The 109,861-nt window shown below is 71.9% G+C and carries 112 protein-coding genes and 13 pseudogenes (2 of these 125 running past the window's edge); 63 read left to right on the top strand and 62 right to left on the bottom strand.

Going from position 1 to position 109,861, the window contains the following annotated elements; genetic code table 11:
• On the bottom strand, positions 1-333 hold the 5' end (the start) of the coding sequence (locus tag ACZ597_RS06935) for a helix-turn-helix domain-containing protein (RefSeq protein WP_471325943.1). It extends 447 nt beyond the left edge of the window; the window shows 333 of its 780 coding nt (coding positions 1-333); its start codon is at positions 331-333; its stop codon lies off the left edge, out of view.
• A gap of 337 nt (positions 334-670) precedes the next feature.
• Here ACZ597_RS06935 and ACZ597_RS06930 point away from each other — a divergent pair, with 337 nt between their 5' ends.
• The 3 genes from ACZ597_RS06930 (at position 671) to ACZ597_RS06920 (ending at position 3,834) form a co-directional block, all read left to right on the top strand.
• Complete coding sequence (locus ACZ597_RS06930; protein WP_471325940.1) at positions 671-1,129, top strand: glycine-rich domain-containing protein; 459 nt, start codon at positions 671-673, stop codon at positions 1,127-1,129.
• Between the two features lie 92 nt (positions 1,130-1,221).
• Positions 1,222-1,899, top strand: a complete 678-nt coding sequence (locus ACZ597_RS06925) for a class I SAM-dependent methyltransferase (RefSeq protein WP_471326789.1) — start codon at positions 1,222-1,224, stop codon at positions 1,897-1,899.
• Between the two features lie 90 nt (positions 1,900-1,989).
• A complete protein-coding gene (locus ACZ597_RS06920) occupies positions 1,990-3,834 on the top strand; it encodes an NHL domain-containing thioredoxin family protein (protein WP_471325937.1) in 1,845 nt (614 codons plus the stop codon).
• Between the two features lie 24 nt (positions 3,835-3,858).
• Here ACZ597_RS06920 and ACZ597_RS06915 read toward each other — a convergent pair whose 3' ends face one another.
• The 3 genes from ACZ597_RS06915 to ACZ597_RS06905 form a co-directional block, all read right to left on the bottom strand.
• Positions 3,859-5,151: a M18 family aminopeptidase gene (locus ACZ597_RS06915; protein WP_471325935.1), complete on the bottom strand. Its 1,293-nt coding sequence runs from the start codon at positions 5,149-5,151 to the stop codon at positions 3,859-3,861.
• A 101-nt stretch (positions 5,152-5,252) separates the two neighbouring features.
• Positions 5,253-5,987, bottom strand: a complete 735-nt coding sequence (locus tag ACZ597_RS06910) for a hypothetical protein (RefSeq protein ID WP_471325932.1) — start codon at positions 5,985-5,987, stop codon at positions 5,253-5,255.
• Between the two features lie 130 nt (positions 5,988-6,117).
• Entirely contained in the window at positions 6,118-7,944 is a 1,827-nt protein-coding gene (locus ACZ597_RS06905) for an acyl-CoA dehydrogenase (RefSeq protein ID WP_471326786.1), read from the bottom strand.
• Between the two features lie 176 nt (positions 7,945-8,120).
• Here ACZ597_RS06905 and ACZ597_RS06900 point away from each other — a divergent pair, with 176 nt between their 5' ends.
• Positions 8,121-8,582 carry an SseB family protein gene (locus ACZ597_RS06900; RefSeq protein ID WP_007265129.1) on the top strand — a complete coding sequence of 154 codons (462 nt, stop codon included), beginning with the start codon at positions 8,121-8,123 and terminating at the stop codon, positions 8,580-8,582.
• A gap of 65 nt (positions 8,583-8,647) precedes the next feature.
• Entirely contained in the window at positions 8,648-9,622 is a 975-nt protein-coding gene (locus ACZ597_RS06895) for an ArsR/SmtB family transcription factor (protein ID WP_471326784.1), read from the top strand.
• 126 nt (positions 9,623-9,748) lie between these two features.
• Here ACZ597_RS06895 and ACZ597_RS06890 read toward each other — a convergent pair whose 3' ends face one another.
• Positions 9,749-10,192, bottom strand: a complete 444-nt coding sequence (locus tag ACZ597_RS06890; protein ID WP_471325929.1) for a hypothetical protein — start codon at positions 10,190-10,192, stop codon at positions 9,749-9,751.
• A gap of 143 nt (positions 10,193-10,335) precedes the next feature.
• Between ACZ597_RS06890 and ACZ597_RS06885 the strand changes: the two genes are divergently transcribed.
• Entirely contained in the window at positions 10,336-11,322 is a 987-nt protein-coding gene (locus ACZ597_RS06885) for a pirin family protein (RefSeq protein ID WP_471325926.1), read from the top strand.
• Positions 11,323-11,421: 99 nt separating this feature from the next.
• Here ACZ597_RS06885 and ACZ597_RS06880 read toward each other — a convergent pair.
• A pseudogene (locus ACZ597_RS06880) lies at positions 11,422-11,790 on the bottom strand (AI-2E family transporter); the annotation flags it as partial.
• Positions 11,791-11,849: 59 nt separating this feature from the next.
• Positions 11,850-14,084, bottom strand: coding sequence for a SpoIIE family protein phosphatase (locus tag ACZ597_RS06875; protein WP_471326781.1), 2,235 nt, complete (start codon positions 14,082-14,084; stop codon positions 11,850-11,852).
• 136 nt (positions 14,085-14,220) lie between these two features.
• Between ACZ597_RS06875 and aspS the strand changes: the two genes are divergently transcribed.
• Entirely contained in the window at positions 14,221-16,038 is a 1,818-nt protein-coding gene (gene aspS / locus ACZ597_RS06870) for an aspartate--tRNA ligase (protein ID WP_471325923.1), read from the top strand.
• Between the two features lie 73 nt (positions 16,039-16,111).
• Here aspS and ACZ597_RS06865 read toward each other — a convergent pair whose 3' ends face one another.
• Complete coding sequence (locus ACZ597_RS06865) at positions 16,112-17,992, bottom strand: VWA domain-containing protein (protein WP_471325920.1); 1,881 nt, start codon at positions 17,990-17,992, stop codon at positions 16,112-16,114.
• 296 nt (positions 17,993-18,288) lie between these two features.
• Here ACZ597_RS06865 and ACZ597_RS06860 point away from each other — a divergent pair, with 296 nt between their 5' ends.
• On the top strand, positions 18,289-20,382 hold the full coding sequence (locus ACZ597_RS06860; protein ID WP_471325918.1) for a PhoX family protein: 2,094 nt from the start codon (positions 18,289-18,291) through the stop codon (positions 20,380-20,382).
• 22 nt (positions 20,383-20,404) lie between these two features.
• Here the strand turns inward: ACZ597_RS06860 and ACZ597_RS06855 are convergent, their stop codons facing one another.
• The 4 genes from ACZ597_RS06855 to ACZ597_RS06840 all read right to left on the bottom strand — a co-directional run bounded on the left by ACZ597_RS06855 (position 20,405) and on the right by ACZ597_RS06840 (position 25,336).
• On the bottom strand, positions 20,405-21,661 hold the full coding sequence (locus tag ACZ597_RS06855; protein ID WP_471325915.1) for an ATP-binding protein: 1,257 nt from the start codon (positions 21,659-21,661) through the stop codon (positions 20,405-20,407).
• The gene (locus ACZ597_RS06850) at positions 21,649-22,356 is read right to left on the bottom strand and encodes a hypothetical protein (protein WP_471325913.1); all 708 of its coding nucleotides are present in this window, start codon (positions 22,354-22,356) and stop codon (positions 21,649-21,651) included. The genes ACZ597_RS06855 and ACZ597_RS06850 overlap by 13 nt, the downstream gene beginning before the upstream one ends.
• Positions 22,357-22,439: 83 nt before the next feature.
• Positions 22,440-24,437 carry an FUSC family protein gene (locus ACZ597_RS06845; RefSeq protein ID WP_471325911.1) on the bottom strand — a complete coding sequence of 666 codons (1,998 nt, stop codon included), beginning with the start codon at positions 24,435-24,437 and terminating at the stop codon, positions 22,440-22,442.
• A 71-nt stretch (positions 24,438-24,508) separates the two neighbouring features.
• The gene (locus ACZ597_RS06840; RefSeq protein ID WP_471325909.1) at positions 24,509-25,336 is read right to left on the bottom strand and encodes a hypothetical protein; all 828 of its coding nucleotides are present in this window, start codon (positions 25,334-25,336) and stop codon (positions 24,509-24,511) included.
• A 163-nt stretch (positions 25,337-25,499) separates the two neighbouring features.
• On the opposite strand from ACZ597_RS06840, the gene ACZ597_RS06835 reads away from it, so the two are divergent.
• The gene (locus ACZ597_RS06835; protein ID WP_471325907.1) at positions 25,500-25,913 is read left to right on the top strand and encodes a hypothetical protein; all 414 of its coding nucleotides are present in this window, start codon (positions 25,500-25,502) and stop codon (positions 25,911-25,913) included.
• A 35-nt stretch (positions 25,914-25,948) separates the two neighbouring features.
• Here ACZ597_RS06835 and ACZ597_RS06830 read toward each other — a convergent pair whose 3' ends face one another.
• The 7 genes from ACZ597_RS06830 to ACZ597_RS06800 form a co-directional block, all read right to left on the bottom strand.
• Complete coding sequence (locus tag ACZ597_RS06830; protein ID WP_471325904.1) at positions 25,949-26,170, bottom strand: hypothetical protein; 222 nt, start codon at positions 26,168-26,170, stop codon at positions 25,949-25,951.
• Positions 26,171-26,228: 58 nt separating this feature from the next.
• Positions 26,229-26,585 (bottom strand): hypothetical protein, encoded by a 357-nt coding sequence (locus ACZ597_RS06825; protein WP_471325901.1) that lies wholly within the window; start codon positions 26,583-26,585, stop codon positions 26,229-26,231.
• Positions 26,586-26,675: 90 nt separating this feature from the next.
• Positions 26,676-27,260: a class F sortase gene (locus ACZ597_RS06820; protein ID WP_471325898.1), complete on the bottom strand. Its 585-nt coding sequence runs from the start codon at positions 27,258-27,260 to the stop codon at positions 26,676-26,678.
• Between the two features lie 179 nt (positions 27,261-27,439).
• Complete coding sequence (locus ACZ597_RS06815) at positions 27,440-28,480, bottom strand: PucR family transcriptional regulator (RefSeq protein WP_471326778.1); 1,041 nt, start codon at positions 28,478-28,480, stop codon at positions 27,440-27,442.
• A 148-nt stretch (positions 28,481-28,628) separates the two neighbouring features.
• Positions 28,629-28,874 (bottom strand): hypothetical protein, encoded by a 246-nt coding sequence (locus ACZ597_RS06810; protein WP_471325895.1) that lies wholly within the window; start codon positions 28,872-28,874, stop codon positions 28,629-28,631.
• A 48-nt stretch (positions 28,875-28,922) separates the two neighbouring features.
• Entirely contained in the window at positions 28,923-29,684 is a 762-nt protein-coding gene (locus tag ACZ597_RS06805; RefSeq protein WP_471325893.1) for a CbtA family protein, read from the bottom strand.
• Between the two features lie 42 nt (positions 29,685-29,726).
• On the bottom strand, positions 29,727-29,942 hold the full coding sequence (locus tag ACZ597_RS06800) for a CbtB domain-containing protein (RefSeq protein ID WP_125813272.1): 216 nt from the start codon (positions 29,940-29,942) through the stop codon (positions 29,727-29,729).
• 242 nt (positions 29,943-30,184) lie between these two features.
• Between ACZ597_RS06800 and ACZ597_RS06795 the strand changes: the two genes are divergently transcribed.
• On the top strand, positions 30,185-30,628 hold the full coding sequence (locus ACZ597_RS06795; RefSeq protein ID WP_471325890.1) for a histidine phosphatase family protein: 444 nt from the start codon (positions 30,185-30,187) through the stop codon (positions 30,626-30,628).
• 101 nt (positions 30,629-30,729) lie between these two features.
• Here the strand turns inward: ACZ597_RS06795 and pucL are convergent, their stop codons facing one another.
• Complete coding sequence (pucL, locus tag ACZ597_RS06790; RefSeq protein ID WP_007265109.1) at positions 30,730-31,647, bottom strand: factor-independent urate hydroxylase; 918 nt, start codon at positions 31,645-31,647, stop codon at positions 30,730-30,732.
• 270 nt (positions 31,648-31,917) lie between these two features.
• Positions 31,918-33,279 (bottom strand): aminotransferase class III-fold pyridoxal phosphate-dependent enzyme, encoded by a 1,362-nt coding sequence (locus tag ACZ597_RS06785; protein WP_471325887.1) that lies wholly within the window; start codon positions 33,277-33,279, stop codon positions 31,918-31,920.
• Positions 33,280-33,769: 490 nt separating this feature from the next.
• Between ACZ597_RS06785 and ACZ597_RS06780 the strand changes: the two genes are divergently transcribed.
• Positions 33,770-34,207, top strand: coding sequence for an ATP-binding protein (locus tag ACZ597_RS06780; RefSeq protein WP_471325885.1), 438 nt, complete (start codon positions 33,770-33,772; stop codon positions 34,205-34,207).
• A gap of 113 nt (positions 34,208-34,320) precedes the next feature.
• Here ACZ597_RS06780 and ACZ597_RS06775 read toward each other — a convergent pair whose 3' ends face one another.
• On the bottom strand, positions 34,321-35,190 hold the full coding sequence (locus tag ACZ597_RS06775) for a SigB/SigF/SigG family RNA polymerase sigma factor (RefSeq protein WP_471325882.1): 870 nt from the start codon (positions 35,188-35,190) through the stop codon (positions 34,321-34,323).
• A 183-nt stretch (positions 35,191-35,373) separates the two neighbouring features.
• Entirely contained in the window at positions 35,374-36,564 is a 1,191-nt protein-coding gene (locus ACZ597_RS06770; protein ID WP_471325880.1) for an MFS transporter, read from the bottom strand.
• 59 nt (positions 36,565-36,623) lie between these two features.
• Here ACZ597_RS06770 and ACZ597_RS06765 point away from each other — a divergent pair, with 59 nt between their 5' ends.
• Both ACZ597_RS06765 and ACZ597_RS06760 read left to right on the top strand, forming a co-directional pair.
• On the top strand, positions 36,624-37,625 hold the full coding sequence (locus tag ACZ597_RS06765; protein ID WP_471325877.1) for an ArsR/SmtB family transcription factor: 1,002 nt from the start codon (positions 36,624-36,626) through the stop codon (positions 37,623-37,625).
• 26 nt (positions 37,626-37,651) lie between these two features.
• Positions 37,652-38,044: a TOBE domain-containing protein gene (locus ACZ597_RS06760; protein WP_007265105.1), complete on the top strand. Its 393-nt coding sequence runs from the start codon at positions 37,652-37,654 to the stop codon at positions 38,042-38,044.
• A 111-nt stretch (positions 38,045-38,155) separates the two neighbouring features.
• Here the strand turns inward: ACZ597_RS06760 and ACZ597_RS06755 are convergent, their stop codons facing one another.
• A complete protein-coding gene (locus ACZ597_RS06755) occupies positions 38,156-38,788 on the bottom strand; it encodes a hypothetical protein (RefSeq protein WP_471325874.1) in 633 nt (210 codons plus the stop codon).
• Positions 38,789-38,814: 26 nt separating this feature from the next.
• On the bottom strand, positions 38,815-39,462 hold the full coding sequence (locus ACZ597_RS06750) for a TetR/AcrR family transcriptional regulator (protein ID WP_471325871.1): 648 nt from the start codon (positions 39,460-39,462) through the stop codon (positions 38,815-38,817).
• Between the two features lie 96 nt (positions 39,463-39,558).
• Here ACZ597_RS06750 and ACZ597_RS06745 point away from each other — a divergent pair, with 96 nt between their 5' ends.
• Positions 39,559-40,602, top strand: a complete 1,044-nt coding sequence (locus ACZ597_RS06745; RefSeq protein WP_471325869.1) for an aldo/keto reductase — start codon at positions 39,559-39,561, stop codon at positions 40,600-40,602.
• A gap of 296 nt (positions 40,603-40,898) precedes the next feature.
• On the opposite strand, the pseudogene ACZ597_RS06740 reads toward ACZ597_RS06745, so the two are convergent.
• The 4 genes and pseudogenes from ACZ597_RS06740 to ACZ597_RS06725 all read right to left on the bottom strand — a co-directional run.
• Positions 40,899-41,237, bottom strand: a pseudogene (locus ACZ597_RS06740) (TetR/AcrR family transcriptional regulator); the annotation flags it as partial.
• A gap of 50 nt (positions 41,238-41,287) precedes the next feature.
• Positions 41,288-41,710: an arsenate reductase ArsC gene (locus tag ACZ597_RS06735; RefSeq protein ID WP_471325866.1), complete on the bottom strand. Its 423-nt coding sequence runs from the start codon at positions 41,708-41,710 to the stop codon at positions 41,288-41,290.
• An 18-nt stretch (positions 41,711-41,728) separates the two neighbouring features.
• Positions 41,729-42,469 carry an aquaporin gene (locus ACZ597_RS06730; RefSeq protein ID WP_471325864.1) on the bottom strand — a complete coding sequence of 247 codons (741 nt, stop codon included), beginning with the start codon at positions 42,467-42,469 and terminating at the stop codon, positions 41,729-41,731.
• Positions 42,466-42,840 (bottom strand): ArsR/SmtB family transcription factor, encoded by a 375-nt coding sequence (locus ACZ597_RS06725; RefSeq protein ID WP_471325861.1) that lies wholly within the window; start codon positions 42,838-42,840, stop codon positions 42,466-42,468. The genes ACZ597_RS06730 and ACZ597_RS06725 overlap by 4 nt, the downstream gene beginning before the upstream one ends.
• A 111-nt stretch (positions 42,841-42,951) precedes the next feature.
• Here ACZ597_RS06725 and arsM point away from each other — a divergent pair, with 111 nt between their 5' ends.
• Entirely contained in the window at positions 42,952-43,734 is a 783-nt protein-coding gene (arsM, locus tag ACZ597_RS06720; RefSeq protein WP_471325859.1) for an arsenite methyltransferase, read from the top strand.
• Between the two features lie 150 nt (positions 43,735-43,884).
• A pseudogene (locus ACZ597_RS06715) lies at positions 43,885-44,064 on the top strand (pyridoxamine 5'-phosphate oxidase family protein); the annotation flags it as partial.
• A gap of 60 nt (positions 44,065-44,124) precedes the next feature.
• Here ACZ597_RS06715 and ACZ597_RS06710 read toward each other — a convergent pair.
• Entirely contained in the window at positions 44,125-44,319 is a 195-nt protein-coding gene (locus ACZ597_RS06710; RefSeq protein WP_471325857.1) for an antitoxin, read from the bottom strand.
• 101 nt (positions 44,320-44,420) lie between these two features.
• The gene (locus ACZ597_RS06705) at positions 44,421-45,320 is read right to left on the bottom strand and encodes a LysR family transcriptional regulator (protein ID WP_471325854.1); all 900 of its coding nucleotides are present in this window, start codon (positions 45,318-45,320) and stop codon (positions 44,421-44,423) included.
• A gap of 87 nt (positions 45,321-45,407) precedes the next feature.
• On the opposite strand from ACZ597_RS06705, the gene ACZ597_RS06700 reads away from it, so the two are divergent.
• A complete protein-coding gene (locus tag ACZ597_RS06700; RefSeq protein WP_471325850.1) occupies positions 45,408-46,493 on the top strand; it encodes an alkene reductase in 1,086 nt (361 codons plus the stop codon).
• Here ACZ597_RS06700 and ACZ597_RS06695 read toward each other — a convergent pair.
• Entirely contained in the window at positions 46,472-47,353 is an 882-nt protein-coding gene (locus tag ACZ597_RS06695; protein WP_471325847.1) for a hypothetical protein, read from the bottom strand. The genes ACZ597_RS06700 and ACZ597_RS06695 overlap by 22 nt on opposite strands.
• Positions 47,354-47,537: 184 nt before the next feature.
• Between ACZ597_RS06695 and ACZ597_RS06690 the strand changes: the two genes are divergently transcribed.
• From ACZ597_RS06690 to ACZ597_RS06670, 5 genes and pseudogenes are all read left to right on the top strand, one after another.
• Positions 47,538-48,089, top strand: coding sequence for an RNA polymerase sigma factor (locus ACZ597_RS06690; protein WP_471325845.1), 552 nt, complete (start codon positions 47,538-47,540; stop codon positions 48,087-48,089).
• The gene (locus ACZ597_RS06685) at positions 48,077-48,556 is read left to right on the top strand and encodes a hypothetical protein (RefSeq protein WP_471325842.1); all 480 of its coding nucleotides are present in this window, start codon (positions 48,077-48,079) and stop codon (positions 48,554-48,556) included. The genes ACZ597_RS06690 and ACZ597_RS06685 overlap by 13 nt, the downstream gene beginning before the upstream one ends.
• 87 nt (positions 48,557-48,643) lie before the next feature.
• Positions 48,644-48,991, top strand: coding sequence for a DUF3040 domain-containing protein (locus tag ACZ597_RS06680; RefSeq protein WP_471325839.1), 348 nt, complete (start codon positions 48,644-48,646; stop codon positions 48,989-48,991).
• Positions 48,992-49,044: 53 nt separating this feature from the next.
• Complete coding sequence (locus tag ACZ597_RS06675; protein ID WP_469113771.1) at positions 49,045-49,455, top strand: VOC family protein; 411 nt, start codon at positions 49,045-49,047, stop codon at positions 49,453-49,455.
• Positions 49,455-49,673: pseudogene (locus tag ACZ597_RS06670) on the top strand (helix-turn-helix transcriptional regulator); the annotation flags it as partial. The gene ACZ597_RS06675 and the pseudogene ACZ597_RS06670, both read left to right, overlap by 1 nt.
• Positions 49,674-49,719: 46 nt before the next feature.
• On the opposite strand, the gene ACZ597_RS06665 reads toward ACZ597_RS06670, so the two are convergent.
• The gene (locus tag ACZ597_RS06665; RefSeq protein ID WP_471325836.1) at positions 49,720-50,313 is read right to left on the bottom strand and encodes an MBL fold metallo-hydrolase; all 594 of its coding nucleotides are present in this window, start codon (positions 50,311-50,313) and stop codon (positions 49,720-49,722) included.
• A 105-nt stretch (positions 50,314-50,418) separates the two neighbouring features.
• Here ACZ597_RS06665 and ACZ597_RS06660 point away from each other — a divergent pair, with 105 nt between their 5' ends.
• On the top strand, positions 50,419-51,378 hold the full coding sequence (locus ACZ597_RS06660; protein WP_471325833.1) for a GlxA family transcriptional regulator: 960 nt from the start codon (positions 50,419-50,421) through the stop codon (positions 51,376-51,378).
• On the opposite strand, the gene ACZ597_RS06655 is transcribed toward ACZ597_RS06660, so the two are convergent.
• The gene (locus tag ACZ597_RS06655; protein WP_471325830.1) at positions 51,359-52,291 is read right to left on the bottom strand and encodes an alpha/beta fold hydrolase; all 933 of its coding nucleotides are present in this window, start codon (positions 52,289-52,291) and stop codon (positions 51,359-51,361) included. The two genes, ACZ597_RS06660 and ACZ597_RS06655, sit on opposite strands and share 20 nt — an antisense overlap.
• 126 nt (positions 52,292-52,417) lie before the next feature.
• Between ACZ597_RS06655 and ACZ597_RS06650 the strand changes: the two genes are divergently transcribed.
• Together ACZ597_RS06650 and ACZ597_RS06645 are read left to right on the top strand one after the other, a co-directional pair.
• A complete protein-coding gene (locus ACZ597_RS06650) occupies positions 52,418-53,068 on the top strand; it encodes a TetR/AcrR family transcriptional regulator (protein WP_471325827.1) in 651 nt (216 codons plus the stop codon).
• 91 nt (positions 53,069-53,159) lie between these two features.
• Positions 53,160-53,519 (top strand): annotated as a pseudogene (locus tag ACZ597_RS06645) (histidine kinase); the annotation flags it as partial.
• A gap of 144 nt (positions 53,520-53,663) precedes the next feature.
• On the opposite strand, the gene ACZ597_RS06640 reads toward ACZ597_RS06645, so the two are convergent.
• The 7 genes from ACZ597_RS06640 to ACZ597_RS06610 form a co-directional block, all read right to left on the bottom strand.
• Positions 53,664-55,397 carry a type IV secretory system conjugative DNA transfer family protein gene (locus ACZ597_RS06640; RefSeq protein ID WP_471325825.1) on the bottom strand — a complete coding sequence of 578 codons (1,734 nt, stop codon included), beginning with the start codon at positions 55,395-55,397 and terminating at the stop codon, positions 53,664-53,666.
• An 86-nt stretch (positions 55,398-55,483) separates the two neighbouring features.
• On the bottom strand, positions 55,484-57,523 hold the full coding sequence (locus tag ACZ597_RS06635; protein ID WP_471325822.1) for a peptidoglycan DD-metalloendopeptidase family protein: 2,040 nt from the start codon (positions 57,521-57,523) through the stop codon (positions 55,484-55,486).
• 7 nt (positions 57,524-57,530) lie between these two features.
• The gene (locus tag ACZ597_RS06630) at positions 57,531-58,220 is read right to left on the bottom strand and encodes a hypothetical protein (protein WP_471325819.1); all 690 of its coding nucleotides are present in this window, start codon (positions 58,218-58,220) and stop codon (positions 57,531-57,533) included.
• A 190-nt stretch (positions 58,221-58,410) separates the two neighbouring features.
• On the bottom strand, positions 58,411-58,800 hold the full coding sequence (locus tag ACZ597_RS06625) for a DUF4913 domain-containing protein (protein ID WP_471325817.1): 390 nt from the start codon (positions 58,798-58,800) through the stop codon (positions 58,411-58,413).
• Positions 58,797-59,936, bottom strand: a complete 1,140-nt coding sequence (locus ACZ597_RS06620) for a hypothetical protein (RefSeq protein WP_471325814.1) — start codon at positions 59,934-59,936, stop codon at positions 58,797-58,799. The genes ACZ597_RS06625 and ACZ597_RS06620 overlap by 4 nt, the downstream gene beginning before the upstream one ends.
• The gene (locus ACZ597_RS06615; RefSeq protein ID WP_471325811.1) at positions 59,933-60,568 is read right to left on the bottom strand and encodes a hypothetical protein; all 636 of its coding nucleotides are present in this window, start codon (positions 60,566-60,568) and stop codon (positions 59,933-59,935) included. The genes ACZ597_RS06620 and ACZ597_RS06615 overlap by 4 nt, the downstream gene beginning before the upstream one ends.
• 40 nt (positions 60,569-60,608) lie before the next feature.
• On the bottom strand, positions 60,609-61,067 hold the full coding sequence (locus tag ACZ597_RS06610; protein ID WP_471325809.1) for a hypothetical protein: 459 nt from the start codon (positions 61,065-61,067) through the stop codon (positions 60,609-60,611).
• A 272-nt stretch (positions 61,068-61,339) separates the two neighbouring features.
• Between ACZ597_RS06610 and ACZ597_RS06605 the strand changes: the two genes are divergently transcribed.
• From ACZ597_RS06605 to ACZ597_RS06550, 12 genes are all read left to right on the top strand, one after another.
• Entirely contained in the window at positions 61,340-63,013 is a 1,674-nt protein-coding gene (locus ACZ597_RS06605) for a conjugal transfer protein (protein WP_471325806.1), read from the top strand.
• 84 nt (positions 63,014-63,097) lie between these two features.
• Positions 63,098-63,355: a hypothetical protein gene (locus ACZ597_RS06600; protein ID WP_471325804.1), complete on the top strand. Its 258-nt coding sequence runs from the start codon at positions 63,098-63,100 to the stop codon at positions 63,353-63,355.
• A 106-nt stretch (positions 63,356-63,461) separates the two neighbouring features.
• Positions 63,462-64,016, top strand: a complete 555-nt coding sequence (locus tag ACZ597_RS06595) for a hypothetical protein (RefSeq protein ID WP_471325801.1) — start codon at positions 63,462-63,464, stop codon at positions 64,014-64,016.
• 7 nt (positions 64,017-64,023) lie between these two features.
• Positions 64,024-67,023: an ATP-binding protein gene (locus ACZ597_RS06590; RefSeq protein ID WP_471325799.1), complete on the top strand. Its 3,000-nt coding sequence runs from the start codon at positions 64,024-64,026 to the stop codon at positions 67,021-67,023.
• Between the two features lie 52 nt (positions 67,024-67,075).
• Positions 67,076-67,627, top strand: a complete 552-nt coding sequence (locus ACZ597_RS06585) for a hypothetical protein (RefSeq protein WP_471325796.1) — start codon at positions 67,076-67,078, stop codon at positions 67,625-67,627.
• A 58-nt stretch (positions 67,628-67,685) separates the two neighbouring features.
• The gene (locus tag ACZ597_RS06580) at positions 67,686-70,004 is read left to right on the top strand and encodes a hypothetical protein (RefSeq protein WP_471325794.1); all 2,319 of its coding nucleotides are present in this window, start codon (positions 67,686-67,688) and stop codon (positions 70,002-70,004) included.
• Between the two features lie 13 nt (positions 70,005-70,017).
• Positions 70,018-70,641: a hypothetical protein gene (locus ACZ597_RS06575; RefSeq protein ID WP_471325791.1), complete on the top strand. Its 624-nt coding sequence runs from the start codon at positions 70,018-70,020 to the stop codon at positions 70,639-70,641.
• A 31-nt stretch (positions 70,642-70,672) separates the two neighbouring features.
• Positions 70,673-71,290 (top strand): hypothetical protein, encoded by a 618-nt coding sequence (locus ACZ597_RS06570; RefSeq protein WP_471325788.1) that lies wholly within the window; start codon positions 70,673-70,675, stop codon positions 71,288-71,290.
• Positions 71,291-71,295: 5 nt separating this feature from the next.
• Positions 71,296-72,348, top strand: a complete 1,053-nt coding sequence (locus tag ACZ597_RS06565) for a hypothetical protein (protein ID WP_471325785.1) — start codon at positions 71,296-71,298, stop codon at positions 72,346-72,348.
• Positions 72,348-72,965: a hypothetical protein gene (locus ACZ597_RS06560; protein WP_471325782.1), complete on the top strand. Its 618-nt coding sequence runs from the start codon at positions 72,348-72,350 to the stop codon at positions 72,963-72,965. Before ACZ597_RS06565 ends, ACZ597_RS06560 begins: the two co-directional genes overlap by 1 nt.
• A complete protein-coding gene (locus ACZ597_RS06555) occupies positions 72,955-74,466 on the top strand; it encodes a WhiB family transcriptional regulator (protein ID WP_471326776.1) in 1,512 nt (503 codons plus the stop codon). Before ACZ597_RS06560 ends, ACZ597_RS06555 begins: the two co-directional genes overlap by 11 nt.
• Positions 74,467-74,478: 12 nt before the next feature.
• Positions 74,479-74,730, top strand: a complete 252-nt coding sequence (locus ACZ597_RS06550; protein WP_471325781.1) for a hypothetical protein — start codon at positions 74,479-74,481, stop codon at positions 74,728-74,730.
• Between the two features lie 91 nt (positions 74,731-74,821).
• On the opposite strand, the gene ACZ597_RS06545 is transcribed toward ACZ597_RS06550, so the two are convergent.
• Positions 74,822-75,421 (bottom strand): TetR/AcrR family transcriptional regulator, encoded by a 600-nt coding sequence (locus ACZ597_RS06545; RefSeq protein WP_471325778.1) that lies wholly within the window; start codon positions 75,419-75,421, stop codon positions 74,822-74,824.
• An 84-nt stretch (positions 75,422-75,505) separates the two neighbouring features.
• Here ACZ597_RS06545 and ACZ597_RS06540 point away from each other — a divergent pair, with 84 nt between their 5' ends.
• Entirely contained in the window at positions 75,506-76,351 is an 846-nt protein-coding gene (locus ACZ597_RS06540) for an SDR family oxidoreductase (protein WP_471325775.1), read from the top strand.
• A 141-nt stretch (positions 76,352-76,492) separates the two neighbouring features.
• Here the strand turns inward: ACZ597_RS06540 and ACZ597_RS06535 are convergent, their stop codons facing one another.
• The 6 genes from ACZ597_RS06535 to ACZ597_RS06510 all read right to left on the bottom strand — a co-directional run bounded on the left by ACZ597_RS06535 (position 76,493) and on the right by ACZ597_RS06510 (position 80,407).
• Positions 76,493-77,269 carry an alpha/beta fold hydrolase gene (locus ACZ597_RS06535; RefSeq protein ID WP_471325772.1) on the bottom strand — a complete coding sequence of 259 codons (777 nt, stop codon included), beginning with the start codon at positions 77,267-77,269 and terminating at the stop codon, positions 76,493-76,495.
• 177 nt (positions 77,270-77,446) lie between these two features.
• Complete coding sequence (locus ACZ597_RS06530; RefSeq protein WP_471325770.1) at positions 77,447-78,646, bottom strand: PP2C family protein-serine/threonine phosphatase; 1,200 nt, start codon at positions 78,644-78,646, stop codon at positions 77,447-77,449.
• A gap of 295 nt (positions 78,647-78,941) precedes the next feature.
• Entirely contained in the window at positions 78,942-79,226 is a 285-nt protein-coding gene (locus ACZ597_RS06525; protein WP_471325767.1) for a hypothetical protein, read from the bottom strand.
• Positions 79,227-79,276: 50 nt separating this feature from the next.
• Positions 79,277-79,543, bottom strand: coding sequence for a hypothetical protein (locus tag ACZ597_RS06520; RefSeq protein ID WP_471325764.1), 267 nt, complete (start codon positions 79,541-79,543; stop codon positions 79,277-79,279).
• A gap of 94 nt (positions 79,544-79,637) precedes the next feature.
• Positions 79,638-79,826 carry a hypothetical protein gene (locus ACZ597_RS06515; protein WP_471325761.1) on the bottom strand — a complete coding sequence of 63 codons (189 nt, stop codon included), beginning with the start codon at positions 79,824-79,826 and terminating at the stop codon, positions 79,638-79,640.
• A gap of 5 nt (positions 79,827-79,831) precedes the next feature.
• Positions 79,832-80,407 carry a DUF5994 family protein gene (locus ACZ597_RS06510; protein WP_471325759.1) on the bottom strand — a complete coding sequence of 192 codons (576 nt, stop codon included), beginning with the start codon at positions 80,405-80,407 and terminating at the stop codon, positions 79,832-79,834.
• Positions 80,408-80,686: 279 nt separating this feature from the next.
• Here ACZ597_RS06510 and ACZ597_RS06505 point away from each other — a divergent pair, with 279 nt between their 5' ends.
• A complete protein-coding gene (locus ACZ597_RS06505) occupies positions 80,687-81,184 on the top strand; it encodes a DUF5994 family protein (RefSeq protein WP_471325757.1) in 498 nt (165 codons plus the stop codon).
• Positions 81,185-81,342: 158 nt separating this feature from the next.
• Here the strand turns inward: ACZ597_RS06505 and ACZ597_RS06500 are convergent, their stop codons facing one another.
• The gene (locus ACZ597_RS06500) at positions 81,343-81,543 is read right to left on the bottom strand and encodes a hypothetical protein (RefSeq protein WP_471325754.1); all 201 of its coding nucleotides are present in this window, start codon (positions 81,541-81,543) and stop codon (positions 81,343-81,345) included.
• A gap of 295 nt (positions 81,544-81,838) precedes the next feature.
• A complete protein-coding gene (locus ACZ597_RS06495) occupies positions 81,839-82,180 on the bottom strand; it encodes a MerR family transcriptional regulator (RefSeq protein WP_471325752.1) in 342 nt (113 codons plus the stop codon).
• Positions 82,181-82,863: 683 nt separating this feature from the next.
• Here ACZ597_RS06495 and ACZ597_RS06490 point away from each other — a divergent pair.
• From ACZ597_RS06490 to ACZ597_RS06480, 3 genes are all read left to right on the top strand, one after another.
• Positions 82,864-83,220, top strand: coding sequence for a PRC-barrel domain-containing protein (locus ACZ597_RS06490; RefSeq protein ID WP_471325749.1), 357 nt, complete (start codon positions 82,864-82,866; stop codon positions 83,218-83,220).
• A 28-nt stretch (positions 83,221-83,248) separates the two neighbouring features.
• Positions 83,249-83,425, top strand: a complete 177-nt coding sequence (locus ACZ597_RS06485; RefSeq protein ID WP_471325747.1) for a hypothetical protein — start codon at positions 83,249-83,251, stop codon at positions 83,423-83,425.
• 145 nt (positions 83,426-83,570) lie between these two features.
• Complete coding sequence (locus ACZ597_RS06480; protein ID WP_471325744.1) at positions 83,571-83,930, top strand: hypothetical protein; 360 nt, start codon at positions 83,571-83,573, stop codon at positions 83,928-83,930.
• On the opposite strand, the gene ACZ597_RS06475 is transcribed toward ACZ597_RS06480, so the two are convergent.
• The 3 genes from ACZ597_RS06475 to ACZ597_RS06465 all read right to left on the bottom strand — a co-directional run bounded on the left by ACZ597_RS06475 (position 83,911) and on the right by ACZ597_RS06465 (position 87,634).
• Entirely contained in the window at positions 83,911-84,294 is a 384-nt protein-coding gene (locus ACZ597_RS06475) for a CBS domain-containing protein (RefSeq protein WP_471325741.1), read from the bottom strand. The two genes, ACZ597_RS06480 and ACZ597_RS06475, sit on opposite strands and share 20 nt — an antisense overlap.
• Positions 84,295-84,933: 639 nt before the next feature.
• The gene (locus ACZ597_RS06470; protein ID WP_471326773.1) at positions 84,934-86,202 is read right to left on the bottom strand and encodes an acyltransferase family protein; all 1,269 of its coding nucleotides are present in this window, start codon (positions 86,200-86,202) and stop codon (positions 84,934-84,936) included.
• A 556-nt stretch (positions 86,203-86,758) separates the two neighbouring features.
• Positions 86,759-87,634, bottom strand: coding sequence for an NAD(P)-dependent oxidoreductase (locus tag ACZ597_RS06465; protein WP_471325738.1), 876 nt, complete (start codon positions 87,632-87,634; stop codon positions 86,759-86,761).
• A 119-nt stretch (positions 87,635-87,753) separates the two neighbouring features.
• Here ACZ597_RS06465 and ACZ597_RS06460 point away from each other — a divergent pair, with 119 nt between their 5' ends.
• The 8 genes and pseudogenes from ACZ597_RS06460 (at position 87,754) to ACZ597_RS06425 (ending at position 94,796) form a co-directional block, all read left to right on the top strand.
• Positions 87,754-88,338: a TetR/AcrR family transcriptional regulator gene (locus ACZ597_RS06460; protein WP_471325735.1), complete on the top strand. Its 585-nt coding sequence runs from the start codon at positions 87,754-87,756 to the stop codon at positions 88,336-88,338.
• Positions 88,339-88,430: 92 nt separating this feature from the next.
• A complete protein-coding gene (locus tag ACZ597_RS06455) occupies positions 88,431-89,027 on the top strand; it encodes a hypothetical protein (RefSeq protein WP_471325732.1) in 597 nt (198 codons plus the stop codon).
• Between the two features lie 446 nt (positions 89,028-89,473).
• Positions 89,474-91,579, top strand: a complete 2,106-nt coding sequence (locus ACZ597_RS06450; protein ID WP_471325729.1) for a SpoIIE family protein phosphatase — start codon at positions 89,474-89,476, stop codon at positions 91,577-91,579.
• Between the two features lie 578 nt (positions 91,580-92,157).
• Positions 92,158-92,344 (top strand): annotated as a pseudogene (locus ACZ597_RS06445) (NUDIX hydrolase); the annotation flags it as partial.
• Positions 92,341-92,745 (top strand): annotated as a pseudogene (locus tag ACZ597_RS06440) (NUDIX hydrolase); the annotation flags it as partial. The pseudogenes ACZ597_RS06445 and ACZ597_RS06440, both read left to right, overlap by 4 nt.
• Positions 92,746-92,772: 27 nt before the next feature.
• Positions 92,773-93,207, top strand: a complete 435-nt coding sequence (locus tag ACZ597_RS06435; protein WP_471326772.1) for an NUDIX hydrolase — start codon at positions 92,773-92,775, stop codon at positions 93,205-93,207.
• A 669-nt stretch (positions 93,208-93,876) separates the two neighbouring features.
• Complete coding sequence (locus tag ACZ597_RS06430; RefSeq protein WP_471325726.1) at positions 93,877-94,545, top strand: DUF998 domain-containing protein; 669 nt, start codon at positions 93,877-93,879, stop codon at positions 94,543-94,545.
• Positions 94,546-94,613: 68 nt separating this feature from the next.
• Positions 94,614-94,796, top strand: coding sequence for a DUF4287 domain-containing protein (locus ACZ597_RS06425; RefSeq protein WP_471325724.1), 183 nt, complete (start codon positions 94,614-94,616; stop codon positions 94,794-94,796).
• Positions 94,797-94,832: 36 nt separating this feature from the next.
• On the opposite strand, the gene ACZ597_RS06420 is transcribed toward ACZ597_RS06425, so the two are convergent.
• Together ACZ597_RS06420 and ACZ597_RS06415 are read right to left on the bottom strand one after the other, a co-directional pair.
• Entirely contained in the window at positions 94,833-95,633 is an 801-nt protein-coding gene (locus tag ACZ597_RS06420) for an alpha/beta fold hydrolase (RefSeq protein WP_471325721.1), read from the bottom strand.
• Positions 95,630-96,205: pseudogene (locus tag ACZ597_RS06415) on the bottom strand (sigma factor-like helix-turn-helix DNA-binding protein); the annotation flags it as partial. The pseudogene ACZ597_RS06415 and the gene ACZ597_RS06420, both read right to left, overlap by 4 nt.
• 940 nt (positions 96,206-97,145) lie before the next feature.
• Between ACZ597_RS06415 and ACZ597_RS06410 the strand changes: the two are divergent.
• Positions 97,146-97,622: a cupin domain-containing protein gene (locus tag ACZ597_RS06410; RefSeq protein WP_471325718.1), complete on the top strand. Its 477-nt coding sequence runs from the start codon at positions 97,146-97,148 to the stop codon at positions 97,620-97,622.
• An 8-nt stretch (positions 97,623-97,630) separates the two neighbouring features.
• Positions 97,631-97,782: pseudogene (locus ACZ597_RS06405) on the top strand (amino acid permease); the annotation flags it as partial.
• Here the strand turns inward: ACZ597_RS06405 and ACZ597_RS06400 are convergent.
• The 4 genes and pseudogenes from ACZ597_RS06400 to ACZ597_RS06385 form a co-directional block, all read right to left on the bottom strand.
• Positions 97,707-97,904, bottom strand: coding sequence for a hypothetical protein (locus ACZ597_RS06400; protein WP_471326822.1), 198 nt, complete (start codon positions 97,902-97,904; stop codon positions 97,707-97,709). The pseudogene ACZ597_RS06405 and the gene ACZ597_RS06400 sit on opposite strands and share 76 nt — an antisense overlap.
• 5 nt (positions 97,905-97,909) lie before the next feature.
• A complete protein-coding gene (locus ACZ597_RS06395) occupies positions 97,910-98,329 on the bottom strand; it encodes an arsenate reductase ArsC (protein WP_471326769.1) in 420 nt (139 codons plus the stop codon).
• A gap of 165 nt (positions 98,330-98,494) precedes the next feature.
• Positions 98,495-98,617, bottom strand: a pseudogene (locus tag ACZ597_RS06390) (arsenate reductase ArsC); the annotation flags it as partial.
• 92 nt (positions 98,618-98,709) lie between these two features.
• Positions 98,710-98,862 (bottom strand): annotated as a pseudogene (locus tag ACZ597_RS06385) (arsenate reductase ArsC); the annotation flags it as partial.
• Between the two features lie 76 nt (positions 98,863-98,938).
• On the opposite strand from ACZ597_RS06385, the gene ACZ597_RS06380 reads away from it, so the two are divergent.
• The 3 genes from ACZ597_RS06380 to ACZ597_RS06370 are packed head-to-tail and all read left to right on the top strand — an operon-like array spanning position 98,939 to position 101,140.
• Positions 98,939-99,253: an ArsR/SmtB family transcription factor gene (locus ACZ597_RS06380; RefSeq protein ID WP_471325715.1), complete on the top strand. Its 315-nt coding sequence runs from the start codon at positions 98,939-98,941 to the stop codon at positions 99,251-99,253.
• Between the two features lie 40 nt (positions 99,254-99,293).
• Positions 99,294-100,088 (top strand): aquaporin, encoded by a 795-nt coding sequence (locus ACZ597_RS06375; RefSeq protein WP_471325712.1) that lies wholly within the window; start codon positions 99,294-99,296, stop codon positions 100,086-100,088.
• Positions 100,085-101,140 carry an ArsO family NAD(P)H-dependent flavin-containing monooxygenase gene (locus ACZ597_RS06370; protein ID WP_471325709.1) on the top strand — a complete coding sequence of 352 codons (1,056 nt, stop codon included), beginning with the start codon at positions 100,085-100,087 and terminating at the stop codon, positions 101,138-101,140. The genes ACZ597_RS06375 and ACZ597_RS06370 overlap by 4 nt, the downstream gene beginning before the upstream one ends.
• Here ACZ597_RS06370 and ACZ597_RS06365 read toward each other — a convergent pair.
• Both ACZ597_RS06365 and ACZ597_RS06360 read right to left on the bottom strand, forming a co-directional pair.
• Positions 101,140-101,358: pseudogene (locus ACZ597_RS06365) on the bottom strand (GNAT family N-acetyltransferase); the annotation flags it as partial. The gene ACZ597_RS06370 and the pseudogene ACZ597_RS06365 sit on opposite strands and share 1 nt — an antisense overlap.
• On the bottom strand, positions 101,355-101,717 hold the full coding sequence (locus ACZ597_RS06360) for an ArsR/SmtB family transcription factor (RefSeq protein WP_393784781.1): 363 nt from the start codon (positions 101,715-101,717) through the stop codon (positions 101,355-101,357). The gene ACZ597_RS06360 and the pseudogene ACZ597_RS06365, both read right to left, overlap by 4 nt.
• A gap of 113 nt (positions 101,718-101,830) precedes the next feature.
• Between ACZ597_RS06360 and ACZ597_RS06355 the strand changes: the two genes are divergently transcribed.
• Together ACZ597_RS06355 and ACZ597_RS06350 are read left to right on the top strand one after the other, a co-directional pair.
• Positions 101,831-103,192, top strand: a complete 1,362-nt coding sequence (locus tag ACZ597_RS06355) for an NAD(P)-binding domain-containing protein (RefSeq protein ID WP_471325706.1) — start codon at positions 101,831-101,833, stop codon at positions 103,190-103,192.
• Positions 103,193-103,197: 5 nt separating this feature from the next.
• Positions 103,198-103,343, top strand: a pseudogene (locus tag ACZ597_RS06350) (MFS transporter); the annotation flags it as partial.
• 211 nt (positions 103,344-103,554) lie between these two features.
• Here ACZ597_RS06350 and ACZ597_RS06345 read toward each other — a convergent pair.
• Positions 103,555-104,313, bottom strand: a complete 759-nt coding sequence (locus ACZ597_RS06345) for a winged helix-turn-helix transcriptional regulator (RefSeq protein ID WP_471325703.1) — start codon at positions 104,311-104,313, stop codon at positions 103,555-103,557.
• Positions 104,314-104,465: 152 nt separating this feature from the next.
• On the opposite strand from ACZ597_RS06345, the gene ACZ597_RS06340 reads away from it, so the two are divergent.
• The 6 genes from ACZ597_RS06340 to ACZ597_RS06315 form a co-directional block, all read left to right on the top strand.
• The gene (locus ACZ597_RS06340) at positions 104,466-105,836 is read left to right on the top strand and encodes an FAD-binding oxidoreductase (RefSeq protein WP_471325701.1); all 1,371 of its coding nucleotides are present in this window, start codon (positions 104,466-104,468) and stop codon (positions 105,834-105,836) included.
• A gap of 398 nt (positions 105,837-106,234) precedes the next feature.
• The gene (locus tag ACZ597_RS06335; protein WP_471325698.1) at positions 106,235-107,467 is read left to right on the top strand and encodes an NAD(P)/FAD-dependent oxidoreductase; all 1,233 of its coding nucleotides are present in this window, start codon (positions 106,235-106,237) and stop codon (positions 107,465-107,467) included.
• A 162-nt stretch (positions 107,468-107,629) separates the two neighbouring features.
• Positions 107,630-108,049 carry a hypothetical protein gene (locus tag ACZ597_RS06330; protein WP_471325696.1) on the top strand — a complete coding sequence of 140 codons (420 nt, stop codon included), beginning with the start codon at positions 107,630-107,632 and terminating at the stop codon, positions 108,047-108,049.
• 42 nt (positions 108,050-108,091) lie between these two features.
• Positions 108,092-108,265 (top strand): CsbD family protein, encoded by a 174-nt coding sequence (locus ACZ597_RS06325; RefSeq protein WP_471325694.1) that lies wholly within the window; start codon positions 108,092-108,094, stop codon positions 108,263-108,265.
• Between the two features lie 119 nt (positions 108,266-108,384).
• The gene (locus ACZ597_RS06320) at positions 108,385-109,230 is read left to right on the top strand and encodes a DUF1206 domain-containing protein (RefSeq protein WP_471325691.1); all 846 of its coding nucleotides are present in this window, start codon (positions 108,385-108,387) and stop codon (positions 109,228-109,230) included.
• 49 nt (positions 109,231-109,279) lie between these two features.
• Positions 109,280-109,861, top strand: the 5' portion of a protein-coding gene (locus ACZ597_RS06315; protein ID WP_471325688.1) for a ribonuclease BN. 201 nt of this gene lie beyond the right edge of the window; 582 of the gene's 783 nt are visible here — the first part of the coding sequence; it begins with the start codon at positions 109,280-109,282; its stop codon lies off the right edge, out of view.

The raw sequence follows: 109,861 nt of genomic DNA, 5'->3' as shown, positions 1-109,861 counted from the left end.
TACAGAGGCAGACGCGACACCGGTTGTGCCGGTCTCCATGTCATGCCCTCCCTTCCCGTCTGCGTGGACTCGTGCCGTCGGCACCGGCAGGGCGAACCCCAGTGCCTCGACCGGACGCCCAGTGACCCGTTCTAAGGCCCTGGCGTACACGCCCCGAGGCGTCTTGCTCGTGCCGGACTCCCAGCGCTGCACCAGCCGCTTGGATGCCTCGTTCGGCTCCCCCAGTTCCGCACCTGCCCGGCGGAGCGCCTTGGCGAAGTCGTCTTGGCTTAAGCGCAGGCCGATACGCACGGCCCGCAGCACATCATTCGGCACCACGGCGGTCGTCGTCATGACGTCAAAGCTAGACCGAACAGCCATGCAATGACACCGGTTTGACGCCCTGGAGGGCGTCATTGACACCCCACTGAGTGACGCCCAGGCGACGCCCGAAGCGTCGTCGTTCCGACCGACCGGCGGCGGCAACATCGCTTCACCAACCGGACCGGGCAAGCGGAAGGCCAACGATGACCACGACCGTGCGGGTGTCTCGCGACTCCGGCCAGACGTTCGGCTCTGAGGTGATCTACCCCAGCAGCAGCGCCGAGAAGCCGTTGACCCCCATGGCCTCCGCCGCCTGGCCTCCCTGCAAGTGCCCCCGATGTTCCTCACAGACCAGGAAGGCACAGACGTGACGATCACCGACACGACGGAGACCGTGTACGACCTCATAACCCCGGAGCTGAGGGCCGACCTCATCACCATGGTCCGCGAGGACTCCTGGCCGGAGATGACCGACGACCAGGGCCAGCGCGGCGTCAACCAGGTGGCGGCCTTCCTCGCTGTCGCCGCGAACACCACGGAGAGGGCTACGCCCAGCCTTCGCGTGGACCTCTTCTGGCACGCACTCGTGCTCCACACCAAGGACTACGCCAGGGTCTGCGACGCGCTCGGCGGCGGATTCATCCACCACGTCCCCGACCGCAACAACGGCCACGACCCCGCCGAGGGCCGGGCCGCGATGCGTCGGACGGCCGAGGTGATCCGATCGGCCGGCTTCGACGTGGACCCGGAGTTCTGGCCGATCAACGGCGCAGCCGACTGCACCCAGAGCTACGCGGGCTGCTCCGACAGCCCCGTTGCCAAGTAGCTCCGACTCAAGCGGAGCGACTGACCCACGAGAGCTTCAGCCGCCCGGTATCGTGCCGGGCGGCTGTCGCCGTGAACGAGAACGGACAGGTAGTGACTGACGCTCGCAGCACCGCATGGGACACCTACTCGCAGAGCAAGCCCCAGCGGCGGAAGACCAACGCCAAGGGCGAGACCACATGGTTCAACTGGACCCAGTACCCGGACCACGGCCCCAGGGCCGACGTGCTCAACGTCAACCCGGGAGACCGCGTGCTCGATCTCGGGTGCGGGTCTGGAGGGAACGCCGCTCATCTCGCAACGCTCGGCATGAAGTCCGTCGGGATCGACCTCTCCGCCAAGCAGCTCGACAAGGCACGCGAGCGGTGGCCGGGCGTGGACGGGATGGAACTCGACCAGGCCGACGCGCTCACCTATCTCGGAGACACGTTCACGATCTTCGATGCGGTCTACAGCGTGTTCGGCGCTGCCTGGTTCACCGACCCCGGTCTTCTGCTGCCGATGGTTCACGCGAACCTCAAGCCGGGTGGCGTCTTCGCCTTCTCCCAGCGTCCCCCGGTTGAAGGGTGCTACGGCTGCCAGGCGTCATACATCCCGCGCGGGCCCGAAGAAGACCCCGCTGTCGTCAAGCGGTGGGACTACGAACCCGATGTGTGGGCGCTGATTCTCAAGGAACACGGCTTCGTGGACGTGTCAGCGTCCGTGCTTGCCCCACCCGCCGGGAGCCGGCGCACAGGAACCCTGTTCGTCCGGGGCGTCCAAGGAGGCTAGCCCGTGGTGGAGCGGATCCCGTAGCTGCGCAGGACAACGGCGTCGTAAGGCCGTGATCCGGTGTTCACGGGCCAATGGCAAGCTTGAAACATGAACGATGCTGCCCCGGCGCCCACCCCCGCGCCCGCACCCCGCAAGCGTGCCCGTGTCCGTGCCCCCGAGCTGATCGGCAAGGGTGGATGGATCAACACCGGCGGGAAGGACCTGAAGCTCGCCGACTTCCGAGGTCGCACATTGATCATCGATTTTTGGACGTTCTGCTGCATCAACTGCCTCCACGTCCTCGACGAGCTGCGGGAGCTGGAGGAGAAGCACCGGGACACCGTGGTGATCATCGGTGTGCACTCGCCGAAGTTCGTCCACGAGGCCGAGCACGCCGCCGTCGTCGACGCCGTCGAGCGGTACGAGGTGCACCACCCCGTGCTCGACGACCCCGAGCTCGCGACGTGGAAGCAGTACGCCGTGCGGGCCTGGCCCACGCTCGTGGTGATCGACCCCGAGGGGTACGTCGTCGCGCAGCACGCCGGTGAGGGGCACGCGCACGCCATCGCGCGGCTCGTCGAGGAGCTGGAGGCCGAGCACGAGGCCAAGGGGACCCTGCGGCGCGGGGACGGGCCCTACGTGGCGCCCGAGCCCGTCGCCACCGACCTGCGCTTCCCCGGCAAGGCGCTGGTGCTGCCCTCCGGGAACCTGCTGGTGTCCGATTCGACGCGGCACCAGCTCGTGGAGCTGGCCGCCGACGGGGAGACCGTCGTACGCCGCATCGGCAGCGGCGAACGCGGCTTCGGGCCGGACGCCTTCAGCGAGCCGCAGGGGCTCGCGCTGCTGCCCGACGGGCGGGTCGTGGTCGCGGACACCGTCAACCACGCGCTCCGGGTGTTCGACCCGGAGACCGGCGCCGTGGAGACGGTCGCCGGGACCGGGCGGCAGTGGTGGCAGGGGTCCCCGACCTCCGGGCCGGCGCTGGAGGTGGACCTGTCCTCGCCGTGGGACGTCGCCTGGTGGCAGGACCGGGTGTGGATCGCCATGGCCGGCGTGCACCAGCTGTGGACGTGGGACCCGGAGGCGGGGACCGTCGGGGTCGCCGCCGGGACGACCAACGAGGGGCTCGTCGACGGGCCCGCCGCCGAGGCCTGGTTCGCGCAGCCGTCCGGGCTCGCGGCCGCCGGGGACCGGCTGTGGATCGCCGACTCCGAGACCAGCGCCCTGCGGTACGTGGAGCGTGAAGGGGAGGACGGGTACGCCGTGCGGTCCGCCGTCGGGACCGGGCTGTTCGACTTCGGCCACCGGGACGGCGACGCCGCTCAGGCGCTGCTCCAGCACCCGCTCGGGGTGACCGCGCTGCCGGACGGCTCGGTCGCGGTCAGCGACACGTACAACCACGCCCTGCGCCGCTACGACCCGGCCACCGGGCAGGTGTCCACCCTCGCCACCGACCTGCGCGAGCCCAGCGCCGCCGTGCTGGTCGGCGGGGACATCGTGGTGGTCGAGTCCGCCCGGCACCGGCTGACCCGGCTGCGGCTCCCGGAGGAGGCCGTCCGCGTGGACGCGGTCGCCCACCGCACCCAGCGGGCCGCCACCGAGGTGGCCCCCGGCACGCTCCGCCTGGACGTGGTCTTCCAGGCCCCGGCCGGCCAGAAGCTGGACACCCGCTACGGGCCGTCCACCCGGCTGCTGGTCTCCTCGACCCCGCCGGAGCTGCTGGCGGAGGGGGAGGGGGCCGGCACGGACCTGTTCCGCGACCTGCTGCTGAACCCCGCCGTCACCGAAGGGGTGCTGCACGTCTCGGCGATGGCCGCGTCCTGCGACGACGACCCGGCCAACGAGTACCCGGCCTGCCACGTCCACCAGCAGGACTGGGGCGTGCCGGTCGTCGTCACCGCCGGGGGCGCCGCCCGCCTGCCGCTGGTGCTGGCGGGCATGGACGACGCCTGACGGGACGGCCGACCTGGAGGGCCCTCAGCCCTCCAGGAAGGCCAGCAGGGCGTTCGCGAGGAGGAACGGGTCGTCGGAGCCGCAGAGTTCGCGGGCCGAGTGCATCGACAGGATCGCCACGCCGATGTCCACCGTCTGGATCCCGTGGCGGGCCGCGGTGATCGGGCCGATCGTGGTGCCGCACGGCATCGAGTTGTTGGAGACGAAGGTCTGCCACGGCACCCCGGCCCGCTCGCAGGCGGCGGCGAACACCGCGCGGCCGCTGCCGTCGGTGGCGTAGCGCTGGTTGACGTTGACCTTCAGGATGGGGCCGCCGTTGGCGCGCGGGTGGTGCGAAGGGTCGTGCCGCTCGGCGTAGTTGGGGTGGACCGCGTGCCCGGTGTCCGAGGAGAGGCAGACGGTGCCGGCGAAGGCGCGGGCCTTGTCCTCGTACGTGCCGCCGCGGGAGAAGACTGAACGTTCCAGCACGTTGCCCAGGAGGGGGCCGTCGGCGCCGGTGTCCGACTGGGAGCCGTTCTCCTCGTGGTCGAAGGCGGCCAGCACCGGGATGTGGTCCAGGCCCTCGGAGGCGGAGACCGCGGCGAGGGCCGCGACACCGGCGTGCACCGACAGCAGGTTGTCCATGCGCGGGCCGGCCAGCAGCTCGCGGTCGCGGCCCAGGTAGGCGGGCGGCTCGATCGAGTGGACCATCAGGTCCCAGCCGGCCACCGAGCCCTGCGGCAGGCCCTCTTCCTCCTCCAGGAAGGCGATCAGGTCGCCCTCGCGGGCCTCGCCCAGACCCCAGATCGGCTGCATGTGCCGCTGCTTGTCGAGCTTGAGGCCGTCCGAGTTGACCGACCGGTCGAGGTGCACGGCGAGTTGCGGGACGCGCAGCAGGGCGCGGTCCACGTTCACCAGGCGCTCGGTGCCGTCGCGGAGGGTCAGCCGCCCGGCGAGGCCGAGGTCGCGGTCCAGCCAGGTGTTGAGCAGGGTCCCGCCGTAGATCTCCACCGCGACCTGCCGCCAGCCCTGCGAGCCGGTGTCCGGTACGGGCTTGACCCGCAGGTTGGGGGAGTCGGTGTGTGCGCCGATGATCCGGAAGGGGGTGTGCGCGGCCGCGCCCTCGGGCACGTACCAGGCGATGAGCGCGCCGCCGCGCAGGACGAACCTGCCCCCCGTGCCCGAGTCCCAGGCGTCCGATTCCGACAACTGCCTGAAGCCCGCCTTCTCCAGCCGCTCCGCCGCGTTCGCCACTGCGTGGTACGGCGACGGACTGGCCGTCAGGTAGGTCATCAGATCGTCGGTGTGGCCGCGGTCGAAGCGGGCGGGAGAGCTCATGTGGTTCACCTTAACGACGGTCGTGTTCGCCTTGGCCGGACTGCGGCGGATAGCCGAAAGGACGAGGACCGCGGGGGGTTTGCCCCGCGATCCCGTGGTTCTCAGCCCGGCGGACGCTCGAATCTGCGCTGCAGTTGTCTGCGCTCGCCCCGGCGGATGCGCGGGAGCATCTCGGGGGTCTGCGGCGGGCGCTGCGCGCGTCTCTTGCGTCCGGCGCAGAAGATACAGGCCTCACCCGGAGGGGCATCGGGGTCGATCGGCGCGCCGGGGTGCTCGGAGCATCCCGACGCGTTGCGCGGCCGCGACAGCTCCCGGGCCACGATGAAGGCCCGGTGGAGGTCGTCCGCGATGCGTACGAAGTCCTGGTCGGCGGAGCCGAGCGTGAGGTGGAAGCGCTGCTCGTCGATCACGCGCAGCCAGTGGCGCAGGACGTCGAGGGTGTACGGGGGCTCGGGGACGGGGTACCCGAGGCGCCGCTGCTCGCCCGAGGGGGCGGGGCCCGCGGCCCGGCCGCCCTGGAGGCGCCGGCCGAGGCGGCGGCGGTCGTTGCAGATGAGGCAGCGGCCCCAGCCCTCGGGAGCCTCGGGGTCGAGGGCGCCGTTGGGGTGTTCGGGGCAGCCGGTGTAGCTCTTGGCCGGGGCCAGGCCCGAGGCCGTCTGGAAGGCCACGTACAGGGCGTCGGCCACGGGTTCGTACTCGGCGGGGTGGGCGCCGTCGTAGAGGTCCTTGATCCGGTCGCCGAGCGCGCCCACGTTCGCCTGGAGCTCCTTGAGGGCGTACGGGCGCCCCGTGGGGACGGAATACCCCCTGCTGCCGTGCTGCTCCTGTGGACTCATGTCTACGAGCGTGCCACGAACCACCGACAACGGCCGAAACGGCCGCACAGCAGTGGCCGGACCCCCGACAGGGAGGGTCCGGCCACTGTGCGTACGTACACCGCGACTGGTCGGCGAGGCGGGCGGTGCCTTAGAAGGCGGCCTCGTCGAGGTCCATGAGGGAGTTGTCGACGGCCTCGGCCAGCGCGCGCTGGACGGAGACGCCGGGCAGGACCTGGCCGGCGAAGAACTTCGCGGCGGCGATCTTGCCGGTGTAGAAGGCGACGTCCTTCGCGGAGGCGCCGTCCAGCTTCTCGGCGGCCACGGCCGCGCCCTTGAGCAGCAGGTATCCGACGACGACGTCACCGGAGGCCATCAGCAGGCGGGTGGTGTTCTGGCCGACCTTGTAGATGTTCTTGACGTCCTCGCCGGTGGCGGTGAGGTCGACGATCATCTGGCCGACGATGGCCTCCAGGTCCACGGCGGCCTTGGCGAGGGCGTCGCGGGCGGGGGCGAGGTCCTCGCCGCCGGGGCCCTCGGCGAGGAACTTCTTGATCGTCTCGGAGAGGATGTTCAGCGAGGCGCCCTGGTCGCGGACGATCTTCCGGAAGAAGAAGTCCTGGCCCTGGATGGCCGTGGTGCCCTCGTAGAGGGTGTCGATCTTGGCGTCGCGGATGTACTGCTCGATCGGGTACTCCTGCAGGTAGCCGGAGCCGCCGAAGGTCTGCAGGGACTGGGCGAGCTGCTCGTAGGACTTCTCCGAGCCGTAGCCCTTGACGATCGGCAGGAGCAGGTCGTTCAGGCCGATCTGGGCGGAGGCGTCCTCGCCGGCGGCCTGCTTGACGGCGATCTCGTCCTGGACGGAGGCCGTGTAGAGCACCAGGGCGCGCATGCCCTCGGCGTAGGCCTTCTGCGTCATCAGCGAGCGGCGCACGTCGGGGTGGTGCGTGATGGTGACCTTGGGGGCGGACTTGTCCATGAAGTTCGCGAGGTCCGGGCCCTGCACGCGCTCCTTGGCGTACTCCAGGGCGTTCAGGTAGCCCGTCGAGAGCGTCGCGATGGCCTTCGTGCCGACCATCATGCGGGCGAACTCGATGATCATGAACATCTGGCGGATGCCGTCGTGCTTGTCGCCGATCAGCCAGCCCTTGGCGGGGTGCTGGTCGCCGAAGGTCATCTCGCACGTGTTGGAGGCCTTGAGGCCCATCTTGTGCTCGACGTTGGTGGCGTAGACGCCGTTGCGCTCGCCCAGCTCGCCGGTCTCCCAGTCGAAGTGGAACTTCGGGACGAGGAAGAGCGACAGGCCCTTGGTGCCCGGGCCGTGGCCCTCGGGGCGGGCGAGGACGTAGTGGAGGATGTTCTCCTCCATGTCGTGCTCACCGGAGGTGATGAAGCGCTTCACGCCCTCGATGTGCCAGGAGCCGTCGGCCTGCTGGACGGCCTTGGTGCGGCCGGCGCCCACGTCGGAGCCGGCGTCCGGCTCGGTGAGGACCATGGTGGAGCCCCAGCGCTTCTCGACGGCGATCTGCGCGATGCGCTTCTGGGCCTCGTTGCCCTCCTCGTGGAGGACGCCCGCGAAGGCCGGGCCGGAGGAGTACATCCAGATGGCCGGGTTGGAGCCGAGGAGCAGCTCCGCGTACGCCCAGATCAGGGAGCGGGGCGAGGTGGTGCCGCCGATCTCCTCGGGCAGGCCCAGGCGCCAGTACTCCGAGTCCATGAAGGCCTCGTAGGACTTCTTGAAGGAGGCCGGGACCGGGGCGGTGTTGGTGGCCGGGTCGAAGACCGGCGGGTTGCGGTCGGCGTCCGCGAAGGACTCCGCGAGCTCGTTCTCCGCGAGGCGGGCGATCTCGGACAGGATGCTCTTGGCGGTCTCGGTGTCCATCTCACCGAACGGGCCGGTGCCGTACAGCTTGTCGCGGCCGAGCACCTCGAAGAGGTTGAACTCGATGTCGCGGAGATTCGACTTGTAGTGCCCCATGGCGACGGCTCCGTTAAGGCTCGGGGAGACAGGTTCCTCGTACATACCAATCGGTAACGTCATGATGCTACCCGCCAGTAATAAGAATCAACCCTTCGTCGGCCACTGTGACCAGCATCAAGCGGGAATGCCCGGAGGGTGCCTGGGGGCGGGGGCCGCTCGGTAGGCTTCGGTCCATGTACGGCTACGACCAGAACGTGAGCGCAGGGCAGCAGCAGTACGCCGCCCCGCAGCAGATGGCCGGCGGGTACGGCGAGCAGCCGCTCTACCCCGAGCCCTCGCCGCCGTCGCTCGCCGACGCGGTCCGGGCCTTCACCACCGGGTCGCTGTCCGCCGAGGACTTCCAGCAGATCTTCGCGACGTCGAAGGTCTACTGCCCGCGCGGCGACACCCCGGGGTTCCTGGCCCTGCACAACACGCAGCAGCCGGTCATCCCGATGTTCACCACGCTCAAGGAACTCCGCCGCTACGCCGGCAAGGAGTCCAAGTACTTCGTGATCACCGGCGCCGAGGTCATCGACCTGCTGCCGACCGGGTACGGCTTCGTCCTCGACATGGAGGGCGACCACCGGATGGTCTTCGACGCGAAGGCCGTCGAGCAGATGGTCGACTTCGCGATGCGCCGCATGTACGGCTAGACACCCTTGCTGCGCGGACGGCTGACCTGTCGTGGCGGGGGCGGGGGCGGTGGGCTTTGCTGAGGGTGCACTTCACGGCCGAGGACCTGCTCGACGTCACCTTCGCCGCCGAACCGCTGCCGCTGCTGGAGCTCGCCATGGCCCTGGTCGCCTGGCAGCGCACCGACGAGCCGGCGGTCTTCGGCCCGTGGCGCCGCCGCGTCTGCCGTGAACTGCCCGGCCGGGCCCGCCCGCTCCTCGAACTGCTGCGCCCGGACGGCCAGAACCCGCAGTTCGTAGAGCCGTACGCGGCCACCCTGGAGGAAGGGCTGGCTGCCGTCCGCGAGGCGGGCACGCTCCTCACCGCCGGCCAGCTGGCCACCGCCGCCGCCCGCGCCCCCGGCGGCCGGGCCTCCTGGCTGCGCGCCCTGTGGGACCAGGACCGGGAGGCCTGGGAGCGGTTGGGCGGGGCGATCGGCGCCGCGCACGAGGCGGTCGTGGCCCCGTACTGGCCGCGGATCCGGCACTCCTTCCGGGCGGACGTGGCCTGGCGCACCCGGCTCCTGGCCGCCCACGGCATCAAGGCCTGCCTGGCCGGCATCCACCCCGCGGCCCGCTGGTCGGGCACCGTCCTGGAGGTCGACCGGCCGCCCGGGTACGAGGTGCACCTCGGCGGGCGCGGGCTGCTGCTGATGCCGTCGCCGTTCTGGACGGGCCGGCCGCTGCTCGCGGAGGGCCCCGACGGGCCCGGCGGCAGGCCCCTGCTGCTGTACCCGGCGCTGACGCCGCTGCCGCTGGTGGAGGCGAGCCCGTCCGGGGGTCCGGCGGGGGGAGCGCTGGACGCGCTGCTGGGGCGGACCCGGGCGGCGGTGCTCCGGCTGCTGGTCCAGCAGCGGACCACGAGCGAGCTGGCCCGGGACCTGGACGTCAGCCTCCCGTCGGTCTCGGAGCACACCCGCACCCTGCGCGCGGCCGGGCTGATCACCACCGAGCGGGACGGCAAGGCGGTGCTCCACTCCGCGACGGGCCTGGGCGTGGAACTGCTGCGCGGCGGCGGCTGAGGCCCGCCCCCCGGGCGGAGCTTTCGGCCACCGCCGAAAGGATCGCCCCAGCGGCCCGCCCTCCCGCACCATCGGGAGCGGCGGGGGACCCACGGGGGAGGTCCTCCGCCCTCACTGCCTCCGCCCTCACTGCCTCCGGCCGGCGGCGGCCGTCCGGCGCCGGCGCCACAGGGCGATGCCCGCGGCGGCCACCGCCAGGGCCGCCAGCCCGTACGCGTACAGCAGCGCGGGGTCGGGGCGGTAGGCCAGGGAGATGCGGATCCCGGCGAAGAAGGGCACGCCGATCAGGCTCCAGCGGCCGTCGTACTCGATCCCGGACGTCGCCCACTGGAGCAGCAGGCAGGCGAGGAACGTCAGCACCGCCCACGCGCCGAGGTAGGCCCAGGGCGAGCCGGGCAGGGGCTCCATCGGCAGGCCGGCGGCCGCCCATCGGTACACGGCGTACCCGGCGCCGGTCATCAGCGCCGTCATCGCGACGGCCGGGCCGAGGGCGCGCAGCCACGCAGGCGGGTTCCGCCCCGCGGGGGCAGTATCGATATCGGGGTCGGGCCCGGGGGCGCTGGTCTCCATGCCCCCGTAGACCGCGCCGGGCGCCCCCTGGTTGTCAGGTACGGGAAAAGTGCCGGGAATGCTCCGTTCGGGTGAGCTGTTCCATGCGGTGTGGCAGAAAGTTCGAGTTTCAACTAAACTCGACGCAGAAGGAGGTCCTGACCATGCCCGCAGTGACCGTTGAGAACCCGTTGACGCTTCCGCGCGTGGCCGAGCCCCAGCCGGCCGCCGTCGCCCGCAAGGTGCTCGCCGTGACCACGGCTCCGGGGGGATTCGAGGGCGAGGGATTCCCGGTGCGCCGGGCGTTCGCCGGGATCGACTACCAGCACCTCGACCCGTTCATCATGATGGACCAGATGGGCGAGGTGGAGTACGCGCCGGGCGAGCCGAAAGGCACCCCGTGGCATCCGCACCGCGGCTTCGAGACCGTCACGTACCTGCTCGACGGGACCTTCGTCCACCAGGACAGCAACGGCGGCGGCGGGGTCATCAACGACGGCGACACCCAGTGGATGACCGCCGGTTCCGGCCTCCTGCACATCGAGGCCCCGCCGGAGCACCTCGTCGTCAGCGGCGGGCTCTTCCACGGCCTCCAGCTGTGGGTGAACCTCCCGGCCTCCGACAAGATGATGCCCCCGCGCTACCAGGACATCGGCGGCGGCAAGGTCAAGCTGCTCACCACCCCCGACGGCGGCGCTCTGCTCCGCGTCATCGCCGGTGAGCTGGACGGGCACGAGGGCCCCGGCATCACCCACACCCCGATCACGATGATCCACGCGACCGTCACCCCCGGCGCGCAGCTCACCCTGCCGTGGCGCGAGGACTTCAACGCCCTCGCGTACGTACTGGCCGGGCGCGGATCGGTGGGCACCGACCGCAGGCCGATCCACACCGGGCAGACGGCCGTCTTCGGCGAGGGCGGCTCCCTCACGGTGCGCGCGGACGAGTCCCAGGACTCCCGCACCCCGGACCTGGAGATCGTCCTGCTCGGCGGCCGGCCGATCCGCGAGCCGATGGCGCACTACGGGCCGTTCGTCATGAACACCCGGCACGAACTCCAGCAGGCCTTCGACGACTTCCAGGCGGGCCGGCTGGGCCGGATCCCCACCACCGCCCGGGAGCGTACCGTCTCGGCGGAGCAGCACTCGTAAGGACGGCGGTCACCCCCCGGCACCCCCCGGCACCCCCCGGCACCCCCCGGCACCCCCCGGCACCCCCCGGCACCCCCCGGCACCCCCCGGGGGTCAGCCGGGCTCGTCGTGGCGGGATGCGTAGCGGCCGCGGAGTTCCGACATGATGCCGAAGACGGCCGCCGTCAGGGGGACCGCGAGGAGCATGCCGAGGATGCCGGCGACGCTCGCGCCGGCCGTGATCGCCAGCATCACCACCGCCGGGTGCATCTGCACCGTCCGGCTCTGGATCAGGGGCTGGAGGACGTGTCCCTCCAGCACCTGTACGGCCGGCACCACGCCCAGCGCCCACAGCCCGATGATCCACCCCCGGTCGGCGAGGGCGACCAGGACGGCGACGGCGCCGGAGACGAAGGCGCCCAGGTAGGGGATGTAGGCGCCGACGAACACCAGCGCGCCCAGTCCGACCGCGCCCGGTACGCGCAGCAGGGGGGTCGGCATCGCCGTGTCCACCTTTCGGCTCGGCTTCCGGGGGGTCCTGCGGAGTCCTACGCGGACCCGGTCTCGTCGGCGGGCTTGGAGCGCTCGTACAGCTCGAACCAGATCGACTTGCCCGCGCCCCTGGGGTCCACGCCCCAGGTGTCGGCGAGCATCTCCATCAGCAGCACCCCGCGCCCGCTGGAGGCCATTTCGCCGGGGTGCCGTTTGTGCGGCAGCTCGTCGCTGCCGTCGGCGACCTCCACGCGCAGCCGCCGGGTGCCCAGCTCGCCGGCCGCCTCCGCGACCAGCAGCGCGTCCCCGTCGGTGTGCACCAGCACGTTGGTGACCATCTCGGAGACCATCAGCTCCGCCGAGTCCACCTGTTCCGGGTCCGCCCAGTCGTGCAGCAGCTCCCGGATCTGGCGGCGGGCGCCCGCGATCCGCTCCGGCTCGGCCTGGGCCACGGTCAGCACCGTGCGCCGGGCGGGCCGGGACGGGTTCAGCGGGCCGGTCCCGCAGCCGCAGCCGGCGCCCTCGCGGCAGAGCAGCACCACGGCTATGTCGTCCTCGCGGCGGTCGGCGAGCGGGCCGGTGGTGTGGTGCGAGGAGGGCCCGTGCACGGCCTGGACCAGCAGGTCGGCGAGGCGCTCCAGGTGTCCGGCGGTGAGTCCGGAGCCCGCGGCCGTGACGCCGTCGCCGCCGGGCCCGTACGTCTCCGCGTCGGCCTCCAGGATGGCCCGCAGCCGGGCCCAGCCGGTGTCGAGGTCGTGGCCGCCGGTCTCGATGAGCCCGTCGGTGCACAGCATCATCGTCTCGCCGGGTTCCAGGGTGAACCGTGTCGTCGGGTAGTCGGTGTCGGGGACGATGCCGAGCGGGAGGCCGCCGGCGGTCGGCCGCATCAGGACGGTGCCGTCCGTCATCCGGATCGCCGGGTCGGGGTGGCCGGCGCGGGCCACCTCCAGCGTGCCGGTCTCCGGGTCGCATTCCACGTAGAGGCAGGTCGCGAAGCGGGGGCTGAGGTAGTCGGACTCGCCGCCGGGCCCGCGCTCGCCCGCCCCGGCCTCCGCTTCCTCCTCCTGGGAGGAGCAGAGTCCGGCGAGGAAGCGGGAGGCCCGGGAGAGCACCGCGTCGGGCCGGTGGCCCTCGGACGCGTACGCCCGTACGGCGATCCGCAGCTGGCCCATCAGGCCGGCGGCCCGTACGTCGTGCCCCTGGACGTCGCCGATGACCAGGGCGAACCGTCCCGAGGGCAGCGGGATCATGTCGTACCAGTCGCCGCCGACCTGGAGCCCGCCGCCGGTGGGTACGTAGCGGGCGGCGATGGTCATCCCGGGGATCTCGGGCCCCAGCTGCGGCATCATCGACCGCTGGAGCCCGGTGGTCAGCTCGCGCTCGGACTCGGCGACGCCGGCCCGCTGGAGGGCCTGGGCCAGCATCCGGGCGACCGTCGTCAGCACGGACCGCTCGTCGGGGGAGAAGGTCACCGGCTGCTTGAAGGCGGCCATCCAGGCCCCCATGGTCCGCCCGGCCACGATCAGCGGCAGGAAGGCCCAGGAGACCCGGCCGAAGGGCTCGGCCAGCGGCCAGGTGACGGGGAAGCGCCGCTCGTACTCCTCCGGGGTGGGAAGGTAGATCGCCCGGCCGGTGCGGACGACCTCCGCGGCCGGGTAGGCGGTGTCCAGGACCATGTCCGTGAAGGGGGCCTCGTCGCCGGGGGCGTGCCCGTGGTGGCCGATGACCGACAGCTTCTCGCCCGCCACCCCGAAGACCGCCAGCCCGTCGGGGCTGAAGCCCGGCATGGACAGCGAGGCCGCCACCCGCAGCACCTCGGCGGTGGACCGGGCCTCGGCGAGCGCCCGGCCCGCGTCGAGCAGGAAGGCCTCGCGGGAGCGCCGCCAGTCGCCGGTGATCGGGGTGTGGACGGCGGTGGTGCCGGGCTGCGGCTCGGCGATCTCCTGGATGGTGCCGATCAGCTCGTAGTCGACGCGGCCGTCGGCCGTCCGGTTCTCCAGGGGTTTGGAGCGGCTGCGTACGGTGCGCAGCACGCGCCCGTCCTCGTCCATGATCCGCAGCCGGGCCTCGGCGAGGGTGCCCTCGGCGACGGCGAGGCTGACGATGCCGTTGATCTCGTTCCAGTCGACCGGGTGGAAGCGCGAACGCACCGCGACCTCGGGCAGGACGACGGGCTCGGCGGGCAAGCCGAGCAGCCGGGCGGCCTCGCTGTCGAGGGTGACCGTCCCGGAGGCGTTGTCCCATCGCCACAGGCCGGTCGCGATGGCGGCCAGGACGTCCTCGGTGCGCACCCGGTCATCTTTACAGGTCATCCCGTCGACCTGCCTGTTCGGGAGCCTGCCCGGGCGCGCCCGCGCGGTGCCCCGCCCGGACGGTAACCTTGGGACGGTTGAATCCACCCTGGTATCGCGTAGAACTGGATGACTGATGCATCGGTACAGGTCCCACACGTGCGGCGAGCTCCGTGCCTCTGACGTCGGCACCGACGTCCGGCTGAGCGGCTGGCTGCACAATCGTCGAGACCTGGGCGGCATCCTCTTCATCGATCTGCGCGACCACTACGGCATCACGCAGCTCGTCGCCCGCCCCGGCACCGCGGCCGCCGACGTCCTGGACAAGCTGTCCAAGGAGACGGTCGTCCGGATCGACGGCAAGGTCGTCTCCCGCGGCACCGAGAACGTGAACCCCGACCTGCCGACCGGCGAGATCGAGATCGAGGCCGCCGAGGTCGAGGTGCTCGGCACGGCCGCCCCGCTGCCCTTCACGATCAACACCGACGACGGTGTGAACGAGGAGCGCCGCCTGGAGTACCGCTTCCTCGACCTGCGCCGCGAGCGCATGCACCGCAACATCATGCTGCGGTCGGCGGTCATCGCCTCCATCCGCTCGAAGATGGTGGCCCTCGGCTTCAACGAGATGGCGACGCCGATCCTCACCGCGACCTCCCCCGAGGGCGCCCGTGACTTCGTCGTCCCGTCCCGCCTGAACCCGGGCAAGTTCTACGCCCTGCCGCAGGCCCCGCAGCAGTTCAAGCAGCTGCTGATGATCTCCGGCTTCGACCGGTACTTCCAGATCGCGCCCTGCTTCCGCGACGAGGACGCCCGCGCCGACCGCTCGCCGGGCGAGTTCTACCAGCTCGACGTGGAGATGTCCTTCGTCGAGCAGGAGGACGTCTTCCAGCCGATCGAGCGCCTCATGACCGAGCTCTTCACCGAGTTCGGCGGCGGCCGCCCGGTCACCTCGCCGTTCCCGCGGATCCCGTTCCGCGAGTCGATGCTGAAGTACGGCAACGACAAGCCCGACCTGCGCGCCAAGCTGGAGCTCGTCGACATCACCGACGTGTTCGAGGGCTCGGAGTTCAAGGCGTTCGCCGGCAAGCACGTGCGTGCGCTGGCCGTCCCGGACACCGCCGCGCAGCCGCGCAAGTTCTTCGACGGCCTCGGCGAGTACGCGATCTCGCTGGGCGCCAAGGGCCTGGCCTGGGTCCGCGTCGGCGAGGACGGCGCCCTGACCGGCCCGATCGCCAAGTTCCTCACCGAGGAGAACGTCAAGGTCCTCACCGAGCGCCTCGGCCTCGCGGCCGGGCACGCGGTGTTCTTCGGCGCGGGCGAGTTCGACGAGGTCTCCAAGATCATGGGCCCGGTCCGGGTCGAGGCCGCGAAGCGCGCGGGCCAGTTCGAGGAGAACGTCTTCCGCTTCTGCTGGATCGTCGACTTCCCGATGTACGAGAAGGACGAGGAGACCGGCAGGATCGACTTCTCGCACAACCCCTTCTCGATGCCGCAGGGCGGCATGAAGGACCTGGAGGAGAAGGACCCGCTCGACATCCTGGCGTGGCAGTACGACATCGTCTGCAACGGCATCGAGCTGTCCTCCGGCGCCATCCGCAACCACGAGCCCGAGGTCATGCTGAAGGCCTTCGAGATCGCCGGTTACGAGGCCGAGACCGTCGAGCGCGAGTTCGCCGGCATGCTGCGCGCCTTCCGCCTCGGCGCCCCGCCGCACGGTGGCATCGCCCCGGGCGTGGACCGCATCGTGATGCTGCTGGCCGACGAGCCGAACATCCGCGAGACCATCGCCTTCCCGCTGAACGGCAACGCCCAGGACCTGATGATGGGCGCGCCGACGGTGCTGGAGGAGACCCGCCTGCGCGAGCTGAACATCGCCCTGCGCAAGCCGGTCGAGACGAAGGCCGCCGACGCGAAGCCGGTCGCGGAGGCCGTCCACCCGGACGCCGCGCGCTGACGCTGCCGCTCCTGTAGCGGGAAGGGCCCGGGATCCTCGGATCCCGGGCCCTTCGGCGTTCCTGCCGTGCCGGTCAGAACCGGTCGAGGATGCCCTTGAGGAGGGCGGCCGAGGCCAGTTCGGCGGGGGCCGGGCCGGCGTGGAAGAAGCCGGCGTTCTCGGCGTCCAGCTTGCGCAGGAAGTCGAAGGCCTTGGCGTCGTGGTCGCCGAACGCGACGAACTGCCAGTGGACGCCGGGGGCGGCGGCCGCCGCGTCGGCGATGGCCTGGCGGGCGGGGCGGACGTTGTCGGGCGCGCCGTCGGTCTGGAAGACGACCAGGGCCGGGCCCTCGCCGCCGTCCTTCTGGTACCGCTCGACGACGGCCTCGACCGCTACGTGGTAGCTGGTGCGGCCCATCCGGCCGAGCTCGGCGTGGCGGTCCTCGACCCAGGCCGCGTCGTGCGCGTCGAGGGTGAGCTCGGCGGTGCCGTCGAGCTCGGTGGAGAAGAACACCGTGTGCACGGTGGCCTCCTCGTCGAGGTGCGCGGCCAGGGCCAGGGCGTGGTCGGCGAGGTACTGGGCGCTGCCGTCCTTGTAGAAGCCGCGCATGGAGCCGGACCGGTCCAGTACGAGGTACACCTTCGCGCGGGCCCCGGCCTTCCCCTTGGCCCGCAGCACCTGTCCGGCGGCCTTGTACGGCCCGGAGACGCCGGCGGCCCGCCGCCGGACCGCTGCCGCGGCGATGGCGGGACCCTCGGCGGGCTCCGCCTGCGTGTCCGCCTGCGTGTCCGCCTGCGGCGACGCTTCGGGGGTCACGAGGGCCCCGTCCTCGGGCTCCGGCTCGGTGTCTTCAGCGGCCGCGGCGGCGGCGAGGGGCTCGGCCGGGGCCTGCGGCGCGGTGGCCTCGGCGTCGGCAGGCTCGGGGTCGGCCTCAGGCGCGGTGGCCTCGGGCTCCGCCTCTGCGGCGGGTGCCCCGGCGGGCTCGGCCTCCGGCTCCGGTTCGGCGGCCGGCTCGGCCTCCGGCGCGGCGGCCTCGGCGGCCGGCTCGGCCGCGGGCTCCGCCTCGGCTACCGGCTCCGGCTCGGCGGTGGGTTCGTCCTGCGCCTGAACGCTGTCTTCGGCGTCGGCCTGGGCCTGGGGCTCCGCCTCGGCGGTGACCGGCTCGGCCTCGGCGGCGGGCTCCGCCTCCGCGGCGGGTGCCCCGGCGGGCTCGGCCTGCGGCGCGCTGTCTGCGGCGTCGGCCTGGGCCTGGGGCTCCGCCTCGGTGGGGGCCGAGGCGTCGGCCGGCTCGGCTTCCGCAGCCACGGGCTCGGTCACGGGCTCCGCCTCGGCTTCGGGCTCCGCGGTCACGGGCTCGGCTTCGGCGGCGGTCTCGGCCTGTGCCTCCGGGGCGGGGGCTGCCGCCTCGGCCGCGAGCCGCTCGGCCTCGGGCTCCGCGGCGGCGGGCCGGGTCTCGGCGACCGGCTCCGGCTCGGCTTCCGCAGCCACGGGCTCGGTCTCCGTGACCGGGTCGGCGGCGGTCTCGGCCCCGGGTTCCGCCGGGGCAGCGGGTTCGGCGGCGGCCTGAGGCTCGGCGTCGCCCTCGGCGGCGGTCGGCTCCGCCTCACCGGCCGGGGCGTCCTGCGCCTCCGGCGGGGTCGGCTCGGCCTGGGACGGTACGTCGACGGGGGTCGCGGGGGCTCCCGTGCCGCCCTCCGTGACCGCCGGCTGCTGCGGCCGGCGGGCTTCCGGGACCGTGGGGTCGGCCGTCGGGGCCGGGGCTGCGGTGAGCAGCGTGCCCGGCTCGCGGTCGCGCGGCGCGGACTGCGGCGGGACCGTCGGGTTGTCGAAGGACGCCGCCACCAGTTCGGCGGCCGCGTCCAGGGGGGTCCGTTCGGCCTGGCTCGGGAGGGCCGCCGAAGGGGCGTCCGACGTCTCGGGGACCGGCTCCGCAGTCCGTCCGAACACCTTGCGCAACAAGCTCCGAATACCCATGGGCCAGGCCTTTCGCATGAGTGCGTGCGTCATTTGTCCGTGCTGCGCGGTTGATCCCTGCCCAGAGTGGACACGTAAGGTTATCGGCCCCTTGGCTGGAACTTCGGCAGGGGCGCCTTTCGTGGCGCCCGGCCTTCCACACAACCGGACCCCTCCTGCGAACTGCCCCTCCGCCGTGCCGGGTTCATCCACCGTTCATCCCCGCGCCGCCGCATCGGCGCAACCCGCGCCTACCGTCACGGCTGGATTCGTACCGACACGTCGTCGGCGCAGTGCACTCACCGGAGGACACCCTCGTGCGCAAGCTCCTGCCGTTCATCGGCAACCCGCATGGCAGCGGCCGTTCCGCTCTCACCTGCCGCTACCGCTGCGGCGACGCATGCTTCCACGAGGTGCCCAACACCAGCGACAACGAGTACGTCGGCGACGTCATAGCCCGCGCCTACACCCGCCGCTCGATGCTGCGCTCCGCCGCCGTCGTCACGGTCGCCACCGCCGCCGGCACCGCCGTCACCCTCGGAGCGGGCGGCGGCCAGAGCGCCAGCGCCGCGCCCGTGTCCGACGCCGAGGCCAAGCGCGCGGGCGAGGCCGCCCGCGGCCTGCGCTTCAAGCCCGTCGCCCCGAACACCGACGACAAGGTCACCATCCCCGAGGGCCACGAGCAGAACGTGGTGATCCGCTGGGGCGACCCGATCCTCAAGGGCGCCCCGGGCTTCAACTCGGACAAGCAGACCGCCGCCGCCCAGGCCGGCCAGTTCGGCTACAACAACGACTTCCTCAGCCTGCTCCCGCTCGGCGGCAACTACGAGCGCCAGCAGCTGCTCGTGGCCAACCACGAGTACACGGACGAGAACCTGATGTTCAAGGGCTACGACCCGGCGAACCCCACCCGGGAGCAGGTCGAGATCGCCTGGGCCGCGCACGGCCTGTCCGTGGTCGTCGTCCAGGAGGACCACCGCAGCGGCAAGCTGACCGCCGTCAACCGCCACCAGCTCAACCGCCGCCTGACCGCGACCAGCGAGTTCCGGCTGACCGGCCCGGCCGCGGGCAGCGCCCTGCTGAAGACCTCCGCCGACGCCACCGGCACCAAGGTGCTCGGCACCCTCAACAACTGCGCCGGCGGCACCACCCCGTGGGGCACCACCCTCCACGGCGAGGAGAACTTCAACCAGTACTTCGCCAACGCCGGCCAGGTCACCGACCCCGCCCAGGCCGCCCGCCTGAAGCGCTACGGCGTGACCTCCGGCGCCTCCGAGCGCAAGTGGGAGCGCTTCGACAAGCGCTTCGACGTCGCGCAGGAGCCCAACGAGCCGCACCGCTTCGGCTGGGTCGTCGAGCTCGACCCGTACGACCCGAACTCCGTCCCGCGCAAGCGCACCGCGCTCGGCCGCTTCAAGCACGAGGCCGCCCAGCCCCGCGTCACCGAGGACGGCCGCCCGGTCGTCTACATGGGCGACGACGAGCGCTTCGACTACTTCTACAAGTTCGTCTCCTCGAAGCGGATGATGAAGGGCAATTCGCGCGCGGCGAAGGAGCACAACCTCACGCTGCTCGACGAGGGCACCCTCTACGTCGCCAAGCTGACGGGAGACTCCCCGGCCGCCTCGATCGACGGCTCCGGCAAGCTCCCCTCCGACGGCGAGTTCGACGGTTCCGGCGTCTGGATCAAGCTGGCCACGGCCTCCCCCTCCGGCAACGTCTCGCACGTCGAGGGCATGACCGCCGAGGAGGTGTTCGTCTTCACCCGCCAGGCCGGTGACAAGGCCGGCGCCACCAAGATGGACCGCCCCGAGGACGTCGAGCCGTCGCCGCGCACCGGCCGCGTCTACATCGCGCTGACCAACAACACCGACCGCGGCAAGCCCGGCAAGGCCGGCGCGGACGAGGCCAACCCGCGCAACCTGAACAAGCACGGCCAGATCCTGGAGCTCGCCGAGAACTTCGACGACCCGGCGGGCGACGGCTTCGCCTGGCGGCTGTTCCTGGTCGCCGGCGACCCGAACGACCCGGCCACCTACTTCGCGGGCTTCCCGAAGGACAAGGTCAGCCCGATCTCCTGCCCGGACAACGTGGCCTTCGACCCGCACGGCAACCTGTGGATCTCCACCGACGGCAACCAGCTCGGCTCGCACGACGGCCTGTACGGCGTCGCGACGTTCGGCGAGCGCCGCGGTGAGTTGAAGCAGTTCCTCACGGTTCCGCGCGGTGCCGAGACCTGCGGCCCGCTGGTCCAGGACCGGCGCGTGCTCGTCTCGGTCCAGCACCCGGGCGAGATCGACGGTGCGTCCGTGGAGAAGCCGCAGTCCGTGTGGCCCGACGGTCCGGGCAAGATCGTCCGCCCGGCCGTGGTGTCCGTGTGGCGCAAGGACGGCAAGAACATCGGCGTCTGAGCGGGCCGTTCGGCGAGGCGGGTCAGTCCGGCTCCGGCAGCCGTCCCACCGGCAGCCGGAGCGTCGTCAGCGCACCCCCGTCCGGGGCGTTGGCGAAGCCCAGCCCGATCTCCAGCACGGCCGCCTGGCCCGCCGCGATCGTCAGGCCCAGCCCGTGGCCGCGACCGCGCCCGGGGTCCCCGGTGCGGAACCGCTTCGGGCCCTGCTCGATGAGCTCGGCGGGATAGCCGGAGCCGTGGTCGCGGATCACCACCACGGGCCCCTCCACCGTCACCACGACCGGTGGCCGCCCGTGCTTGTGGGCGTTGACCAGCAGGTTGGCGAGGATCCGGTCCAGGCGGCGGCGGTCGGTGAACACCACCGCGTCCCGCAGGATCCGTACCTCGGCGGGCAACCGGGTCCCGGCGACGGCCCGTTCCACGGCCCGGCCCAGTTCCACCTGGGCCAGGTCGGCCCGCTCCACCCCGGAGTCGAGCCGGGAGATCTCCAGCAGGTCCTCGGTGAGCAGGTGCAGGGCCTTCAGCCGGTCGTTGATCATCTCCTTGGGCCGTCCCTCGGGCAGCAGCGAGGCGGCCGCCAGTGAACCGGTCAGCGGGGTGCGCAGCTCGTGCGCCACGTCGGCGGTGAACCGCTTCTCCGCCTCCAGCCGTTGCTGGAGCGAGGCGGCCATCGAGTCCAGCGCCTGGGCGACGTCCCGTACCTCGTCGTGGTAGCGGCGCGTCCCGGGTCCGGTGTCCGCGGGGAACGCCACCCGGGCGTCGAGGTCCCCGGCGCTGATCCGGCGGGCGACGGCGGCGGCCGTCGCGAGCCGGCGGCTGATCCGGTTGGCGAGGAACACGCCGGCCAGGGCCACCACCCCGGCCGCGACCGCGGAGGAGGCGAGGATCGCGGTGTCGATGTCGCGCAGCCGGTGGCGCGTGTTCTCGTACGGGATCCAGACCGCCAGGGCCTTCCGGTCGGCCGGCCCGGCGGCCCACATGACGGGTTTGCCGTCCTGGGTGCCGACCATGCTGCCGGTGTGCCCGCGGGCGACGAGTTCGCGTAGCGGTCGGGGCAGGCCGGGCGGGTCCAGGGCGACGTTCACGTCCCCGTGCGAGGTGCCGTACTCGTAGTGGCCGAGGGCGTGGTCGAGGTCCCGTTCGACGTCCTTGCGGACCTCGCCTGCGACCTGCCGCGAGACCACGTTGTGCACCAGGATCCCCAGCGCGGCGGCCACCGTGCAGCACACCAGCGTGGTGGTGAGGGCGATCTTCCAGCGCAGGCTGCTCAGCGGGCGCATCGGGCCCTCCCCTCGCTCAGCGGGACGTCCGTGATGGCCGGGCAGTCGTCGAGGGTGAGCTGCGTCAGGCTCATGCTGCGGGCCTTCGGGTCCCACACGTAGTCGGAGACGGAGATGTAGGCCGGGTTCGAGGTCGGCTCGCGGACCGCCAGGTGCTCGGCGGCCACCTCGACCCCTTCCAGCACCCCGCGCCGGGCCAGGATCCGGGCGATCCTCCCGTCGTCCCGGACGGTGTACACGCGCAGCTCGCTGACCCGGCCGTCCACGTCGATGGCGGTGATCAGCTCGTCCTTGCCGTCCCCGGTCAGGTCGTGGAGGACGCCGGGGCGGACCGGGCAGTACGGGCCGCCGTCCACAGCCTGTGTGCAGAGCGCGAGCCGCTGGGCGGCCCGGGGGTCGACGAGCCGGCCGGTGCCTCCGTCCTCGGCGACGGCGGAGGTGATGTCGGCCCGTACGACGGTCAGCGCGTCCACGCCGTGCATGCCGGGGCCGGCCGGCCCGGGGAGCCCGGGCACCACGGCCGCCGCCCCGGGCTGCTGACCCGGGCCCGGCGGGTCGGGGCGGTACGCCTTCCACAGGGTCTTGGGGGCGTGCACGGTGCCGAGGTCGCCGGAGCTGCGCAGCCCTTCCACGTCGGCGCAGCCCGCCGTGGCCGCCAGGAGGGCGGCGAGGGCCAGCGCGTGGGGGCTCCGCATGTACCGATGCTCCCCCGACCCCGCCCTCCCGGCCCGACCACTGCTCCATCCGGGCTCGCCACCCGGACCGGCCCCGCCCCGGGTCAGGACGGGGGGTGGGAAACGGCTCGGGCCGCCGCCAGTTCGTGGTGGACCGGGGCCAGGACGCCGGCCCCGTCGTCCTCCGGCGGTGTGTCCACGCGGACCGGCGTCGGGCTGCTGCGCACGCGCTCGGCGAGTTGGCGGAGCTCCCGCGCGATCCGGTCGACCTCGCCCGCCGCAGGCGGCTCGGCGCCGTGGTTGACGCGTACCCGCGCGGCGGTGGTGGCGTCGACGATGCGTTCCACGGCCACCACCAGCGGCCACCACGCCGCGGCCCGGCTCCCGGTCGGCGGCGGCTCGGTCAGGGCCCGCTGGAACTCGCTGCGCACTCCCGACAGGTCGCGGTAGATGCGGCGCCGGGCCTGGAGGCGGGACTGCCGGGCGGCGCGCAGCTCGGCGTCGTCCGCGACGGGGGCGAAGGCCCGCTCCACGTAGCGGGCGGCGTCGTCGACGGCGTCGGCGAGCCGGTCCCCGATCCGGGTGTGCCAGCTCTCGGGCCACAGCAGGTAGCCGGCGACCAGGACGATGGCGCAGCCGATCAGGCTGTCGAGCAGCCGGGGCAGGATGAGGTCGAAGCCCTCGTGGTTGAGCTGGTCCGACAGCAGCAGGATCACGGGCGTGATGGCCGCGGTCTGGAAGGCGTACCCCTTGGCGGAGAACACCGGGATCAGTGCGGCGAGCACCATCATCACCGGTACGTCCCACCAGCCGCGCGGCACCTCGGAGAGGACGGCGGCGGCGAGGACCAGCCCGGCCGCCGTGCCCAGGGCGCGCAGGACCGCGCGGGAGAAGACCGAGCCGAAGTCCGGTTTCAGGACGAAGGTGACGGTCAGGGCCACCCAGTAGGAGCGTTCCACCTCGATCAGGGAGACGAGGGACTGGGCGAGGCCGATGCACAGGGCGAGGCGCAGCCCGTACCGCCAGGAGGCCTCGGACAGCATCATGTCGCGCACCCCGCGCCGGGCCCGGACGCGCAGGGCGGCGGGCCGGCCGAGGCGGTCGTCGACGTTGTACGGGTCCGGTTCGGCGAGGTGCACGATGGCCGCGGCGTGCCGCAACGCGGAGTCGATGGCCCGCTCGGACGGGGTGTGCGGAGCGGGCAGGGTGAGGACGGGGGTACCGGTGCGGCCCTCTTCGACGGCCGCGGCCAGTTCCCGTACGGCCGCCGGGACCTCCGGCGGCAGCGGGCGGCCCCGCAGGTGGGCGGCCGGCGCGGCCTCCGCGAGCGGGATCAGCACGTTCAGCTGGGCCAGCATCCGCAGCAGGGAGGGGCTGCGCCCGTGCACCCTGGCCCGGCGGCCGAGGACGAGGTCGTAGGCCTGGTTGAGGGCCTGGGTGACCTGCCGGCGGCGGTCGTCGTAGACGTCCTGGGGTCCGCCGCAGGCTTCCAGGGCGTCGGCCAGTGCCCGGTAGGTGGCCGCGACGGCGGCCCGTTCGGGCTGCCGGCCGCGCAGGGGCCAGGCCAGCAGGGTCAGCGCGAGCACGAACAGGCCGCCGGCGGTGAGCAGCAGTGGCGCGGTCCACCAGGGCTGGGGCATCGGCAGGCCGGCCCCGACGACGGCGTTGAGCAGGAGCAGCAGCCCGGACACGGAGGCGACCGAGCCGATCGAGGAGATCATCCCGGAGACGAGGGCGACGAGGGTGAGGACCGCGACGGCCAGCCAGCCGCGTCCGTAGACGAGGGTGCCCACGGCCACCCCGATGGCGCCGAAGGCCTGCGGGACGGCGATGTTCAGGACCCGCATCCGGTAGGCGTCGGCGGTGTCGCCGAACACTCCGGCGAGGGCGCCCATGGCGACGAGCGCCCCGTACTCGGGCTCTTGGAGGGCGAAGCCGACGGCGAGCGGGACGGCCATCGCGATCCCGGCGCGGGCGGCCGCCGCCCAGGGGACGGGCGCGCTGCTGGGCCGGAGTCCCGCGAGCAGCCAGGTGGGGGGAGCCAGGGGGTGGAGCCGGGGTCGCCCGGACGGTATGTGCTCGGTGCGTCGTTCGGTGGTCATTCCGCTTCCGTGTCGCCGCTCGCGAATCGGTCGTTCTGGGGAGTTCTGCGGAGGATGGGTACCTTCCGAGCTTATGGGGTGCGGCGCAGCCGGCCCACCAGCCATGCGGCGAGCGCGGTGGCCAGCCCGACGGCGAGGACCACCCAGGCGGTGGTCCGCAGGAAGGCGGTGAGCGCGTCGTACACGGCCGCGGCGGCGGGCCGGTCGACGTCGGAGGGCAGGTCGTCGAGCGTGATGCGGCGGCACACGCCCACGGCCGTCCAGAGCAGTACGGCGCCGACCGCGAGTCCGGCGCCGGTGGCGAGGACGGCCCGGCGGCGCCGGACGGCGACGGCCACGGCCGCCACCGCGAGGAGCACCGTCAGCACGGGAAGCCAGACTCCGGCGATCTGGAGCACGTGGAACCCCTCCCGGAGCGCGCCGAGGTTGTCGTATTCCATGACCTTCACGGAGAGGTGGGTCTCCGGGATGCGGTCGGCGAAGGGCACGTCGTCCGCCATCAGTTCCTCCTTGACCTGCGCGATCACGGGCGCGAGGTCGACGCTGACGGCGTCCCCGTGGCCGGTCTTCAGGGCGTCGAGGAAGGCGGTGTGCGCGGCGCGGTTGGCCGTCTCCCAGGCCTTCCGGTAGGCGGGGGTGCCGGCGAAGGAGCGCAGGGCGTCGCCGATGAGGGCGTCGACGGCGCCTTGGAAGGGGCCCGCGTCGATCTGTCCGGACAGGGCACGGGTGGCCTGGGCGACGACCACCTCCTGTACGGCCGGGTCCTTGGCCAGCGGGGCCATGGCCGCGGTGTAGTGGTCGGCGTCGCCCAGCCGGCGGTCGGCCCAGTACGCGACGGCGCTCGCGGGCACGAGCAGGGCCACGAGCACGATGAGGGCCGCCGACAGGTAGGTGCGCACGTCACCAGGGAATGCCGGGTGCCGATCGGGGCGCCACCCGTGCTGCTGCGTCCGGGGCCCGGATTCCCTCCGGGAGCGCGGTCCGCGCCGCCCGGACGAGTGATCCACTTGCCGCTCCCCGGTGCCGGGTGTGCCCTTGAGGGTGGAAGAGAGGAGCCCCGCCATGGCACATGCGGCACCCACCGTCCCCCGGCGGCACCGCCCGATGACGTCGGCGGACGCGGACCGGCACACCGACCGGAACCGCCTGACGCGCGCGCTGCTCATGGGCCTCGTGTACGGGGTCTGGGCGGCCTTCATCAAGCGCCAGATGGGCCCGGTCGACGCGGGCAACGTGTTCTACGGGATCCTGTGCGGCGTGATCTTCGCGGCGATCATGTTCACCCTCGCGAAGGTCGGCCCGAGGCTGAAGCGGGAGCTGCACGCCGCCGCGTACGGGGTCTTCGCCGGCATCGCCGCCGGCTACCTCCACAGTCTGACCAACGAGTCGGTGCTCCGGGCCACCAGCATCGGCCTGTTCGTGGGCATCGGCGTCGGGATCGCGGCCTTCTACCGGTACTACACGCGGGAGGACTGAGTCCGGCCGGCGCCGTCGCGTGTCGCCGCGCGCCGTTACGCCGCCGAGCCGGCGGGCTGGTCCGGCCGCGGCTGCGGCTGCGCCTGCTCGCTCGCGGAACCGGACTCGGGCTCGGCGGCGGGCTGCGGGACCGACCGGTCGGCGAGGGTCCGGTCCGCGCGCGGGCCGTCCTGGCCCTCCTTCCGGGCCGGCGGGGAGAAGCGGGCCGCCTCCGCGCGGAGCATGGCGTTCAGGGCGGCGTAAGGGTCGATGGGCATGGCGGAACCTCACGGGTGCTTCGGGGGTGTGGGGGGTCGCGTACGCTGCTCGGCCCGCTCAGCAGCGCAGGACCACACTCCGTACCGTCCGCCGGGACAGGGCCGGTGCGGCCGTCCCGTACGAGGCCGCGCGGGCGGATTCGTCCGCGTGTTTCACGTGAAACATCCGAGGCGGCAGATGGCGTACGGCCGGCGCCACACGTTCGGCCGTACGCAGCGCCGAGCGTCCGACGGGATCCCCGGCCGGCTCCGACTTGCCCTCGGTGGGATCGGCCGGTGCCGAGGAGGCGGGGCGGGGCTCCGCGCCGGCCGTGGCCGTCGCCGCCGGACCGACGCCGAACAGGCACAGCAGCGCCACACAGGCCACCGTCAGGGCCCGCGCCAGCGCCGTCCGCGCGCACCGCGCACCGTTCATGGGGCCTGCATGCCCCGACACGCCGGGCAACTCTCCGCGGACCCCCAAGAAGCCGCCGACCGGGGGACGAAGACACCCCCCACGGCTGACTCAGCCGGTGCGCAGCGGCCCCGTCAGCCGGGCCAGGACGGAGGTCTCGCCGCTGACCAGCCGCAGCCGGGCGAGGCCGGTGTCTCCGGCCCGCGACGTGACCGAGTGGGGGGAGACCCGCTCGACGGTGAACACGGCCGTACGGTGGTCCGCGCGCGGGATCTCGATGACACGGCCCCGCCGCAGCCCGGCGAGCGGGAGCCCGTCGCCGGTGACCACGGCGGTTCCGGCGGAGCCGGGAGCCGGGCCGTCGGTGTCCCAGCCCGCCCCGCCCTCACCGTCATGCGGGCCCCTGGCCAGCGGGAGGTCCACGCCCAGGCTGGGGATGCGCAGCCGCAGCGGCCGCGACGCCCGCATCGGCGGCACGGACACGGTCCGGCGGTCCGTGCCGGGACCGTGCGCACCGGACTGCTCCAGCCCGCGTACGAGCCGGCGGTGCCCGGACAGGCCCAGGGCCCGGGAGGGCAGCGCGTCGGTGACGCTCGCGGCGGCGGGCTCGGCGCCCGCGCTGCCGCGCAACAGGCCGACACCGGTACAGAGCAGAGTGACCGTCAGCGCGGCGGCGGCCCACTGGGCGCGGGACATGGCGTTCCTCCTGTCCGGCTCGGGCGGCCGGTTCCTGTGAGCAGTGGACCGCTCCCCGCGCACCCGTACATCGCCGCCCGCACCGGAAATGACGGCGCGTCATGTGCCCTCCACGCCCCGGCGTCCACGTCCTCCCAGCTGGCGGCGGGTGCGCGGGCCGTACGCGCCGGACCGGGCCGCTACGCCCGAACGGGTGAGGGGGCGACGCCCGGGAGCGGCCGGGCCGGCCAGTCCAGCAGGCGGGCGCCGATCACGGCCGTCTGGAGGGTGTACCGCTGCACGGGGTCCCCCGGGTCGGTCCCGGTCAGCCGGTGGATCCGCTCCAGCCGGTAGGTCAGCGCCCGCACGCTGAGGTTCAGCCGCCGGGCCGCCTCCGCGGCCACGCACCCCGAGTCGAAGTACGCGGTCAGCGTGTCCAGCAGGGGTGCCGCGCCGCCGCGTCCGGCCCGCAGGGGCCCGAGCGCGGTCAGCACCAGCTCGGCCAACGCCGCCCGGTCGCGGATCAGTACCGGGAAGACCAGCAGGTCGGCGGCGCGCAGCAGCGGGCCCTCGAGTCCGAGCCGGTCCGCGACGCCGAGCGCGTCGAGGGCCTCCGCGTACGAGGTCGCGGCACCGGCGGCGCCGGGGTGCGGGCGCCCGAGCGCGACGAGCCCCCGTCCTTCGGACTCCGCGTGTGCCAGTCGCGCGAAGCGGGCCGGTATCTCGTCCCGCCCGCCCGGTGCGACGCAGACGAGCCGGCCGTCCTTGGTGGCGAGCAGGAAGTCCCGGTCCCCGGAGCACCCGGCCAGGGCCGACTCCAGGCGGCGCTGCTCCGGGCCCCCGTCCTCGTAGGGCAGGGGGCCGTGCGCGACGGCCACGGCGTGCGGCCGCGCCGGGTCCAGTCCGAAGCGGGCGGCCCGTTCGGCGAGCCGGCCGGGGTCGCCCCCGCCGAGCAGCAGGTCGTCGACGAACTCCCGGCGGGCCGCCGCTTCCCGGTGCGCGGCGGTGCCGTGGGCCCGCTCGTAGCCCTCGGCGAAGGCGTCCACGGCCTGTTCCACCACCGCCAGCAGGTGGTCGGGGGCGGGGCGGCCGCCGAGGGCGGTGCGGGTGGCGGCGAGGTGTGCGCCGATGAGGTTCCGCAGGCCGTAGCCGGCTCCGGCGGCCCGTTCGCCGAGCGCGCGGCGGGCGTCGAGCTCCTCCCGTCCGGGGTGCCGGCCGGTGGCCGAGGCGTCCGCGAGCATGCGTACGTAGCCGTCCAGATACTCCTCGGGTATGTCCCGCCCTGACTCCACACCAGCTCCCCGGTCCGCTCCGAACGAACCGTCATTCTCCCCCGCATCAAGATCAACTCGTCTGGGAGGGCGGCGGGCGGGGGGAGGTGAGGTGGGGTCAGGCCACCACCAGCGCCACCGCCGCCGCCCCCATGAGGGCGGCGGCGAGGTGCATGACGGGGTGGCCGTAGTCCCCGAACCAGAGCTGGCGGGCCAGCCCGCCGAGGGCGGCCAGGGCGCTGATGACGCCGATCTGGGCGAGGAGGGTCGCGGCGGTGAACGGGGCCAGGGTCAGCAGTACCGAGTTCAGCCAGAACGGCGCGGCGCCGGTCCAGCCCCGCCATTCCCGGATCGCGGACTGCATCGCCGGATCCCACCTCCACACCCGTCACACGCGCAACAGGCGTCGCGCTCAACTCATCGGCTGTACAGCCTCCTTGGGTGCGGCGGCCGGGGCAAGAGCGCGTTCGGCTAGAAAACCGAAGGCCAGGCCGAAAGTCGTCCACAGCGCTGTCTGGATGGCCAGCGACGCGAGACGGAACTGCCAGATCAGCGCGGCCGGGAAGTCGGCGGGCACCTCGTTGATCCCGGGCAGCAGCGCGTACGAGACGCCCACCGCGGCCACGAAGGCCAGCGAGGCCGCCACGGAGGCGTTCCCGTTGCCCAGGCGCGGCGCGAGCCGGCGCCCCAGGATCAGCGCGCCCGCCGCCAGCAGCGCGCTCAGGGCGATCATCAGCAGGTAGAGGGAGGTCCGCCGGGCGGCCGTGTCGGGGTCCCCGACGGCCGGCGGGTTGGCGGGGTACTTGAAGAACGGCACCAGGGTCACGGTGACGAACAGGGCGCCGGTGACCAGGGCCGCCGTGGCCCGGGCGCCGAAGCGCCCGATCCGGCCCAGGGCGAAGCAGTAGACGAGCGCGGCGATGCCGCCGAGGGCGACCCCGTACAGCAGGACGCCGGTGCCGAGGCCGGCCGTGGCCTGGAGGGCCCGGCTGACCGGGGCGTCCTCGGCGCCGTGGTCGTGGCCGGCCGCGAGGTGGCCGGCCTCCTCGATGGCGATCGCCGCGTCCACCTTGGACTCGCCGAGGAGGTAGGCGACGAGGAAGGCCGCGACGCCCGCGAGCAGGCCGGCCAGCATGCCCCGCACCAGCAGGACGCGGGGGGAGACGGTGTTCACGCATGAACCCCTTGGGTGATCGTGAGGGAGATCGGAAGGGGGTCAGTGGCAGGGGAAACCGAGCAGGTGGCGGCCGTCGTGCAGCCACTCGTGGACGGTCTCGCCCTGGAAGACGGCGGTGGCGCCCTGCTCGATGCCGACGAAGTACAGCAGGACGAGGGCCAGGACCGCGGCGAAGGCGGCCCAGGGGGCCAGCGCGGAGAGGGAGATGGGGGCGACGGCGGCGGGCGCCGAAGCGGACACGGCGGTGTGTGCCATTGCAGAACCTCCAGGGGGAACACGCGTCCCGGTCAGTGGTGCTCTGTTCGAAGGAGGCGGGTCTGACTTTCCTCCCGGGGGTGCCGCGGGAGGATTCACAGTGGCGCGACCGTGCCGGATTCTCACCGGTGCTTCCGTCATACCTTCGTCATGTCGTCCGAGACCGTACCGCGCCCGTGGCTTGAACACCACGGCGCGTGGACGCCGTTTCACGCCCTGGGCGTGCGCTCTACGCTCCCCGCATGTCATCCGTACGCGTACACCTCGCCACACCCCCGCTCGACGCCGCCGGCCGCCAGGGGCGGTTCGGGTACGGGGACCCGTGCCCCGGCCACGCGGGCCTGGCCGGGCCCGCCATGGGGGACTGGGCGGGCCGGACCCTCGAAGAGGTGGCCGCCGAGGACCCGGAGGGCGTCCGGCGCTGGCTCACGGACCCGGGATACGCGCCCCCGGGCGGCGGGGAGCCGGTGGCGGCGCTGATCACCCGGACGGGTGAGTACCTGGCGGGCCTGGGCCCCGGCCGGCACCACGCGGTCGTCGAACAGGCCGTCGTACGGGCGGTGGTGGTGGCCGCGCTGGAGCTGCCGGCCGCGGCCTTCTGGCGGCTGGACGTGCGGCCGGACACCGTGACCTCCCTCAGCGGGCGGGCGGGCCGCTGGAACCTCCTCGTCGGACAGGCCCGGTAGCCCCCGCCGGGAATGCCGGACGCCCCGGAACGCCGAACGGCCCGGACCCCGCGACGCGGTCCGGGCCGGACGGGACGGCTGTCGCCGTCGCCGTGGACGGGTTAGGCGACGATCCAGTCGGAGGTCGCGATGACCGGCTGCACGCCGTCACGGTGGACGGTGCCCTCGATCAGGCCGTACATGCGGTCCGCGGCGAAGTACACCTCGTTGTCGTTCTTGAGGCCGAAGGGCTCCAGGTCGACGAGGAAGTGGTGCTTGTTGGGCAGGTTGAGGCGAACCTCGTTGACCTTGGGGCAGTTGTCCAGCACCCGCTCGGCCATCTGGTTCAGGGTCTGCTGGAGCGAGTAGGAGTACGTCTCCGCGAAGGCCTCCAGCATGTGCTTGCGGACCTTCTTGTACGACTGGTCCCAGTCGTACCCGGCGTCGTCGCCGGCCAGCGCCGAGTGCGCCCAGCGGGCGGTGACCTTGGTCGCCAGGATGCGGTCGTACGCCTCCTGGAGGGTCGTGTACTTGTCCTTGATGAAGCCGTGGAACTCGGAGTTGGTCGAGTTCATCACCGTCAGGTCCTTCAGACCCGAGATGACCTGGAGACCGGTGGTCTCGCTGTAGGTGATCTGCGCGGTGCGCACCTCCTGGCCCTTGCGGACGAAGGAGTGCTGCTCCTTGCGGGTCGGGACGGGGATCCGCTCCCAGGCGAACTCCTCGATGCGGATCTGTGCCTCGCGGATCGGGGCCTGGGAGGAGACGAAGTGCTTGGCGAGGAGGATGCCGAAGGCCTCGGGGGAGGCGATTCCGTGCTCCTTGCCGAAGGCGTACACCGTGTTCTTGGTGGTGTCGGTCGGCAGGCAGTTGGCGTTGTCGCCCGTCAGATGGACGTCGCGGAACTCGCCGCGCAGGGCCACGGAGACGTTCAGGTCGCGGATCTCGGCCCAGGAGCCGTCGCTGCCCTTGCGGGTTACCACGACGATGCGGTTCTCGGCCTTGCCGTACTGGTTCTGGCCCAGGACGTGCTTGCTCATGCTGTCTTCCTTCGGGTACTCGGGAACACGGAGTCCGTTGTTCTGGATCCCGTACGCCCGGCGTCCAGCGCCCGCCCTCCAGGAGGGCGTCCCGCTCCCCGCCGTTCGGCCCCGGAGGACCGCCCCGGGACTGACGTGCATCCCGGTCCGTAGGTGCTGATTCGTACTGAAGTACTGACGGGATTGCACCATGTGTGCGGCGGGTTGACCACCGCACGGAACATCCGAACACCAGCGCCCACGGATTGGGTGACCGCACAAGCTCGCAGGTCAGACCATGTGCGCATCCGTGACCGACAGGGCCTCGTCGAGGATCGCCAGGCCCTTGGCCACGTCCTCGGCCGAGATGTTGCAGGGCGGGGCGACGTGGATGCGGTTCCCGGCGAGGAGCGGCCACAGGCCGCCCTTCTTCAGGGCCGCGCCGAAGGCGGCCATCGGCGCGTTGTCGGCGCCCGAGGCGTTGTACGGGACCAGCGGCTCGCGGGTCTGCGCGTTCTTCACGAGCTCCAGGGCCCAGAAGGTGCCCATGCCGCGGACCTCGCCCACGGAGGGGTGGCGTCCGGCGATCTCGCGCAGTCCGGGCCCCAGCAGCTCGGCGCCGGTGCGCGCGGACTGCTCGACGATGCCCTCCTCGGCCATGGTGTTGACCGTCGCGACGGCCGCGGCGCAGGCCAGCACGTGCCCGGAGTACGTCAGACCGCCCGGGTAGGGCCGGCGGGCGAAGGTCTCGGCGATGGCGGCGGAGATGGCGACGCCGCCGAGCGGCACGTAGCCGCTGGTGATGCCCTTGGCGAAGCAGAGGAGGTCGGGGGTGACGTCCCAGTGGTCGGCGGCGAACCAGGCGCCGGTGCGGCCGAAGCCGACCATGACCTCGTCCAGGATGAAGACGATGCCGTGGCGGTCGCAGAGCTCGCGTACGCCCGCCAGATAGCCGGCCGGGGGCACCAGCACTCCGGGGGCGCCGCCGACGGTCTCCAGGATGATCGCGGCGATGGACTGCGGCCCCTCGAAGACGATCGTGTCCTCCAGGTGGCGCAGGGCGCGCTCGCACTCCTCGGCCTCGGTGGCCGCGTGGAAGGGCGACCGGTAGAGGAACGGGCCCCAGAAGTGGACGACGCCGGCGGTCGCGCCGTCGTTGCCGAAGCGGCGGGCGTCGCCGGTGAGGTTGATCGCGGTGGTGGTCGCGCCGTGGTACGAGCGGTACGCGGACATCACCTTGGGCCGGCCGGTGTGCAGCCGGGCCATGCGCACGGCGTTCTCCACGGCCTCGGCGCCGGCGTTGGTGAAGAAGATCTTGTCGAGGTCGCCGGGGGTGCGCTCGGCGATCAGGCGCGCCGCCTCGGAGCGGACGTCGACGGCGAAGCCGGGCGCGAGGGTGCAGAGCTTGGCGGCCTGCTCCGCGATGGCGGCGGCCACCTTGGGGTGCTGGTAGCCGATGTTGGTGTAGACGAGCGCGCTGGAGAAGTCGAGGTAGCGGTTGCCGTCGTAGTCCCAGAAGTACGATCCCTCGGCCCCGGCCACGGCGAGCGGGTCGATGAGCTCCTGCGCCGACCACGAATGGAAAACGTGGTTCCGGTCTGCTTCTTTGACTGCGTCTTTCACGGCCGCGAGGGCGTCGGCTTCTGCGTTCATATATCGAGGGTAGTTGTCCAGGATGTGGACGCCGGGCTGCCTCGGGTACGACACCCCCCGCGGGCGACTTGACGGATCCCGGGGCGAGTCCTCGACGGGTCCGAAGGTCCCGCATAGCGTCCCTCGAACCGGCCGCTCCACGGGGGAGAACGGCCGAAAACCCATGGTGGGAGCCCTCCTCGGCCCCACCGGGACCGTCGGGGGCGGCTTCGGGCCGCCGCCGGTGCGCCCTCGATCCGCCGTCGATCCGCCGTCCCGGCGTCCGTCGATCCGCCGTCGAGGGCCCTTCGAGGCCGTCGGCCGGGCCCGCCGCGTGCGGGCCCGGCCGACGTGTCCGGCGGGCGGCGCGGGGCGCCGAGGTGACCGCTCACCGCCGCGCGTCACGCTCTCGGCACCGACTCGGCAGTAGCGTGGGGTCCGCGCGGGATTTGTCCGTCCCGGCCGGGGGTAGGTGCGGCGCCGGGGGAGCGCGTCGGAGACGGGAGAGCCTGTGGCGGAACAGACGCGGCGGCTGGTCCTGGGCGGCGCCACGGCAGGGGTCGTGGCCCGGTGCCGGGACTTCACCCGCAGGGCCCTCACCGACTGGCTCTGGCCCGAGGGCTCGGAGGCCGAGGAGGACCTGCTCCTGCTGGTCTCCGAGGTGGTCACCAACGCCTGCCTGCACGCGGGCGGCCCCCGCGAGCTGGTGCTGCGGCACAGCCCCGGCCTGCTGCGGGTCGAGGTGAGCGACGACAGTTCCGAGGTGCCGGTGCGCCGGGCGGTGCGGGACCGCTCCCGGCCGGGCGGCCACGGGCTGGTACTGCTGGAGCGCCTCGCCAAGAACTGGGGCTCCGTGCCGGCGGCGGACGGCCGCCCCGGCAAGACGGTCTGGCTGGAGGTGACGGCCCCCGCGGCCCCCGCGCCCCCCGTCGGCGCCCCGCACCCGTGACCTCTGTTCCCTGCCCCCTGCGCCGGCTCCCCTACGGCCCTGACCTGCCCGGTAGCCGGGCCCAAGAGCCGCCCGGGCCGCTGGAGCCCCGTCCCCGAGCCGCCCGGCAGGGCCTACGCGTCGGTGAGGAGGCCGCCGCGCAGCCGGGTCAGGGTGCGGTTCAGCAGCCGTGAGACGTGCATCTGGGACAGGCCCAGCCGGGCCCCGATCTCGGACTGGGTCAGCTCCTGCCCGAACCGCAGCGACAGCAGCTCCCGCTCCCGCTCGGGCAGCCCGGCGAGCATGGGCTTGAGGGACTCCAGGCACTCGATCCGGTCGTACGCGGGCTCCTCCTCGCCGAGCGAGGCCCGCTCCGCGGCCGGATCGCGCTCCGAGTCCTCCTGCACGGGCGCGTCCAGGGAGCGCGCGGAGTACGCGCTGGCCGCCTTGCGGCCCTCGCTGAACTCCTCCGGCGTGACGTTCAGCTCCTGCGCCATCTCGGCGTCGGTCGGTTCGCGGCCGAGGTCCTGCTCAAGGGCGTCATGGGCCTTCGCGCTGTCGATCCGCAGCTCCTGGAGCCGGCGGGGCACCTTCACCGCCCAGCTGGTGTCGCGGAAGAACCTCTTGATCTCACCGCTGATCGTGGGCATCGCGAAGGTGGTGAACTCCACCCCGCGCTCCGGGTCGAACCGGTTGATGGCCTTGATCAGACCGACGGTGCCGACCTGGACGATGTCCTCCATCGGCTCGCTGCGCCCGCGGAAGCGGCGGGCGGCGTACTTCACGAGGCTGAGGTTCAGCTCGACCAGGGTGTTGCGGACGTACGAGTAGTCGGCGGTGCCCTCGTCCAGTTCGGCCAGGCGGTGGAACAGGGCCGTGGAGAGGGCCCTGGCCTCCAGGGTGGCCACGTCCGTGCGGTCGGTGTGGTCCGCGCGGTCGGTGCCGTCGCCGCCGTCGGCGCGGGTCGTGAGGGGGGTGTGGTCGCGCTCGGTACGGTCCGTCATCGCTCTGCGCTCCTCCGACGGGCGGTCCCTGGTCGCGGGCCGGGGTCATGTGCTGCTGGGGCCGTCACCGTCCAGATGGATATACCCGTCCATAACAGCCGGTACCCGTACTTTCTTCTTCCCGGTGTTTCACGTGAAACCATGCGCTCGCCGAAATCCCTGGTCACAGGGGTGACAGGCCCGCTACGCCGCCAGGTCGTGCTCCGCCCGGGCCGCGATCCGGCGGCGCAGCAGCAGGACCGCCGCCGAGGAGAGCAGTCCGCCCGCCAGGGCCGTCCACCACAGGGCCGCCGGGCCGGCGCCCGCGTAGAGGGCCACGCCCAGCGTGAGGGCCGCGAAGCGGGCGACGCCCCAGGTCCAGCTGTAGGCGCCCTGGTAGCGGCCGCGGGCGTCGGCCGGGGCGAGGCCCGCGACCAGCGAGGCCGCGATACCGGCGACGACCACCTCGCCGAGCGACCAGAGCGCCACCGAGGCCGCGTAGCCGGCGATGCCGTCGGCGAGCCCCGTCGCCGCCACTCCGGCCGCGATCAGCGCGCTGCCGGCCGCCTGCACCGGGACCTGCGGCAGCTTCGCGAGCCGGGCGGTCACCAGCGGCTGGAGGCCCACCACGAGGACCGCGTTGACGGCCGCCATCGCCCCGTAGGCGGCGGGGGAGAGGCCACTGTCCCGCATCGCCAGCGGCAGGGCCACCTCGGTCAGCGAGTACACGAACAGCGCGATGCCGAAGAGCGGCAGCAGCGCCAGCATCAGCCGGTCGCGCAGCACGACCCCGTAGCCCAGGGTCCGTACGGCACCGTCGGCCGGTGCCTCCCGGCGCGGCTCCCGCAGCCGGACCGCGACGACGGCGGCGTACACGAGCAGGGTTGCGGCGTCGACGGCGAAGAGCAGCCAGTAGCCGTGCGCGGCGAGGAAGCCGCCGAGCACGCCGGCGACGGCGGTGCCGATGTTGACCCCCCACCCGAACAGCGCGTAGGCCCGCCGCCTGCGCTCCCCGTCGACGGCGTCGGCCATCAGCGCGTACGCGGCCGGGCCGACCAGCGCCGAGGCCGCGCTGAGCAGCAGTGCGGCCGCGCCCATCGTCAGCACCCCCGGCGCGAGGAACAGGGCGCCCTGTGCCGCGGCGGCGCCCAGCAGTCCGATGAGCATCGTCGGCCGGCGCCCGATCCGGTCGGCGAGCATGCCGCCGAGCGCGGGCCCGAGCAGGTTGCCCGCGCCGAGCGCGCCGAGGACGTACGAGGTCTCGGTGCCGGTGATGCCGCGGTCGGCCAGCAGGAACACGAGGAACGGGGTGACCAGGTGGCCGAGCCGGTTGACGACGGTGCCGGCGAACACGGTCCAGACGGTGGGCGGGAGTCCGCGGAAGGTGGAGAGCATGTGAGGAGCCTGCGGTCCGCCCCCGCCTCCCCGAACTGATTAAGCTCAGGCCGAATCCAATGGGCGGGCGAGGGGGCGGGGCCGTGGAGCCGGGCTTGAGTTTTTCGGCGAGGGACCTGGCACAGACCCGGTTCGCGGTCTCCCCGATGTGGGAGGTCGTCACCAGCTTCCGGCGGCTGCTGGACCCCGTCGAGCCGCGCCTGCACCGGAGTTGGGCCGCGCAGGTCCGGCCCCGGCTGGCGCGGGCGGGCCTGGGTCGGGGCTGGCTGGCCGAGCTGGTCCCGGCGCGCGGATACCTGGCGGACTTCCTCAACCCCACGCCGCCCGGGCCCTTCCCCGAACTGCCCGCGGAGCTGCGGGCCATCCGCGCGACCCCGCCCGAGCAGGTGCGCACCGACGTGGACGCGCTGGGTCCGGGGGCGGCGTCCTCGCCCCGGCTCAGGCAGCTGCGGGAGGAGCCGGAAGCGGCGCTGGAGAAGGTCGCGGCGGAGATCGAGCTGTACTGGGAACTGGCGCTGGCGCCCTACTGGGCCCGGATCCGCCAGGTGCTGGAGGCGGACGTCTTCCACCGGGCCCGGCAGGTCGCCGAGCACGGTTCGGCGTCCGTCCTGAACGAGCTGCACGAGTCCGTGCGCTGGGACGCGGACACCCTGCGCCTGGTCAAGCAGCACTGCGCGCTGACCCGCGACCGGGCCGGTGCCGGGCTGCTGCTGGTGCCCTCGGCCTTCGCCTGGCCCCGCGTACTGACCCGGTCGGTGGCCCCGGATCCGCCCCAGCTGGCCTACCCGGCGCGGGGGATCGGCACCCTCTGGGAGCCCCGGGCGACCTCCTCCGCCGACGCGGTGGCCGCGGTGCTGGGCCGCTCCCGGGCGCTGTTGCTGGCGGAGCTGGACACCCCGGCGTCGACCACGCAGCTCGCCCGGTACTGCGGGCTGTCGGCGGCCGGGGTCTCGCAGCACCTGACGGCCCTGCGCAACGCGGGCCTGGTCACCGCGCACCGGGCCGGCCGTTCGGTGCTGTACGCGCGTACGGCGATCGCGGACGCCCTGCTCACCGCCTGAGGCCGGCACCGCCTACGCTGCGGTGCATGGAGTCCTACACGATCGGCCAGGCAGCGCGGCTGCTCGGCGTCAGCAGTGACACCGCCCGCCGCTGGGCGGACGCCGAGCGCTTCCCGACCCGGCGGGAGGGGAACCGCAGGATCGTCGACGGGCCGGACCTGGCGGCGTTCTGCGTCGAGGTGGCCCAGGAGGCGGGGGAGGACGAGGAAGCCCCGTACACCTCGGCCCGCAACGCCTTCCCCGGCATCGTGACGGGCATCAGGCTTGGCTCGGTCAGCGCGCAGGTGGAGATCCAGGCGGGTCCGCACCGGGTGGTGTCGCTGCTGACCCGGGAGGCGGTGGAGGAGCTGGGCCTGGAGGTCGGCATGCGCGCCACCGCCCGCGTGAAGTCCACCAGCGTCTTCGTCGACCGCACCTGAGGCCCGACCGAGGCCCGCCCGCACCTGAGGCCCGCCCGCACCTAAGGCCTGGCAGCCTGACACCGCCCGCTGAGCCCCGCACCCCGCCCGCCGCGCCCCCCGCACCCGGCCTCAGTACGGGAGGCCGACCAGCCCCCAGCCCCGTGCGGCGGCGCCCGTGACGACCTCGCCCCACTCGCGCATCAGCGCGGTGGCACCGTCGAAGGTGTCGGACCCGCCCGGCCAGCGGAAGTCCCAGGCGGCGAAGGGCCCGCGCAGTTCGTCCAGCCGGGGCGCGGCCCGCTCCCAGGCGCGGGCGAGCGCCGGCACCTCGTCCGGGGCGCGGCCCAGCAGCAGGTCGGGCCGCCACGGCTCGGGATCGTCCGGGAAGCCGGGCAGGGCCGGGGGGTCGTCGGCGTCCGGGTCCTCGGCGTAGTCCGGGCCGTCCCACACGAGGCCGCCGAGGAAGAGGTCGAGGTCGTCCCGAAGTGCGGGCGCGGTGGACGTCCTGACGGCCTGCCAGCCTTCGGCGAGCCAGAAGTGCCAGGTGTAGGTGCCGGTGGTGGTGTGGAAGCGGTACTCGGCACACCACGGGACCCCTCTGGGCGAGGCCCAGCCGCCCTCCACGGCACGGTCGGCCGCGTCGCAGGCGTCACAGCAGTAGTGCGGGTGCACGGCGACGGCCAGGGCGTCCAGGCGGTCGCCCGTGGGTATCCGGGCGAGGTGTTTCCAGTCGGCCGTGACCACGGTGATGTCGAGTGCCACCGCCGCAGGCTAACAACCGCCGCCGCCTACGGAGTCCGTACGAAGACCCCCGCGCGGGCCGCCGCCACCGCCGCCGTGGCCGCCCGCCGGGCCGCGGCCCCGTCCAGCGGGGCGTCCGTGGTCAGCAGCCGGTAGTACAGCGGGGCGGAGACGGCGCGGACCACCTCGGCGGCGTCGGTGCCCTCGGGCAGCTCGCCCCGCCCGACGGCCTCCCGGACGCAGGGCGCCCATTCCGCGACGCGGACCTCGTAGAACCGGTGCAGGGCCTCGGCCGTCCGGGCGTCGCCCGTGGCGGCGGCGATGACGGCCTTGAACAGGGGGCCCTGGCGCGGGTCGGACAGGGTGCGCCGGACGAGTTCGGCGTTGGCCAGCAGGTCCTCCTCCAGCGAGCCGGTCTCGGTGCGCGGCAGCGACTGCTCGGCCATGTCCGTCAGCAGGTCGGCGACCAGGCCGGCCACGGTGCCCCAGCGCCGGTAGACGGTGGTCTTGCCGACCTCGGCCCGTCGGGCGACCTCGGCGAGGTCCAGCGCGTGGAAGCCCTGCTCGGCCAGCATGTCCCCGGCCGCCTCCAGGACGGCGGTCCGCACCCGTGCGGTCCGGCCCCCGGGGCGCACGGTCCCCGGCTCGGCGCACGGGTCCCCCGCGCCGTCAGGGGCTTCACTCGGCGAAGTCATAACGGGTCTCCGGTTCCATTAATGATGTTCGGCTGTTACGTTGGGATCACCTTAAAGGGTCTGCGGTGCCATTACCGCCCACGGGAGGAGTCCGTCATGGAATACAGGCAGCTCGGCGCGTCCGGCCTCAAGGTCCCCGCCCTCGGGTTCGGAGCCGGCACGTTCGGCGGCCGCGGCCCCGTGTTCGGCGCCTGGGGCAGCACGGACGCCCAGGAGGCGCGCCGGCTGGTGGACATCTGCCTGGACGCCGGCATCACCCTGTTCGACACCGCCGACGTCTACTCGGCGGGCGCCTCGGAGGAAGTCCTCGGGCAGGCCGTCAAGGGCCGCCGGGACCAGGTGCTCATCTCCACCAAGGCGGGCCTGCCCACCGGCGACGGCCCCGGCGAGTACGGCACCTCCCGCTCCCGCCTGATCGGGGCCGTGGAGGACGCCCTGCGCCGGCTCGGCACCGACCACATCGACCTCTTCCAGCTGCACGGCTTCGACGCCGCCACCCCCGTCGAGGAGGTGCTGTCCACCCTCGACCAGCTCGTCCGGTCCGGCAAGGTCCGCTACACCGGCGTCTCCAACTTCGCGGGCTGGCAGCTGATGAAGTCCCTGTCGGCAGCCGAGAAGCACGGCTTCCCCCGCTACGCCGCCCACCAGGTGTACTACTCCCTCGTCGGCCGCGACTACGAGTGGGAGCTGATGCCGCTCGCCCACGACCAGGGCGTCGGCGCGATGGTCTGGAGTCCCCTGGGCTGGGGCCGCCTCACCGGCAAGCTGCGCCGCGGCCGCCCGCTGCCCGCGGGCAGCCGGCTGCACGAGACCGCCGACTACGGCCCGCCGGTGGAGGAGGAGCACCTCTACGACGTGGTCGACGCCCTCGACGAGGTCGCGGAGGAGACGGGGCGGACCGTGCCGCAGGTGGCCATCAACTGGCTGCTGCGCCGCCCGACCGTCTCCACCGTCCTCGTCGGCGCCCGCGACGAGGAGCAGCTGCGCCAGAACATCGGGGCCGTCGGCTGGGAACTGACCCCCGGCCAGGTGGCCCGGCTGGACGCCGCCAGCCACCGGCCGGCGCCGTACCCGTACTTCCCGTACGAGCGGCAGGAGGGCTTTGCGCGCCTCAACCCCTCGCTGCTGGCGCGCAATTGATCGTCCGGACGGCTGGAACCACGGCTGAAACGGCTCCCGGGGCGCCCCGGCCGCGGGACGGCGCCGTCAGAGCCAGTCGCGCCGCGCGGCCCGCAGGCCCGCCTCGAAGCGGCTGCCCGCGCCGAGGCGCCTCATCAGCTCGGCCATCATCCGGCGCACCGTGCGCACGGACAGGCCCGGTTGGCGGCCGGCAGCCTCGTCGGTGAGGCCGCAGCCCAGGAGTTTGTGTCGCCGACGGGCACGGCCTACGGGGTCAGGGAGTCCAGCCAGCCGGTGAGGCGGGCGCCCTCGCGGGTGGTGCCGGTGGGGCGGCCGCGCCTGGCGGCGGTCTCGCGCTGGGAGACCCAGGCGGCGACCAGGCCCTTGAGGCGCTCCAGCGGATCGGGCAGCTCGTCCAGCCGCTCGGTGAGCCCGTCGAGGTGGGAGCTCTGTTCCGACAGGGCGGCCCGGACCAGGTCGTCCTTGGTCTTGAAGTAGTAGTAGACGTTCCTGACGGGGACGCCGGCCGCCCGGGCGATGTCCGCGAGGGTGGTCCGTTCGACGCCCTGCTCGTGCAGGACCTGCGCGGCCGCCGCGGAGAGCCGGCTGCGCTTGTCGGCCGCGCGTGCCGTGCGGGATCCCGGTGAGTCAGTCAGCCGACCGGCTGTATGGTCCCGCTGCGGGGCTGGGCTCTGCCACCGCACGATCACCCGGCTGCCGGGATCCCGAGCTCGCCCAGCAGGTCTCGGACGCGCTGCTCGATCCGGTCGCGGATGGGCCGGACGGCGGCGACGCCCTGGCCGGCGGGGTCGTCGAGGGTCCAGTCGAGGTAGCGCTTGCCGGGGAAGTACGGGCAGGCGTCGCCGCAGCCCATGGTGATCACGACGTCGGACGCCCGGACGGCCTCGGCGGTGAGCACCTTGGGGGTCTGGGCGGAGATGTCGATGCCGACCTCGCGCATGGCCTCGACCACGGCGGGGTTGACGGTGTCGGCCGGGGCGGAGCCGGCGGAGCGGACCTCGACGAGGCCCCGGCCGAGGTGGGCGAGGAAGGCGGCGCCCATCTGGGAGCGGCCGGCGTTGTGGACGCAGACGAACAGCACCGACGGGCGGGACGGGGGAGTGTTCACGGCAGGGGCTCCAGGGGTTCAGCGGGCGGCGGGGACGACGGTGATCGGCGCGGGCCCGTCGGCGGTCTGCCGGGCGGAGGGGCCGAAGACGAGGGCGAGCAGGCCCAGGCCGGCGGCGGCGCCGAGGATCTGGGCGGCGACGAACGCGGGGACGGAGGCGGGGGCGATGCCGGCGAAGGAGTCGGTGAAGGCCCGGCCGATGGTGACCGCGGGGTTCGCGAAGGAGGTGGAGGAGGTGAACCAGTAGGCCGCGCCGATGAACGCGGCCACCACCGCCGGTGCCAGGTTCGCCCGGCCGGCCCGGTTCAGGCCGAAGGCCACGAGCAGCAGTCCGGCCGTCGCGACCACCTCGCCCAGCCACAGGTGGGGAGCGGAGCGGTCGTGGGCGGACAGGGAGAGCACGGGCCGGCCGAAGACGGCGTTGGCCAGGAGCGAGCCGGCGATCGCGCCGCCGATCTGGGCGGGTACGTACGCGGCCGCGTCCCGCAGGGACGGCCCGTCGCCGGAGCGGCGGCCGGTGAGGTGGGCGGCGAGGGTGACCACGGGGTTGAAGTGGGCCCCTGAGACCGGGCCGAGCACCGCGATCAGCACGCCGAGGCCGAAGACGGTCGCCAGGCAGTTGGCCAGCAGCTGGATGCCGACGTCCTTCGACAGTCCGGTGGCCTGGATGCCGGAGCCGACGACGACCGCCACCAGCAGCGCGGTCCCGACCGCCTCGGCCGCCACACGGCGCCCGAGCGGCACCGGGTCCCCGCTCATGCCTTCGCCCCGGCGGCCTGCGGGGCCTTCAGTACGGCGGCGAGCCGTTCCAGGGAGGCGGGCAGGGCCCAGTAGTAGACCCAGGTCCCGCGGCGCTCGCAGTCGACCAGGCCGGCCTGGCGCAGCAGCTTGAGGTGGTGGGAGATCGTCGGCTGCGAGAGCTCGAAGGCCGGGGTCAGCTCGCAGACGCAGACCTCGCCCCCGTCCCGCGAGGCGATCATCGACAGCAGGCGCAGCCGGACCGGGTCGCCCAGGGCCTTGAACACCTTCGCCAGGTCGGCGGCCTGGTCCTCGTCCAGCGGTGCGGCGGCGAGCCGGCCGCAGCAGCCGTCGGAGTCCTGCCCGAGGACCACGAGCTCTTGTTTCGACATGCCTCTATGTTGACGTTCTTCGATCCAAGGCGCAAGGTTGCATCGAAGAACGTCAATGCAGTCAGGTCCCGCCGTACTGGGCAGGGGCTTCGTCCATTGGGAGTCATCGTCATGAGCGAGCAGTCCACCGACCTGCGCGAGACCGTCCGGGCCCGCTACGCGGCCGCCGCGCTGAAGGTCACCGAAGGCGGCACCGCCTGTTGCGGGCCCGAGCCGGTCGAGGTCGACGAGAACTTCGGCCCCACCCTCTACGCCGCCGACGACCGGGCCGAGCTGCCGGCGGAGGCCGTCGCCGCTTCCCTCGGCTGCGGCAACCCCACCGCCGTCGCCGACCTGAACGAAGGCGACCGGGTCCTGGACCTCGGCTCCGGCGGCGGCATCGACGTCCTCCTCTCCGCCCGTCGGGTCGGCCCCACCGGCAAGGCGTACGGCCTGGACATGACCGAGGAGATGCTCGCCCTCGCCCTGGCCAACGCCGCGAAGGCCGGCGCGACGAACGTGGAGTTCCTCAAGGGCACCATCGAGGCCGTCCCGCTCCCGGCCGCCACGATCGACGTGGTGATCTCCAACTGCGTGATCAACCTGTCCACCGACAAGCCCGCCGTCTTCGCCGAGGCCTTCCGCGTCCTCAAGCCCGGCGGCCGGATCGGCGTCTCCGACGTCGTCGCCGACGACGCCCTGACCCCGGCACAGCGCGCCGAGCGGGGCGACTACGTCGGCTGCATCGCCGGCGCCCTCTCCTTCGGCGAGTACCGCCAAGGGCTGGAGGCCGCCGGGTTCACCGATGTGGAGATCATCCCGACGCATGCCGTCGCCGACGGCATGCACTCCGCCGTCGTCCGGGCCGTCAAGCCCGTCGCCCCGGCTCCCGCGCCCGCCACGGAAGCCTGCTGAACGGGCGGAAGGCAGGTCGTACGAGTCGCCTCGGCCGGGCCGCCGGCGAGGCCAGGCACGTGTTCCCCGGAAGAAGCGCCGGCCCCGCAGTGGGGCCGTACGCTGAACCGGCTCTGAAGCGCGTTGACTTGCCGGAGGAACCATGACGCCGACCTCCCCGCGGGGACCGGCGACACGTTCGGGGCCAAGACCGGCTTCGACCCGCGCGACCTCGACGCCTACCAGTACTTCCTCATCCGGCCGGACCGCGTCCAGGCCTGGCGGGAGGCGAACGAGCTGCGCGGGCGCGACCTCATGCGCGACGGCCGCCGGCTGAAGGAAGCCGGATGACCTGCTCGGAGCGCGCCGTCGCCCCGTCGCACGGGCCGACCGGGCGCGAGTCGGGGGAATTCAGCCCTGCGGGGGGTCCTCCCGGGGCTTGTCGGTTCCCAGCTGCTCGTTGATCTTCTGCTGGGCCATGTCGACCTGGCTCTGGTACTTGTTGCCGGTCTTCGCGTCGAAGGCGTCGCCCGCCTTCTCGACTCCCTGACCCACCGTGTCCTCATGGCCCTTCAGCAGGCCCTTGAGCTTGTCGAGCATCGACATGGGTTCCTCCTCGCGGAAGCCGGCACGCCCGGAGCGCGGCCGGCACAACCAGCATCCGCGCCTTCCCCGGGGGTCGCACCCCGAGGCGCGAGCGCCCGGCATCAGGGCAGGTCGGGGCCCGTCGGCTCGCAGAGGGTGCCGATGAAGGCGCGTACGCGGGTGCTCTCGCCGGCCGTCGGCCAGAAGAGCCCGTAGTCGACGGGCGGGGCATCGTCGAAGGGGACCCAGACCACGTCGGGCCGCGCGTAGTAGCGTTCCGCGGCCTGGCTGGCGGGCGAGACCCCCTTGCCCCGGCCGATGAGGCTCAGCAGCTCCGTCCAGTACGTGACGGGGGGCGCGTGCGGGACGGGCCGGCCCAGCGGGGTGTGCCGGGGGTAGTGGTGGTCCAGCCAGTGCTGCGGTACGGACTCCCCGGAGACGGCGAGGAGCTGCGCCTGCGCGAGGTCCTCCAGGGACACGGACGCGCGCCGCGCGAAGGGATGGCCGGCGGGGACCATCAGCACGCGGGGCTCGCGGCGCAGGAGCGGGCCGAGGGTGAAGTCGGGCTCCAGCACAGGGAGTTCGCTGACCTGGAGGTGGACCCGGCCGCTGCGCAGCGGACCGAACGGGTCGGAGAGCTGCACCTCGTGGACCTCGACCTCGCAGTCGGGATAGCGGGAGCGGAAGGTGTCGCCGGCCTTCAGGAGCATCTCGGCGACCATGGGGCTGGAGTACCCGACGCGCAGCACGCCCGTGACGCCCCGGCCCGCGGCCGTGGCGCGTTCGACGGCCCGCCGCAGCTGCTCCCGGACGGGGACCAGGTCGTCGCGCAGCTGCCGTCCCACCGGCGTCAGGGCGACGCGCCGGCTGGTCCGTTCGAACAGCGCGACGCCGATGCGGCGCTCCAGCTTCTTGATGGTCTGGCTGACCCGACCCTGGGCCAGACCGAGCCGCTCGGAGGTCCGCCTGAAGTGCAACTCCTCGGCCAGCGTGAGGAATGCCTCGATCTCGTGTCGTTCCACCGCCGGCCTCCATCGGTGAGTTCCGGTCACCGATCGTAGATCAGATCGGTCTTGTTCGGCCCGTGGGCCCGTTCGAGAGTTGGGCCCATGACCAGCGTCTTCGACACCGCCCGACTCGGTGCCCTGCAGCTGCCCAACCGCCTGGTGATGGCGCCGATGACCCGCAACCGCGCCTCCGCCGACGGTGTTCCGACACCGTTGATGGCCACCTACTACGCGCAGCGCGCCTCGGCGGGGCTGATCATCGCCGAGGCCTCGACGCCGAACGCGGTGGGCCAGACGTACCCGAACATCTCCGCGATCCACAACGACGCGCACGTGACCGGATGGCGGCGCGTGACGGAGGCGGTGGGCGCCGCCGGCGGGCGGATGTTCCTCCAGCTCCAGCACGGTGGCCGGATCGGACACCCCGACAACAGCGGCGGCCTGTCGCCGGTCGCGCCGTCGCCGGTGCCGCTGCCCGACACGATCTTCACGCCGGGCGGGCACCGGCCCGCGGTGGTGCCCCGCGAGATGACCACCGCCGACATCCGCTCCACCGCGGCCGACTTCGCCGACGCCGCGCGGCGGGCGATGGACGCCGGGTTCGCCGGGGTGGAGGTGCACGGCGGCAACGGCTACCTGCTCCACCAGTTCCTGGCCTCGGGGACCAACCACCGCACCGACGGCTACGGCGGCCCGGTGGAGGGCCGCACCCGCTTCGTGCGCGAGGTGGTCGAGGCCGTCGCCGACGCCGTCGGACCGGACCGGGTGGGCCTGCGCGTCGCCCCCGGCGTCACGGCCAACGGCATGCACGAGGACGACGCGGAGGAGGTGTACCCGGCGCTCGTCGACGCCCTCTCCGGCACCGGACTCGCCTATCTCCACGTCGTCTTCGCCGACCCGGACCAGCCGCTCTTCCAGCGCATCCGCAAGCAGTGGGCGGGCACGCTGATCGCCAACCCGGCGCTGCCGTGGCCGGGCCCGCTGCCCGCCGACGGCGGCAGGCACGAGGCCGAGCGGCTGCTGGCCGCCGGAGCCGACCTGGTCTCCCTCGGCCGCGCCTTCCTCGCCAACCCCGACCTGGTGGAGCGGCTGCGCGCCGGCGCCGCCCTCAACCCCCTGCGGGACAAGGGGCTGATGTACGTGGGCGGGGAGGAGGGCTACACCGACTACCCGGCGCTGTCCGGCTGAGCCCGCCCGTCGGTCCGCGTACGTACGGGTCGGTCCGCGTACGTCCGGGCGGTCAGGCGGCGGGCCGCCCGGGGCGACGGTACGAGGGCGAAGCCGTGGTTGGCCGCGATCGCCCGGGTGTGGTCCGCCGAGAGGGAGCCGTGCCGTTCCAGGGTGAGGACGGGGAGCCCCGAGCGGCCGCGGCCGGGGGCGTGGTGGAAGGACAGCACCGTGGCCGACGTCGGGGCGTGGTGCGGGTGCCGGCGGCGGGCCGCGGGCTCGTCGTCGTGGACGAGGATCCTGACGTCCTCCTCGTGGCCGAAGTCGGCGATCACGCCCTCGGCGCGCCAGTGGGCCGGTTCGCGCTCCGCGCCGGTCGGGTACCGGGAGCGGTTGACCGAGGTGACGGACAGCAGGGCGTCGCCGGTGCGGTCCAGCGCCTCGGCGAGGAAGCCGTTGGACGGGCAGTGGTAGCCCGGGCCGATGAGCCGCACGGTGACCACCCCGTCATGGACGGCCGTCAGGTGCCGCGGGACGTGCGCGGCGGCCGGGCCCCGGAAGCCGAACGGGCCGAGCAGGAACAGCTCCTCGACGAGCTGGCGGAGCTGCCGGCGCGGCAGGGCCGGGGGAAGCAGGTTCCAGTCGAAGAGCATCGGGACCCGCTCGGGGACCGTGGTGACACTGCCGACCTGCCCGTCCGGGCGGCCCTTGATCCGGTTGACCCGCTCGACGGTGGCCCGGTCGGCGCGCGCCGTGACGGCGTAGGAGTTCCCGAACCCGTGGGCCACCGCGCAGCCTTCCGCGAGCGCTCCCGCCGCGGCCCGTACGTCCTCGGCGTCGTCCAGGACCAGATGCCGCCCGCTCGTCCTCGTATCGTTCACTGCCGGCCTCCGAAATGATCTTTTTGGAAGGCCAACGACGGGACTCCCGAGTCGTCACCCCGGCAGTGGCCGCGGCGCTCCCCGACGGCGGCCCGCGCTGTGACGCGGGTCACGGGGAATGTTCCGGGATCCTGCGCGCTCTTCCCGGCCGACACCTCGTGGAGGAGGAAGCAATGGGGATCCCGTGAGCAGAACCGGCACCGCGGACACGCGCGCGGACCTGGACGTGGACGTGGACACGGGCCCGGACGTGGCGGGGCTCGTGCGCGCCGCGCAGCGCGGCGACCGGATGGCCGTCCAGGACCTGCTCGACCTGCTGGCGCCCTACGTCGGCCGGCTGTGCGGGCCCATCGCCCTCCAGGACGGCCCCGACGCCGCGCAGGAGGCACTGATCGTGATCTTCCGCAAGCTGGGCCAACTGCGCGAACCAGCAGCCCTGTTCGGATGGGTGCGGGTGATCGCCGTGCGGGAGGCGGTCCGCGTGGCGCGTGCGGCGGCCCGCGCCGTACCCGACCCGCTCGACGACGTCCCCGCCGCCGGGGATCCCCAACTCGCCGCCGACATCAGGGACGTGCTGGAGCGGCTCACCCCGGCGCACCGCGCCGTCCTCGTCCTGCGCGACCTGGAGGGCATGGACGAGCACTCCGTCAGCGCACTCCTCGGCGTACCCGAGCCCACCGTCCGGACCCGGCTCTTCCGGGCCCGCCGCAACTTCAGGAAGGCGTGGGGACGTTGAACGAGGACTGGCCCGTCGCCGAACTCGACCCGGTCCGCAGGCTGCGGGTCGTCGCCCGCACCACCCCGGCCGCCGGCTACGCGGAGCACCTGGTCCCGGCGCCCTTCGACCGGGTCTGGGGGCTGGCCTCCGACCTGGAGGAGCAGCTGCCCCGGCTGATCACCGACATCAGGGCCTTCACCGTGACCTCGGCCCGCGGCGACCGCCTGGAGGCCAGGGCGCGCAGCCCGCTGGGCATGCGGGCGCGCTTCGACGTCGTGCTGCGGCCCGGCTGGTGCCTGATGCAGAGCCGGTTCGTCCTGGGCGGGATGGCCGCCGCGCCCGAGGGGGACGACACCCGCTTCGCCTTCTTCGGCGCCCTGCGGATCCCTGGCCTCCGCCTGGTGGACCGCGCCCTCCAGCCCCTGCTGGACCCGTTGGGCGCCAAGGCCCTCAAGCGGCTGACCGACCAGCTGGACCCCCCTTGAGGGTGTGGACGGCGGCCGGGAGGGTAGGCGCAGCGGGCACCCGCGCCGCGGAGAGGTGCGGGCACCGGACACCCCGGGAGGTCTGCCATGGACGGGCCCGAGCTCTCGGAACACGAGCGCATGGTCCTCGACGGCATCGAGGGCGACCTGCGGTCCGACGGACGCCTCGACCGCAGGCTCCGTACGCTGCGCCGCGGTTTCGGACCGTGGAGCGGCACCTGGAGCCGTGCGGGCGCGTGGACCGCCCTCCTCGTCCTCGGCTGCGCGTGCCTCTTCGTACGGGCCGTGGTGACGGGCGCGCCGGTGCTGCTCTGGCTCTTCGCGGGCGTCTGGGTGGCCACCGCGGTGCGGCTGCTGCGGCTGGGGTGCTCGTGGGGGCGCCGGAAGGCGGACGCCAGGGCCGCGCGGAGGGGGAACCGAAGCACGGGGAACTGAACCGGTCAGGATTCGAGAAGCGCCCTCCGGAGCCCGCAACTAACGTTGCGGGCATGGACATCACCATTCACACCACGGCCCTCCCGCACGACGACCCGGACGCCTCGGTGGCCTTCTACCGCGACGTCCTCGGCTTCGAGGTCCGCAGCGACGTGGGTCAGGGCAAGATGCGCTGGATCACCGTCGGCCCCGTCGGCCAGCCCGGTACGTCGATCCTCCTGGCCCCGCCGGCCGTCGACCCGGGCATCACCGAGGACGAGCGCCGCACCATCCTGGAGATGATGGCGAAGGGCACCTACGGCTGGATCCTGCTGGCCACCCCGGACCTCGACGGCACCTTCGAGAAGGTCCAGGCCACCGACGCCGAGGTCGTCCAGGAGCCGACCGACCAGCCGTACGGCGTGCGTGACTGCGCCTTCCGCGACCCCGCGGGCAACCTGGTCCGGATCCAGGAACTGCGCTGATGTGCCGCCCCGGGTGGGCGCGGGCGCTCACCGAGGCGGCACGTCTGAGGGACCTCGTACGGCTGCGCCGCGTACGCGACCGGATCGACCGGGAGCACGCGCGCCCGCTGGACGTCCTCGCCCTCGCACGGACCGCGGGAATGCCGGCCGGGCAGCTCAGCCGCGAGTTCCGGCTCGCCTACGGCGCATCGCCGTACGCCTACGTGACCGCGCGCCGGGCCGTCGTCCGCGCGGCGGTCACCACCGCCTGAAGCGGGGCACGGCCTACAGGGGCGCGGTGTCGTCCGCCGGGAAGGCGGGGCCGTGGCCGGGGACGATCACGTCCGCGGCGGCGAGCACACGCTCCCGGGAGGCCCGCAGGACGTCCTGGTCCGGGGCGACCGGGTCGTCGACCGGGCCGTTGGGGCGCCACCACAGGTCGCCCACGAAGGCGACGACGCCCTCGTCCGTACCGGCCAGCAGCGTGATGTCCTCGCGGCTGTGGCCCGGGGTGCGGATCAGCCGGAGCGCGGGGGTCAGTTCGTAGCCCTCGGCGTCGCGGTCGGTCCACTGGTCGTTCTCGTAGATCGCCTTGTGGTCGTGGACGCGGGCGTGGCCGAAGAGGCCGACGTTCATGGTGTTGTCGGGGTGGTGGTGGCTGAGCACCACGTCGGTGATGTCGTCGGGGCCGAGTCCCATCTCCGCGAGCGGGCCGAGGATCCGGTCGCGGCCGGCCACCATGCCCGGGTCGACGATCACGTGGCGGTCGCCGTCGCCGACGTAGGAGACGGTGGCGGCCACCCCGGGCCCGGTGGAGAGGGTGTAGCCGGTGGTCAGGATGCGGAAGCGGGCGCCGAGGCCGAGCGGTGCGTTCGTCATGCCCCCAAGTCTTCGCGCCGGCGGGCCCCTTCACGAGTGGCCGTACTGCCACTGATCGCGGGAATCGTGCCACGTCCTCGGCCGGTCGCGTGCCAGACTGCGCGCATGCCGCCCTTCGTGTCCGTCGCCGCGTACGCCCCTCCCGGTGTCGGGATGCTGGGGGCGGGGATCGTCTCCGAGGTGTTCGACGAGCGCGGTCAGGGCCTGCCCCGCTTCGACTTCGCCCTGTGCACGGACCGGCCCGGGACGGTGCGCACTGATGTCGGGCTGCCGCTGCTGGTGGAGCACGGCCTGGACCGGCTGGCCTCCGCCGACCTGGTGATCGCCCTGCCCTGGGCGGACTTCCGTACGCCGCCGCCCGCCGCCGTGCTGGCGGCGCTGGCCGCCGCGCACGGGCGGGGCGCGCTGGTGGCGGCGCACTGCGTCGGGGCGTTCGCACTCGCGGCGGCCGGGCTGCTCGACGGGCGCCGCGCCACCACCCACTGGCGGTTCGCCGGTCTGCTGGCCGAGCGCCATCCACGGGTGAGCGTCGAGCCGGACTCCCTGTACGTGGACGAGGGGGCGGTCGTCACGGGCGCGGGTGCCGCCGCCGGCTTCGACCTGTGCCTGCACCTGCTGCGGCGGGAGTACGGGGCCGCCACGGCCAACGCCATCGCCCGGGACCTGGTGCTGCCGGCCCACCGCGACGGCGGGCAGGCCCAGTACCTGGCGACGCCGGTGCCGGAGGACTGCCGGGACGAGAAGCTGGCCGAGGTGCTGGCGTGGGCCCGGGAGCACCTGCACGAGCCGCTGCCGGTGGCGGAGCTGGCCCGGCGGGCCCTGATGAGCCGGCGTTCCTTCGCCCGGCGGTTCGCGGCCTCGACCGGCACCACCCCGCACGCCTGGCTGCTGGGGCTGCGGCTCAGCAGCGCCGAGGAGCTGCTGGAGACCACCGGCCTGCCGGTCGAGGAGATCGCCCGGCTGGTCGGCTTCGGCAGCGCGGCGGTGCTGCGCGAGCAGTTCGTACGGCGGCGCGGGGTGCCGCCGCGCTCGTACCGCAGGGCGTTCAGCCGCGCGGCGCGGTGAGGGAGTCGGCGTCCTCCATGAAGGACAGCATCCGGGCGTTGACCACGTCGGGGTGGTCGATCTGCGGGCCGTGCCCGGTCGCGGTGATGATCTCGGCGCGGGCGCCGGGGATCAGCCGGGGGACGCGCTCCAGCTGCCGCTTCGGGTGCACGAGCAGACTGTGCTTGCCCATGATCAGGTAGAGCGGGGTCCGGATGGTCCGCAGCTCGTCCTCGGCCAGCGGCAGGGGTGCGGGGCGGCGGATCCGGTAGGCGCGGGCACCGAGCTGGATCCACTCGCGCATCTCGGGGACGGCGAGCACCGGCTGGTCCAGCCACTTGGCGAGCCGGGGCCGCAGTGCCTTGGGGGCGAAGGTGGCGAACAGGCTCACGAAGACCCAGGCGAAGAAGCGCAGGCCGACCTTCTCCAGCCCGCCGGGGTCGAGGGCGGTGACGGAGGCGAGCCGTCCGGGCCGCAGGTGGGCCTGGTTGAGGACGAGCCAGCCGCCGTAGGAGGAGCCGACGAGGTGGACCCGGTCGAGGCCGAGCGCGTCGAGGGCCTCGTCCATCCACTGCGCGGCGCGCTCGGGCTGCCACATGGGCTCGCGGTGGACGCTGCGGTTGGCGTCGCCGGGGGTGTCGAGGGCGTAGACGGGGCGGTCGAGGCTGAGCCCGGGGGTGTTGGGGTACCACATCGCCGAGCTGTAGCCCGCGCCGTGGATCAGGACGATCGGGGTCCGGGCCTCGGCGGCGGGGTCGGTGGGCCCGTACCGGTAGACGTGGGTGGTGCCGAAGCCCGTCTCCACGTCCGTCTCGGAGCGTGCGGGCGCCCCCATCGCGCGGAGCGCCTCCTCGGCGGCGAAGTAGCGGTCGCGCAGGGTGTCGTTGACGTAGCGGCCGACATCGCGGCGTACGCGGGCGGTGTTCTCGGGCACGGCGGCACCTCCTGTGAAGATCCGTTCTTCGTGGTACGACCGTATCACCAATGTGGTACATCGGTACCATGAAGGGGTCCGGGCAGCGGAGCGGAACCCACCATCGACAGGCGGAGACACGGGAACATGCCGAAGCGCGTGGATCACGAGGAACGGCGCGCCCAGATCGCCGAGGCGCTCATCCAGGTCGCGGGGCGGCGCGGACTGCATGCCGTGGGCATGCGCGAGGTGGCCGCGGAAGCCGGGGTGTCGCTCCGGCTCGTGCAGTACTACTTCGAGACCAAGGAGAAGCTGCTGTTCTACGGCCTCCGGCACCTGACCGACCGCTTCACCGCGAGGGTCGGCGCCCGCCTGGCCGCCGCCGGCCCGGACCCGGGCCCGCGCGCCACGGTGGAGGCGCTGCTGCTGGCCTCGCTGCCGACCGACGAGGAGAGCCGCACCTTCCACCTGCTGTACAGCTCCTACGCGATCCTGTCCGTGACCGACGGGGCGCTGGCCGCCCAGCCCTTCATCGACAACCCCGACGCCGCGGAGAACGCCCTGACCGGCCTCCTCGCGCAGGCGCAGGCGGCCGGCCTGGCCGACCCGGACGCCGACGCGCGCACGGAGGCGATCAGCCTGCTCGCGATGGCGGCGACCATGGGCACCAGCATCCTCGTGGGCCAGCGGAGCCCGGAGTCGGCGATCGCGGTGCTCCACCACCACCTGGACCGGATCTTCACCACGGTCGGAGACGAGGGCGGCGCTGCCGCCAGGGGGGTTCCGGCAGGTTCATAGCGGCAGGGGACGCATGGGGAACGGGGACGGCGCCCCGGGTTCATACGGCACCAGGGCCCCGAAGTAACTACTGCACCATCCGTCGGCCCTGATCGCCCGGCTCATCGCCGCCGCCGCCGGCGAAGCCCTCCGGCAGGCCGAGCAGCGGGCGGACGAAGCAGAGCGCACCCGCGAGGAGACGGCGCGGCGCCGTGCCGACGAGGAACGGCTGCACATCGCGCGGTAGCTGCACGATCCGCTCACCCATCAGATCTCGGTGATCAAGGTGCGGTCCGAAGCCGCCGTCCACGTGGCCCGCAAGCGCGGCGAACCGGTCCCGGAAGCCCTGCTGGCCGTCCGGGAAGCCGGCCGGGAGGCGTCACGGGAGCCGCGCGCCACCCCGGAGGCCCTGCGCGACGACGACACCACCCCGCCGCACGGCCTCGACCACATCCCCGAACTGGTGGAGCGCGTCCCATCGGCGTACCGAAATTCCTTGAGGAGTAGGTACTGCTCGCGGGGCTCCGGGACAACGACGAAGGCCCAGGTCTGTGACCTGGGCCTTCGTCCTTCGTTCAAAAGCGGATGACGGGAATCGAACCCGCTCGGGCGGTGCTCAGGCGGCGCCGGGGTCGTACATGGACAGGGAGGCCTTGACCTCGCGGGCGTATGGGCCCTCCCACCAGGGGATCGTCTCCACCAGGACCGGCTTGGTGCCCGAGGCCAGGACGAGGGCCCGGCCGGGGGGCATCGAGCCCAGGTCGGAGACCTGTAGGACGCGCTCGCGGCGGACCGACTCGTTCACCGTGCGGTTGCCGGACCAGCCGCCGAACTCGGACTCCCGCGTCGCGGAGTATTCGCGGAGCTCGTACTCGCCCGCGAGCTCCGAGAGGTCGCCGAGGAAGCGGGTGTCGGAGACACCGCCGCCGTAGACCCGGATGTTCGCGGCGGACCAGAGCTTCTCCATGCCGCGGTCCCCCCACACCTCGACGCCTTGGGCCCAGGACTGGAGGATGGTCATCAGGACGATGCCGCGCGAACCGTAGTGCGAGTAGAGGTCGGGCAGCGCGCGCCAGCGGCAGACGTTCGCCGCCTCGTCCAGGACGCCGACCATGGGGAGCGACAGCCGGCCGCCGCGCTGGGTGGTGGCGTACTCCTCGGCCGCTTCGACGACGGCCACGGTCAGGGCCGTCACCAGCGGGCCCGCGGAGTCACTGCCCTCGCGGGAGAGGGAGTAGAGCGTCGAGCGGGTGCGGACGAACTCGCGGGGATCGAACTCGGGGCGGTCGTCGGTCGGGCCGAGCGGGGTCACCCACTTGTTGACCTCGGGGTTGACCAGGCATGACGCCATCTGCTGGGCGACGCCGTAGATGCCGCTGCGCTGCTTGTCGGGAGCCGTGATCACGCCGTTCAGGGAGTCGGCGGCCATGGCGTGCCCGGCGCCGCGCAGGATGCGCTCGGGGGTGTCGTCCTTCGGGTTGGACAGCCAGGTGTAGATCTGGGTGATGGAGGTCTTGGCGGTCGCCGCCGCGAGCAGCAGGTTGGCGAGGAGGTCCTGGCCGGCCGGATCGAAGAACGCGTCGGTGGAGGCGTCGGCGTCGCGCGAGCCAGAGGCGAAGTGGTCGGCCAGCTTGCGGGCCTTGGCCACGTCCGTGACGTACGAGAGGGGGTTCCACCACCAGGCCGGCGGCTCCTGGGCCACCTGCTGAGGGTCGAAGACCCACACCTGCCCGTGGGCCTGGCGAGGCCCGCGCGTGCCGTCGACGATGTCGCGCTTGTTGGACGTGACGAGAACCGCCCCCGGGGCGGACAGGATCGCCGGGATGGCGCGCCGGGTCGTCTTGCCGGTACGCGGGCCCCAGATGTCGACGTGCATGTCCTCGAAGGAGCCGAACAGCGGCTGCCGGCCCTTCACCGACCGGCCGATGAAGACGCCGGGCACTTGGGCCTGTACGCCGAGGCGCTGCGCCGTCGCGGCAGCCCCCTTCATGGTGAGCTTGCCGAGCTCCGCGCCGTCGATCATGCGCTTGGCGGCCCGGTCCACATCGGTCTTGCTGCGCAGCCGCCGGGATATCCGGTACCCGGCGGTGACCAGGCCCGCGAGCAGGAGCGCTTCGGCGGCGGCGACGGCGTTGGCCGCGCCGCCGGGCCAGGAGTAGTCGCCCTTGGCCAGGGCGATGGCGAACGAGAAGGGGTTGCCCGGGGGCTCCGGCTGTTCGGTGAACGCCGCGCCGAGGCGGGCCGCGAGCCAGGCGGCGGACAGGAGAGCCAGGACGCTGACGACGAGGAGGACTATCTCGATCGTCCAGTCGTCTTCGGCGCGCGGCTTCTTCTGTGGTTCGGGGGCCATGGTCAGGGCGTTCCTTCCGCCGGGCCCGGGGTGGACGTCGGCATCTCGTTCTGTCGGTGGTCCGGGGCGCTGTGCGCGCCGCTGGTCTAGGGGAAGCTCCCGGCCGTGGGCACCCGGTAGACGCCCGTGATCTCGCCCTGCCACTCCCAGCTGCTGAACTCGACGTTCTTGCCCGGCCTCGGGGCGTGCAGGATCGTGTGCTTGGCAGGATCCCAGACGATCCCGACGTGCTCGGAGCGGTTCTCGCCGCTGGGCTGGAAGAAGATCACGTCGCCCGGCTTGGACTGGCTCAGGTCGACCTTGTACTTCGCGAGGTTGGGTTGCTGGTCATAGGTGGTGTAACCGAGATTGATCTTGCCGCCGCTGGCTTGGTAGTACATCCACTGCGTGAAGCTGGAGCAGTCGAAGGACGTCGGGTGGTCGCCCTGGAGGCGGGGCGCGCCCCACTTGTAGGGCTTGCCGATGCCGCGCTGGGCCCAGCCGAGCGCCGCGCGGACGACCGTGTCGTCGACGTCGGGCAGGGGTCCGGTCGACCCGGCACCGTCCGGCGGGACGGCCGTGCCCTTGCCGCTCTCGGCGCAGCTGCGGTAGTCGGCGTCCTTGCCGCTGCCGCTGCCTCCGGGAACCCCGCCGTAGTCGGGGCTGGCCGTGATCTTGCCGGCCAGCCATGCCACCGGGTCGATCTCGCCCGGGCCGTTGTCCTGGCCACTGCGGAACGGGTCGTCGACGCCCGGCATCAGAACCTCCCAGTGGAGGTGTGCGCCGGTCACGTTGCCCGTTTCGCCGACCTTGCCGATCTGGTCGCCGCGCTTGACGGTGTCGCCCGTCTTCACGGAGATGCTGCTCTGGTGGGCGTACAGGGTGATGACGCCGTTGGCGTGCTCCAGACGCGTCTCATTGCCGTACGCGCCGCCGCTGCCGATCTTCACGACCTTGCCGTCGGCCGGGGCGTGGATCGGGGTGCCGGTGGGCGCTTCCAGGTCGACCCCGGTGTGGTAGCCGAGGCTCCAGTGCGGGCCCTCCTGGTGGAACTTGGTGCCGAGCTTGTACGAGCCCTCCTTCATCGGCCACTGCCAGTCCTTGCCGCCGGTCGTCGCGGGCGGGTCGTCCGGGCGGAACGGGGCCGCGAGCGGACGGGAGAAGCCCATCGGTGCCATGGCCGTCGTGCCGCCCTGTCCGCCTCCGTCGAGGGGCGGGGTGGACCAGCTGTGGGGGCCCTTGGAGCGGATGCTCAGCGCCTCGCTCGGCTGGGCGTTGTTGCCGACGGGCTCGGGGATGTCCGCGCTCTGGCCCAGGACCGGGAAGGAAGGATTCTTCTCGACGGTGGTCTTCAAGTGCGCGTACCAGCGGTTGATGAGGTCCCTGTCGCCGGTGAGGGTGCCGCGGTAGCGGGCGGCCTGGGTGAGGACCACGCGGGGGTAGACGGTGTTGGTCTCGAGCGAGCCGGAGTAGTCGAGCAGCGCCTTCCAGGCGTTGGTCTCCGCCTTCAGGGCGTGCATGTAGTTGGCCGCGGCGAAGGCCAAGTCGTCGATGCTGTAGCGGTCCTTCTGGCCGTCGCCGTTGCCGTCCTCGCCGAATTTGCCCCAGGCCCAGTCACCGAACTGCAGCAGGCCCTTGTAGCCGAAGCCGTTGTCGCCGCCGGGGGCCGCGGACTTGTCCTGGCCGTACCTCGTCTCCTGGTACATCTGCCCGGCGATGATCGTCCAGTCGAGGCCGTCGTAGCGCGCGGCCGCCCGCATCGAGGCGAGGATCATCTTCGGGGGTATCTCGTCGCGGGCGGTGTCGCTCGGCATGTACATCTTGCCCGCGGGCATGATCGGGTTCGTCGCGGCCTTGTCGCCCGTGTTGCCCGCTCCCGCGTTCTCCCCGTAGTTGCCGCAGGCGGCCTGGGCGGCGCCGCCGCCCATGGCGCCCATGAGGGCCATGACCAGGACCATGACGACGAGGAGGGTGCCGAGGGCCGGCATCGCACCGACGCCGACGGTGATCAGCACCCACTTGAGGTTCTTCTTCTTTCCGCCGCCGCCCTTGCCGCCTTGTCCTGAGGCGACTTGGGCCGCGCCCTTGGCGGCCTTCGCCACCTTGGCGGCCTTCGTCGCGGCCGCCAGTACGGCAGGAGCCACCACGGGTGCCTCACCCTCCCTTGGGCTCGGGCGCACCCACGTTGCCCAGGCCGTATATGTCGAAGCCGTTCACCTGCCACTTGCCGCCGCTCTTGCGCGCGCTCACCAGCCAGGTGTTGGTCTCCGTCTCGGTCTTGCGGCCGTCGTTCGAGCGGGTCGCGGTCACTTCCACCACGCTCGAGATCGTCTGACCGCCACCGCGCGTGAGCTCGTCGGCGATCAACGCGTCGCGGCGTACGAAGGACTGCCCGGCGGAAGAGCACTTGCTCTGCAGGCAGGCGGCCCAGGCCTTGTCGGTCGGCAGCTTGGTGTGCTGCTTCATCGTCTCGCCGCCGTCGGTGAGGGCCAGCAGGCGGGGCGTCCAGGAGGCGTCGCTGTCGGTGTACTTGAAGGTGTTCAGGCCCGCCATGTAGGCGGCCATCGCACGGTGGGCCTCGTCCAGGTCGGCGGGCTGGACGACGGGGGGCACCCCGGCGGCCGACCCGGCCTGCGGAGCGGCGCCCCCGGCGGCGGAACCTGCGCCCGTACCTGCGCCCGTGCCTCGTGTGGCTGCCGTCGCGGTCGCCTTGGGCTTGGCATCCGCCCCGGAGTCGTCATCGCCGTCGAAGACGGTGAGGACGACCAGGCTGCCGACCAGTAGGGCACCGAGCAGTGCCAGGGCCAGTACGGCACTTCGCTTGTTCTCGGCAGGTGAATCCACCGTCCCGGGCCTCCCTCAGTCAGGTCGCCGGGACACCGTAGGTGGCGGGACGGCCGGACGGACGTGCGATTTCCTCGCGGGGGAAAGACGGGGAAAGCGCGGGGGAGGGATGAGGAAAACGGCCCGATCGGTGGGTGGTTGACGGAGGCGGGAAACCGTGAGGATCGCCACGCGCGCCCTCACCGTTCTCTCACAAGGGTTGTGCCTCGGGGTCGTACTCCTCCAGCGGGAGGGGGTCGAAGGGGTACGCGGTGTGTCCGCCCACCTTGGGCGAACAGGCCGCGAACGGGCCGAGGTCCGTGTCCATCAGCACCCGCAGGTGCGGATCGGCGTGGTGCAGCCACCACGTCGACAGGCCGAGGGTGGGCTCCAGGCGCAGCTGTTCCCAGGCGAGCCAGAGCGCGGAGAGGCGCGCGCCGGCCTCGGGGTGCTCCCACCAGCGGGGGCACCAGGTGGCGGAGGAACCGTTGAGCCGCCGACGCACGATCGGGGCGAGGAACTCGCTGACGAAGGCGAAGACGTCCGAGAAGAAGAGCTCGACCTCTGCACCGGGGGCCGGTACCGCTTCGGGGCCGGTCACAGGTCGATCTCCGGAGTCTTGGGAGCGGCCTCGACCGCCGGGTTCGTCACGCCGTGCGGACCCGCCACGGCCGGGACCGGGCGGGGCGGCACGGTGAGGGTGCGGGGAAGGCTCGCCCCGTGGAGGAACGAGGCACCGTGCACGGGCACCTTGGGCTCGGGCCGTGCGGACGCCGGCTGGTCAGGCCCGGGCTCCGCGAGCTCGGGATCCTGGAACTTGGGGTGGCTCCCGGTCTGCCGGACCTCGGGCTCGGTGGGCCCGGGTCCGGCGATGTCCGCCGCCGCACCGGTCAACGCGCGGTAGGACGGGGCCGTGTCCAGTTGCGCGATCGCGGCCTTCTGCGCCTGCTGCAGGCGTTCTGGAAGGTCGAAGCCGGCGAGCTTGGCGGCGAACTCCTGAGGGGTCGTCTTCTCCGCGTCGTAGTGCTCCCTGCGCAGCACGGTCCGTACGGCGGGGTCCGCCAGCAGCTCGTACATGTCCGCCGGCAGGTGCGCCGCGTGGGGGAACTCGATCGGGAACTGCAGTCCGTCCTTGCCGACGTGCTCGTTGGCGATGACCAGGGGCAGCTCCGTCTCGCCCAGGACGGACTCTTCTCCGATCTCTGCCGCGAAGACGACGACGTTCCCCTCGGCCTCCTTGATGTAGCGCGCCGAGACGCCGTGCCAGACCTGGCCGGTGGTCCCCTTCACGTCGTCGAGCTTCATGCCGTAGGACCGCACGAGCGTGTTGCGCACCTGGTCGTCCGCGAGCCAGTAGCCGTCCAGCTGCTGTCCGGCCGGGGAGTCCTCCAGTACCTGGTACCCGCGCGTTCGGCCGCAGGCCTGGGCCAGGTACCGGTGGGGTATCTCCCGGTCCGCGCCCTCGGGCTGGGACCTCCAGGACCAGAGCGCGCGTACGTCCCCCCGGTCTTCGTTGGTGACACCGGCGTCCTTGGCGACCGCCTCGATGTACTTCAGCAGGGTCCCGGGGGTCGGGGTCGTTTCCTCCAGCCCCTTGCGGGCGTGCCAGTCCGCGTAGATCCGGTCGATGACCCTACGGGCTTCGGCCGCGCTTCCCGGCTGCCCCGCCAGGTGCTCCGCCTGGAGCTGCTTCGCCAGCTCGATCTCTTCGAGGGTGGGGCGCACCGCCTCGCTCACTGATCACCCGCCAGGGGCTCGGTGGGGGCGAAGACGTCCAGGGCGATGGCCGAACCACCGGGCTCGGCAGTGGTCCAGGCCTGGAACGACAGCGATTGCTGCAGGACGACGAACGGCTGTCCGGGGACCCGCCCGTCGGGTGCCCAGTAGGCGAACCGGTACGGGCTGCGCGTCTCCATCCGGTCTTCCCGGCCCTCCCAGAAGTCGGGACGGGGCGGTTCCGGGAAATCGGCGGCGTCCCAGTCCCCGGACCAGGTGGGTGTGCCCAGGACGTCCTCGGCGGCCTTCAGGTACGCCGGCCACACCTCGGCCGCCGCGGCGTGCACCGCGCCGTTTTCCTCGCCGGACTCCGCCAGCACCTGCCACGCGTAATGGTTGAGAGTCCCGAGCGGGTTCCAGAAGGCACCCTTCGCCGCGAAGAAGGTCCACTCGCCTCCGCTGCGCGTACGGAGCTCCAGGGTCCGCTCGGTCGTCTGCGGTTCCCACCCGTGGCGTTCGCACCACGCGTGGAACTCCCGGGTCCCGCCCTGTGGCGGGCCCGACCAGACCGACGGCCAGTCGTCGACGGCCCGCATGTCCGTCAGTTCGGCGGCGAGGTCCTGCGGCGTCCGGCCGATCGTCTCCGTCAGCATGATTGGCTCCTTCGTCGGTGGTGGGTTTGACCGTATCCCGTCAGGAAAGCAAGATCCCCGACACGAAGACGGCGACGACGATCGCGCCCATGACGAGGCGGACCTTCGGGTCCTCCCGCTCCCACAGCTCGTGGACCACGGCCCAGCCGGTCAGCCGCGCCGCGCGGCCGTTGTGGATGGTCCGTACGTCTGCCGACCCGTCAGGGTGCGCGTCGGCCTCGGAGTCGTCGGCTTCCGGGGCGTGGAAGGCGCCCGGCCCCGCCACGCCCTGCTGCTCCTGGGCGACCACCACCAGGCCCTCCAGGAGGTCCGGCATGGTGTGCGGGGTGAGGGGGTACGCGACGGTGCCGTGCGGGGTGCGCAGGCAGAGCTTCGACTGCCAGGGGTTGCCCGGCTCGTAGCCGGAGATCCAGGCGTGGTCGGCGTCCACGGCCGGCGGTTCGGGGGCCTCGGGGGTGGTGCCCGCGTCCTGCCACGGGTGAACCTCTTGATCGCTCAACTCTGGTCCTTCGGGAGGTCGGGGACGGCTCCGTACCCGGAACCCGGGCACAACCCGGCATTGTGACGGAGTCGTGGGCGGGTGGCCGCGCCGTCGCCCCTCGGTTTTCCTCACAGGGATTCCTTACTTTTTCCTCACCTCTCCGCGCGAGGAAAACCGGGAGGGGAGTGTCAGCTCGATTTGCCACACTGCCGTCCGCACCTGGTCTCGCCAGGGCCCGCCGCACGCCCGACCGGCGGACGGGGATCACACGCGGGGAGAGAACCGAGCCGATGACGGACCACAGCAGTTCCGCGGACGGGGTCGGCGAGGGCCTGCCTGCCGGGCACCCCGCGCAGTCCGCCGCCGCGCAGCCCGGCCGGCAGGCGCCCGGTCCGTACGAGTACCCGGCCAAGCTCCAGCTCTCCGCGGAGGAGGCCCGCTCGCAGGTGGCCGCCGCCTGGGTGCGCGTGGCCCCGCAGTCCAACGTCCCGCCGGGCCAGGCTGCCGTGCCGAGCCTTCCGCCGCGTGCGGACCGGCCTGCCGCCGAGTCGAAGAAGGACAAGCGGGAGCAGGCCAAGGCCGAGCGCAAGGCCGAGTACGAACGCAAGAAGGCTGCGCGCAAGGCCGCGTACGAGAGCAAGAAGGCCGAGCGCGAGAACCGCAAGGGCGGCGGGAGGGCTTCCGCCTCCGCGGTCCCCGCTGCGGACGCCGTGAGCGGACCTGCTGCCGCTCCGGATCCGTCCGCCGCCCAGACCACCCCCGCGCCCGCGCCGAGCGGAGCCGAGGGGCCGGTCGCCAGGTTCGAGGTGCCGCGCCCCGGAGGCCGGCTGCCCTCGAACGGCCGGAGCACGCACGTCGCCCTGCGTGCGACGCTGCTGGTCACCACCTGCGCCTTCGCGCTGGGTTCCTGCGGTGTCGCGGGCCTGGTCATCGGCAGGTCCTCCGTCTCCGTGCAGCCCGCTGCCCTGGACGGCAAGGACCTGGACCGCTACCGCCTGACCGACTTCCCGGTCCAGTCGGCGGCGGTCTTCGCCGAGGAGTACGCGTCCCTCTGCATGACGTACTCGCCGGAGAACGCCGACAAGCGCCGCGAATCCCTCTCCCGCTACATCTCGGCCGGCGTCGACCGCGACTGCGGCTGGAACGGGAAGGGCAAGCAGCAGGTCAAGCAGGCTAACTGGGACGGGACCGTCGAAGAGCTCCCCGAGCACGGGAAGAACGGCCGGTACCTCAACATCCAGGTCACCTACACGGGCGGCCGCACCACCACCCTCTCCGTCCCGGTGTACGTCAAGGACCTCGCCGGTGCGTCCGGGCTGCGGGTCGTCGGCAACGTCGGCGAGATGCCGCTGCCGATCCGCGACACCGCGCCCGCGCTCGAGAAGGGGGGAGAGGTCGTCGACCAGCAGCTCTCCACCCAGCTCAGGGACCAGGTCCTGGCCGGCTACTTCAAGGCGTGGGCCGCGTCCGACACCACCGCCCTGACCCGCTTCACCACCCCCGACGCCACTCCCGCGGCGGTCGCGGGCCTGGCCGGCGTGCTGAACTCACCGGTGGTCCAGGAGGTCCAGGCGCTGGCGCCCGAGGGCACCGAGGCCGGCGCGAAGGTCACGTACAGCCAGGGCCAGGCGGTCCCGGCACGGGTGACGGTCGTCTGGGGCGGCGGAGGGGCCGACGACGTGAAGGCGGAGGCGGCCCTGAAGCGCTCGTACCGGGTGACCGTGGTGAACACGGCGCAGGGCTGGTTCATCAAGGACATCCGCGGCGGTGTCATGGACCCCACGGGCGGGCGGGCGGACACACCCGGCACGGCCTCCCCGAGCGCCACCCCGGCCTCCGGGGCGAGCACCTCGCCCGCCCCGTCCGGCTCGGCCGCCCCGTCCGGCTCGGCCGCCCCGTCCGGCTCGGCCTCCCCCGGCGCCTCCCCATCGCCCAAGCCGTCCGCTTCCCAGTCGGCCCACTGACGCGTCAGCGCGTACGGCGGCGTACCGACCGTCCTGTACGACGCGACACCCATCCGTACGCCCCTCACGAACGAAGGACACGCCATGATCCTGGCAGCAACGACCCTCGAAAGCATGTTCGGAAAGATCCAGGGCATCCTGGGCGGCCTGGGCCTTACGGTGGCCTCCTGCGCCCTCCTCATCCTCGGCATCCGGATGCTGCTGTCGATGAAGCGCGGCGACGGCATGCGCGAGGCCTTCCAGGGCTTCGGCATGATCGCGCTGGCCGCGTTCATCATCGGTGGCGCCGCCGGTCTTGCCGGAATGCTCATCAGCCTCGGCGAGGAGATCGGCGGCAAGTGATCCCGCGGACGGGCCGCGCCGAACGGAGCTCGGTCCGCGACCGTAGACGTGCCGCCCGCGATCGATGCGCGGAGCACGCAGCCACACCAGAGAGGGGGACCGACTGATGACGCAGGACAGGCCGGACGCACCGCCGCCCATGGTCGCCTACGACCACACGGACCTGCTGAACCGGCCCAAGCGCATCTGGAACTGGGGCAACATCCCGCTTCCCGGTCTGCTCCTGCCCGCCCTGGGCGCCGCCTTCGGTTTCGGCGTGCTGTGGTTCGTGCTGCTGCTGACGCTGTCGGCCCTCCTGCCCTTCCTGGGCCCGTCGCTCATCACGTCGGTCCTGTACCTCGGGCCGCCGGTCGGCGTCTACTTCGTCTGGGGCCGGCCGCTGCCCTCGGCCCTCACCCTCAGCCAGCAGGTGGTGGTGTGGGCCGACTACTGGGTGCAGCCCAAGCGCCTCCAGGGCCTGGCCGCGGACCGCGAGCCGGAGGAGCTGCACTGGCAGGTCATCCTCTGGCAGCCGGGCGCGCGCCGCTGGCACAAGCGGTACGACGCGGCACTCGTGACGGCGGCCCAGCACGGCTCCTCGTACGCCGCGTCCGCTCCACCCCCGATCGCGCCCTCACCGAACGCACCCGCCGAGACCGCAACCACCGAGACCGCAAGGTGACTCCTCCATGTTCGTGCTGATCTTCTTTGGCGGGGCGGTCGCCTTCTTCCTGATCGCCATGCTCCTCGCGTCCACTTCCTCCAAGAAGAACACCGGGGCCAAGAACGGCGGCTCCGGTGGCCCGGGGAAGCCGGGCGGCGGCTCCTCCCGTGGCCAGGCTCCGGCCAAGCGGCGCGAGGAGATGCGGCTGCCCTACCGGTACGCCGACGACATGATCTTCGTCCACGGGGACTCCGTCTGGACGGGCATCGCCCTGCCCACGGCCATCGACGAGTACCTCAACGCCGTCGAGCTCCAGGCCATGGCCGAGGCCCCGGCCCGCGCGCTGCTCAACCTCGCCCGGGGCGACCGCAACGTCGAGTGCCACTACCGCAAGGTGTACCGGCCGATCACCGCCCAGGACTGGGCCGAGCAGCTCAACGCCGTGGCCTGGGAGCCGACGGAGAACTACAAGGCGTACAACTTCCGCAAGGCCGAGTACCAGGAGCGCATCGGCGCGCAGCGCGAGCGCAACGTCCTGCTGGTCAAGCTGGGTTCGATGAAGCGGAAGTCCGGCAGCAACCCCGGGGTGCTCCCCGGCGGGGACGACCCGGTCGAGGAGTCGGGCGTCACGCGCTCGGTGCGGGAAGCCGCCGACGCGGCCGCAGCCGGTGCCACGGGCGTGCACGACGAGTACCTGTCGCCGGAGCTGCTGGCCCGGTGGACCCAGGTCGCCCGCGAGATCCACGAGGGCCTGGAGGGGCTCGGCGGCAGCCCGCTGAGCCGCGAGGAACTGGTCTGGCTGATCCGCAAGCCGCTCCACGGCGACCTGCCGATTCCCGCCGAGCCGGTGCTCGGCAGCCGGGCCTGGGGCCCCGACCAGTTCGACCTGGTCGTCGACTTCTCCGGTGAGAACCGCAAGACGCACATCGTGCTGCACCAGTACGACGAGATGACCGGCGAACGGCGCACCAGCTACACGACCACCCTCGTCGCGGCCAGCTGGCCCACCGAGACCCGCTTCCGGCAGTCCACCGCGTGGGCCCGCTACGCGGCGCAGCACGTCGACTTCCCGGTCGAGATCGACATGCGGTTCACCCTCATCCCGTACCTGAAGTTCCAGGACCGGGCGAAGAAGATCAGCGGCAACCTCGTCGACGAGATGAACGACATGGCCAACTCCGGCCGCGCCCCCGGCACCCAGCTCGCCGCCCAGGTCACCCGTGCCCAGAACCTCGTCGACGACGTGGAAGAGCACAAGATGCCGGGCATGGAGGCGCAGATACGCTTCACCATCTCCGCCTCCGACCCCACCGAACTCGAACGGCGCCGCCGCGTCCTGGAGATGCAGTTCAAGCAGGACCTGAAGGTCACCCTGCTGCGCCCGAGCCGCCAGCAGTGGCGCCTGCTGCAGTCGCAGCTGCCGGGTGACGCGCCCAAGCTGCCGATCGCGCCGTACCTGCGGCTCCAGGAGGTCGAGCAGCTCGGCGCCGGGCTGCCCACGGCCGGCACCGAGCTGGGCGACAACCCCGAGCGCCGGTCGGGCAAGCAGCTCGGCTGGGTCGGCAACCTGGTCGGCTGGGCCGGCAAGACTCCGGTCCACTATTCGCTGCACGTCGGCCCCGCCCGCAACGACGGCGGTGGCGTGGCCATCGTCGGCGCGTCCGGTGGTGGCAAGTCCTCGCTGGCCCTGCAGAAGTTCTACGAGGAGTCGGAGTCTGGCGTGCGCTGCCTGGTCATCGACCCCAAGACCGACTTCGCCCAGCTCTGCTACTACCTGGCCTTCGGGGCCCAGGTCAACGACCCCGAGTTCCCCCTCGACGCCGAGGCGGGCCTCCTCGGCACCCCGCAGAGCCGCTTCCAGCCGGTGAACCCGGAGTTCTGGGCCGAGACCGAAGTCGTCGACCTCCTCAAGGGACAGGCCGGCGTGCTCGACCCGTGGGTGGTCGCGCGCGACGTGCCCTCCGGGCGACTGCTCGCCGAAACGATGCTGCGCGGTTTCCTCGGTGACGAGGACTACCAGCGGGTGCGCCTGCCCGTCATCGAGGCGATGGCCACGGTGGTCGGCTGGTACAACTCCGCGATCCGGCAGGCCACCGAACAGGGCCTGAGCGCCCGCGACGCCGAGCGGCAGGTGCCCCGGCCGACGCTGTGGCAGGTCGTCGACGAGGTCGTACGCGCCTACGACGACGCGGTGGCGAGCGGGGACCGCGAGGCCGTCAAGGACCTCAAGCTCGCCCAGATGCTGCTCACCGAGCTGCGTACCCTGCCGTACGCGCGACTCGCCTTCGCGGAGAAGCCGCAGACCCTGTCCGCGATGCGCAAGCGCCGCACGGTGATCACCCTGCGCGGTTTCCAGACCCCGGCCTCCTCCGACCCGCGCAGCTGGAACCCGGCCGAGCGGCTGGCCGCGACCGCGCTGATGGCGGTCGTGGAGCTGGGCAGCCAGATGCTCGACGTCGGCTACGAGAAGAACCCCGTGACGGGCGAGGTCGGCCTGCGGCCCAAGGCGCTGTTCGTCGACGAGGCGTACGTCGTCACCGCGACCGAGAGCGGCCGCGACCTGATGCGGCGCGCGCTCAAGCAGGGCCGTTCGTACCTGGCGGTCATCGTGCTGATCACGCAGCAGGCCATCGACCTCGTCCAGATCGAGGACTCCGAGGCCCGTAGCGGTGGCGCCAACCAGATCCACACCGTCTTCGCCTTCAAGCAGAAGTCCGCCCAGGAGGCCTCGTTGGTGGCCCCACTGCTCGGCCGGCCGGAGAGCGACACCAAGGTGTCCAACTCCCTCCAGGAACTGCGGACGGGTGTCTGCCTGCAGCGGGACGTGGACAAGCGGGTCGGCACGGTCGCGGTGGACCTGGTCTTCCAGGAGATCCTCGCCGCCACGGACACCAACGGAACGACCCGTCCCGCGCGCCAGTCCATCGATCCGCCGCTCAGCGTGTGGGACTGGACCTTCATGCAGGAGGCCGCCCGCGAGGAGCGGCCGGCCGCTGCGGACGCGGAGCCTGCCGCCTCGCGGTAGCGGAGCGCCTTCAGCCCAGCACCACCCATCTACCACAGGAGACCCCATGCGCATGTCCAGGACCCTTACCGCCGCAGCCGCTCTCACTGCGCTCGCGGCCCTTACGGGCTGCGGCGGTGAGGGAGAGTCCGAAACCGGAAGCGGCGGCAAGAGCCTGCCGAAGGCGAAGGACGTCGCCGCGATGGAGCGCTTCGTCAACCAGTACACCCAGTGCGATGACCTGGAAACGAACCCGCCGGAGGAGCGGCACGGCGGCACGGCGTTCGAGAACGTCCCCAAGGGCGCCGGAGCGGGCGTGAAGGAACAGGTGTACTGCGATGCCGAGAAGGGGCACATGGCCCTGGTCGCCATCTCCGACATGAAGAAGTTCCAGCAGGCGCTCAAGGCGAACGCCGAAGCCGGGAAGGCGGGCGATGCGGTCGCCCTGGTCGGGGCGGACTTCGCCGTCATCCCCAACGAGGGCGGCGGCGTGCGCGAGCTGAAGTCCTCCGGACTCCTCGTCGCCTCGTGCGACGCCAAACTCAACAGCCGGATCCCCAGCGGCTACATGAAGCGCGATGCCAAGGTCCAGGGCTGCATCCTGACGGACTACATCCCCGCGTAGCCCACGCCACCGCCTCTCCACTCGTCCGTTGCGGAACTCCAGAAGGAAGCTGATGTCCGTGCGCCGTAGCGCCAAGCCACGTGGAGGTCTTTCCGCCCGCCCCTCGCCCCGCGAACGGGCGAAGGCGGTCGGGCGCGCGGTGCGGATCGGCGCATTTCTGATGTTCGCGCTGTTCTCCTTGACCATGGCCGTGCCCGGCCCGGCACGCGCCGCTGACCTCGCCTGTTCCTTCACGGGCAGCGACAGCTACCAGATGGACAACCCCGGCTCCATCGAATCGGTCTTCCCTGCCGTCAAACAGTGGGAGGAGGCGCGCGCCAAGACCCTCAACGACACGACGGGCCTGTTCGACCACCCCGCCAAGTTGCCCCAGGCTGCCCAGAACTACACGATGTACGAGCTCGCCGGCATGCGTGGCATGAACTGGTCCATGACCATGCGGGGCCGGGGAGACGCCTCCCAGGACGACTCGATCGGGAACGGCAACGGCGCAGACCACTGCTCCATGATGGACTACATCAACAACGGCCTGGCGGACTCGGTGCTCGACCTCACCAAGCTGCTCACCCGCGCCGGCATCTCCATCAAGGAGTACGCCTCCAACCCCAGCCCGCTCGGGGGACTGTACGCGGGCCGCAACAATGCCGTGACCACGCTCAAGGACAACGTCTTCATACCCGCTGTCCCGACCATGATCGCGCTCACTGGTTTCTGGGTATTCGGCAAGTGGCGCAAGAACCAGATGCGAGAGGCCTGGTCGGGCGTCGGCTGGGCGGCATTGACCACCGTCGCCGTTGTGGTCATGCTCACCGGCGGAAACTACGAGAAGTTCATCGATCAGGCGGATTCCGGCATCGCCCAGGCCAATGCCGCGCTCAGCGAGGCAGTTCTCGGCGGGCTCTCCGGAGAGGCACAGCCCCCCTGCGACCTGCCCAAAACCAAGGAAGTGCTCAACCGGGGCGTGCGCGTCAACAGCTGCGCCATGTACGACACGCTGGTGTTCCGTCCCTGGGCCCTGGGTCAGTTCGGCGACGCGGGGAGCGACTGCATCTTCCGTACGGGCAAGGGCAGTGTCAAGAACGGCGTATGCGCCCCGACGAGCGTCGACGACGATTGCACCTGGGGCGTCAAGGGGACCGCGCGCTGTGAGGACCTCCGGATCCGCCAGCTGGTGTCCCAGGCCCGGACCAACCAGGAGATCGGCGAGGACCTCGACAAGTACAACAAGGACTGGGTCCCCATCCGCTACGACGTTGCGGGTGGCAAGGATTCGAACGACAAGAAGGGCACGGAGCAGTCCGTCTACCCCGTCATCTTCGACCAGTGGGCCGGAAAGAACGCCGGGGACCGGCTCGGGCTCGCCTTCTACTCGCTGATCGCCGCGCTGATCGTCGCGATCATGGTGATCGTGCTCAGTGCGCTCACCCTGCTGTGGCATGCCGTGACGCTCATCATGATCATCATGTTGCCGCTGATCGCCACGCTGGGCATTCACCCGTCGCAGCAGAAACTGCTCAAGGGCTGGCTGCAGACGTTCATCCACAGCTTTGTCCTCAGGGCGGGCTTCGGCGTCATCCTGACCGTGCTGCTCGTGCTGTACCAGATGATCCTGCCCGCCAAGATCTCCCTGGGTATGCAGCTGCTGATGCTGCTGCTGGTCACGGTCGCCGTCGTGATGATGCTGAAGAAGCTGCTGTCGGGGTCCTACAGTCCGCAGATCGCCGGGGCGGAGGATGCCCTGGGCGTCGGGGACATGGCGAACACGGTGGGCGGCAAGCTGGGCCAGTACGCCCCTGGGGCCGTGGCCGGCGCCGCGAAGGCGACGGGCCGTGTCGCCGGCGGCACGGCGAAGGTGGCGAAGAACGGCACGCTGGCCGCTCTGCGGACCTACGACAACAAGAAGAACGACGGCCGGTGGCAGAAGGAAGGCAAGCTTTCCACCCACACCTCCAAGCGCGAACAGCGCAAGACCGACTACCAGGCTGCGGAGGTCCACAAGGACGAGGTCGCCACTCAGTACGCGGATCTCGAGGCCAGGCGCCGAGTCAGTGGCCAGACGCCCCCGCCGCCTCCGCCGCCGGGACCCCCGCCGCCCGCCCCCGGCTTCGATCCGGCCCCTGCCCCGGCCCCCGGCCCTGCCCCGGCCCCCGGCCCTGCACCGGTGCAGGCCCCTGCCCCGGTGCAGGCCCCGGCCCCGACGCCCACCGTCCCCGCGCAGCTGGCCCCCCAGACCCCCAGCGGCCGGGTCAACGTGCCGGATGCCGGACCCGTGCGCCAGCAGCCGCGTGTGCCGGCGCCCGACCCGCGCGCCACGCCGACGCCGACGCCGACGCCACAGCCGGAGCCGCGGGACGACGACGGCCGGGTGTCCCGCTAGAAAGGCCTGATTCATGGCAAGCGTCATCACCGACCACCCCCCGCAGGGGCTCGCCGCCGAGCTGGGCGCGCTCCTGAGAGTGGACTGGCGCACCGTATGGCCCGGGCTACCGGACGGTGAGGCCGAGCGCGCCGAGTGGTGCGCCGGCTTCGGCTGGGAGCCGCTGTGGTCCCAGTCGGGCCTGTGGGTGCGTACGCCGCAGGGCGGTCGCCTCCACCTGGCCTCACGGGCCGGCCTCGACCGGCCCGTGACCCGGGCGTCGTACACCGCCTGGAAGGTCACGGCGGCCGGGGACTCCGAAGGCGGGACCGTGTTGGCGGTCGCCCTCGACCGGTACGCGGCCCACCTCGCCCGGATGACCGCCGTATTGGGCGCACCGGGCTGGGAGGGCGCCTGGGACAGCCCGGACTTTCCGGAACCGCCGGCTCCGGGCCGATGGGCCGACGCCGAGGAGCGGCTGGAGCTCCGGGCCCCGTACCGGCTGGCCCAGTGGAGGTACCCCAACCCGCTCGCCCCGGTCATCGTGCTCGCCCTGGACCACCGGGAGGGCGGGTACGCGGGGGGTGGGACGATCTCCCTCACCTTCCACGGACCGGCCGACCCGAAGGCGCTCGACGGCCCCGGTTGGCTGCTGTGACGTACGCGACGCGAGAAAGAGAGACCACGACATGGGCACGCCCTTCGAACCGCCGGTGGACCGCACCCCGGAGGAACTCGTCACCGAGCTGCGCGGGCTGACCGACGTCCACTGGGAGACCGTCTGGAACGGCCCGCCGCTGCCCAGCCACGGGTTGGACGAGTGGTGCGCCCAGTTCGGCTGGACGCCGACCCAGTTCGAGTACGTCCTCAACGTGCGCACGGCCACCGGGGGCGAGATGACGCTGAACGCGTTGGGGGGCAGCTGGGCGCCCGTGCAGAGTCTGTCGCACTGGGTGTGGGGCGAGTCGGCGATGAATCCGGAGGGCAACGCGCATGTGCTGGCCGAGGCCGACCGGGTCTGGCCCCTCTACCGCGACGCCGTGTCCTCGGTACTCGGCGCCCCGGCTTGGGAAGGCGCCTGGGACTCCGACTCCTTCCCGCAGGAGCTCGGCGAGTTCGCGATCCCCCAAGACGCCGACCGCATCGAGGAGAAGGATCCCTACCACATGGCCTACTGGGAGCTCGCCGCTCCAGGAGGTGCCCTCGTGAGCCTGCGCATCACGCCGGCCGTGGGCACCGCCGACCGGTCCGATGCCGGAGTGGTGAACATGGATCTCGAGGTCTATCCCCGTCCGCTGGAGGCCTGACGGCGGTGAGCCCGGAACCGATACCGCAAGAGATAGAGGAAGGCGCCCTGCGCCGGGCGAACGCCCGGGAGCTGGCGGCCCTGGACGCCAAGGTCAATGCGCGATCCATAGCGCGGCGCATCAAGGCCGCGGCCACGGCGGCAGGGTTTGAGGACAAGGTGTCGGAGGACGGCAAGTCCCGTGTGTCCAAGGCGAGGCAGTACATCGACGCCCTTGCCACGGACAAGACGAAGCTCTCGCCGCCCGAGGGGACGAAGCCGATCAGTGCCTTCTGGTCGTACGGCATCGAGCACCCGGAAGCGCCGGAGAACGACTGGGGCGTCCCGTTCCTGTCCCAGCGCTTCATAGCCGAGGAGTGGGCGGCCCAGCAGAACGTGACCGATCCCGGTACCGCACAGACCCTGGAGACGACCCAAGGCGGTAGTGAACTCGACGGCATGTTCCTCTGGGAACCGAAAGTCATCAAGGCTCTCGGTGGCGCACGCGCGGGCTTCGGCCCGGACTACGCCAAGGCCAAATGGGACGAGATCTCCGCGACGTACGGCGGGCTGGCCGAAGGACGGGTGGTGGTCTTCGCGGACGTCGGCAACACCCGGGCGGTCCTGCACCAGAAGGAACTCGGCACGCTCTGCGGGAACGAGAACGTCGGGCTGCACAACATCGACTTCGTGTACGAGGCCCCCCAGTCCTGGCCCGAGGTGACCCGGGCCGAGGCCGGCACGAACGCCGTGCGGGCCGTCGCGCAGTTCGACAACAAGGACCTCCCCCGCTACATCGACCCGCAGGGCTTCGCGGCCGACACCCCCGAGGCCCGCAAGGCGAAGATCGACAGTCTGATGGAGGCCGTGGCCCCGGCCCAGGCACAGGCCCAAGCCGTCGAGGCGCCCGAGCGGCAGGCAACGCCGAAGAGCCTTCCCAGCCCGCTCTGGCAGATGGGCTTCCGGCAGCCGACCACCATCACCCGGCGCGAGACCGCCGGACCGGCCCCCGGAGCTGAGAGCGCGGGCGCTCCGGCCCTCACTCTCCGCACCCCCGCGACAGCTATGGACGGTCCGTGATGACCCCTCGCCCCTCCCTCGACTCCCTCCGCCGCCTGCTCCGTCAGGAACGCGACGACGCCTGGGCCGTGCGGCTGCTCCGCCGGATCGTCTTCGGCATCGCCGGCGCCTACACGCTCTTCGTCCTCGCCTCGTCCAGCATGGCCTCGTTCCTCACGATGAGCGTGCTGCTGGCCCTCGGCGTCGGGGTCTGGCTAATGCGCCGTCGCGGCCAGCTGCTGCTCGGTCTGGCCTCGACCGTCGTCACCGCCGCGATGACCGGCTACCTGGCGGCCGCGGGCGCCACCGCGCGCGGGTCCTCCGGCGGACTCCTCAGCGGCCAGGCGGTCTTCGGCTACTGGGCGCTCGGCGGTATGGCGCTGCTGGGTGCCTGGATGCTCAAGCGGCCCCGGGGCCGCCGGGGCGTCACCGTCGTACTGGCGGACGTCCTGCTCGTCGGCGCCTCCGGGGTGGGAATGGTGGCGCCGCTCTACGGTGTTCCCCTTGGATTCCTTTGCGTGGTAGGCGTTCTGACGGTTCGTAGCAGAACGTTCTCCACCGTGAACCAGCGCGAACCGATGGCGGAGCGCCGGGGTCTTCGCCGAATTGCGGCAGCTGCTGACACGGATGCTCGGTGAGGTGGTGGGCCGGCATTTCCGCTGTGTAATAAGTGATCCACAACAAGCGGTACGGCTTTGCCGCTGCCAATTGGCCTGCTCTAGAGTCCCCGTTGGTTACAAAGAACATCGGGGGACTTCTTTCATGGCGAGGACAGCGACGAGAACCCGGCCGGCATCGATGCTGCCGGCCGCCACGACGCTTCTGCCTTGCCAGCGGCGGCCCGACATCTTCGCGGAGCCGCTCCTGGAACGTCCGTCCGCGGGTGCTCCGGAACTTCCCTTCCGCATGCGGCGGAGCCAGGCCCTCACCCATGCGGCCCGGCAGCTGTGCTTCTCCTGCCCCGTGTGGGCCGAATGCCTGCAAGGCTCCGTCGTCCGGTCCGATCCGGGCGGTTACGCCGCCGCCACCACAGAGCAGGACCGGCGCTGGATCCGCAGGTGGCTGGACATCGGCGACAGCCGGGGACGCTTGACCGCCACCGCGTCCGCCACCGGCGGCGGCTGCGGTGAAGCGGTTGAACCGGCCGCGGTTCTCGACGCGTTCAGCGCCCTCCAGGAGTACCGGGCACGCCGGTCAGCGGGTTCCGGCCAGGGGCCGGTTCCCGCCCAGCGGCAGCCGGCACAGCACTTCCCGGCAGACCGCCGACACCGCGCCGACACGGACGACGTACCGGAGGCGGGCGCTGCGGTCCTGCCGGGAGCACGGATCGCCTACTCGCTCGCCGATCCGGCCCTGGCCATACAGAAAACCGTGCTCGGCCCGCTGGCGTGCGCCACGCTCCCCATGCTCAAGGTCACCGAGCAGCTCGCCGGGATGCTCGCGTTCGCCCCGTCCGCCGCCGTGGCGCCCGAGCTCCTCGCCGCGGTCACCCGTACCCGCATGAGCCTGGAGTCCTGGCGTGCGGCAGCGGGTGACGAGACCGCCTACGAGGTGACTGACGGCGTTCTGACCGGTTCCGTGAGCATCGAGCTCGCGACCAGCGACCCCGTCGCCGCGCTGCGGCAGGACATCTTCGAGCCCCTGCTGCGCCGCCTGGCGGACTCGCTGCACCATGTGGAGGCCATCACGGCGGTGCTCGTCCCCGCAGCCCACGCCGCGGACCCGGCCGCCGTCGCGCACGCCCGGAGTCTGGCGGCCGTACGGGAAGCGGTCCGCGAGCTCGGCTCCCACCTGGAGCGCTACCAGCCCCTCACCCCGCGCCAGGACCACGGCGAGGGCCACGCGGGCGTCCAGGGCGACAATCACCCGCACCGCTCCGCCACGGGGGCGGTCGGCTCGGGCCTTTGGGGCGTCCCCAGCCTGCGCCGCGCTGTGGAGACGGCAGTGTCCTCCTTCCCGGGTCACTTCACCGGCCGCGACGTGGTCGGGGCGCTGCCGCCAGGTGCGTACCAGGGCGCGGGGAAGTCGGTCAGCAACGCCCTCTCCGCCATGGTCAAGGCGGGCCTACTCCTACGGGTCTCGCGCGGCACCTACACCGTGAAGCCGCCGTCCACCGGCGAAGCCGTCCCGAACTCCTGAAAGGCAGTCGCCGTGCAGCCCACCCCTCCGGCCGCGGAAGTCCGCGTCTTCTCCCACCACGCGGGCCTGATCGACGAGGTCCCCGTGACGGCCCCGCCCTTCGGCAACATCCAGGACGTCGTCATCGGCATCCTCCAGCAGCGCGCGCAGCAGCTCGGCTTCCCGACCCCTGCCGTGATAACCGACGACCGCTACGGCGGTGCGGTCCGCCTCCTCATCCACCCCGACGGCAGCACCGAAACCCTGCCCGACGCCCACCGCTGACCGCGGTACCGCCTGGAATCCGGGTCGATGCGGCCATCAGGACGACGACGAAGCCCCAGGTCTCTGACCTGGGGCTTCGCAGAAGAGCGGATCACGGGCGGGGAGCCTGCAGGGAGTCGAGCCAGCCGAGGAGGCGGGCTCCCTCACGGGTCATGATGTCCGGGTCGCGCAGGGCGTTGGCCAGGAGCGACATGCCCTGGTAGCCGGAGACGAGGGTGACGGCGAGGCCGTCCGGGTCGGGCAGGCCCAGGGCGCGGAACTGCTGGCCGGCCCAGTCGAGCAGGCGTCGGATCACTGCGCCGGCCTCCGCGTCGAGGGTCCCGTCCGCGCGCTTGTCGAGTTCGACGGCCAGGGTGCCGGTGGGGCAGCCGTAGCGGGCGGCGATGTCGCGCTGGCCGACCCAGGCTTCGATCAGGGCCTTGAGGCGGTCGAGCGGGTCGGGCAGCTGGTCCAGGCGGCCAGTGAGTCCGTCCAGGTGTGCACTGTGCTCGGACAGCGCGGCCTGGACCAGCTCGTCCTTGGTTTTGAAGTAGTAGTAGACGTTCCCGACGGGGACGTCGGCCACGCGCGCGATGTCGGCGAGGGTGGTCCGTTCGACGCCCTGCTCGTGCAGGACCTGAGCCGCCGCGGCCGTGAGCCGTCGGCGCTTGTCGGCTGCCCGCGCCACCCGGGGCTTCACTGAGTCAGTCACCCAACCAACTATAGACAGCGCCCGGATGTTCGCTTAGAGTCCTATCAAGTCAGCCGACTAACTAATTTTTTTGAGGGGATCGCAATGATCGTGGTGACGGGTGCGACCGGCAACATCGGGCGGACGCTGGTGCCGCTGCTGGCCGAGGCCGGCGAGGAGGTCGTTGCCGTCTCGCGGCAGCCGCATCCCGCTGGGCTTCGGGCCGGCGTTCGGCACGTCCGGGCCGACGTCGGAGATGCCGCGAGCATGAGGCCGGTCCTCGATGGCGCCGACGCCTTCTTCGTCCTGCTGGGCGGCGAGCTCAACGGCCATGGCGAGAGCCCGAAGGCCCTGCTGGACGCGGCCGGGGCGGGCGGGGTCAAGCGGGTCGTCCTGCTCTCCTCCCAGATCAACTCCACCCGCCCCGAGGCCCCCTCGCACACCCGCCTGCGCGAGTTCGAGGCTGCCGTGCGCGAGTCTGGACCGGACTTCACCATCCTGCGCCCGGGGGGCTTCGCCTCCAATGCCTTCGCCTGGGCCGAGTCGGTCCGCACGAGGCGCACGGTCTACGCCCCGTTCGGAGATGTGGCGCTGCCCGTCATCGACCCGGCGGACATTGCCGGGGTCGCTGCCGCCGCACTGCGCGAGGACGGCCACGCGGGCCGTACGTACGAGCTGACCGGCCCCGAGGTGATCAGCCCCCGGCGGCAGGCCGCGGTGATATCCAGCGCCTTGGGCGAGGACGTAGCCTTCGTGGAACTGTCCCGCGAGGGCGCGCACGCCCACATGGCGCAGTTCATGCCCGAGGAAGTCATCGGCGGCACGCTGGACATCCTCGGCGTCCCGCTGCCGGCCGAGCGGGAGATCAGCCCCGACGTGGAGAGCGTCCTCCACCGTCCGGCCAGGTCCTTCGGCGACTGGGTCGCGCGCAACCTGCCGGCCTTCCGGTAGAAGGAGTTCCGGCGGCCCGGATGAACTCGATCTGGTGAGCGGCGACTTGTGGCAGGTAATGGCACGCCCCGCTCAAGGCGTTCTGGGTTGTGGCCTGCAGCCCCGAACGGCTGCCTCAGAGCGCTTGGCCGCCCTGGCCGTCTAGCGGCCGAGGAACCTCTCGACCGCCGTCGCCAGGGCCTGCGGGCTTTCGTCGGGGGCGAAGTGGCCGGCGTCGTCGAAGACCTCGAGCTCGGCGTTCGGATACCACTGCATCCACGTGGACCGCATGGTGTCGGCGCCCATCGCCGGGTCGCTCGCACCGGCCACCACGAGCACTGGCGTCGCGTTTCCCTTGACCAGCTCGTGGATATCGGGGCCGCGCGTCCAGGATTCGAGGTACGAGCGCAGGGCCGCCTGCGAGGAGCGTTCCGAGCCGTTCACCCTGGCGTCCAGCCACGCGTCGTCGTGCCGGCTGCCGGTGAGGGCGTCGAAGATCGTCCTGCGGTTGCCGGAATCCTCCACGGCCCCGACGAACAGCTCCCACATCTCCCCTTCGAGCGGGAACCCGGACGCGGGCACGGGCGAGATGCCGATGATCGAGCGGATCCGTGAGGGGGCGTCCAGCAACAGCTGCTGGGCCGCCTTGCCGCCCATGGAGTGACCGATGACCGAGAAGGTGTCCCAGCCGAGGTCGTCGGCCACGGCGAGGGCGTCCGCCGCGATCTCCTCCATCGTGTACGTGCCGGGGGTGTCCATCGCCTCGCCGTACCCACGGCAGTCCACGAACGCGTAGCTGAACGCGCCTCCGTCCAGGTGCTGCCGCAGAGAGCCGAAACTCGACCTGTCGCTGAGCCAGTGGTGGAGCGCGATGACATGCCCCGGACCGCTGCCCTGTACCTCGTACGGAATGACGTTTCCTGCTCCACGGTTTGCCACGATGTTGGGTCTCCCCCGTCGGGCCGGGCCCAGAACCCCGCAGGCCGGAGGCTTCGCCCCAACGGCGTACCGGGAATCCGGGCAGGATCTCGCCCAGCCCCACGCCGTATCGGCTCGAACATCACCCGGAGACCGTCGTGCACCGTCCCTACGGGCACGTCGGGTCACGGCCTTCCGTCATCCGCGCCACTCGAACAGGACGAGCGTCGCGTCGTCCGAGGTGCTCTCGCCGCGTGCCCGCATGAGGGTGTGGGACAGGTCCCGGGCCACCGCGCGGATCCCCTGGTCAGCCTGCTCCAGCCGGTTCACGCAGTCGATCAGCTGCTCCTCGCCGAACTGTTCCTGGCCGCTCTGGTGTTCTTCGATCAAGCCGTCGGTGAAGCAGAGGACGCGGTCGCCGGGCTCCAGTGTCACCGCGCTGACCTGTGGCTGGGCCCCGCCGAAGCCGACGGGGAGGGTCGTGGGGCTGTCCAGACGGCGTACGACGCGGTGCGCGCGGACCAGCATCGGCGCAGGATGCCCGGCGTTGACCCACTGGAGGCGACCCGTCTCCGTGTCCAGGCGCATCATCTGCGCGGTCACGAAATGGTCCGGGTCGAACTGCTCGGCGACGGCCCGGTCCATGAAGAGGTAGATCTCGGACAGTTCGATGCTGATCCGGCGGGCGTGGCGGTACGCGCCGATGGCCACGGTGGCCATCGTGGCCGCGTCCAGGCCGTGCCCCATCGCGTCGACCATGGCGAGGTGCAGGACGTCGCCGTTCAGGGCGTAGTCGAAGCTGTCCCCCGCCACGGAGTAGGCGGGCTCCAGGACTCCGGCGACCGCGACGCGCGGCATCACCATCGACAGTGGGGGCAACAGGGACCACTGGATCTCCGCGGCCACGCTCATCGGTTCGCTGCGGCGGGTGCGGAAGAAGAGGTCGGTGTAGCCGTTCTTCGTCTCCAGCGCGTCGGCCACCAGGCCCGCGACCCTGCGCAGGAGCCGACGGGCGTCGTCGTCGATCCCGCTCAGGGTGACCGCCAGGACCCCCACCTGGTCGCCGCCGTCCAGCAGGGGCAGATGGACGCGTACGCCGTCGGGCGTCAGGACTTCGACGGGGCGTGACTCCAGGAAGCACCGGCCGGCTGCGGACCGGTCGATGGGCTGCGGATCACCTGCCGTCAAGCCGCCGGCGGGCAGGGGTACCAGCTGTTGCTGTCCGTAGTCCTGGAGCAGGATCTGTGGATCGCGGCCCCCCAAACGGGCCACCGTCTCGGCGACCAGCGGGCCGACCATGTGCGGCGCCAGCTCGGGCGCACGGTCCAGGAACACCCCGAGCAGCTCCTCCCCGAAGCTCTCCGAGCGGTCCAGGTCCCCGGGCCCTCCGACGGTCATCCTCTTGCCTCCAACCGGGCGGCGGGCCGGCGTCCGGCTGCATGGGCGGCCTGGCCTCCAGGATGCTCCCCCGCGCGCGGGCACGCCACACGGCTTCCGTGCCCGACGGCCCCCACCACCCGGATGCCCCGGTGGGCCGGTTCGCCCAGGACTTCCACGTTCGGGTCCGGGCGCGCGCCGACGGGGCCGGACCGGGTGCCACCAGGCCTCTTCCGGTTGGACCGGCGTTCGCGTCCGCGCCCGCACCGGCCGTAGCCGAACCGTCGTGATCAATGCGTCAAGGCGGCCTCTCGGCTCAGGCCTGGCCCCCGGCCGTCCCTTCCTCCTTGGCTTCCATGCGCCGGATTCCCTCATGGGTGAGGGTCACCATCGCGGGGGTGTTGCCGGGTTCCCAGTCGACGGTGATCAGTCCTTCGCCGGCCAGGTAGGTACAGGCGGCGGCCAGGTCCTGTTCCGGTACGTGCAGGTCGCGCCGCAGCTGTGCTCCGGTGATGCCGAGGAGGCGGTTGCCTTCGACGGCTTCGTACAGGACCCGGAGCACCTGTTCGCGGTAGGTCTTGCGTTCGCGCAGCGTGGCCATGACCGCGTCCCTTCGTGCGGGGGGTGGGCTCCGGGGCCGGTGGGGGCTCCTCAGATCTCGTCGGAGTGGGCGCCGGTGCCGACGGGTGTCCTACTGGCGGCCAGCCACGAACGGGCGGGGCCGGCGGGTGTTGACGTGTCCACGGTGAGGTGGAGGCGGGTGGCGCCGTCGAGGCCGGGGTAGCTGCGCTGCTCCGCTCCGGCGAAGCGCCCGCGGAGGGCTTCCGCGACCGCGCGGGCGGCCTCGGGCGTGTGGGCGATGATCCGCACCTCGGCGTGTCCGAGCGATGGCAGTGTCCGGGTCTCGATGTACTTCACGTGGGTGTGTTCCCTTCCGGGTGGGTGAGAGGCAGGCGGGCCGGGGCGCCGTGGCGCCCCGGCCGCTTCCCCCGGTCGGAGGAAGACCTGTTCCTCACCGGTCGGCATCCGTGTGGTGGGCTCGACGACCGGTGCCGTCCGGCAGACCGGGAGGTCTCGGCAGCGGGTCGCTGAAGTGGTAGGCCGCGATCCGCGCGTCGTGCTGGGCGTTCAGCAGGTGGATCCAGCGGCTTCCGACGGCGATCGCGAGGATGATCACCGCGATGAGGACGACGGTCTCCACGGGGCTCACCTCCAGCCGTTTCCGGGCAGCGGCAGGGCGGACCGGTCCATGGAGCTCCCGAAGGGGGACATGCAGGCCCCGCCTTCGCCCTCCCAGCCGGCTTCCTGACGCTGGGCGTCGCGGATGCCGCGCCCGATGACGGATTCGTTGGCCATCAGCACGCCCGCGGTGAGGACGCTGCCCGGGATCGCCGCGGCGGCCATCAGCCGGGCCGCGGCTGCGGGCTCGGTCTCGGGCGGGATGACGAGGAGGTCCCAGCGGCCGACGTTGTAGGAGAGCAGGATCAGCTTGTCGGGGTCCTGTTCGGTGAACCAGCCCACGTGCAGCGTGCGCCCGTCGATGGGCACGGTGTGCGGTACGACGGGCCAGCGGGTGGGGTTCACGGTGACGCGGGTGATGCGGCCCCAGGGCCCGTCCAGGGCAGCCAGCAGCACCGGGAGCTCGGCTTCGAGGTCTCGGGAGCGGGGCCACCAGGCGCCGTCCAGCTGGCCGGCGAGGGTGCTCTTCGGGGTGAGGGACAAGCGAGCCGGAAGCTCTGCGGCGAGGTCGCGGGGCGCGGTCCGTTCGAGGGTCGTGGTCATGGTGTGGACCTGCCCCCGGGCTGCCCGTCGGCAGCCCGGTTTTTAGGCTATCGCCGGAAATGGCACCCGCATGAGAGCCGGTGCGCGAAGTACTCCCGGTGCTTTCACTGTACGCCTGTTCGATGGAATGGGACCGGTCTGAGCAGGTGTTTTCCGGCGGGCGGTGGAGCGGGCGGCGGGAGTACCGTGAAAGGACGGCGGGCGTGCGCACGTCGCCCGACGGCACCGGTGCCGACCTGCGACGCAGCACGGCCACACCCCGTAGACGGGCGGATCCACATGGCTGACCCCGACACCCCCCACACGCCCCCACTGCTCCTGCCGGACGCCATCCACCAGGCGATCAAACCGGGTACGGCACTGCTGAGGCTGGAGACCACGCGGTCCCGGGAAGGACTCCTGGACGGCGCGTGGTGGCCGCGCACCCGCGAAATCGAAACCGAACTGCCCGCGCTGATCAGCGTGTTGACCGGGCATCTGGGCCCGATCACCCGCGTGGGCGTGGACGCGTCCGCCTGGAACGGCCTCCCGACCCGTCTGGTCATCGACGACCAGGTCGTGCACCTCGACTCCGACCCCGTCGGCGACGACACCGTTCTCGTCACGCGTGGCCCCAACGACCACTTCGCCCTGCTGGTGGTCCCCCCGGACACCACCGCCGACGCCGCCCGCGAAGCCATGGCCCGCGCCGTCCGCGCCGACAACATCACGCAGGCCGCTCAGATCCTCATCGCCACCACACCCGAACCCGAGGACGGCGTTGATGCGGCAGGCTGACCGCGAACCCCCAGCGGCCGACCCGAAGGCGCGGTGCGACCTCGGCGGGCGGCCCGGTCCCCGCGGTCCCCGCAGGCGTCGGGCGGGGTGCCGCAGAGCCCGGCCGGAGTGACTGCGGACCGGCCGGGCTCTGGGCGTGAGCGCGAGTCGTGCGCTGGTCAGAGCCCCTCGTCGTGCAGGTCCTCTTCGCGCAGCAGGTCGTCCTCACGGCGGCGCGAGGTCTCCTCCGGGCCGGGCTTCTGTCCCCTCTCGCGGGACGACTTGCCCGGCTGGGGCTGCGCGGGGTCCCCGGGGCGATGGTGCTCCTGCGCCTCGCGGCCCCTGCCCGGCTCCCGACGCTTGTCCTGCCTACCGTCCATGACGGCAACTCCTCTTGACGAGTGGGGTACGGATCCTCTCGCATCACGCTGACACGCACAGCGGCGGCCCGCATCATGGCCGCGTCCGGGCGAGGCTGAAGGACACGATGGCCCGCGCCGGCCGGTCCTCGGAGAAGGCGGCGATGATCTACCAGCACTCCGGCGATGCCGGCCGTGGCTCTGAGCGCGCCGGCTCGCGCCGGGCCCGAGCGGCCGGGCGCGGCACACGGCCTCGGTCGCTCGCGCCGTGCAGGCACGCGACACCACCGCGCACTGCGCCTGGCAGGCGCAGTCGTCACACCGCAGCCGGCGGATCGGATTCCCGGGCGCTGCGGCGGTACTCGGCGTTGATCCGCTGGGCCTCTTCGAGCTGGTCCTCGAGGATGATGATGCGGCAGGCGGCCTCGATGGGGGTGCCCTGGTCGACGAGCTCCCGGGCGCGGGCGGCGATGCGCAGCTGGTAGCGGGAGTAGCGGCGGTGTCCGCCCGCGGAGCGCAGCGGGGTGATGAGGCGGGCTTCGCCGATGGCGCGGAGGAAGCCCTGGGTGGTGCCGAGCATGGCGGCGGCCCGGCCCATCGTGTAGGCGGGGTAGTCGTCGTCGTCGAGACGATCGTCGAACGAGTCGTGTGCTGTCATCTGCACCTCTCTCTGTGGAACGCGTCGAGGGGCCCTGGTGCCGTACGGCACCAGGGCCCCGAAGGAACTGTTACACCATCTGCCGACCCTAGTACTGCGTCGGCCTTCTGTTGCCGCATGCCCGGCCGAGCTGCTGCCGGGGGTACGGGGATCGCGGTTGCTTGACCGGGGACCACCTCACTGTCGATGTCCTGCGGTACCCGGGCTCAGACTGCTGCCCGGGCGATCCTGATGGCGCTCGGCTCCTCCGTTCTTCCCTTGGTGATCAACTGCTACCCAACGGGGGACTTCGTACTGCCGGTACTGCTCTCCTGCGCACTGCGACTACGTGTACTGCGGGTCCTGCTGCCCGGCAGTTCGTCTCTGCCGGACCCTGCTGTCTCCCTGGGTTACGAGAGAAACCATAACCGCGCCAGCATCCAATGTCTACTTTAGCCGCGATAGATTTTCGCGTGTTCGACGGTGAGGTAATCGTATTCGAACGGCGACGGAACAGAGAGTCAGGCCGGGGACGCCGGTGAGGCGGCCGGCACGGAACGCGGCCTGCCGACAGCGGTCCCGGTCGTGGGTCCTGCTCCTGCCGGGGACGGAACGGCGGCCGGCCAGGCTGGTGTGGCCGGACTCCGCGGGGCAGGCTGGGAAGTGCACCGGTCGGTGTACCGCTGTGAGGAAGGAGGCCGGGGATGATCCAGAGCGCGGATATCCGTGAGTGGCGGACCCACGACGTCGTCGACGCCGGCGGCCACAAGATCGGCACGCTGGAGGCCGTCTACGTGGACACCACCACCGACGAGCCGGCCATGGCCACCGTCCAGGTCGGGCTGCCCACCCGCCACCGCCTGGTCTTCGTCCCGCTGAACGGCGCGATCGTGGGACCGGCCTACGTCAAGGTCGACTACGACCGGTCACTGGTGAAAAGGTGCCCGGCGATCGGGACGGACGACGTTCTGCCCGCCGAGGACGAGGCCGCGGTGTTCGCCCACTACGGCCTGCCCTACCAGCCCGGCGCGAAGGGCGAGCGGCAGCTCGCCCGCCGCTGACCGGCCCATCGAGGAGGTGCCTTACGGCATGACGCTCTTCTTGATCCTCGTCATCGTGGCGATCGTGCTGGGCCTCATCGGCGCCGTCGCCGAAGGGCTGCTCTACCTGCTGATCATCGGCATCGTGGTGTTCGCCGCCGCCCTGGTGTACCTGGTCGTACACATCCGGCGCTCCTCTGGCCGGCATCACCGCACACTGCGCTGAGACCTCCCTTGCGGACCCGGGGGCGCACCTCCGGCGTCCAGGCGTCCAGGCGGGCGGCGGGCCGGCGGTGTGGCCGAGTGCGGTTCCCGCCCGGTAGCGCGACCGTCCGAGCGGGCGGCACGGCCGGTGAATAGAATCCGCTTCCATGTCGAAGCCTGACGAACTGCTCGTTGCCGTCGCCGCCTTGGTGGAGTCCGGGCAGAGCAATCAGATGTCCCTGACCGTGGTCATCGGTGGTGCTGTCATCACCGGCCGGCTGGCTCCCGAGGCCGTGTGGAGGCAGCGGGTGTCAGAGGTCCTGACGGACTCGGCCCGATTGGGCGAGTTCTCCGCGGTCTTCACCACCATCACACGCGGGGAGGGGCCGCCCACGCATCTGCACTTCCATGTGGCCCGCATCCTCCAGGGCACGGTGGGGATCCCGGAGACGGGTGGGATGTACCGCGTCTCGATCGAGGACGTCAGCGCCTGGACGGTGGGCGACTTCAGCTACTCCGACCACTGACGAACCGCCGCGTGGAGGAGACCGTCGATGCGCGGGAGGGCCCGGCCGGCATGTGCCGGTCGGGCCCGCTTGCCGTGCCCGTTCCGACTCTCGCCGGGAGGATCTCGCGCAGACGGACCCGGTCCGTGTACGCGTCGCTGTCACGGACGGCGGCGAGCTGGGCCTGGGTGACCAGTCCGGTGCACACGCCGTCGTTGTCACAGACGAGTAGATGTTCCGCGTGGGCACTGGTCATGACGGACAGGGCCACTTCGACCGTCATGTCGTCCCAGACCCGTGGTCCGGCGGCCTTCATGGCGTCGTGCACCGTCCGGTGCGCGGGGTCGGCGCCCGCCGAGCGGGGCTGCATCTGGACCAGCGTCAAAGGTGCCTCCTGTAGAGATGGGTCAGCTTAAGGAATGCTCGCAGCGGAAGAGCAGCGCGGGAATCACGAGAACGGGCCGAATGCAATGCGAAAGCGAACCTTGCCCGCGGAATCCGTGCGGGCGTGTTCGGCTCTGTGGTATCCAAATCCCTGAAGGTTTGGATACCGCAGGTGAACCGCTGCGGAAATGGATGCAGCTGGGGCCCGCACCCCGAGGGATGCGGGCCCCAGCTACAAAACCCGGCATATATAGCGCTCCCATGCGGTTCGGAGGCCGCACGGGAGCGCTTGAAGTTTTTGGGTGCCAAAACTGCAACCGAGATCGACAGTAGCACGCCGCAGTGGTTTGTGCGCGTAAATAAATCCACCTTGCGCGTGGCGCTGAAAACCCTCCCCGCGGGGTCCCTGAAATTCTCAGACCGCGGGCACAGATATTGGTTCACCCCGAGTGCGGCGCGGGAACCGAACCCGCGCCATAAGCTTCGGAATCCCCGGTGCCCGGGTTCGTCATGGGTCGTTGACCTGCGGAGACGCACCTCTCGTGGATGCTTTCGGGCCTCCGGGAGGCCCTCTGCTGAACGCTGTTCACCGACCTGACTGGCACGTAGTGGCACGCCCGGCCGGCGGGCGTGGTTCTCCTCACCCGCCGCGGGCGGGCCGGGCGGACCGCACTGAGCGGAACGTGGTGGGCGCGTCGCCTTCATGCTCACCAGTGGCTTCCGCTTCTTCTTGGGGGGCGGGGGACCGCGCCGTCAGCGCGGGCGAGCCGTCGATGTCCTCGGTACCGGGCCCGTACCGGCCTGCGCGAGGTCTCAGCCGTCTGCTGAAGGCCTTGGCTGCAGGGCGTTCGATGAAGCGGTGCACCAGCCAAGAGGTCGTGAGCAGGACTGACAGCAGAGCGCCGAGCAGAACCCAGGGCGGCATCAGGTTGTGGAGGAGCCGGATGGCCTCCCAGCCGGGCTTCTCGTGCAGCAGGTACAGCGGGAAGGTGAGTGAGCCGGCCTTGACGAGCCAGCGTCGGTCGAGGGGCGGGGTTCGTTTCAGGGCCAGGCCCAGCACGGTCAAATAGAAGGCGGTCACCACGGTGAGGGCGACGGGCAGGGACAGGGGGCTCTTGACCGATCCTTCGGCCGAGGTCACCAGCAGGCGCAGCCGGTCCTGGGCGAGCAGCCAGGAAGCGCAGAGCAGCAACGAGGTCGCCGGGGTCGGCCCGCCGCGGTGCATCAGTACGCCCGCGGTGAAGAACGGGGCGGCACTCGGCATGGCCGTCGAGGTGAGCAGAGGGATGCCGCAGTGCGGTGCGAGCGCGGCCATCAGGAGCCACAGGGCGCAGAAGGCGAGGACCCGCCGGTAGGTGAGTCCTACCGCGCAGACGATGGAGAAGAGCAGGTAGAAGCGCAGCTCGGCCCAGAGGGTCCAGTAGGAGGGGTCGATGTTGCGTACACCCAACGGCTCTTGGAGCATCGTCAGGTTCGTCAGGATCCGGGTGGTGGTGAATCCCGTGTTCCCGTCGCGGGTGAAGAACAGCACCACTGTCGTGAACAGCACGGCGAACCAGTAGGCGGGGTACAGGCGGATCAGCCGTGACACCGCGAAGTCGCCGACGCTCCTGCCCCAGCACGACATGCAGATCACGAATCCGCTGATCAGGAAGAAGAGTTCGACGCCGAGCCAGCCGTACGAGGCGATCGGCTGGAACGTGGGGAAGGCCTCGGCGGTGGCGACACCCCATCTGTGTGAGGACCAGTTGTCGAACGCGCAGAAGTGGAAGGCGGTGACCATGAGCGCCGCGACGAGGCGGAGTCCGTCGAGAGAGCAGAGCCGGCCGTTGCGGGTGGAGCCGGCCGGGCGGGCTGGGGGCGGCGGGGCCGCGCCGTCCTCCGGGCGGTCGAGAGCGCGTTGACTGATCGCGGATCCGGGTTCTGTTGAGCGGGGGCATTCCCTGGAAGCGGGCAACGGCGGGCTGCTGGGCAACCGTTGCGACGGTCGGCCCGATGGGCGGTGACTGCGGATTCCTTGTGGCCGTCGATGCCTCCCGGACGGAAGTGCTGCGTGTGCCCGTCAGTTGCCGGGGATGAGTCTGGCCGCTGTCGACCGGGTTCGCGGTATCGCTGCGGCCGTCCGGGTGAGTCAAGGCGGGGCGGTCTGCCATGGCCCACGCCGGCGGGTGCCGTCGTGGCCGCGGCCCACAAGGCCCAGGTCGCTGACCTGGGCCTTCTCTCAAGAGCGGATGACGGGAATCGAACCCGCGCCACAAGCTTGGGGGCACGGCCCTGGCCGTACGGCCATAGCGTCGTCTCACGTGCGCCGAAACCGCCAAGTTGATCACCTGGCGGTGTTCCCGCCACCGGCCGCACCCGTTGTCGGCCGCCGGTGGCAGCGGCTCCAGCACGGCCCGCTCACCGTCGGTCAGGTCACCCCGGCTGATCGCGTCCCGACCGACGAGTCACCTGCCGGGCTGCGACTATGCCCCGGCCTTCCTCATCAGCCCCACCAGGCTGGAGAAGCTGTCCGCCGCGTGCCCGGCGTCCATGCCGCGCCGGAACAGGGCGACTACGGCGGCCGGCAGCGCTGTGTCGACGCCCGCGTCGGCGTTGGTGTGCAGAACGTGTTCGACGCTTGCCATGCCCATGGCCAGCCGGTCCACATCGCCGCTGTGGTCGTCGGCGTCGATGCGCTCGGCGTAGAAGGAGAGGAAGCCCGGCATATCGGTCATGGTCGCGGTGGCGTGCGGCAGGACGTCCGCCGCAGTGAGGCCGTTGGCGTCGGCGAGGGCGATGACCTGCCAGTAACTGAGCATGGACGTCCAGAACATGACCATGCCCATCTGGTACATGAGCGCGGCCAGGCCGGGATCCTCGCCCCGGTAGTCCGTGCCGGTCAGGACTTCGAGGGTGGGCCGGTGCGCCTCGAAGGCCTGGCGCGGCCCGCTGTAGAAGGTGGACGACGCCGGCTGTCCGATGCCGGAAGGCGGGACGGTGACGCCACCGGTGAGGTGGACCCCGCCGTGCTCGGACACCCACCGTGCCCCGGCGCGGGTCTTCTCCGGGGTGTCGGAGCTGAGATTGACGAGCACGCGGCCGGTCAGGGCGTGGGACGCCGGTTCAAGCACGGCGTACATCGCGTCGTAGTCGGTGAGGCTCAGGACGACCAGCTCGTTGGCCGCCAAGGCGTCTTCGACGTTCGTCATGAGTACGGCGCCGCGGGCAACGAGGGCATCGGCGCGGGACGCGGTGCGGTTCCAGACGGTGACGGGGTGGCCGTTGTCGAGCAAGGCGTGGACCATCGCCTGCCCCATGGGGCCCAGTCCGATGACGGTCACGGGCTGCTTGCTGCTCATTGGGAAGACCTCCGCGGTACGTGTTCACGAGGATGCGACTAAAACGAGCGCTCTAACTAGAGCGTGGAGGCAATGTAGCACGGCTCTAAAACGAACGTTCTAGCCAGTAGGGTGTGCACATGGGACAGACCGGCACCCGGGACCGCATCGTCATCGCCGCAGCGCGCCTCCTGCAGCGCCAGGGCTATGTCGGCACGGGCATCAAACAGATCGCCAAGGAGGCGGAGGCCACACTGGGCTCCGTCTACCACTTCTTCCCGGGCGGCAAGGAGGCCGTTGCGGTCGCCGCCATCAAGTACGGCAGCCACGAGTTCGCGGCGGTCCTCCGCGAGGCCCTGGACAGCGAAGAGGACCCGGGTGCGGCCGTGGAGGTCTGCGCTCGGGAGCTCGCCGAAGCGCTGCGTGAGTCGGGCTGGACCGACGGCTGCCCGGTCACAGCGGCGGCACTGGAAACCTTGGGCGGCGAGTCCGAGATCCAGCAGGCATGCGCCGACGCGCTGCGCAGCTGGGAGCAGATGGTCACGGACAAACTCCTGCGTTCCGGCTTCCAGGCCCGCGACGCCAGGGAGTTGGCGACCACCGTCATCAGCGCCCTGGAAGGCGCCGAAGTGACGGCCCAGGTCAACCGCAGCGAGGAACCGCTCCAGGTGACGGGCCGACAACTGGCCCGCTTGATCGGTTCCTATGGAGCGCCCCGCCCGTAAGGACCACTTGTGATCGAGGGGGGCAGGACCAGGCCGCCCTGCCGCCCGCGTCTGCCGCAGCCGGTGCCGGAGGTCCCGGATACGGTTGCCGGGTGAACGGATCGAATGCACCAGCCGGCGTACCCGCCCACCCCGGCGCGTTGCTGCCTCTCCTGGGTACCGACGAGGAGGTCGTCGCCTTCTTTGCCGGGGTCGCGGACCTCGACGCGACGGACCCGGCCGACCACCTGCTGGAGGACGGGGTGCGGCTCGCCTCCGGGGCCCGGCTGGAGCAGTTCGCGCGGGCGGGCTCGGGGGACGCGTTCTGCTTCGTCGGCGAGGGCGGCGAGGAACGCCCAGTGGTGTACATCAGCCTCGATGGTGAGGCCGGACCGCTCGCTCTCGGACTGCCGGAGTTGGTGCGGCTGTGTCTGGTCGCACCCTGGTGGCGGGATGCTCCCGGACGGACGGTCTCCGAACTCCAGGCAGTCGCCGACGAGTACCGGGAAGACAGGCCCGACCTCGACCGGCGACGGGACCGTGCGGCCCGGGCGCTCGGTCTCGATCCGGCCGGACTGCCGTCCGAGGCGGTGGCCCTGGCCCGGCTCGTAGAGCTCTCCCGGGGACCGGTCGCCGCGTCCTGCCTCGTCGTCGGGTACGAGGGCGATCCGCTCGATCCCCTGTTCGGCGCCGCCCCCGGCCGACCCTGACTGCCCGGCCATCCGGGCCCGGACCGGTGTCGGGTCGGCCAGTCGTCCGCGGCCCGGACCGCAGCCGGCCGGCCAGTGGCGAGCGGTCGAAGGCCAGTGAGATCGGTCAAAGTGCATTGGGAGACGGGTCATCCACGGATTGCGGGTCGGTCTGTACGTCAGCGAGCAGGTGCAGGCCTGGTCTCGCCCGACGATGTCAAGCGCGCGGCGACCGTGGGCTGCTCCAGTGGCCCCAGAGCCCTCTGATCGGCCCGCCGGACAGGGACCGTGCCCCGCGCGCAGCCCCATTCCTCACGTCCAGCCACGGCAGGATCTCGTCCCGATGGTGCGGTCGGCCAATCCGGGGGGACCATGGAACCCGAAGCGCCCACAGACGCAGGAGCCAGGCCGGGGCCGACGTCAGCGGACGGCCCGCGCGACGCCGGCAGGTGGAAGGAGAGCCTGCGATGAGCGCAGCCGTGGGGCCGCGGGCCAATGCCGGCCCGCCGGAGGAAGGCGCACCGCAGCCGAGCGGGCTGATGGACCTCCTCGGTGTCGCCGCGGTGCTGCTGGATGCCGATGGGCGGATCGTCCTGTGGAGCCCGCAGGCCGAGGACCTCTACGGCTACTCCGCTGAGGAGGCGCTCGGGCAGTACGCGGCGCCCCTGCTCGTCCATGAACAGCACTGGGAACTGATGGGCAAGCTGTTCGCCCATGTCATGGGGACCGGTGAGGGCTGGGCAGGAGCGTTCCCCGTTCGGCACAAGGACGGCGGAACTCGACTGGTCGAGTTCCGCAACATGCGACTGCTGGACGACCGCGGCGACTTCTACGCCCTCGGGCTCGCCGCCGACGGGACGACGTTGCGCGAGCTGGAGCGGGATGTCGCGCTGTCCACGCGGCTGATCTCGCAATCGCCCATCGGGCTGGCGATCCTCGACACCGATCTGCGGTACGTGGCGGTCAACCCGGCACTGGAGCGGATGCACGGCATACCCGTGACGGACCACCTCGGCCGGCACTATCGCGAGATCATGACCGCCGCGAAGTTCGGGGTGCCCGAGGCCGCGATGAGGGAAGTCCTGGAGACCGGGATTCCGATGGTTGACCAGTCCACCATCGTCGGCCACACGCCCGGCGACCCGGATCAGCACGCCTGGTCGATCTCCCTGTACCGGCTGGAGGACCCCCAGGGTCGGATCCTCGGGGTGGCCGACCTTGTGGTCGACGTCACCGACCGCTATCAGGCGGCCATGGAGGCCTCAGAGGCCCGTCGGCGCCTGGCCCTGATCGCCGACGGCTCCGCCCGGATCGGCACCACCCTGGACGTGGAACAGACCGCCCGCGAGCTGGCCGAGGTCATCGTCCCCGAGCTCGCCGACGTCGTCGCGGTCGACGTGCTCGACTCCGTCCTGGGCGAGCACCACCCCAGCCAGGCCCCCCGAGACGGCCCGGCGCTCTTCCGCGCGCTCGCGGTGAAGGCCGCCTACCCCACGGAAGCGGTCCAGGCCGCCGATCCGCCCGGCGAGATCGCCGCCTATGCCGCCGACCGCGTGGCCGCCGAGACCGTACGCACCGGGCAGCCGCAGCTCATCGCCCACGCCGACGACACCGACCTGGCACGCATCGCCCGGGACAGCCGCGCCGCCGCCCTGCTGGCCCGCGCCGGCGTGCACTCCTACCTGTCGGTGCCGCTCATCGCACGCGGCCACGTCCTCGGCTTCCTGGGTCTCACGCGGGCCCGCAACCCGGTGCCCTTCGGTGAGGACGACCTCTCCCTCGCCGCCGAACTGGCCGCCCGCGCCGCCGTGTGCATCGACAACGCCCGCACGCACCAGAGCGTGCGCAACGCCGCCGAGACCCTGCAGCGCAGCCTGCTCCCCAGCCACCCGCCGCACCTCCCCGGTCTGCAGATCGCCTCCCGGTACCGGCCCGCGCAGGCCACGTACGAGATCGGCGGCGACTGGTACGACGTCTTCCCCCTCGACCGCGACAGGACCGCACTCGTCGTGGGCGACGTCATGGGCAGCGGCATCGACGCAGCCGCCGCCATGGGCCGTCTGCGCACTGCCACCAGCGCCTTCGCCGACCTCAACCTCGACCCCGACCAGCTCCTCCAGCACCTCGACAAGATCACCTCGGGGCTGGAGCACTACATCGCCACCTGCGTCTACGCCGTCTACGATCCGCACCGTGCCGAATGCCGCATCGCCAACGCCGGCCACCTGCCGCCCGCCCTCGTACGCAGCGGCAAGCACCCTGAACTCCTCGATCTGCCCACCGGCACCCCGCTCGGGGTCGGCGGAGCGTTCTTCGAGACCACCACCTTCGGCCTCGGCCTCGGCGACCAGCTGGTCCTGTACACCGACGGACTGGTCGAGACCCGCCACCATCCCATCGATCAACGACTCGAAACCCTCCTCGACCTGCTCGACGTCCCTGACGATTCCCTGGAAGAGACCTGCGACCGGCTCCTGCGCGAACTCCGGCGTCCCGATGACCCGGATGACGTCGCCCTGCTCATCTGCCGTACGCAGCCCTTCGCGCTCGGCTCTGATCCCCCGCAGAGCTGAACCCCGAGGCCTGCCAGGGCCTTCGCACCGTCCGATGCGCTCCGGCGCAGCGACCGGAGGACCCGGGCCAGCCAGTCCGCGGGTATCTGCACCATGAAGTCGGTAGCCCGGCCGCGGAACCCCGCCCGTGAATGTGCGAACTATTCGTCAGTTGCGGGAGCTGCAAGTGGTGCGCGGAAGGCCCTCTGGGCAGGGCATTCCTGAGAGTTGGGGCGCGTGGAGGGCGCGGAAGGGGCATCGCGACCAAGTAGCCCGCGCGAACCGGCGAGCCCCCCGGGAGGCACCCCTCCCGCCGCCCGGGGGGCTCTACCCGCTACCGCACCTCACCCGGCCACGCCGCCGAGGGAGCAAGCCGAATGAGCCACCCCTTCCTGCCCGTCAGCGATCTCACGCTCGCGGCCACCCCAAGCGCTGCCTACTGGGCCCGCTGCCACACCGCCGACGTACTCAGACACTGGCAGTTCCCCGCTGAAGGCACCGAGGTGGCCCGCCTCCTCGTCTCGGAGCTCACCACCAACGCGATCCGCCACACACGCCAACCGGAGCGGCCAGACACAACAGCCCCCGACCCAGCTGCCCTCAGCACGATGACCGGCGTGCTCTGCGAGCACTTCCTGTGCGAGTACCTGGCAGGGGGAGGCTGCCAACGCCGACGCCGCGGAGAACGCGGACGTCATGTGGGTTCCGAAAAACTCAGTCACTCGGTTCATCCCCGTCGATACGATCTTCCCACCCATCCTGGCCGTCCTGGAGGAGCAGACGTGACGCGGCAGAACGCTGACGAGCGACCGGGTATCGCCGCGGCCATCGTGGTGCACGAGGGCCGCGTGCTCATGGTGCGGCGACGGGTCAGCGAGGGCCAGCTCTCCTGGCAGTTCCCGGCCGGCGAGGTCGAGTCCGGCGAAGGCCGGGAGGACGCGGCCGTGCGCGAGACCCACGAGGAGACCGGCCTGACCGTGAAAGCGGTGAAGGTGCTCGGTGAGCGTGTCCACCCGGCCACCGGTCGGCTGATGTCGTACACCGCCTGCCAGGTGATCGGCGGCGACGCGCACGTCGTGGACACCGACGAGCTGGCCGAGCTCGCGTGGGTCGCTCACGCCGAGATCCCGCAGTACGTCCCGTACGGCCTGTTCGAGCCCGTGCAACAGCACCTCGACGCGGCCCTGGACCGCCGGCGAAGGCCGCAGAGCGCAATGATCGAACGGGTTCGCGCCGTCCTCGTCACCGCTGACGACACGATGCTGGTCATCCGCCGCACCAAGCCGGGAATCCCCGAGTACTGGGTGCTTCCTGGTGGTGGCGTCGAAGCCAGCGACGAGTCCAGAGAAGCCGCCCTCCACCGGGAGATCCACGAGGAGATCGCGGGGAAGGCCGACATCGTCCGCCTCCTCCACACGACGGAGTCGGACGAGGAGCGGCAGCTCTTCTACCTCGCCCGCGTCAAGACGTGGTCGTTCGAGGACCGCACCGGCCCCGAGTTCAGCGCCGAGGGCCGGGGCGCGTACGCGCTGGAGGAGGTCCCGCTGACCTTGGAGGGGCTCGACGGCATCGACCTCAAGCCCGAGGAGATCGTCCACGTCCTGAGGGGTGCCATCAGGTCCGGGACCCTCGCCCCATCCAGTCACTGAACGAACCAGGCGTTCTTTCGGGGAACACGGACTTGGGCCCCTGGAGGGACATGGCCGTGGTCAGTGATGGCGGCGGCCAGCGGGCTACCGCCCGATTCGGCGAGCGCTTGCGCCGGGGTGCGGACTTGTCCCCGGCTGCGGCGGGTGCCCGGCGACAGCGGGCGGCCCGGCCCGGCTGGGGCCGGGCGTATGTTCGTGCCCTCCCCGTCGGCATCCGGTCGTGCCGCTCGGGCGAGGTGATCCTCACAAGGGGCGCGACAGAAAACTGACGCCCTTTTAGGGAAGTTATGGCCCGCGAAGGGCGCGCGGGCCCAGATGGGTCTAGACAACAAACAAGCCCCAGGTCTGTGACCTGGGGCTTTGTCGTGGAGCGGATGACGGGAATCGAACCCGCGCTACAAGCTTGGGAACCACTCGGCACTTGGGCCTTCGCATGGCATCTGACCTGCGGGAATGCCGGTTCACGACCGCGTCTCGTCGTTCCCTCGAACCCTTTGCCGTCCGCTGGTGACCGCCTCTACCGGCACGTTGTGGCACGCGCTTGTCAGTGGCGCGAGCGCGGGGGAGGTCCCAGAGTGCGTGTGATCCAGTGCACATCGCCGGGAGCGATGACTTCGCCTCTTGCCGTCGGTCATACAAGCGAAGCCACCGACGGAAAGAAGGCCCGCCATGCCCCACACGCTGACCGCCCCGCACGACATCGTCCCCAGCGCGCCCGCACCGCGCCCGGCGGCGCGGTGGGCGGTGACCGGCGGCATGGTGGCGGGCCCGCTGTTCCTGGCGGTTGGACTCGCCCAGGGCTTTGCGCGGGACGGCTTCGACTTCACCCGTAACGCGATCAGCCAGCTCGCCCTTGGCGAGGCGGGCTGGGTCCAGACGGTGAACTTCCTGCTCGCCGGCGCGCTGTTGATCGCTGGCGCGGCCGGACTGCGACGGGTGCTGCGCGGCGGACCGGGTGGGACCTGGGGCCCGGTCCTGGTCGGCGTCTTCGCCGTCTCCTTCTGGGTCGCCGCGGTCTTCCCGGCCGACGCCGGGGCGGGCTTTCCCGTCGGCGCGCCCGACGCGACCGTGATGAGTGGGCACGGCGCCGTCCACATGTTCGGCGGGATGGTCGGCTACCTCGCCCTGTGCGCGGCGTTCGTCGTCCTGGCCCGTCCGCTGGCCGCCCGGGGCCTGCGGGGCTGGGGCGTCGCCTCCCGCGTCGTGCCGGTGGTCGTCCTCGCGGGGTTCATGGCCTCGGCCGTCTCCGTCCTGGCTTTCACCGCCGGCGCGGGACTCGGCCTGCTGTGGCTGACCGGGGTGACGGCCCGGCTGGCCGGCACCCCGGCGAACCGCTAGCGGACCGCCTCTCCCGCAGGCGCCATCGACACCACCAAGATCATTCCGATACGAAACGGGGGACACTCATGGCCGCCGCAGTGAAGGGTCCTGCCAGCTACTTCCCGTCTATCGAGAAGAAGTACGGCCGTCCGATCGCCGAGATGAAGCACATGGAGCTCGTCAACTGGCTCAAGTCCGAGCACGGCCTGGGCCACGGTCACGCCAACGCCCTCGTCGCCCATACCCTCGCCGAGAACAACGGTCAGTGAACGCGATCGTGGTCCCGCCCTCCGGCTGGCGGCAGGTCATGTGACGCCTTCAAGGAACCGATGGAGTGCGTGCCGCAGGACGTCCGTCCGCTCCAGATGAACGTCGTGCCCCGTCCCGGCCACACTCAAGGCCACGGTCTCCGGCCGTCGCCGGAGCATCTCGTCGATCTCCGCAGGCGCGATGATGCCGGTCTGGCCGAGGACGGCCAGGGTCGGGCACGTCACGTTCGACCACTCGTCCCAGAAGGACCGCTGGGCGATCTCCGCCAGCGACTCGACCATCACGTCGCGGTCGAAGCGCGGCCACCAGCCGCCATCGCGTTCCACCAGGCCGGCCGCCCAGCCCTCGCCGACCGGGCCGCCGCCGAGGAATTCGACGGCGGCTTCCCGCGACGGGAACGGCCTGGGCCACGAATCGAGCCAACCCCCGATCTCCGCCTGCACCTGACGGTTTGGCCCACCCGGCCCCGCCTCCACCAGGACGAGCGCACGGAAGAGCCCGGGGTGCGCGGCAGCGGCGAGCATGGCGGTGTGGCCGCCCAGCGATTGGCCCACCAGGACGGGTTGTTGGAGGCCGAGCTGTTCGACCACGGCGACGGCGTCCGCAACGTACGCAGCCCGGGAGACGTCCGCCGGACGGCGCTCGCTGGCACCGTGGCCGCGCTGGTCGACAGCCACGACCCTGTAGCGGGGGCTCAGGTCTTGGGCGATGGAGTCCCATTCGCCGGCGTGGCCGGCCAGCCCGTGCAGCAGGACGACAGGTGCCCCTGATCCACCCCACTCACGGCAGGAAATGCGGACGTTCTCACGGACGACGGTCCGCTCTGACCAGGTCATACAGGGTCCTTCAGGCGTTCAACGGAGGAGTCCGGGTCGATATGTGCGGGCAGGCCGAAGAGGGGGAACAAGCGCTCGGTGTCGCGGAAGGCGTTGATGCCGGTGATGCGGTTGCCGGAGAATTCGATGACCTGGAGTGCCCAGGGTTCGTAACCCGTTCCGTCTGGGCTCGGCCGGTACTGGCCGAAGGCGGGGGTCCCGTTCGCCGTGGTCGGGATCAGACGGGAGCCGCAGCAGCCGACGGCGGGGCCGGTCAGCCACGCCTGGATGTCGGGGACGCCGCGCATCCACTTCGCGTACGGGGGCAGGCACAGGGTGGCGTCGACGTGGAGCAGCATGTTCAGCTCCTCCATGTCGTAGCGGGAGAAGGCCATTGCGTACCGCTCGGCCAGCATCCGGCGGACGGCGTCGGGGGGCCGGGTACCGGAGTCGTCGACGGGGCCACGGTGTGTGGCGAGTGTGGCTCGGGCCCGCTGCAGAGCGCTGTTGACCGAGGCGACGGTCGAGCTGTGCAGCTCGGCCACCTCGCGGGCCGAGAAGGCCAGCACGTCCCGGAGGATGAGCGTGGCTCGCCATCGTCTCCTGCACGGCGTCCTCGGCCTCGGCGTACGACCCCAGCATCCGGTAGCAGTACCCGGTCAGTTGTCCCCGGTACTCCTCAAGCCTGATCGTCGCCCCTGGTGCCACGGTGTCCCGCATGCTTCCCCCCCCCGGCCTCGTGCGGTCGGCTCCTCGCTAAGGCTGCGGCAACGATACGCACGACGAGGACCAGATCACTGACCCGCAGGTGAGGGTGGTGCGCCGCGTGTCCTCCGAACAGGGCATTCCTCCGCGATGGGCCCGCGGAGGGCACGGCGGGGCCGAAGAGGTCTGGACAACGACGAAGCCCCAGGTCGCCGACCTGGGGCTTCATAGAAGAGCGGATGACGGGAATCGAACCCGCGCTATAAGCTTGGGAATCAATGACGCTGCGGGTGTCGATATGGCTTCTGACCTGGGGATACGGTCGGCTGTAAGGCCTGCGTCGGGCGTCTGTCCGGACCTCTGTTGACCGCTGTTCGCCGCCCTGAAGGGCACGGATGGGGCACGCTCCTGCCTGGCGCCTCGGCGAGGCGGGGCAACCCGTGATTTTCGTCCGTCCGTGGGACCGGAGGGCGGAGGCCGGACTGCTGGGTTGCACGAGCAACGCGCTCACCGCAGGTGCCGGGCCGAGATGGCGAGGGCGGTGGCCGGCCGCCGCGTGTGTCAGCAGGTGCCTCGGGCGGTTTGGCGCGGTGCGTCAGAGGCCCTGATGGTCCGCCGTTGTTCTGTTCGCCGGCTTCCTGTTGGCCGTGGTGTTCGACTGCACGACCGGGCGTACGGCGGAATGCGGCAACGCATCGCGGCCGTTCGTGCGGTAGCGGCTCGCGCGCTTGCGGCCGGAAGAGCCCATGGCTCTGAGAGTGTTGACGTGGGCGGGCGCAAGACCATGACCGTGTACCGCGTGCCGCCTTCGTCGACCAGGAGAGAAGCATGACCACCAAGGACGTCGGGCCGGAACCTCAGAGTTTCGACCTTGAGAAGGCGACGCTCGAGAACGCGAACTATCGCGCGGTCGCCTGGTCTGGGAAGTACCTTCAGCTGACCCTCATGTCGATCCCGGTGGGTGAGGACATCGGCTTGGAGGCGCACCCGGAGACTGACCAGTTCCTACGGCTCGATGCGGGCCGGGGCCGCGTACAAATGGGCCGCACGAAGGATCGACTCGACTTCGACCGGGAGGTCGAGGATGGCTGGGCGGTCTTCGTGCCCGCCGGCACGTGGCACAACGTCACCAACATCGGTGAGGAGGCCCTGCAGCTCTACGCCGTGTACGCGCCGGTCCACCACGCGGCGGGCAAGATCCATGGGACAGCCGCCGACGCGGAGCGCGATGAGGACTCGGGCGATGACGAGCCGCCTAGCTGGTCGGTCCAGCCTGTCCAGCAGCCTTCGGACGAGCACGCCTGACCAGCGGGGGCGCCGTCGTGGCCGTACTTGGCGCGAGTGCCGACGTGCGCGGGACGATCGGCCTTCCTCCTTCGGGGTGCTCGCCTAGTGCACCATCGCCAACGCCTCCGCTTGGACGTTGACTCCGGCCGAGCGTCGGCCGGAGCGGATCATGCCGGTCGGGGCCCACTCGCCGGAGTGGGCCTGGGCGCGGGCGGTGTAGAGGGCGGCGGTGTACCCGGCGGGGCCGGAGCCGATGACGATGACGTCGCGTATGCCGTCACCGGCGGTGGTCCGCGGCATCGGTGTCAGCCCTGCTTCTTGGCGTCGATCTCGGCGATGAGGCCCTCGATGAGGCCCTTGATCTCGTCGCGGATGGGGCGGACGGCCTCGACGCCCTGGCCGGCCGGGTCCTCGAGCTGCCAGTCGAGGTAGGTCTTGCCGGGGAAGTACGGGCAGGCGTCGCCGCAGCCCATGGTGATGATGTAGTCGGAGGCCTGGGCGGCTTCCGGGGTGAGGACCTTCGGCTTCTGGTCGGAGATGTCGATGCCGAGCTCGGCCATGGCGGCGACGGCGGAGGGGTTGATCTGCTCGCCGGGCATGGAGCCGGCGGAGCGGACCTCGACGCGGTCGCCGGCGAGGTGGCGCAGGAACCCGGCCGCCATCTGGGAGCGGCCCGCGTTGTGGACGCAGACGAACAGGACGGAGGCGGCAGGAGCGGAGGACATCTGTTCTTCCTTGGAGTGATTCGACTGCGGGATCTGCGGGGGCTTCAGGGGGCGAGCTGGGTGAGGAGCTCGGTGATGTGTGCGTCGATGGCGTCGCGGATGTCGCACGATGTCGGCGGCCTCGACGACTTCCGAGGTCAAAGGCTTGGGGTAGGCGTCCGTGAGGTCCGCGCCCGCCTCGGTGAGGGCCTGTGCGATGTGCGGCTCGACCTCGTCGGCGGGGTGGGTACCCGCGGAGGAGACGGTGACGTGCTCGCCCGCCCGGTGTGCGAGGAGAGCTGCTGCCATCTGGGAGCGGCCGGCGTCAGCCCTTGTGTGTGGGCGAGGGCGCCCAGGCGGTCGGCGGTCAGCCGTTCCGCCAGCACGACGAGGTGCGTACGGATCCGTGCCTGCTCGGCGAGCCGGGTGCAGGAGTCGGCGAGCAGGCCCAGCACGGTTTCCGGCGCGAAGTGGCCGGCGTAGCGGGAGGCGAGACGGGCAGCCCCTGCGGCCAGGCGTTCGTCCGGGAGGAGGGGTGAGGAGGGCGTGGGCATGGCGATCCCGTTCAAAGGAGCCAATAAGGTCAGCTCAGGCTGGAGTCAGCCCCAGCTGATGTGACAGTATCAGCCCATGATGACGTCAGTCGACACTGATCTGATCCGGGTGCTGGCCGACCCGCTCAGGCTCCAGATCGTGACCCTGCTCGCGCGCGAGACGCTGTGCACCACCCACCTCGTGGAGGAGACGGGTGCCAAGCAGACGAACCTCTCCAACCACCTGAAGGTGCTCCGGGAGGCGGGGGTCGTGGAGACGGAGCCATGCGGGAGGTACATCTACTACCGCCTGCGCCCGGATGTCATCGAAGCCCTCGCCGGTCAGTTCGCCGACCTCGCCCGGACCGCGCGTGCCACCGCCGAAGCGAACCTCAAGCGGTCCTGCCCATAGCCTTCCGCGCTTTGCCTCACCTGCCCGAGGAGAACCCGTCTTGACCGCCACCGAGCCCGTCGGCACCGCCCCCGCGGCGGAGTCCGTCATGGCCGCCGACGTGCCCCAGCCCGCACCCGGCGCGACCCCGCCCCGCACCCCGCTGATCGCCCGCGCCGCCGCCGAGCTCGTCGGCACCGCGGCCCTGGTCGCGATTGTCGTCGGCTCCGGCATCCAGGCCACCGAGCTCACCCAGGACGTCGCCCTCCAGCTCCTGGCCAACTCCACCGCCACGGTCTTCGGCCTCGGCGTGCTCATCGCCCTCCTCGGGCCGGTCTCCGGCGCGCACTTCAACCCGGCCGTCACCCTGGCCGAGTGGTGGACCGCCCGCCGCGGCGGCGCCGGAGTCACAGCCCGCGAGCTCGCCGTCTACGTCCCCTCCCAGATCCTCGGCGCCATCGGGGGCGCGATCCTGGCGGACGCGATGTTCGGCGAGCCGCTGGTGAAGTGGTCGCAGCACGACCGCTCGGCCGGCAACCTCCTGCTCGGCGAGGTCGTGGCGACCGCCGGCCTGATCCTGCTGATCTTCGGACTGGCCCGCACCGACCGTCTGCGCTTCGCCCCCGTCGCGGTCGCGTCGTACATCGGCGCGGCGTACTGGTTCACCTCGTCCACGTCCTTCGCCAACCCGGCCGTCACCATCGGTCGCGCCTTCACCGACACCTTCGCGGGCATCGCCCCGGCCTCCGTGGCCGGGTTCATCGGCATGCAGCTGGTCGGTGCGATCATGGGCCTGGCGCTCGTGGCGGTCATCTTCATGCGCGGCAAGAGCGACACGGAGCAGCCCGCGGCATGACGCGCAGTGCGGATGTGGTCGTGATCGGCGGCGGCCAAGCAGGGCTCGCCGCCGGGTACCACCTGCGCCGTCTGGGCGTCGAGCACGTCATCCTCGACGCGCAGGCGGCACCCGGCGGGGCCTGGCAGCACACCTGGGACTCCCTCCGTCTGTTCTCCCCGGCGCAGTACTCCTCGCTGCCCGGGCGGCTGATGCCCGCCCAGCCCGGGCAGACGTACCCGGACGCGCGGCATGTCGTGGAGTACCTCGCCGACTACGAGAAGCGGTACGAGCTGCCGGTCGAGCGCGGGGTGTGGGTCGACGCCGTGCACCGCGACGGCACTTATCTGCGGGTGGAGAGTGAAGCGGGCGACTGGCGGGCCCGCACGGTCATCAGCGCGACAGGTACCTGGACCCGCCCGTTCATTCCCGCCGTCCCCGGTCGCCGTGAGTTCTCCGGACGCCAGCTCCACACGGTGCAGTACAAGAGCCCGGTCGAGTTCGCCGGCCGGCGGGTGATCGTGGTCGGCGGCGGCAACTCCGGCGCCCAGATCGCCGCCGACCTCGCCTCCGTGGCCGGAGTGACGTGGGCCACCCAGCGTCCGCCCCGCTACCTGGCCGACGACATCGACGGCCGCGCCCTCTTCGACGCGGCCACCGCCCGCCGCCAAGCGCTGGACGCCGGAAGCACCGACACCGGCGGCGTCGCCTCCCTCGGCGACATCGTGGCCGTGCCGCCCGTACGTGCCGCCCGCGACGCCGGACTCTTGCACGCGAAGCCGATGTTCACCCGGCTCACCGCCACGGGTGCCGAGTGGGCCGACGGCACCCTCGCGGAAGCGGACGCGGTCATCTGGTGCACCGGCTTCCGCCCCGCCCTCGCTCAGTTCGCCTCACTGCGCCTGCGCGGTACCCGCGGCCACATCGCGACCGTCGGCACCCGGGCCGTCGACGACCCGCGGCTGCACCTGCTCGGATACGGCGACTGGACGGGCCCCGCCTCGGCCACCCTCATCGGCGCCGGCCGTCCCGCCCGCGACGCCGCCCGCGAGATCGCATCCCTGCTGTCCTGACACCTGTCCGAGACCGCGCTCGCCGCGACCCGGCCCAGGACCTTGCCGTCGGCGGCGATGGCGACGAAGCGGTGCTCCGGCAGCTTGCCCGCCTCGAACAGCCGCCAGGTGGGGGCGGTGGTCTCGAAGGTGGCGTTGCCCTCGTCGATGGCTGCCTGGTAGATCGCCAGGACCTCATCCGCATGGGCTTCGGCCAGTGGCGCGATGGTGATGCTCATGCGGAGGCCGCGCGGGTCAGGAGCTGTCCCATGGCGGCGAGCACGGCGGGCTCCACCCGGTAGTACACCCAGGTGCCGCGCCGCTCGGAGGAGAGCAGGCCCGCGTCCTTGAGCTTCTTCAGGTGATGGGAGACCGTCGGCTGGGAGACGCCGACATCCGAGATGTCGCACACGCAGGCCTCGCCGCCCTCGTGGGAGGCGACGGCGGAGAACAGCCGCAGGCGTACAGGGTCGCCCAGGGCCTTGAACATGACGGCCGTCCGCTCGGCCTCCTCGGCAGTCAGCGGGCGCTCCGTCAGGGGCGGGCAGCACGCCGCCACGGCCTCCGGCTCCAGCAGCGGCAACACCTTCGTAGTCATGCCCCCATCATCCGAGAAACTTCGACGGATGTCTATGTTGACGAACGTCGATCCAGCTGTCACTCTGAGGGCGTCGGGACATCGACAGACGTCGAATCAACTGGGAGTCCGCCGTGAACGCATCCACCGAAGCCCTGCCCGTCGTCGTGATCGGCGCCGGCCCGATCGGTCTCGCGGCGGCGGCCCGCCTCATCGAGCGGGACATCGAGCCCCTGGTCCTGGAGGCCGGACCGGCCGCCGCGACAGCCGTGCGGGACTGGGCGCACGTACGGCTCTTCTCCACCTGGTCCGAGGTCGTCGACCCGGCAGCCGAGAAGCTCCTCGCACCGACCGGCTGGGTGAAGCCGGACGGTGCCACCTACCCGTCCGGCGGAGACTGGGCCGAGCTCTACATCCAGCCCCTGGCCGACACCCTCGGCGACCGCGTCCGCTACAACGCGACCGTCACCGGTGTCTCGCGCACCGGCCGCGACCGCATCGTCGACGCTGACCGCGAGACCCAGCCCTTCGTCGTTCACCTCACCAGCCCCGAGGGCCGCGAGGAGCGGATCTTTGCCCGCGCCGTCATCGACGCCTCCGGCACTTGGTCCACGCCCAGCCCGGCCGGCGGCAGCGGCCTGCACGCCATCGGGGAGAAGGGCGCGGCCGACCGCATCACGTACCGCGTCCCCGACCTCAAGGACCCCGCCGTCCGCACCCACTACGCCGGCAAGCGCACCGCCGTCATCGGCTCCGGCGCCTCCGCCTTCACCGCTCTGGCCTACCTCGCCGATCTTGCCAAGGCGGAGGACGGCGCCGGGACGCACGCGATCTGGATCCTCCGGCGCGGGATCAGCGGATCCACCTTCGGCGGCGGTACCGCCGACCAGCTGCCCGCCCGTGGGGCCCTCGGCCTCGCCGCCAAGGCCGCGGTAGACGGCGGGTACGCCGACGCGGTCACCGGCTTCCGCACCGACGCCATCGAGAAGACCGAAGACGGCCGCCTGGTCCTAGTGGGCGAGGACGGCCGCCGCCTGGATCCGGTCGACGAGGTCATCGTCCTCACCGGCTTCCGCCCCGACCTCACCTTCCTCGACGAGCTGCGCCTCGGCCTCGACGAGCGCCTCCAGGCCCCGGTCGAGCTGGCGCCGCTGATCGACCCCAACCAGCACTCCTGCGGCACCGTCTACCCGCACGGCGTGAACGAGCTCTCCCACCCGGAGAAGGACGTCTACCTCGCCGGCATGAAGTCCTACGGCCGCGCCCCCACCTTCCTCGCCATGACCGGCTACGAGCAGGTCCGCTCCATCGCCGCCGCCCTCGCCGGTGACCTCAAGGCCGCCGAGCGCGTGGAGTTGACCCTCCCCGAGACCGGAGTGTGCGGCGGCGCGGGCCTCTTCGACCAGCCCGAGGCCGCCGAAGAAACCGGCGGCGGCTGCTGCGCCGCCCCGGCCACCCTCACCATCGGCGCCCCCGCCTCCTCCGGCGGCTGCTGACCACCGTGCCCAACACCCAGGCCGGCGTGGCCGCGACCGGAACGGGGGTCCGGCCGCGCCCGCGAGCCGCCCTGCCCGCCCTGTGCGCCACCCAGATCACCAGCTGGGGAATCCTCTACTGCCCTTCCCCGTTCTGGGCTCCCGGATCACTGCCAGAGGGCCAGGGCGAGCGCGGCTCACCAGGCGCATCGTCACCACCGACGACACCATTGGCGCCGCCCCTCGATGCGGGCTGCTCGTCCGCGTAGTTCCTGTGTTTCCGGGACACCGCCGTCGAGAGCTTCCTCGAAGGGGGTCGAGGCGGGCATCTCGGCGGCAGCCTGGGCGGCCTGGTCCGACCTCGCATAGTCGCAGGTCGTGATCTATTCCGGGGTTCCTTCGGCGAGTACTGCAGGGACTCTTGGGAGGGCCCGGCGGGGATCTCCGGCTGCCGGGCTCGCCGCGGGTCGGGAGACCGGTTTGATGTGGGCGAACATGCTGCGGGCGTTCCAGGTCGGGAAGGCCCGTACGAGGCCGGAGGGACCGTGGAGCCGGATGCGTTGGTCGCCCGTGGCCTCGGACCAAGTGAGCTGGCCGGCATGCCATTTGACGAAGGCTTCGGATTCCGCCGTGATGTAGAGGTCCTCGTCGACTCCGGGGTACGTCTTGCAGATCTCGGTGTCCCCGTGCTCGATCAGCAGCCAGTACCGCTCGTCGCGCCGGGGGCCGGTGAAGTCGAAGCGGATGACGAGGCGCCGGTCCGGGAGGCGGTCTCGGCGCAGCGCGTTGCACATCGACCACAGGGCCACGAAGGGATCCAGGTGCTCGGGGGCGATCTCCAGCCAGCGGGCGCCCCACTCGCCGAGCGATCCGCAGACCTTGAAGAGGTCGAGACCCGCGGGCGTGAGCGTGTAGTGGTGCCCGTGTCCCTCGGGCTTGGGCGCCGATGCGACGATCCCGAGTCGTTCGAGTTGCTTGAGCCGCTGTGAGAGCAGGGTGCGGGAGAGCCCGGGCGCGCCTTCCAGGATCTCGCTGAAGCTTCCGCAGCCCAGGTAGAGGTTGCGGACGATCAGCGGTGTCCAGCGCTCGGCGAAGATCTCGGCACCGCGGGCGATCGGACAGTACTGGCCGTAACTCCGCACCAGACCAGTGTCGCGCCGCTGCCTGCGGGTGTGAAGTCCAGATTCTTGACTTCCCGGCCACGGCCCGCAGTGGTGCGATGGAGGCCTCGGGACTGTAGGACCGTTGACCGGCCGGCAGGCAGGTTGGCCACCTGAGCGAGGAGGCGACCGCGATGAAGATCGACGGGTTCCGGGGCCGGCTGATCAGTGTCGGCCACGCCGACTTCGACACCGCCCGGGCCGTGTGGAACGGCGCTGTCGACCGTCACCCCCGGCTGATCGCCCGATGCGGCGAAACCGCCGACGTGGCCGCGGCCGTGCGCTTCGCGCGCGAGCGCGACCTGGAGATCGCGGTACGGGGCGGTGGGCACAATGTGGCCGGCACCGCGGTGTGCGACGACGGCATCGTCATCGACCTGTCGCAGATGCGTGCCGTGGCGGTCGACCCCGTCGGCCGCACGGCACGGGTGCGGGGCGGCGCGCTGTGGGGCGACGTCGACCACGCGACGCAGGCCCACGGTCTGGCCACCACCGGTGGCATCGTGAGTCACACCGGTGTCGCCGGGCTCACCCTCGGCGGCGGCCTCGGCTTCCTCATGCGCAGGTACGGGCTCGCCGTCGACAACCTCCTGGCCGCGGAGGTGGTGACAGCCGACGGCGGCGTCGTCCGGGCGGCCGCCGACGAGCACCCCGACCTGTTCTGGGCCCTGCGAGGCGGCGGCGGCAACTTCGGTGCCGTCACCTCGTTCCGGTTCGCCCTGCATCCCCTCGGCCCGACGGTGCTGGCCGGGCCCGTCTTCTGGGCGGCCGAGGACACCGTGGACGTACTGCGCTTCTACCGGGACTTCGCCGCCGAGGCGCCCGAGGAACTAGGCACGGTGGTCAGGCTCGGCACCGTACCCCCGCTGCCCGCCATCCCAGAAGGCCTGCACGGGCTTCAGGCCGTCGCCGTCGCCTGCTGCTACTCCGGCGCCGTCGAGGACGGCGAGCGCGCGGTGCGGGCCCTGCGCCGGTTCCGTACACCTCTCGTGGACCTCCCGGGGCCCACGCCGTACGCCGCCTTCCAGAGCGGCCTCGACGACACCGTCCGCCACGGCTGGCACTACTACTGGAAGTCCGCGAACCTCACCGGCCTCTCCGACGCCACCATCGACGTCATCGCCGAGCAGGCCTACGGTGCCCGCTCGCCCCGTTCCTACACGGCGATGTTCCACATGGGCGGCGCCGTGGCCCGGGTCCCGCACGACGCCACCGCCTACGCGGGCCGCGACGTGGCCCACAACATCGTCATCGACGGCGTGTGGCTCCCCGACGAGGCCGGAGAGCACGCCGCGACCGAGACCGCCTGGGCACGGCGGTTCCTCCAAGCCCTCCAACCGCACCGCGGCGCCGGCGTCTACGTCAACTTCCTCGACTCCGACGACGACCCCAGCCGCGTCCGTGAGGCCTACGGCGAACGGACCTACCGGCGACTCGCGGAGGTCAAGGCCAAGTACGACCCCGACAACGCCTTCCACCACAACAAGAACATCCGCCCCGACTGACGGTCGCCCGCCCTCAGAGGTCCGGCAACAAACAAGGCCCCGGTCGTTGACCTGGGCCTTTGCGGGGAGTCCGTCAACGGGACCCCAGGTACGCGCGTGCCGCGGGAGCAGGCGCCTCCGGTCGGGACGGCCTCCGGCCCGGTCCGCGAACAGGTCCGGCGTGTGACCGGTCGCGCCCAGGGCGATCCCACTGGAGCCGGACGTCGTCGGGCGGGCAGGTTGACCGGGACGCCCTTCCCTGGGCTTCCGTACCGACCGTGCTCCGGCGGGCCCCGAAGGCGGGTCTGGTCTAGCGTGGAAGGGGGCGAAACCGCATCGCGACGAGGGGTGGACCAGGCTCCTGGTCCACCGGACTCATGAGCCGGGAGGGCGGTGCCGACCGACGGGCAGGTGGGGCCATGAGCAGTGCAGCCAGTGCGACCGGCACCGACACCGGCACCCGTGACCACGACGTGATCGTCGTCGGTGGACGCTGCGCCGGGGCGCCGACCGCGATGCTTCTCGCCCGCCTCGGACACAGGGTCCTCCTGGTCGACCGGGCGACGTTTCCGAGCGACACGATCTCCACCCATCTGATCCACCCGCCGGGCCTCGCCGCGCTGGAGCGTTGGGGGTTGCTGGATCGGGTGGTCGAGACCGGTTGCCCGCCCATCGACACCTACGCGTTCGACCTCGGCCCCTTCACCATCGTGGGTTCGCCGGCCGGAGAGGGCTTCGACGCCTCGTACGCACCACGACGCACCGTCCTGGACGAGATCCTCATCGACGCTGCGGCGGAGTCCGGTGCCGAGGTGCGCCAGGGGTTCACCGTCGAGGAGATCTTGACCGACGGGGACACGGTGACCGGCATCAAGGGCCACGGCAGGGACGGGAGGACCGTCACCGAGTACGCCCGGTTCGTCGTGGGAGCGGACGGACTCCACTCGTCGGTCGCGAAGGCCGTGGGCGCCGTCGGGTACGCGGAGAAACCGAAGATCAACGCCTATTACTACACCTACTGGTCCGGGCTTCCGATGGGCGGGACGTTCGAGGCGTACGACCGCGGGGACCGGGCCTTCGCCGCCTGGCCCACCAACGACGATCTGACACTGCTCATCTGCGCCTGGCCGATGCGTGACTTCGAGGCCAACCGCGCGGACATCGAAGGCAATTACCTTGCGACCCTGGCCCTGGCGCCGGCCTTCGCCGAGCGGGTCTCGGCCGCCACCCGGGCCGAGCGCTTCCTGGGCATGGCCATCCCCAACTACTTCCGCAAGCCCTACGGCCCGGGCTGGGTGCTGGTCGGCGATGCCGGATACCTGAAGGACCCCATCACCGCCCAGGGCATCCAGGACGCCTTCCGGGATGCGGAGCGGTGCGCCCGGGCACTGGACGACACGCTCGACGGACGGCAGCCCTTCGACGAAGCCATGCGGGCGACCCAGGAGGGCAGGGATGCCCAGGTCATGAGCATGTACGAATTCACGGCGGAGTTCGCAACGTTGGAGCCGCCGCCTCCCGAGATGGAGCAGCTGCTCCTCGCGGTGTCCCAGAGCCCGTCGGCGCAGGACGAGTTCGCCAGGGTGACGGCTGGAGTGACGCCGCCCGAGGTGTTTTTCGGACACATGGAGGAACGGATGAGGAACGGATGAGCGGCCATCCGGGGAACGCGGCCTGACCGCCTTGACCGGTATGGCGCGTCGTCATCGGCGGATCTGGCACGGGAGGCGTAGAGAGATCGAGATCTGCCCCCCCTGATGGTGGCTTCCCGGGCAGGACAGTCCTACCTTGGAAAGACACCTCTGGAGTGCGCCATGCTCGTCATCCTCGGACTCATCCTCCTGATCGCCGCTCTGGTCGTCGGTGTGGCCGGCGTCGTTACCAACGACGGCAGCGCCCACGAGCTGACCGGCGGATTCTCCGTATTCGACTACGAGGTCACCGGCTCCACCGGCACCCTCTTCCTCTACGGCATCATCGTGGGAGCCGTGGCCCTGCTCGGGCTGAGCCTCCTCCTGGCCGGTGCCCGCCGCCGTACCTCTCACCGCGTCCGTGACGCACGCCCCGGACGCACCACGCACCGCGAGACGGCCGCTGCCGACCAGGGGCGCGAAGACGTCGTCGACCAGCGCGGCATCGCCCGCCCGCCCGCGACGGGTGCGCGAGAGCCCAACCCGGACGGCGAGCACCGCAGGGGGCTCAACCCGTTCAAGCACCGATCGGAGCCCCGGTAGGCCGCCACGTACCGGCGCACGACTTACGAAGGGTGGCCAGCGATGGGTATCGGCAAGAAGATCGCGCACAAGGCCGAGGCGGTCAAGGGCGGCGCCAAGAAGACCGTCGGCCGTGTCACCGGTAGCTGGCACCTGCGGGCTGAAGGCCGCGGTGACCAGATCAAGGGCAACGCCAAGCAGGCCGGGGCGAAGATCAAGGACGCCTTCAAGCACTGACCACTGCGCCCGCCCTGCCGCCTCACGGCAGGGCCCCGGAGGTGCCACGTATGGCCATCAGGAAAGGCAGCGTCTCCCAGGCCAGGTCCCAGGGGCGGCGTATGTCCAACAGTCGCGCCATGGAGGTCCTGTCCAGGGTTGGGCTCTGTGCGCGGGGCGTGATCTACGTACTGGTGGGGCTGCTGGCCGTGCAGATGGGTTTCGGCGGTGACAGTGGCAAGGAGGCCGACCGGTCCGGTGCGGTGCGGATCATCGGGGAGCAGCCGTTCGGCCGGGTGCTGCTGTGGGCGCTGGTGGTGGGGCTGGCGGCTATGGCGCTGTGGCGGCTGTCCGAGGCCGCGTTCGGACAGGCGGTGTCGGGCGGTGACAAGTGGACCCGGCGCCTGGGCTCTATGGGGTTGGCGGTCTTCTACGCCGTGATCTGTATCGGGGTGGTGCAGACCGCGCTGGTCGGCGGGTCCGCCGGGGGTCGTGCCGGCGATGAGACGTCGAAGGACTACACCGCGAGGGTGCTGACCTGGCCCTTCGGGCGGGTGCTCGTCGGTGTGGTCGGAGCCGTCCTGGTCATCGTCGGCGTGGTGATCGTGGTCCGGAGCCTGATGCGGAAATTCGAGGAGAATCTCCGGACGGGCGAGATGAGCCCGGCGACGCGGAGGGTCGTCGCGGGGCTGGGCATCGTCGGCGGCGTGGCGACCGGTGTGGTCGCGGTGGTGGCCGGGCTGTTCGTCGTGCTGGCCGCGGTGCGGTTCGATCCCGGCGAAGCCAAGGGCATGGACGAGACGCTGCGTTCGTTCGCCACCACACCCGCCGGGCCCGTGCTGCTGATCGCCGCGGCGGTGGGCCTCCTGCTGTTCGGCCTCTACTCGTTCTGCGAAGCCCGCTGGCGCAAAGCCCCTGAGCACGGCGCCTCGGCGGAGCAGCCGACGGGGGCCCCGGGCTCGGAGACGCGCCCAGGTGTGCCCTAGCGAGGGCATCTCGTCCGATGCCGTGGGCCGCTTGTCTCCGTTCGGGCGCTTGCGCAGCGCGATCAGACGCTCGCGGGCCGGGCGTAGGTGGGGGCGGGGCAGCGATGTCGACCTGTGGCAGCTTTCGTTGGGTTTCGCGGCGCTCGGGTTCCTGACGCTGGTGCCGCTGTTGATCGTGGTGTCCGCGGCCGATCCGGCGAGCGGACGGGGGTTCGCGCAGTGGCTGGGAGACGGGCTCGGCGTCTCGACGGCCGCCAGAGGGGAGATCGAGCGGTTGTTCGCCCTGCCGGGCCAGGCGTGGCGGACCACGACGGCGTTCGGCCTCGCCGTGCTCGCCGTATTCGGTCTGTCGTTCGGGGCGGTGGTGCAGAGCGGCTACGAGAAGATCTGGGACCTGCCCCCGGCCCGCTGGTGGGCCAGGTGGCGGCACGTGATGTGGCTCGCCGTCCTCATCGGAGTCCTCTTCCTGTCCGCGATCACACCCCTGTGGCGGGATTCCACGGCCCGCGGGGTGGTCACGGTGGTGAGCGGCACCCTGTTCTTCTGGTGGTCCCAGCGCCTCCTGCTCGGCGGCCGCATCGCCTGGGCCACCCTGCTGCCCGGGGCGGTCGCCACCATGCTCGGGCTGCTC

It is taken from the genome of Streptomyces sp. NPDC040718 (assembly GCF_055593565.1).
This window is presented reverse-complemented; position numbering and strand designations above follow the sequence as displayed.

Coding starts and splice junctions, on each gene's coding strand:
- ACZ597_RS06785 (WP_471325887.1), bottom strand. CDS start 33,279: ATGAACGCAGAAGCCGACGCCCTCGCGGCCGTGAAAGACGCAGTCAAA.
- ACZ597_RS06500 (WP_471325754.1), bottom strand. CDS start 81,543: ATGGACGGTAGGCAGGACAAGCGTCGGGAGCCGGGCAGGGGCCGCGAG.
- ACZ597_RS06435 (WP_471326772.1), top strand. CDS start 92,773: ATGATCGAACGGGTTCGCGCCGTCCTCGTCACCGCTGACGACACGATG.
- aspS (WP_471325923.1), top strand. CDS start 14,221: ATGCATCGGTACAGGTCCCACACGTGCGGCGAGCTCCGTGCCTCTGAC.
- ACZ597_RS06810 (WP_471325895.1), bottom strand. CDS start 28,874: ATGCAGTCCGCGATCCGGGAATGGCGGGGCTGGACCGGCGCCGCGCCG.
- ACZ597_RS06325 (WP_471325694.1), top strand. CDS start 108,092: ATGGGTATCGGCAAGAAGATCGCGCACAAGGCCGAGGCGGTCAAGGGC.
- ACZ597_RS06885 (WP_471325926.1), top strand. CDS start 10,336: ATGCCCGCAGTGACCGTTGAGAACCCGTTGACGCTTCCGCGCGTGGCC.
- ACZ597_RS06320 (WP_471325691.1), top strand. CDS start 108,385: ATGGAGGTCCTGTCCAGGGTTGGGCTCTGTGCGCGGGGCGTGATCTAC.
- ACZ597_RS06330 (WP_471325696.1), top strand. CDS start 107,630: ATGCTCGTCATCCTCGGACTCATCCTCCTGATCGCCGCTCTGGTCGTC.
- ACZ597_RS06795 (WP_471325890.1), top strand. CDS start 30,185: ATGTCATCCGTACGCGTACACCTCGCCACACCCCCGCTCGACGCCGCC.
- ACZ597_RS06855 (WP_471325915.1), bottom strand. CDS start 21,661: ATGCGCCCGCTGAGCAGCCTGCGCTGGAAGATCGCCCTCACCACCACG.
- ACZ597_RS06775 (WP_471325882.1), bottom strand. CDS start 35,190: ATGACGGACCGTACCGAGCGCGACCACACCCCCCTCACGACCCGCGCC.
- ACZ597_RS06700 (WP_471325850.1), top strand. CDS start 45,408: ATGACCAGCGTCTTCGACACCGCCCGACTCGGTGCCCTGCAGCTGCCC.
- ACZ597_RS06540 (WP_471325775.1), top strand. CDS start 75,506: ATGATCGTGGTGACGGGTGCGACCGGCAACATCGGGCGGACGCTGGTG.
- ACZ597_RS06765 (WP_471325877.1), top strand. CDS start 36,624: ATGGGCGGGCGAGGGGGCGGGGCCGTGGAGCCGGGCTTGAGTTTTTCG.
- ACZ597_RS06590 (WP_471325799.1), top strand. CDS start 64,024: ATGTTCGTGCTGATCTTCTTTGGCGGGGCGGTCGCCTTCTTCCTGATC.
- ACZ597_RS06505 (WP_471325757.1), top strand. CDS start 80,687: ATGGCTGACCCCGACACCCCCCACACGCCCCCACTGCTCCTGCCGGAC.
- ACZ597_RS06850 (WP_471325913.1), bottom strand. CDS start 22,356: ATGCGGAGCCCCCACGCGCTGGCCCTCGCCGCCCTCCTGGCGGCCACG.
- ACZ597_RS06820 (WP_471325898.1), bottom strand. CDS start 27,260: ATGTCCCGCGCCCAGTGGGCCGCCGCCGCGCTGACGGTCACTCTGCTC.
- ACZ597_RS06340 (WP_471325701.1), top strand. CDS start 104,466: ATGAAGATCGACGGGTTCCGGGGCCGGCTGATCAGTGTCGGCCACGCC.
- ACZ597_RS06825 (WP_471325901.1), bottom strand. CDS start 26,585: ATGAACGGTGCGCGGTGCGCGCGGACGGCGCTGGCGCGGGCCCTGACG.
- ACZ597_RS06660 (WP_471325833.1), top strand. CDS start 50,419: ATGCCGCCCTTCGTGTCCGTCGCCGCGTACGCCCCTCCCGGTGTCGGG.
- ACZ597_RS06510 (WP_471325759.1), bottom strand. CDS start 80,407: ATGACCACGACCCTCGAACGGACCGCGCCCCGCGACCTCGCCGCAGAG.
- ACZ597_RS06360 (WP_393784781.1), bottom strand. CDS start 101,717: ATGACTACGAAGGTGTTGCCGCTGCTGGAGCCGGAGGCCGTGGCGGCG.
- ACZ597_RS06495 (WP_471325752.1), bottom strand. CDS start 82,180: ATGACAGCACACGACTCGTTCGACGATCGTCTCGACGACGACGACTAC.
- ACZ597_RS06760 (WP_007265105.1), top strand. CDS start 37,652: ATGGAGTCCTACACGATCGGCCAGGCAGCGCGGCTGCTCGGCGTCAGC.
- ACZ597_RS06460 (WP_471325735.1), top strand. CDS start 87,754: ATGGGACAGACCGGCACCCGGGACCGCATCGTCATCGCCGCAGCGCGC.
- ACZ597_RS06890 (WP_471325929.1), bottom strand. CDS start 10,192: ATGGAGACCAGCGCCCCCGGGCCCGACCCCGATATCGATACTGCCCCC.
- ACZ597_RS06745 (WP_471325869.1), top strand. CDS start 39,559: ATGGAATACAGGCAGCTCGGCGCGTCCGGCCTCAAGGTCCCCGCCCTC.
- ACZ597_RS06710 (WP_471325857.1), bottom strand. CDS start 44,319: ATGTCGATGCTCGACAAGCTCAAGGGCCTGCTGAAGGGCCATGAGGAC.
- ACZ597_RS06490 (WP_471325749.1), top strand. CDS start 82,864: ATGATCCAGAGCGCGGATATCCGTGAGTGGCGGACCCACGACGTCGTC.
- ACZ597_RS06800 (WP_125813272.1), bottom strand. CDS start 29,942: ATGGCACACACCGCCGTGTCCGCTTCGGCGCCCGCCGCCGTCGCCCCC.
- ACZ597_RS06915 (WP_471325935.1), bottom strand. CDS start 5,151: ATGAGCTCTCCCGCCCGCTTCGACCGCGGCCACACCGACGATCTGATG.
- ACZ597_RS06845 (WP_471325911.1), bottom strand. CDS start 24,437: ATGACCACCGAACGACGCACCGAGCACATACCGTCCGGGCGACCCCGG.
- ACZ597_RS06555 (WP_471326776.1), top strand. CDS start 72,955: ATGCTCGGTGAGGTGGTGGGCCGGCATTTCCGCTGTGTAATAAGTGAT.
- ACZ597_RS06640 (WP_471325825.1), bottom strand. CDS start 55,397: ATGGCCCCCGAACCACAGAAGAAGCCGCGCGCCGAAGACGACTGGACG.
- ACZ597_RS06410 (WP_471325718.1), top strand. CDS start 97,146: ATGACCACCAAGGACGTCGGGCCGGAACCTCAGAGTTTCGACCTTGAG.
- ACZ597_RS06605 (WP_471325806.1), top strand. CDS start 61,340: ATGACGGACCACAGCAGTTCCGCGGACGGGGTCGGCGAGGGCCTGCCT.
- ACZ597_RS06680 (WP_471325839.1), top strand. CDS start 48,644: ATGGACGGGCCCGAGCTCTCGGAACACGAGCGCATGGTCCTCGACGGC.
- ACZ597_RS06750 (WP_471325871.1), bottom strand. CDS start 39,462: ATGACTTCGCCGAGTGAAGCCCCTGACGGCGCGGGGGACCCGTGCGCC.
- pucL (WP_007265109.1), bottom strand. CDS start 31,647: ATGAGCAAGCACGTCCTGGGCCAGAACCAGTACGGCAAGGCCGAGAAC.
- ACZ597_RS06865 (WP_471325920.1), bottom strand. CDS start 17,992: ATGGGTATTCGGAGCTTGTTGCGCAAGGTGTTCGGACGGACTGCGGAG.
- ACZ597_RS06560 (WP_471325782.1), top strand. CDS start 72,348: ATGACCCCTCGCCCCTCCCTCGACTCCCTCCGCCGCCTGCTCCGTCAG.
- ACZ597_RS06815 (WP_471326778.1), bottom strand. CDS start 28,480: ATGCTCGCGGACGCCTCGGCCACCGGCCGGCACCCCGGACGGGAGGAG.
- ACZ597_RS06530 (WP_471325770.1), bottom strand. CDS start 78,646: ATGACCGTCGGAGGGCCCGGGGACCTGGACCGCTCGGAGAGCTTCGGG.
- ACZ597_RS06920 (WP_471325937.1), top strand. CDS start 1,990: ATGAACGATGCTGCCCCGGCGCCCACCCCCGCGCCCGCACCCCGCAAG.
- ACZ597_RS06395 (WP_471326769.1), bottom strand. CDS start 98,329: ATGTCCTCCGCTCCTGCCGCCTCCGTCCTGTTCGTCTGCGTCCACAAC.
- ACZ597_RS06575 (WP_471325791.1), top strand. CDS start 70,018: ATGGCAAGCGTCATCACCGACCACCCCCCGCAGGGGCTCGCCGCCGAG.
- ACZ597_RS06770 (WP_471325880.1), bottom strand. CDS start 36,564: ATGCTCTCCACCTTCCGCGGACTCCCGCCCACCGTCTGGACCGTGTTC.
- ACZ597_RS06370 (WP_471325709.1), top strand. CDS start 100,085: ATGACGCGCAGTGCGGATGTGGTCGTGATCGGCGGCGGCCAAGCAGGG.
- ACZ597_RS06615 (WP_471325811.1), bottom strand. CDS start 60,568: ATGCTGACGGAGACGATCGGCCGGACGCCGCAGGACCTCGCCGCCGAA.
- ACZ597_RS06905 (WP_471326786.1), bottom strand. CDS start 7,944: ATGGGGCACTACAAGTCGAATCTCCGCGACATCGAGTTCAACCTCTTC.
- ACZ597_RS06335 (WP_471325698.1), top strand. CDS start 106,235: ATGAGCAGTGCAGCCAGTGCGACCGGCACCGACACCGGCACCCGTGAC.
- ACZ597_RS06675 (WP_469113771.1), top strand. CDS start 49,045: ATGGACATCACCATTCACACCACGGCCCTCCCGCACGACGACCCGGAC.
- ACZ597_RS06650 (WP_471325827.1), top strand. CDS start 52,418: ATGCCGAAGCGCGTGGATCACGAGGAACGGCGCGCCCAGATCGCCGAG.
- ACZ597_RS06585 (WP_471325796.1), top strand. CDS start 67,076: ATGTCCAGGACCCTTACCGCCGCAGCCGCTCTCACTGCGCTCGCGGCC.
- ACZ597_RS06725 (WP_471325861.1), bottom strand. CDS start 42,840: ATGTCGAAACAAGAGCTCGTGGTCCTCGGGCAGGACTCCGACGGCTGC.
- ACZ597_RS06450 (WP_471325729.1), top strand. CDS start 89,474: ATGAGCGCAGCCGTGGGGCCGCGGGCCAATGCCGGCCCGCCGGAGGAA.
- ACZ597_RS06600 (WP_471325804.1), top strand. CDS start 63,098: ATGATCCTGGCAGCAACGACCCTCGAAAGCATGTTCGGAAAGATCCAG.
- ACZ597_RS06400 (WP_471326822.1), bottom strand. CDS start 97,904: ATGCCGCGGACCACCGCCGGTGACGGCATACGCGACGTCATCGTCATC.
- ACZ597_RS06480 (WP_471325744.1), top strand. CDS start 83,571: ATGTCGAAGCCTGACGAACTGCTCGTTGCCGTCGCCGCCTTGGTGGAG.
- ACZ597_RS06465 (WP_471325738.1), bottom strand. CDS start 87,634: ATGAGCAGCAAGCAGCCCGTGACCGTCATCGGACTGGGCCCCATGGGG.
- ACZ597_RS06910 (WP_471325932.1), bottom strand. CDS start 5,987: ATGAGTCCACAGGAGCAGCACGGCAGCAGGGGGTATTCCGTCCCCACG.
- ACZ597_RS06570 (WP_471325788.1), top strand. CDS start 70,673: ATGGGCACGCCCTTCGAACCGCCGGTGGACCGCACCCCGGAGGAACTC.
- ACZ597_RS06425 (WP_471325724.1), top strand. CDS start 94,614: ATGGCCGCCGCAGTGAAGGGTCCTGCCAGCTACTTCCCGTCTATCGAG.
- ACZ597_RS06665 (WP_471325836.1), bottom strand. CDS start 50,313: ATGACGAACGCACCGCTCGGCCTCGGCGCCCGCTTCCGCATCCTGACC.
- ACZ597_RS06485 (WP_471325747.1), top strand. CDS start 83,249: ATGACGCTCTTCTTGATCCTCGTCATCGTGGCGATCGTGCTGGGCCTC.
- ACZ597_RS06430 (WP_471325726.1), top strand. CDS start 93,877: ATGCCCCACACGCTGACCGCCCCGCACGACATCGTCCCCAGCGCGCCC.
- ACZ597_RS06525 (WP_471325767.1), bottom strand. CDS start 79,226: ATGGCCACGCTGCGCGAACGCAAGACCTACCGCGAACAGGTGCTCCGG.
- ACZ597_RS06420 (WP_471325721.1), bottom strand. CDS start 95,633: ATGACCTGGTCAGAGCGGACCGTCGTCCGTGAGAACGTCCGCATTTCC.
- ACZ597_RS06835 (WP_471325907.1), top strand. CDS start 25,500: ATGGCACATGCGGCACCCACCGTCCCCCGGCGGCACCGCCCGATGACG.
- ACZ597_RS06595 (WP_471325801.1), top strand. CDS start 63,462: ATGACGCAGGACAGGCCGGACGCACCGCCGCCCATGGTCGCCTACGAC.
- ACZ597_RS06730 (WP_471325864.1), bottom strand. CDS start 42,469: ATGAGCGGGGACCCGGTGCCGCTCGGGCGCCGTGTGGCGGCCGAGGCG.
- ACZ597_RS06830 (WP_471325904.1), bottom strand. CDS start 26,170: ATGCCCATCGACCCTTACGCCGCCCTGAACGCCATGCTCCGCGCGGAG.
- ACZ597_RS06900 (WP_007265129.1), top strand. CDS start 8,121: ATGTACGGCTACGACCAGAACGTGAGCGCAGGGCAGCAGCAGTACGCC.
- ACZ597_RS06380 (WP_471325715.1), top strand. CDS start 98,939: ATGATGACGTCAGTCGACACTGATCTGATCCGGGTGCTGGCCGACCCG.
- arsM (WP_471325859.1), top strand. CDS start 42,952: ATGAGCGAGCAGTCCACCGACCTGCGCGAGACCGTCCGGGCCCGCTAC.